Annotated in this window: 95 protein-coding genes, 3 tRNA genes and 1 pseudogene (2 of these 99 cut by a window edge); 40 read left to right on the top strand and 59 right to left on the bottom strand. The window is 64.5% G+C overall.

The features are described from left to right. The 5 genes from modA to KPL76_RS09475 all read right to left on the bottom strand — a co-directional run. Positions 1–240 carry the 5' end (the start) of a molybdate ABC transporter substrate-binding protein gene (gene modA / locus KPL76_RS09495; RefSeq protein ID WP_371733956.1) on the bottom strand. It extends 600 nt beyond the left edge of the window, so 240 of the gene's 840 nt are visible here — the first part of the coding sequence; the start codon lies at positions 238–240; its stop codon lies beyond the left edge, outside the window. A gap of 5 nt (positions 241–245) precedes the next feature. Further along, positions 246–650: a molybdopterin-binding protein gene (locus tag KPL76_RS09490; RefSeq protein WP_216332693.1), complete on the bottom strand. Its 405-nt coding sequence runs from the start codon at positions 648–650 to the stop codon at positions 246–248. 37 nt (positions 651–687) lie between these two features. Continuing rightward, positions 688–3258, bottom strand: a complete 2571-nt coding sequence (locus KPL76_RS09485; RefSeq protein ID WP_371733955.1) for a DEAD/DEAH box helicase — start codon at positions 3256–3258, stop codon at positions 688–690. Between the two features lie 57 nt (positions 3259–3315). Then, complete coding sequence (locus KPL76_RS14770) at positions 3316–3792, bottom strand: YlcI/YnfO family protein (protein WP_253201977.1); 477 nt, start codon at positions 3790–3792, stop codon at positions 3316–3318. Between the two features lie 90 nt (positions 3793–3882). Then, complete coding sequence (locus KPL76_RS09475; RefSeq protein WP_216332689.1) at positions 3883–4779, bottom strand: isoprenylcysteine carboxylmethyltransferase family protein; 897 nt, start codon at positions 4777–4779, stop codon at positions 3883–3885. Between the two features lie 136 nt (positions 4780–4915). On the opposite strand from KPL76_RS09475, the gene KPL76_RS09470 reads away from it, so the two are divergent. Beyond that, entirely contained in the window at positions 4916–6010 is a 1095-nt protein-coding gene (locus KPL76_RS09470; protein WP_216332687.1) for an S-(hydroxymethyl)mycothiol dehydrogenase, read from the top strand. Next, positions 6010–6639, top strand: a complete 630-nt coding sequence (locus KPL76_RS09465) for an MBL fold metallo-hydrolase (protein WP_216332686.1) — start codon at positions 6010–6012, stop codon at positions 6637–6639. Before KPL76_RS09470 ends, KPL76_RS09465 begins: the two co-directional genes overlap by 1 nt. Here the strand turns inward: KPL76_RS09465 and KPL76_RS09460 are convergent. Continuing rightward, positions 6636–7175: a TetR/AcrR family transcriptional regulator gene (locus KPL76_RS09460; RefSeq protein WP_216332677.1), complete on the bottom strand. Its 540-nt coding sequence runs from the start codon at positions 7173–7175 to the stop codon at positions 6636–6638. The genes KPL76_RS09465 and KPL76_RS09460 overlap by 4 nt on opposite strands. Before the next feature lie 53 nt (positions 7176–7228). Between KPL76_RS09460 and KPL76_RS09455 the strand changes: the two genes are divergently transcribed. Then, positions 7229–7951: an MBL fold metallo-hydrolase gene (locus tag KPL76_RS09455; RefSeq protein WP_216332668.1), complete on the top strand. Its 723-nt coding sequence runs from the start codon at positions 7229–7231 to the stop codon at positions 7949–7951. Between the two features lie 20 nt (positions 7952–7971). Continuing rightward, entirely contained in the window at positions 7972–9558 is a 1587-nt protein-coding gene (locus tag KPL76_RS09450; protein WP_216332666.1) for an SDR family NAD(P)-dependent oxidoreductase, read from the top strand. Between the two features lie 120 nt (positions 9559–9678). On the opposite strand, the gene budA is transcribed toward KPL76_RS09450, so the two are convergent. The 3 genes from budA to KPL76_RS09435 all read right to left on the bottom strand — a co-directional run bounded on the left by budA (position 9679) and on the right by KPL76_RS09435 (position 12510). Beyond that, the gene (budA, locus tag KPL76_RS09445) at positions 9679–10476 is read right to left on the bottom strand and encodes an acetolactate decarboxylase (RefSeq protein WP_216332664.1); all 798 of its coding nucleotides are present in this window, start codon (positions 10474–10476) and stop codon (positions 9679–9681) included. A 29-nt stretch (positions 10477–10505) separates the two neighbouring features. Next, positions 10506–10970: a DUF3054 domain-containing protein gene (locus KPL76_RS09440; RefSeq protein ID WP_216332655.1), complete on the bottom strand. Its 465-nt coding sequence runs from the start codon at positions 10968–10970 to the stop codon at positions 10506–10508. Between the two features lie 91 nt (positions 10971–11061). Then, positions 11062–12510, bottom strand: coding sequence for an NAD(P)/FAD-dependent oxidoreductase (locus KPL76_RS09435; protein ID WP_216332653.1), 1449 nt, complete (start codon positions 12508–12510; stop codon positions 11062–11064). A 156-nt stretch (positions 12511–12666) separates the two neighbouring features. On the opposite strand from KPL76_RS09435, the gene KPL76_RS09430 reads away from it, so the two are divergent. Further along, positions 12667–12921 (top strand): hypothetical protein, encoded by a 255-nt coding sequence (locus tag KPL76_RS09430; protein ID WP_216332651.1) that lies wholly within the window; start codon positions 12667–12669, stop codon positions 12919–12921. On the opposite strand, the gene KPL76_RS09425 is transcribed toward KPL76_RS09430, so the two are convergent. Continuing rightward, on the bottom strand, positions 12902–13669 hold the full coding sequence (locus tag KPL76_RS09425; protein WP_216332649.1) for a 4'-phosphopantetheinyl transferase superfamily protein: 768 nt from the start codon (positions 13667–13669) through the stop codon (positions 12902–12904). The two genes, KPL76_RS09430 and KPL76_RS09425, sit on opposite strands and share 20 nt — an antisense overlap. A gap of 55 nt (positions 13670–13724) precedes the next feature. Here KPL76_RS09425 and KPL76_RS09420 point away from each other — a divergent pair, with 55 nt between their 5' ends. From KPL76_RS09420 to KPL76_RS09405, 4 genes are all read left to right on the top strand, one after another. Beyond that, complete coding sequence (locus KPL76_RS09420) at positions 13725–14150, top strand: DUF6855 family protein (RefSeq protein WP_216332647.1); 426 nt, start codon at positions 13725–13727, stop codon at positions 14148–14150. Positions 14151–14203: 53 nt separating this feature from the next. Beyond that, positions 14204–15175 carry a Dyp-type peroxidase gene (locus tag KPL76_RS09415; protein ID WP_216332644.1) on the top strand — a complete coding sequence of 324 codons (972 nt, stop codon included), beginning with the start codon at positions 14204–14206 and terminating at the stop codon, positions 15173–15175. A 137-nt stretch (positions 15176–15312) separates the two neighbouring features. Continuing rightward, positions 15313–16230 carry a thioredoxin domain-containing protein gene (locus KPL76_RS09410; RefSeq protein WP_216332642.1) on the top strand — a complete coding sequence of 306 codons (918 nt, stop codon included), beginning with the start codon at positions 15313–15315 and terminating at the stop codon, positions 16228–16230. A gap of 63 nt (positions 16231–16293) precedes the next feature. Further along, positions 16294–16746: a VanZ family protein gene (locus KPL76_RS09405; RefSeq protein ID WP_216332640.1), complete on the top strand. Its 453-nt coding sequence runs from the start codon at positions 16294–16296 to the stop codon at positions 16744–16746. A gap of 44 nt (positions 16747–16790) precedes the next feature. Here the strand turns inward: KPL76_RS09405 and KPL76_RS09400 are convergent, their stop codons facing one another. The 4 genes from KPL76_RS09400 to KPL76_RS09385 form a co-directional block, all read right to left on the bottom strand. Next, entirely contained in the window at positions 16791–17432 is a 642-nt protein-coding gene (locus tag KPL76_RS09400; RefSeq protein ID WP_216332638.1) for a helix-turn-helix domain-containing protein, read from the bottom strand. Positions 17433–17438: 6 nt separating this feature from the next. Beyond that, entirely contained in the window at positions 17439–17873 is a 435-nt protein-coding gene (locus KPL76_RS09395; protein ID WP_216332636.1) for a VOC family protein, read from the bottom strand. A gap of 80 nt (positions 17874–17953) precedes the next feature. Then, positions 17954–19627, bottom strand: a complete 1674-nt coding sequence (locus KPL76_RS09390) for a flotillin family protein (protein ID WP_253201976.1) — start codon at positions 19625–19627, stop codon at positions 17954–17956. 3 nt (positions 19628–19630) lie between these two features. Further along, a complete protein-coding gene (locus KPL76_RS09385) occupies positions 19631–20152 on the bottom strand; it encodes an NfeD family protein (protein ID WP_216332634.1) in 522 nt (173 codons plus the stop codon). 109 nt (positions 20153–20261) lie between these two features. Here KPL76_RS09385 and KPL76_RS09380 point away from each other — a divergent pair, with 109 nt between their 5' ends. The 6 genes from KPL76_RS09380 to KPL76_RS09355 all read left to right on the top strand — a co-directional run bounded on the left by KPL76_RS09380 (position 20262) and on the right by KPL76_RS09355 (position 32661). Then, positions 20262–24128: an ABC transporter ATP-binding protein gene (locus KPL76_RS09380; protein WP_216332632.1), complete on the top strand. Its 3867-nt coding sequence runs from the start codon at positions 20262–20264 to the stop codon at positions 24126–24128. Between the two features lie 81 nt (positions 24129–24209). Then, entirely contained in the window at positions 24210–24674 is a 465-nt protein-coding gene (locus KPL76_RS09375; protein ID WP_216332630.1) for a DUF4190 domain-containing protein, read from the top strand. Positions 24675–24799: 125 nt separating this feature from the next. Beyond that, positions 24800–27472 (top strand): carboxylate--amine ligase/circularly permuted type 2 ATP-grasp protein, encoded by a 2673-nt coding sequence (locus tag KPL76_RS09370; protein ID WP_216332628.1) that lies wholly within the window; start codon positions 24800–24802, stop codon positions 27470–27472. Next, positions 27472–29325: an N-acetylglutaminylglutamine amidotransferase gene (locus KPL76_RS09365; RefSeq protein ID WP_253201975.1), complete on the top strand. Its 1854-nt coding sequence runs from the start codon at positions 27472–27474 to the stop codon at positions 29323–29325. The genes KPL76_RS09370 and KPL76_RS09365 overlap by 1 nt, the downstream gene beginning before the upstream one ends. Continuing rightward, positions 29298–31244 (top strand): S9 family peptidase, encoded by a 1947-nt coding sequence (locus KPL76_RS09360; protein WP_253201974.1) that lies wholly within the window; start codon positions 29298–29300, stop codon positions 31242–31244. Before KPL76_RS09365 ends, KPL76_RS09360 begins: the two co-directional genes overlap by 28 nt. A 40-nt stretch (positions 31245–31284) precedes the next feature. Then, positions 31285–32661, top strand: coding sequence for a glycosyltransferase 87 family protein (locus tag KPL76_RS09355; protein WP_216332626.1), 1377 nt, complete (start codon positions 31285–31287; stop codon positions 32659–32661). Here KPL76_RS09355 and KPL76_RS09350 read toward each other — a convergent pair. Continuing rightward, positions 32577–34196 carry a dolichyl-phosphate-mannose--protein mannosyltransferase gene (locus KPL76_RS09350; RefSeq protein WP_216332624.1) on the bottom strand — a complete coding sequence of 540 codons (1620 nt, stop codon included), beginning with the start codon at positions 34194–34196 and terminating at the stop codon, positions 32577–32579. The two genes, KPL76_RS09355 and KPL76_RS09350, sit on opposite strands and share 85 nt — an antisense overlap. A gap of 14 nt (positions 34197–34210) precedes the next feature. Continuing rightward, entirely contained in the window at positions 34211–34723 is a 513-nt protein-coding gene (locus KPL76_RS09345) for a hypothetical protein (RefSeq protein WP_216332616.1), read from the bottom strand. A gap of 43 nt (positions 34724–34766) precedes the next feature. Between KPL76_RS09345 and KPL76_RS09340 the strand changes: the two genes are divergently transcribed. The 3 genes from KPL76_RS09340 (at position 34767) to KPL76_RS09330 (ending at position 38778) form a co-directional block, all read left to right on the top strand. Then, positions 34767–35021, top strand: coding sequence for a hypothetical protein (locus KPL76_RS09340; protein ID WP_216332614.1), 255 nt, complete (start codon positions 34767–34769; stop codon positions 35019–35021). 158 nt (positions 35022–35179) lie between these two features. Then, positions 35180–37495, top strand: coding sequence for a glycoside hydrolase domain-containing protein (locus tag KPL76_RS09335; protein WP_216332612.1), 2316 nt, complete (start codon positions 35180–35182; stop codon positions 37493–37495). Continuing rightward, a complete protein-coding gene (locus KPL76_RS09330; RefSeq protein ID WP_216332609.1) occupies positions 37492–38778 on the top strand; it encodes a glycosyltransferase in 1287 nt (428 codons plus the stop codon). The genes KPL76_RS09335 and KPL76_RS09330 overlap by 4 nt, the downstream gene beginning before the upstream one ends. Before the next feature lie 100 nt (positions 38779–38878). Here KPL76_RS09330 and KPL76_RS09325 read toward each other — a convergent pair whose 3' ends face one another. Genes KPL76_RS09325 through KPL76_RS09315 form a run of 3 tightly spaced genes read right to left on the bottom strand, consistent with a single transcriptional unit; the run spans position 38879 to position 41855 of the window. After that, positions 38879–39556, bottom strand: coding sequence for a GAP family protein (locus KPL76_RS09325; protein ID WP_216332606.1), 678 nt, complete (start codon positions 39554–39556; stop codon positions 38879–38881). 35 nt (positions 39557–39591) lie between these two features. Next, positions 39592–40344: an IclR family transcriptional regulator gene (locus KPL76_RS09320; RefSeq protein ID WP_253201973.1), complete on the bottom strand. Its 753-nt coding sequence runs from the start codon at positions 40342–40344 to the stop codon at positions 39592–39594. Further along, positions 40341–41855, bottom strand: coding sequence for an APC family permease (locus KPL76_RS09315; RefSeq protein WP_216332604.1), 1515 nt, complete (start codon positions 41853–41855; stop codon positions 40341–40343). Before KPL76_RS09315 ends, KPL76_RS09320 begins: the two co-directional genes overlap by 4 nt. A 243-nt stretch (positions 41856–42098) precedes the next feature. On the opposite strand from KPL76_RS09315, the gene KPL76_RS09310 reads away from it, so the two are divergent. The 3 genes from KPL76_RS09310 to KPL76_RS09300 all read left to right on the top strand — a co-directional run bounded on the left by KPL76_RS09310 (position 42099) and on the right by KPL76_RS09300 (position 46242). Then, positions 42099–43586: an APC family permease gene (locus KPL76_RS09310; RefSeq protein ID WP_216332602.1), complete on the top strand. Its 1488-nt coding sequence runs from the start codon at positions 42099–42101 to the stop codon at positions 43584–43586. Between the two features lie 70 nt (positions 43587–43656). Then, positions 43657–45630, top strand: coding sequence for a primary-amine oxidase (locus KPL76_RS09305; protein ID WP_216332600.1), 1974 nt, complete (start codon positions 43657–43659; stop codon positions 45628–45630). A gap of 9 nt (positions 45631–45639) precedes the next feature. Beyond that, complete coding sequence (locus KPL76_RS09300; protein WP_216332597.1) at positions 45640–46242, top strand: hypothetical protein; 603 nt, start codon at positions 45640–45642, stop codon at positions 46240–46242. Here KPL76_RS09300 and KPL76_RS09295 read toward each other — a convergent pair. The 13 genes from KPL76_RS09295 to KPL76_RS09235 form a co-directional block, all read right to left on the bottom strand. Next, complete coding sequence (locus KPL76_RS09295) at positions 46226–46813, bottom strand: hypothetical protein (RefSeq protein ID WP_216332594.1); 588 nt, start codon at positions 46811–46813, stop codon at positions 46226–46228. The genes KPL76_RS09300 and KPL76_RS09295 overlap by 17 nt on opposite strands. Positions 46814–46818: 5 nt before the next feature. Beyond that, positions 46819–47187, bottom strand: coding sequence for a hypothetical protein (locus tag KPL76_RS09290; protein WP_216332593.1), 369 nt, complete (start codon positions 47185–47187; stop codon positions 46819–46821). Then, positions 47184–49031 carry a TIGR03767 family metallophosphoesterase gene (locus KPL76_RS09285; protein ID WP_216332591.1) on the bottom strand — a complete coding sequence of 616 codons (1848 nt, stop codon included), beginning with the start codon at positions 49029–49031 and terminating at the stop codon, positions 47184–47186. The genes KPL76_RS09290 and KPL76_RS09285 overlap by 4 nt, the downstream gene beginning before the upstream one ends. A 130-nt stretch (positions 49032–49161) precedes the next feature. After that, positions 49162–50952 (bottom strand): hypothetical protein, encoded by a 1791-nt coding sequence (locus KPL76_RS09280; RefSeq protein ID WP_216332589.1) that lies wholly within the window; start codon positions 50950–50952, stop codon positions 49162–49164. Positions 50953–51131: 179 nt separating this feature from the next. Beyond that, positions 51132–52709, bottom strand: a complete 1578-nt coding sequence (locus tag KPL76_RS09275) for a carboxylesterase/lipase family protein (RefSeq protein ID WP_216332587.1) — start codon at positions 52707–52709, stop codon at positions 51132–51134. A gap of 89 nt (positions 52710–52798) precedes the next feature. Beyond that, positions 52799–53572, bottom strand: a complete 774-nt coding sequence (locus tag KPL76_RS09270) for a hypothetical protein (protein WP_216332585.1) — start codon at positions 53570–53572, stop codon at positions 52799–52801. A gap of 133 nt (positions 53573–53705) precedes the next feature. Beyond that, on the bottom strand, positions 53706–54788 hold the full coding sequence (locus KPL76_RS09265; RefSeq protein ID WP_216332583.1) for a PLP-dependent cysteine synthase family protein: 1083 nt from the start codon (positions 54786–54788) through the stop codon (positions 53706–53708). Positions 54789–55540: 752 nt separating this feature from the next. Beyond that, positions 55541–58174 carry an AAA family ATPase gene (locus KPL76_RS09260; RefSeq protein WP_253201972.1) on the bottom strand — a complete coding sequence of 878 codons (2634 nt, stop codon included), beginning with the start codon at positions 58172–58174 and terminating at the stop codon, positions 55541–55543. Beyond that, positions 58175–60142, bottom strand: coding sequence for an AAA family ATPase (locus tag KPL76_RS09255; protein ID WP_216332581.1), 1968 nt, complete (start codon positions 60140–60142; stop codon positions 58175–58177). Beyond that, on the bottom strand, positions 60142–63201 hold the full coding sequence (locus tag KPL76_RS09250) for a type I restriction endonuclease subunit R (RefSeq protein WP_216332579.1): 3060 nt from the start codon (positions 63199–63201) through the stop codon (positions 60142–60144). Before KPL76_RS09250 ends, KPL76_RS09255 begins: the two co-directional genes overlap by 1 nt. Then, complete coding sequence (locus KPL76_RS09245) at positions 63198–64406, bottom strand: restriction endonuclease subunit S (RefSeq protein WP_216332577.1); 1209 nt, start codon at positions 64404–64406, stop codon at positions 63198–63200. Before KPL76_RS09245 ends, KPL76_RS09250 begins: the two co-directional genes overlap by 4 nt. After that, complete coding sequence (locus tag KPL76_RS09240) at positions 64403–65971, bottom strand: type I restriction-modification system subunit M (RefSeq protein WP_216332575.1); 1569 nt, start codon at positions 65969–65971, stop codon at positions 64403–64405. The genes KPL76_RS09245 and KPL76_RS09240 overlap by 4 nt, the downstream gene beginning before the upstream one ends. A gap of 209 nt (positions 65972–66180) precedes the next feature. After that, on the bottom strand, positions 66181–67152 hold the full coding sequence (locus tag KPL76_RS09235; RefSeq protein WP_216332573.1) for a hypothetical protein: 972 nt from the start codon (positions 67150–67152) through the stop codon (positions 66181–66183). A gap of 131 nt (positions 67153–67283) precedes the next feature. Here KPL76_RS09235 and KPL76_RS09230 point away from each other — a divergent pair, with 131 nt between their 5' ends. The 8 genes and pseudogenes from KPL76_RS09230 to KPL76_RS14985 form a co-directional block, all read left to right on the top strand. Further along, positions 67284–67589: a hypothetical protein gene (locus KPL76_RS09230; protein ID WP_216332571.1), complete on the top strand. Its 306-nt coding sequence runs from the start codon at positions 67284–67286 to the stop codon at positions 67587–67589. Then, a complete protein-coding gene (locus tag KPL76_RS09225; RefSeq protein ID WP_216332569.1) occupies positions 67589–67876 on the top strand; it encodes a hypothetical protein in 288 nt (95 codons plus the stop codon). The genes KPL76_RS09230 and KPL76_RS09225 overlap by 1 nt, the downstream gene beginning before the upstream one ends. A 229-nt stretch (positions 67877–68105) precedes the next feature. Beyond that, complete coding sequence (locus KPL76_RS09220; RefSeq protein WP_216332567.1) at positions 68106–68753, top strand: MT-A70 family methyltransferase; 648 nt, start codon at positions 68106–68108, stop codon at positions 68751–68753. A gap of 12 nt (positions 68754–68765) precedes the next feature. Further along, positions 68766–68966, top strand: coding sequence for a hypothetical protein (locus KPL76_RS09215; protein WP_216332565.1), 201 nt, complete (start codon positions 68766–68768; stop codon positions 68964–68966). 212 nt (positions 68967–69178) lie between these two features. Continuing rightward, positions 69179–71317 carry a type IV secretory system conjugative DNA transfer family protein gene (locus tag KPL76_RS09210; protein WP_216332563.1) on the top strand — a complete coding sequence of 713 codons (2139 nt, stop codon included), beginning with the start codon at positions 69179–69181 and terminating at the stop codon, positions 71315–71317. A 157-nt stretch (positions 71318–71474) separates the two neighbouring features. Continuing rightward, positions 71475–72290, top strand: a complete 816-nt coding sequence (locus KPL76_RS09205) for a replication-relaxation family protein (RefSeq protein ID WP_216332561.1) — start codon at positions 71475–71477, stop codon at positions 72288–72290. After that, positions 72280–72711 carry a hypothetical protein gene (locus KPL76_RS09200; protein ID WP_216332559.1) on the top strand — a complete coding sequence of 144 codons (432 nt, stop codon included), beginning with the start codon at positions 72280–72282 and terminating at the stop codon, positions 72709–72711. The genes KPL76_RS09205 and KPL76_RS09200 overlap by 11 nt, the downstream gene beginning before the upstream one ends. Then, positions 72695–73864 (top strand): annotated as a pseudogene (locus KPL76_RS14985) (recombinase family protein); the annotation flags it as partial. The gene KPL76_RS09200 and the pseudogene KPL76_RS14985, both read left to right, overlap by 17 nt. A 114-nt stretch (positions 73865–73978) precedes the next feature. Here the strand turns inward: KPL76_RS14985 and KPL76_RS09180 are convergent. The 11 genes from KPL76_RS09180 to rplU all read right to left on the bottom strand — a co-directional run bounded on the left by KPL76_RS09180 (position 73979) and on the right by rplU (position 81933). Beyond that, on the bottom strand, positions 73979–74347 hold the full coding sequence (locus tag KPL76_RS09180; protein WP_216332555.1) for a hypothetical protein: 369 nt from the start codon (positions 74345–74347) through the stop codon (positions 73979–73981). A gap of 208 nt (positions 74348–74555) precedes the next feature. Beyond that, positions 74556–74631: transfer RNA gene (locus KPL76_RS09175), tRNA-Ala, on the bottom strand. Between the two features lie 127 nt (positions 74632–74758). Further along, positions 74759–75124, bottom strand: a complete 366-nt coding sequence (gene rsfS, locus KPL76_RS09170) for a ribosome silencing factor (RefSeq protein WP_216332553.1) — start codon at positions 75122–75124, stop codon at positions 74759–74761. A gap of 21 nt (positions 75125–75145) precedes the next feature. Next, positions 75146–76495: a hypothetical protein gene (locus KPL76_RS09165; protein ID WP_216332551.1), complete on the bottom strand. Its 1350-nt coding sequence runs from the start codon at positions 76493–76495 to the stop codon at positions 75146–75148. Then, positions 76492–77103, bottom strand: coding sequence for a nicotinate-nucleotide adenylyltransferase (gene nadD / locus KPL76_RS09160; protein WP_216336285.1), 612 nt, complete (start codon positions 77101–77103; stop codon positions 76492–76494). The genes KPL76_RS09165 and nadD overlap by 4 nt, the downstream gene beginning before the upstream one ends. 54 nt (positions 77104–77157) lie before the next feature. Beyond that, positions 77158–77382, bottom strand: coding sequence for a hypothetical protein (locus KPL76_RS09155; protein WP_205109685.1), 225 nt, complete (start codon positions 77380–77382; stop codon positions 77158–77160). 60 nt (positions 77383–77442) lie between these two features. Further along, positions 77443–78711 carry a glutamate-5-semialdehyde dehydrogenase gene (locus KPL76_RS09150; protein WP_216332549.1) on the bottom strand — a complete coding sequence of 423 codons (1269 nt, stop codon included), beginning with the start codon at positions 78709–78711 and terminating at the stop codon, positions 77443–77445. 40 nt (positions 78712–78751) lie between these two features. Beyond that, the gene (gene proB, locus KPL76_RS09145) at positions 78752–79546 is read right to left on the bottom strand and encodes a glutamate 5-kinase (RefSeq protein ID WP_216332540.1); all 795 of its coding nucleotides are present in this window, start codon (positions 79544–79546) and stop codon (positions 78752–78754) included. Continuing rightward, positions 79543–81171, bottom strand: a complete 1629-nt coding sequence (obgE, locus tag KPL76_RS09140) for a GTPase ObgE (RefSeq protein WP_216332538.1) — start codon at positions 81169–81171, stop codon at positions 79543–79545. Before obgE ends, proB begins: the two co-directional genes overlap by 4 nt. A gap of 123 nt (positions 81172–81294) precedes the next feature. Beyond that, positions 81295–81609, bottom strand: coding sequence for a 50S ribosomal protein L27 (gene rpmA, locus KPL76_RS09135; RefSeq protein WP_216332536.1), 315 nt, complete (start codon positions 81607–81609; stop codon positions 81295–81297). 15 nt (positions 81610–81624) lie between these two features. Then, entirely contained in the window at positions 81625–81933 is a 309-nt protein-coding gene (rplU, locus tag KPL76_RS09130; RefSeq protein ID WP_205109696.1) for a 50S ribosomal protein L21, read from the bottom strand. A 281-nt stretch (positions 81934–82214) separates the two neighbouring features. Here rplU and KPL76_RS09125 point away from each other — a divergent pair, with 281 nt between their 5' ends. Continuing rightward, positions 82215–84101 (top strand): hypothetical protein, encoded by a 1887-nt coding sequence (locus tag KPL76_RS09125; RefSeq protein WP_216332534.1) that lies wholly within the window; start codon positions 82215–82217, stop codon positions 84099–84101. Between the two features lie 8 nt (positions 84102–84109). Next, positions 84110–84388, top strand: coding sequence for a DUF4031 domain-containing protein (locus tag KPL76_RS09120; protein WP_216332526.1), 279 nt, complete (start codon positions 84110–84112; stop codon positions 84386–84388). A 100-nt stretch (positions 84389–84488) separates the two neighbouring features. On the opposite strand, the gene KPL76_RS09115 is transcribed toward KPL76_RS09120, so the two are convergent. Then, positions 84489–87353, bottom strand: coding sequence for an Rne/Rng family ribonuclease (locus KPL76_RS09115; RefSeq protein ID WP_216332523.1), 2865 nt, complete (start codon positions 87351–87353; stop codon positions 84489–84491). A 338-nt stretch (positions 87354–87691) separates the two neighbouring features. Here KPL76_RS09115 and KPL76_RS09110 point away from each other — a divergent pair, with 338 nt between their 5' ends. Continuing rightward, entirely contained in the window at positions 87692–88339 is a 648-nt protein-coding gene (locus KPL76_RS09110) for a vitamin K epoxide reductase family protein (protein ID WP_253201970.1), read from the top strand. A 12-nt stretch (positions 88340–88351) separates the two neighbouring features. On the opposite strand, the gene ndk is transcribed toward KPL76_RS09110, so the two are convergent. The 4 genes from ndk to ileS form a co-directional block, all read right to left on the bottom strand. Then, the gene (ndk, locus tag KPL76_RS09105; RefSeq protein WP_216332519.1) at positions 88352–88771 is read right to left on the bottom strand and encodes a nucleoside-diphosphate kinase; all 420 of its coding nucleotides are present in this window, start codon (positions 88769–88771) and stop codon (positions 88352–88354) included. Between the two features lie 77 nt (positions 88772–88848). Continuing rightward, the gene (locus tag KPL76_RS09100; RefSeq protein WP_216332518.1) at positions 88849–89289 is read right to left on the bottom strand and encodes a DUF4233 domain-containing protein; all 441 of its coding nucleotides are present in this window, start codon (positions 89287–89289) and stop codon (positions 88849–88851) included. Beyond that, on the bottom strand, positions 89286–90719 hold the full coding sequence (locus KPL76_RS09095; protein WP_216336283.1) for a folylpolyglutamate synthase/dihydrofolate synthase family protein: 1434 nt from the start codon (positions 90717–90719) through the stop codon (positions 89286–89288). The genes KPL76_RS09100 and KPL76_RS09095 overlap by 4 nt, the downstream gene beginning before the upstream one ends. A gap of 280 nt (positions 90720–90999) precedes the next feature. Then, a complete protein-coding gene (ileS, locus tag KPL76_RS09090; protein WP_216332516.1) occupies positions 91000–94458 on the bottom strand; it encodes an isoleucine--tRNA ligase in 3459 nt (1152 codons plus the stop codon). Positions 94459–94823: 365 nt separating this feature from the next. On the opposite strand from ileS, the gene KPL76_RS09085 reads away from it, so the two are divergent. Next, positions 94824–95450: a TetR/AcrR family transcriptional regulator gene (locus KPL76_RS09085; RefSeq protein ID WP_253201968.1), complete on the top strand. Its 627-nt coding sequence runs from the start codon at positions 94824–94826 to the stop codon at positions 95448–95450. A 76-nt stretch (positions 95451–95526) separates the two neighbouring features. Here KPL76_RS09085 and KPL76_RS09080 read toward each other — a convergent pair whose 3' ends face one another. Continuing rightward, positions 95527–96966: an XRE family transcriptional regulator gene (locus tag KPL76_RS09080; RefSeq protein WP_216332513.1), complete on the bottom strand. Its 1440-nt coding sequence runs from the start codon at positions 96964–96966 to the stop codon at positions 95527–95529. Positions 96967–97091: 125 nt separating this feature from the next. On the opposite strand from KPL76_RS09080, the gene KPL76_RS09075 reads away from it, so the two are divergent. From KPL76_RS09075 to KPL76_RS09055, 5 genes are all read left to right on the top strand, one after another. After that, a complete protein-coding gene (locus KPL76_RS09075) occupies positions 97092–98990 on the top strand; it encodes a phosphoenolpyruvate carboxykinase (GTP) (protein WP_216332511.1) in 1899 nt (632 codons plus the stop codon). Positions 98991–99159: 169 nt separating this feature from the next. Continuing rightward, positions 99160–101772: a valine--tRNA ligase gene (valS, locus tag KPL76_RS09070; RefSeq protein ID WP_216332509.1), complete on the top strand. Its 2613-nt coding sequence runs from the start codon at positions 99160–99162 to the stop codon at positions 101770–101772. 167 nt (positions 101773–101939) lie between these two features. After that, entirely contained in the window at positions 101940–102383 is a 444-nt protein-coding gene (locus KPL76_RS09065; protein ID WP_216332507.1) for a GNAT family N-acetyltransferase, read from the top strand. 36 nt (positions 102384–102419) lie between these two features. After that, positions 102420–102674, top strand: coding sequence for a hypothetical protein (locus KPL76_RS09060; RefSeq protein ID WP_239518296.1), 255 nt, complete (start codon positions 102420–102422; stop codon positions 102672–102674). Positions 102675–102726: 52 nt separating this feature from the next. Beyond that, positions 102727–103467, top strand: a complete 741-nt coding sequence (locus KPL76_RS09055; protein ID WP_216332505.1) for a hypothetical protein — start codon at positions 102727–102729, stop codon at positions 103465–103467. Here KPL76_RS09055 and KPL76_RS09050 read toward each other — a convergent pair. The 6 genes from KPL76_RS09050 to KPL76_RS09025 all read right to left on the bottom strand — a co-directional run bounded on the left by KPL76_RS09050 (position 103424) and on the right by KPL76_RS09025 (position 109218). After that, positions 103424–104566: a benzoate/H(+) symporter BenE family transporter gene (locus KPL76_RS09050; RefSeq protein ID WP_256438733.1), complete on the bottom strand. Its 1143-nt coding sequence runs from the start codon at positions 104564–104566 to the stop codon at positions 103424–103426. The genes KPL76_RS09055 and KPL76_RS09050 overlap by 44 nt on opposite strands. Before the next feature lie 74 nt (positions 104567–104640). After that, a complete protein-coding gene (gene clpX, locus KPL76_RS09045; protein WP_305803663.1) occupies positions 104641–105921 on the bottom strand; it encodes an ATP-dependent Clp protease ATP-binding subunit ClpX in 1281 nt (426 codons plus the stop codon). A gap of 196 nt (positions 105922–106117) precedes the next feature. Then, positions 106118–106798 carry an ATP-dependent Clp protease proteolytic subunit gene (locus KPL76_RS09040; RefSeq protein WP_205109729.1) on the bottom strand — a complete coding sequence of 227 codons (681 nt, stop codon included), beginning with the start codon at positions 106796–106798 and terminating at the stop codon, positions 106118–106120. 33 nt (positions 106799–106831) lie between these two features. Beyond that, positions 106832–107434: an ATP-dependent Clp protease proteolytic subunit gene (locus tag KPL76_RS09035; RefSeq protein ID WP_371733954.1), complete on the bottom strand. Its 603-nt coding sequence runs from the start codon at positions 107432–107434 to the stop codon at positions 106832–106834. A 244-nt stretch (positions 107435–107678) separates the two neighbouring features. Further along, positions 107679–109052 carry a trigger factor gene (gene tig / locus KPL76_RS09030; RefSeq protein WP_216332501.1) on the bottom strand — a complete coding sequence of 458 codons (1374 nt, stop codon included), beginning with the start codon at positions 109050–109052 and terminating at the stop codon, positions 107679–107681. Positions 109053–109144: 92 nt separating this feature from the next. Beyond that, a tRNA-Pro gene (locus KPL76_RS09025) sits at positions 109145–109218 on the bottom strand. A gap of 136 nt (positions 109219–109354) precedes the next feature. On the opposite strand from KPL76_RS09025, the gene KPL76_RS09020 reads away from it, so the two are divergent. Continuing rightward, positions 109355–109425 (top strand) — tRNA-Gly (locus tag KPL76_RS09020). 257 nt (positions 109426–109682) lie between these two features. On the opposite strand, the gene KPL76_RS09015 is transcribed toward KPL76_RS09020, so the two are convergent. From KPL76_RS09015 to KPL76_RS09000, 4 genes are all read right to left on the bottom strand, one after another. Then, on the bottom strand, positions 109683–111224 hold the full coding sequence (locus KPL76_RS09015) for an amidohydrolase (RefSeq protein WP_216332492.1): 1542 nt from the start codon (positions 111222–111224) through the stop codon (positions 109683–109685). Further along, positions 111221–111892, bottom strand: coding sequence for an FMN-binding negative transcriptional regulator (locus tag KPL76_RS09010; protein ID WP_216332490.1), 672 nt, complete (start codon positions 111890–111892; stop codon positions 111221–111223). The genes KPL76_RS09015 and KPL76_RS09010 overlap by 4 nt, the downstream gene beginning before the upstream one ends. A 73-nt stretch (positions 111893–111965) precedes the next feature. After that, the gene (locus tag KPL76_RS09005) at positions 111966–112883 is read right to left on the bottom strand and encodes an Fpg/Nei family DNA glycosylase (protein WP_216332488.1); all 918 of its coding nucleotides are present in this window, start codon (positions 112881–112883) and stop codon (positions 111966–111968) included. A gap of 24 nt (positions 112884–112907) precedes the next feature. Further along, the gene (locus KPL76_RS09000; protein WP_216332486.1) at positions 112908–113468 is read right to left on the bottom strand and encodes a ribose-5-phosphate isomerase; all 561 of its coding nucleotides are present in this window, start codon (positions 113466–113468) and stop codon (positions 112908–112910) included. Between the two features lie 190 nt (positions 113469–113658). Between KPL76_RS09000 and pepN the strand changes: the two genes are divergently transcribed. Then, positions 113659–115343, top strand: partial view of an aminopeptidase N gene (pepN, locus tag KPL76_RS08995; RefSeq protein WP_216332484.1) — the 5' portion only. It continues 859 nt past the right edge of the window; only the first 1685 of its 2544 coding nucleotides appear in the window; it begins with the start codon at positions 113659–113661; its stop codon lies off the right edge, out of view.

Raw genomic sequence — 115343 nt, 5'->3', positions numbered from 1 at the left:
GGCGGCTTCGAATTTCGTGGCAAGCGCCGTGAAGGTCGGCTTCAGCGAAGCGGCGGCGAAGACGACGATCGTGCCCTTCGGAGTCGGCGTGGGGGTCGCTGTGGCCGAAGCCGTCCCAGCGGCCGCCGTGCCGACCGGAGCCGACGTGGAGGTGCAGGCGGCCGCGCCCGTGAGCACAGCTGCGGCAACCAGCGTGGCAGCTACTCTTCTGGCCACCTTCGTGCGGCCCGGCAGAACGATCCTCTTCACATCTTTCCCATCGGTGTCTCAACGATGACCGTCGTGGCTTTCACGACAGCGACGGCAACGGAGCCCAGCTCGAGTCCCAGCTCGCGAACTGCCTCACTCGACATGAGCGAAACCACGCGGTGGGGCCCGCACTGCAGTTCGACCTGGGCCATCACCGTGTCCATGGTGATCGCTGTGACCAGCCCCACGAACGAATTTCGGGCAGACCGCCCCACTCCGGAGGGGTCGGCCATCGCGACGGCGTTCTTCTTCACCAGCTGGGCCAGTTCGAAGCCGTCGACCACCGTCTTGCCCGAGTCGTCTTTGCTGCTCGACAACAGCTCATTGTCGACCCAGCGGCGCACGGTGTCGTCACTGACGCCAACGTAGAGCGCGGCATCCCTGATCCTGATCTGCGGCATGAATACGACTATATCGCCGCAGGTGCGGAAACTGGAGTCAGAGGCGGTTGACGCCCGTCACCCGGATGATCGCCACGCCCTGCTCGGCCGACTCCGCGAGGTCGACCTCGGCGTCGATGCCCCAGTCATGGTCGCCCGCAGGGTCGTCAAAGGTCTGCCGTACACGCCAGACCGACGAGCCCTCCGTGATGGTGAGCATCGAAGCACTGCGCGCGTCGCCGGCCGTGCCGATCGAGTCGTATTCGCCGTAGTAGCCGTCGAGGGCATCAGCCCACCGGTCGCGGCTGAAGCCGCCGGGGCCGTCGAGCTCGCCCAGGTCGTCGACCTTGTCGAGCGCAGCCAGCTGCACCCGGCGGAAGAGTTCGTTGCGCACCAGGATCCGAAATGCCCGCGCGTTCGACACGACGCTGCGAGGTGCCGGCGGTAGCACGGCGGTGACCCCGCGACCATGGGACGCGACCTCGTCGGCCTCACCCTGGATGTCGGCGGGGTTCGTCAGCTCCTCCCACTCGTCGAGCAGGCTCGAGTCGACCTGGCGCACGAGCTCGCCCAGCCACTCGATGAGGTCGAGCAGGTCTTCGGTCTTCGCCTCGTCGGGGATCGTCGCCCGCGCCGCGCGGAAAGCATCGGAGAAGTACCGGAGCACCAGCCCCTCTGACCGGTTCAGCTTGTAGTACCCGATGTAGTCGTTGAACGTCATCGCCCGCTCGTACATGTCGCGCACCACGGTCTTCGGGCTGAGTTCGAAGTCACCGACCCACGGTTGCGAGGCTTTGTAGGTCTCGAAGGCGGCAGCCAGCAGCTCCTCCAGAGGCTTGGGGTGCGTGATCTGTTCGAGCAGTTCCATTCGCTGGTCGTACTCGATGCCCTCGGACTTCATTGCCGCGACGGCCTCGCCCTTGGCCTGGAACTGCTGGGCTGAGAGCACCGGCCGCGGGTCGTCGAGCGTGGCCTCGAGCACCGAGATCATGTCGAGCGCATACGTCGGCGATTCGGGGCCGAGCAGGTCGAACACCGCGAGCGCGAGCGGCGACAACGGCTGGTTGAGCGCGAAGTTCGGTTGCAGGTCGACGGTGAGACGGATGATCACCCGGCCATCGGCATCCGGTGGCAGTTGCTCCACGATGCCCGCGGTTCGGAGCGTTCGGTAGATCGCCAGCGCCTGTCGATCGAGGTCGAGCTGACGGTGACGCGGTTCGTGGTTGTCTTCGAGCAGCTTTCGCACGTTGGTGAACGCGTCTCCCCCACGCCCGATCACGTTCAACAGCATCGCGTGGGTGATCTGCATGCTCGAGGTGAGCGTCTCTGGTTCGGCCGCGATGAGCCGGTTGAAACTCGGCTCCCCCCACGAGACGAAGCCCTCCGGTGCGCGCTTCTTCACGACCTTCTTGAGCTTCTTGGGGTCGTCTCCCGCCTTGGCTACAAGACGGGCGTTCTCTGTCTCGTGCTCTGGCGCCTGCGCCACGACAGTGCCCGCGGTGTCGAATCCTGCGCGGCCGGCGCGGCCGGCGATCTGGTGGAACTCGCGAGCGGTGAGCTGGCGCATCCGCGTGCCATCGAACTTCGTCAACGCCGTCAGCAGAACGGTACGGATGGGCACATTGATGCCCACACCCAGTGTGTCGGTGCCGCAGATGACCCGCAGCTGGCCCTGCTGGGCGAGCTGCTCTACGAGCCGGCGATACTTCGGCAGCATGCCGGCGTGGTGAACCCCGATTCCGGCACGGATGAGCCGCGAGAGGGTGCGGCCGAAGTTCGTCGTGAAACGGAAGTCACCGATCGCCTCGGCGATCGCATCCCGTTGTTCTCGGCTCACGATCTTGATGCTCGACAGCGCCTGGGCCCGCTCGAGCGCAGCCAGTTGCGAGAAGTGCACGATATACACCGGGGACTGGCCGGTCTGCAGCAGGTCTTCGACCGTCTCGTGGGCCGGCGTCGTGGCGTAGTAGTAGTTCAACGGCACGGGTCGTTCGACGCCGGTGACCACCGCTGTTTCGCGATTGGTGCGCGCGGTCAGGTCTTTCGAGAGCCAGGTCACGTCGCCGAGGGTGGCCGACATGAGGATGAACTGCACGTTCGGGAGGGTGAGCAGGGGCACCTGCCATGCCCAGCCGCGCTCGGGATCGGAGTAGAAGTGGAATTCGTCCATCACGACCTGGTCGACAGGGGCATCTGCGCCATGACGCAGCGCGATGTTGGCGAGGATCTCGGCGGTGCAACAGATGATGGGTGCGTCGGGATTCACGCTCGAATCGCCGGTGACCATGCCGACGTTGCTCGGGCCGAAGATCTCGACCAGAGCGAAGAACTTCTCGGAGACGAGCGCTTTGATGGGAGCGGTGTAGAAGGTGCGGCGACCATCGGCGAGGGCTGCGAAGTGTGCCGCTACGGCGACCAGCGACTTTCCGGTGCCTGTCGGTGTACTGAGGATGAGGTTGGCGCCGGAGACGATCTCAATGATCGCCTCCTCCTGCGCCGGGTACAGCGTTAGGCCGCGCGAGAGTGTGTACTCGCTGAAGCGTTCGAAGAGCTCGTCGGGGTCGGCCTGGGCGGCGGTACCGGCATCACCGTCGGCGGCGACGTCGGGCAGGTAGTTGATCAGCGACAGGCGCGAGTCGAGCTGGGCATCCGTCATCCTTCGATCATGCCTTACCGAGGGCTCACCTCAGCTCGCGTTCCTGTCGAGTTCATGCTCCACTGCTCGACGGATCCAACTCGAAACCGACCGATCATCTGCCTCGGCCTTCTCCCGAACTCTCTGCAGCAAATCGTCTGGAAATCGCACAGGTACTGGCTCGCTCAACCGCTTGCGGCGACGAACCGCGGGGCCAGTCGGCACCTGGTTCTCGGGTTTGGCGTAGAACTCGAACTCTTCGTCGGGCGTCATCTTCGTATTCATCGATCCTCCTTGTACATCCTCGCCAACCCCCAACGGAACCATCAGCACTCGACCTTCGACCTCGGCGACCATCAGCCAGTGTGCTGGAGGTTCAGCAGGATAGAAGAGCGGGTCGCTCGCCCAGATATCGGCGATGTCCTGCACCCCGAGCTTCGGATGCTTGAACAGGTGAGCGACCTGATGGTCGATTTCAAAGGGCCAATCGTCAGCAAGCAGTTCAATCTCGAACCGCGTGAATTTCATGGACTGATTGTATTACAAACAGCCACAGGTGCACACGACATTTCTTCATACTAACCACGGGAATTCGTGCAGTCTCATCTCACGTGACTGCTAGGGCTTCGGGATCTGGGGTACCCAGCAGCGGACCGCGTCCCGGTAGCTACGAAACTCGTCGCCGAAACGCTGCTCGAGGTCTGCCTCCTCATGCGGCCTGACGGCGTAGTTCCAGAGCAAAGAGCCGGCCACGGCGTAGGCAACCACAAGCCACGACTCCAGGATCAGGCCGACCGCGACACCCTGAACGAAGCCGGAGACGGCCATGGGGTTGCGGATCCAGCGGTAGGGGCCCACGATCACCAGCCTGTTGGCCATCGCCGACGGCAGTGGAGTGCCGTCGCCGAGCGTCGACATGATCACCCCCGAGGAGATTCCGAGGGTGCTGGCAAGGAGGAGAACGGCAACGCCGAGCGGAATTGCAAACGCCGGAAACGGGAGCCCGACTCGCCAGCGCTGCTCGAGCGCCGCAATCACCAGCGGAATGACAACCAGGAACAACCCCCAGAAGACCGCGATCTGCCCGAACGTCGATGCCACGTGACGCGCGGGTTTCGGCCTCGTCGTGGCTGAACGAAAGGCAAATGGGCCGTTGATGAGCCACTCGGTGGGCACACGGCCGAACAGGATGATGCACAGGGCACTCAGCGAACCCACCGTCGCCGCGCCCATCGCCAGCACACCCCAACCCGCTTCGGTGGTGACCGTGGCATACGTCGCCAAGCCGAGAGTGACGACGCCCGTCCAGCCAGTGCTCACCACTGCCGCGGGCCTCACCCCGAACGCAGCTAACGCAGAGGCGATCACGAAGAGGGGCATGTCGAAGACAGCGACGACAGTCGGGTTGAGCTGACCGAGCGTAGCCTCACGCACGACGGGTGAGAGGAACACCGCGATCCACCAGGCCAGCCCAGCGATCGCCTGCACAGCGAAATAGAGTCGACCCCAGCGCATGCCCACAGACTACCCGTCCGCAGGAGAACAGGACTGCAACAGGGGCGCTGATACGCGCACCTCCTCACAGACTCGCAGAATCGTTCGGAAGGTAGGGTGATGCGAGCACGTGCTGCAACGCCTGAAGGAGGCCCCCATGCCCACAACAGTGACCGGCGTCATCGCCAGATCCCAGGGCGCACCCGTCGAACTGGTGAACATCGTCGTTCCCGACCCGGGCCCGGGTGAAGCTGTCGTCGACATCGAGACCTGCGGGGTCTGTCACACCGACTATCACTACCGCGAAGGTGGAATCAGCGACGACTTCCCGTTCCTGCTTGGCCATGAAGCCGCCGGCAGGGTCAGCGCGATCGGCGACGGCGTCACCAACGTCAAGGTCGGCGACTTCGTGGTGCTCAACTGGCGTGCGGTCTGCGGCGAATGCCGCGCCTGCGTGCGGGCAGAGCCCTGGTACTGCTTCAACACCTTCAACGCGACCCAGAAGATGACCCTCGAGGACGGCACCGAACTGAGCCCTGCCCTGGGTATCGGCGCGTTCGCCGAGAAGACCCTCGTGCATTCGAAACAGTGCACCAAGGTCAACCCCGATGCCGACCCCGCAGCCGTCGGCCTTCTCGGCTGCGGAATCATGGCGGGTCTCGGCGCCGCAATGAACACGGGCAACGTCGGGCGCGGCGACTCTGTCGCGGTGATCGGCTGCGGCGGTGTCGGCACTGCCGCAATCGTGGGTGCACGGCTCGCCGGCGCGAGCACGATCATCGCCATCGACCGCGACGCGAAGAAGCTCGTGAAGGCGCAGAAGCTCGGCGCAACCCACGTCATAGACTCCAGCAGCCTCGACGAGGCGGGGGTGGTCGCCGCCGTTCAGGCGCTGACGAAGACGTTCGGCGCCGATGTCGTGATCGACGCCGTTGGTCGGCCTGAGACCTGGCGGCAGGCGTTCTACTCGCGCGACCTGGCCGGCACAGTCGTGCTCGTCGGGGTACCGACCCCCGACATGATGCTCGAGATCCCCCTTCTCGACGTCTTCGGCCGCGGCGGTTCGCTCAAGTCCAGCTGGTACGGGGACTGCCTGCCGGAACGCGACTTCCCGATGCTGACTGACCTCTTCCTGCAGGGCCGCCTGCCCCTGGACGAGTTCGTCACCGAACGCATCGGCATCGAAGACATCGAACAGGCCTTCGCCAGCATGGCCAGCGGCGACGTGCTCCGCTCGGTGGTCGTGCTCTGATGCCGGCCCGAATCGAGCACCTCGTCACCAGTGGCACCTTCAGCCTCGATGGTGGAACGTGGGATGTCGACAACAACGTCTGGATCGTCGGCGACGACTCCGAGTGCGTCGTCATCGATGCGGCCCACGACGCGGATGCCATCCTCACGGCGATCGGTGACCGCGCGCTCCGGGCCATTGTGCTCACCCACGCCCACGACGACCACATCGACGCCGTCGCTGCGGTCCAGGCGGCAACCGGGGCCCCGGTCTCTCTCAACGACGGCGACCGGATGCTGTGGGACGCCGTCTACCCCGACAAGATGCCCGATGCCGGCCTGGTCGACGGCCAAGTGATCCGGATCGCCGGGGTCGAGCTCCAGGTGCTCCAGACGCCCGGGCATTCCCCGGGTGCAGTCTGCTTCTACGCCCCAGCCCTGGGTACGGTCTTCAGCGGCGACACCCTGTTCAGCGGCGGGCCAGGGGCGACCGGGCGTTCATACAGTGACTTCCCCACGATCATCCGGTCGATCACAGCGAAGCTGCTCACCCTGCCGGCCGAAACGGTCGTTCTCACCGGGCACGGCGACTCGACCACGATCGGTCAGGAAGCTCCCTCACTCGACGAGTGGATCGCCCGCGGGCACTAGGGCATCGAGATCGCTGCGACGATGTGGGTGACGCCGAACTGCCAGGCGTCGTCGACGTTGCCGCCGAGCTGGAAGGCACCATTCAGCTCCATGCCGACAAAACCAGCCGCCCAGGCCGTGAGGGTGCGCGCTGCCTCGAGTGCGTGAGCCTCTCCGGCCAGCTCGCCGGCGACCCTGAGGATCGAAGCGCTTGCGGCGACGCCGAACTCGATGCCGGCAACAGGTATTCCAGCACCCGGGGCCATCACAAGCTGAAACGCGGCGGGTCGCTCGTGGCCGAACGCACGAAAACTGTTCGCCAGCTGCCGCGGGCTGGTGGCAGCATCCAACCTGGCTGCCAATTCAGTGAGCGTCGCCTCGGCGACCAACCGGATCAATTGGTCACGGCTCTCGACTCGTTTATAGAGCGAGGGCGGGCGCACACCCACCCGATGTGCGACCGCGTTCATCGTGAGCCCGGCAACCCCGTCGTGTTCGAGGAGTTCGCATGCGGCGAGCACGATCGCGTCGAGGGAGGTTCTGTCTGGAGTGGGCATATCAGCAGTATAGCTATTGACCATAGCCATGATGGCTATGTAGCATAGCCATCATGAAACTCGGACCTTCCCTTCACCGCATCGGCAATCACATCATTGCCGCCTACCTCATCGACACCCCCGAAGGAGTGACCGTGATCGATGCCGGGCTCGCCGGGCTCTGGCACGACCTTCTGGCCGAACTCGACACCATGGGGCGCACAGTCGCCGACATCAAAGGGGTGATTCTCACCCATGGCGACTCCGACCACATCGGGTTCGCCGAACGACTCCACCGCGACCACGGCGTTCCCGTCTACGTGCATTCCGCAGACGCGAGCCGAGCCAAGGGCGGCCCGAAGCCGGCGAACGCGAAACAGACGATGCGATTCGGCGCCACGCTCGGGTTCTTCGCCTATTCGCTCCGCAAGGGCGGATTGCGCACGACCTACCTCACCGACGTTGTGGAGCTCCATGGCGGCGAAACCCTCGACCTGCCGGGTCAGCCCGAGATCATTGCACTGCCCGGGCATTCCGAGGGCAGTATCGCGATCTTCGCACCCGTCGCCGACGCCGTGTTCGTGGGCGACGGCCTGACGACGCGGCACGTGCTCACCGGCACGAAGGGCCCGCAGCCCGCGCCGTTCACCGACGAACCAGAGCAGGCCGTGGCGTCGCTGAAGGCCCTGATCTCCACAGGCGCGACCTGGGTGCTTCCCGGCCATGGCGACCCCTGGAGCGGCGGTATCGAGGCTGCCATCGCCGCGGTCGAGAAGGCCGCAGCCCCCGCTGGCTGACGATAGAATTGGCTCTTCCCATGAGCCAGAACACGCCCGAACCCGCCGATACGCCCGCCATCGACCCCGCCGAGCTCGAGGTGGCACTGCGCGTGTTGGCGAGCCTGCACGAACTCGACGAGGAGCATCCGGATTTTGTGGCCGTGAGGCGCGCCACCGCCAAGATGTTCAAGTCGGTCAAGAAGAATCGGCGCGACGAGAAACGCGAAGCCATCCAGGCCGCCGACAAAAGCGTGATCGCGGGCACAGCGACAGGGGCTCCCGACCGCATCGACGACGAGACCCGCGGTGTCGCGCTCGCAGCGATCACCAGTGCGCCGAGCGCCGGGACCCTCATCAAGTCGCGCCCGTGTTACATCTGCAAGCAGCACTACACGCAGGTCGACGCGTTCTACCACCAACTGTGCCCCGACTGCGCTGCGATGAGCCACGCGAAGCGGGATGCCCGCACCGACCTCACAGGCAAGCGGGCGTTGCTCACCGGCGGCCGCGCCAAGATCGGAATGTACATCGCGCTGCGGCTGCTGCGCGACGGCGCCCACACCACGATCACGACGAGGTTCCCGCGCGACGCCGTGCGCCGGTTCTCGAGCCTGCCCGACTCGGGCGACTGGCTTCATCGCTTGCGCGTGGTCGGGATCGACCTGCGCGACCCCGCCCAGGTGATCGGGCTGGCCGAGACGGTGGCCGCGGCCGGGCCGCTCGACATTCTCATCAACAACGCAGCGCAGACGGTGAAACGCTCACCGGGGTCGTATGCGCCACTGGCCGAGGCCGAACTGGCACCGCTGCCCGATGGGCCGAAACCCGAGATGATCACGTTCGGGCACACCAACGATGCGCACCCGCAGGCGCTGGCGGCGTCGGTAGCCGCGCACCCTCTGCTTCAACGGGCTGCTCGTGCCGGCGCTGCGAGTGATGCCAACGCGAATGCCGAACTGGCCGGGTCGAAGCTGCTGGGCACTGCGCTGCTCGAGGCAGGGCTCACGCCGAATGAACTCAGCGCCGACGAACTCTCGGGGCTCGCGCTGGCCGCAGGATCGTCGTCGCTCGAACGGCTCGCCGCGGGAACCGCGATCGACGCCGGTGGGCTCGTGCCCGACGTACACCATGAGAACAGCTGGACGCAGGCGGTGCACGACGTCGATCCGCTGGAGATGCTCGAAGTGCAGCTGTGCAACACCACGGCCCCCTTCCTGCTGATCAGCAAGCTGCGAGCGTCGATGGCAGAGGCTGCTGCCGCTGCCAGATCAGGCCGGGCCTACGTGGTCAACGTCTCGGCGATGGAGGGTGTGTTCGCACGCGGCTACAAAGGGCCAGGGCATCCGCACACCAACATGGCGAAGGCCGCGCTCAACATGCTCACGCGCACGAGTGCGAAAGAGATGTTCGCGACCGATGGCATTCTGATGACCAGTGTCGACACCGGCTGGATCACGGATGAGCGCCCGCACCCGACGAAGGTACGTCTGGCCGAGGAAGGTTTTCACGCACCCCTCGACCTGGTCGACGGTGCGGCCCGGGTGTACGACCCGGTCGTGCGCGGCGAGGCGGGAGAAGACCTGTGCGGCGTCTTCCTGAAGGACTACAAACCCTCCCCCTGGTAATCTTGCGGCGCGTCGCGCTACGCGCGCCACGACACGCGCTTCTTAGTTCAACACGAAGCACCACGGAAAGACGCTGTGCTACGCACCCCTGCATAATCTTGCGGCGCGTCGCTGGCTAAATTAGCGGGACTGCTCCACGCGGCGGATGGCCAGGTCGTCGTCGATCGATTCGAAGTCGGCAGCGCCGAACTCGGGGGTGTGCGGCAGCCGGACGGTCAGGCTCGACATGGCCTGCATCGTCAGTGTGCCCGACGAGATCGCATAGTCGAGGCTGTGCCCGCCTACGCTGCGGCCCTCATCGAGATAGTGCAGGTGGAACCCGGCGACACTGATGCCCTGGTAGATCGAGGGCGCCCAGAAGCCGACCAGCGAGCCGGAGGTGCGGCCGAGCTCGTTCTCGTTCTGGGTCTGCATCACCTCGAGCAACGGGCGGAATGGGTGATGCTGGCGAATGGGCTCCCGCACGAGCATCCGGTCGAAGTCACCGTCGACCCTGATGGCGTAGAAGAGGTTCCGGCTCGGCAGGAGTGACGCGACCAGGCTCTCGAACCCGGTGCGGTCGAGTGGCCCGGAACCGCCCAGCGGCGTGCTCAACGTCGGAGCGAAGACCGAGACCTCGGCAAAGGGCACGCGTTCGCTCTCGTCGACGCGGCTCACGCTGCCGTCTGAAGTGCAGCGAAAGATCTCGCCGTCGACGAACACGAGTTCACCGTTCAGAGCATGCCCGCACCCGATTCCGAAGCCTCCCGCCGCCAGCACCTGACTTGCCGGGAAGACCCCGTCGTAGAGCCCAGACATGAGCGCATGGATGACCGAGAACTGGGTGATGCTGACGCCGATGGCCGGCTGCAGATGCCCCGCCGCTGCCATCGCCCCCGGTGCGTCAAGCGTTCCGGGCGCACCGGAGACGACAGGCATGGCCGCCCCCTCGGTTCGCGCGGGCGAGGTCACCGCGCTGAACGGGCTCGGCGCTTCACGATGACCCGGGCGAGCAGGCGCCACCCGAGAAGGAACACTCCGGTCACGATGAGCGTCACGATCACGAAGCTCACGGCGACCCCCTGGCCAGTCAGCGTGCGGAAGAGCATGCCGACGGCAACGGTGAAAAGCCAGATCGGGATGCCCGGCAGCACGACCTCGAACGGATACCGCCACGCCCGCGTCGCGGCCCAGCCCACGGCGAGACCGAGAAGGAAGGGCCACCACGTGTTGAGCGCGCCGAGCACGTTGAATCCTTCATCGTGGCTGTTCCGCCCGATGAGCACGAAGACGAGCAGCAGCACCACATCGAGTGCGGCCGCGACGAGGATGGTGCGGGGTGCGGCTGCCCGACGGGGTGATCGGGCACCGGTGGGTGCAGCATCCGGAGCCGTGGACTTCGGGGACGTGTGCGCGGGGGTGCTCTCAGACATACCTGCAAGTCTACGAGCGCGGGTCACGATGTCCGGTTGCGGGCACCGCCGGGGAACTACCGAGCGGATGTGTGAATGAGCGACAGAGCGGTCACAGCCCGAGCTCGGGCGCCTTCGAGACACCGAACTCCACCGCGAGCGCGCGCCGCGCCGCGTGCCAGCCGGCCAGGCCGTGCACGCCGGGGCCGGGTGAGGTCGACGACGAACACAGGTACACGCCCTTCATCGGCGTCTGCCACGGGTGCGGCGACAGCGTCGGGCGCCTGAGCAGCTGCCCGAACGTCGCCGCACCCGCCGAGATGTCACCGCCGACGTAGTTGGGGTTCATCGCCTCTTCGCCGACGGCCGTTCTGCTGGTGGAGGCGAGGATCGTGTCGCGGAAGCCGGGCGCGAACCGTTCGATCTGGGCAATGATCGTCTCGGTCTGGTCGATGTTCGACCCGCTCGGCACGTGCGTGTAGGCCCAGAGCACGTGCCTGCCCTCTGGCGCGCGCGACGAGTCGATCGTACTGGGCTGCGAGACCAGCACATAGGGTCGGGAGGCGTGCTTGCCCGCCGCGATGGTTGCCTCAGCGCGGGCGATCTGGGCGTGCGTGCCGCCCACATGAACCGTGCCGGCCCTGTGGAGTTCGGGGTTGGCCCACGGAACGGGGTCTGACAGTGCCAGGTCGAGCTTGGCGACAGCATTGCCGTACCGGAATCGCTCGAGGCGTCGGGCGTACCGCACCGGTACACGGTCGCCACCGAGCCGAAGCAGAGCCCGCGGTGAGACGTCCAGCAGAACCGCTTTCGAGGGCGGCAGCTCGCCGAGCGAGGTGATCTCGGTGCCGGTGACGATCTCGCCTCCGTGCGCGAGCAGGTCGGCCGCCATGGCGTCGACGATCGCCTGGCTGCCCCCGACCGGAACGGGCCAACCGACCCCATGGGCATGTGTGCCCAGCATGAGCCCTGCCGCGGCCGGCGCCAGGCCGGGCAGCGGCAGGATCGCGTGTGCCTCCACCCCGCTCAGCATGGCCGGGGCGACGTCGCTCTCGAACCGCAGGCCCCAGAGTGGACTCCCCTGTTCCAGCACCCGGGCGCCGAACTGCGCCGCCACGAGTGGGTTGCGCGGCACTCGGAGCAGCGAGCCGCCCGTGAACTCGGCGAGCTCCTGCCACCGGGCCACGAGCGGCTCGAAGAGCCTCTTCCAGGCCGGGCCGTCGACACCGAGCCCCCTGGCCGTCTCGTCGATGCTCTGGTAGGCGATGCCTGCCCTGCCCCCGTCGAGTGGATGCCCGTACGCGACGTCGGGCAGACGAAGCTCGATGCGCGAGGCCAGCCCGAACCGCCGAAAGAACTCCGAAGCGAGGGCCATCGGATGCACGGCAGAACACACATCGTGCAGATACCCCGGCAGCGTGAGTTCGCTGGTGCGCGCCCCACCGCCGATCGTGTCGGCCCGCTCGTACACGCGCACAGAGAGTCCCGCGCGCGCGAGCGTGACGGCGGCCGCGAGGCCATTCGGCCCGGCTCCGACCACGACCACATCTACGGTGTCCACGTTGGTAGTATCGCCCACCCTCGGCGTTCGCTCCAATCCCTGTGCACGAGCCCGCCCAGGATCCTGTGTCTCGGCTTTGAGAGCCCTGTCAACCCCTTGTCGGGGGGTGGTGCGCATGATTGCCTCAACACAAGCACTTAACCGAAGGAGGTTGATGTGACCACTCAGTTGACGCACCTCAGCCAGGTCAACATTCCGCTCTCAGGCGACATTCGCATCTCGGTCATCTCTGACCACGAATGGCAGGTCTGCGACAGGCGAATCCCCACAACGAACGCCGAAAGCGTGCTCGGCTATATCGAGCAGACGAACGGGTACTTCGACGTTCTCAAGCTGTCGGCACCGAGGAACATGCTGCGCTTCACCGAGTTCAGCCGTGCAGTCGACTGCTTCAGCGAGACCCTGAGGTAGTTCCGGCCGACAGCAGGAATTCCGCGTCTCTGACGACGACGTGGACCGGCTCGGCTCCGACCCTGGCCACCGCGGCAGCAAGACCGGGCACACCAGTGTCGAGGTCGATCCATCGGACTCGCGAAGTGTTCGAGGTCGCGGCGATGTCGAGGTCAACAGATCCGGTGTGTGTGCTGCCCTTCGCCCAGACATCGATGGTTCGCGGTTCCCTCCGTAACCCGTGACCGCTTGCTTTGAGCACCGCCTCCTTGCGGACCCACAGTTGCGACCGCGCGAGATCCGCATCACCGGAACCGAGCCGCCCGACGGCACGAACCTCGCGGGCGGTCAGGGCGACGGTGTCGAAGCCGGAGAACTGTGCAGCATCCACGCGGTCGATGTCGACCCCGACATCACCCACTCTGGCGACAGCGACCGCCACCCGGTCAGCTGACGTCGAGAGCGAAAGCGCATATCGGCTCGGTGAACCTGGAAGCACAGCTGGCTGGGCGATCGACGGCCTTCCGTGCGGGCCACCACAGACCCGGCACGTGAAATCGAGATTCACTGTGACCGCCGAGACACCGAAAACCTCGCCCGCGGCGAGCCTCAGCAGCGCGTGAGAGGTGATGAATCGATCGCGGTCGCCGGGCCGCACGAAGGCCGACGCGCGCTCGTGTTCGGCAGGTTCGAGAAGGCGAAGAAGCGAGGGTTGCGGCGCCGTCACAACGGCCAGGAACACGACCACCTCGGCCGGCGCAGAGATCACCCTTCACCCATGGCCTCCACCCTGCCATACTGGCCCTGTTCGAAGGAGATCCATCATGGCAGCAGAACCCACAGCCGCAGTCGGCGCAGGAACAAAAGAAGACCCGTGGCAGCTCGTCACTGCGCCTGGCAGTTCGTCGTACACGATGTACCGCGACGACACGACAGACCCTCCCTTGCTGGTCTGCCAGGTCGGCTCGACCAAACTCACCTACGATGCACGGGCTGTCGACGACCTGCACAGCTGGCTGAAAGCGCAGGGTGACTGGGTTCCGCTCGGTGCGGCCGACGAACTGAAATCGGCTGCCGAGGGATCGGTGGAAGCCTGGGGTCGCTCAGAAGACAATCCCGTCGGTGGCTGGTACGGCCAGCGCAAGGGGTACCGCGGGCGCTTCGGCATGTACCTTCCGCCCCTTCTCGAAGCCCTCGGCCTGGCTGAGCTGACCCACGACGCCCGAAACAACTCGGTGCGCGCCATCTGAGCGCTCGGACTCGTCTTCTCCCCCTCGGCACCGGCTGGCAATACACTCACTCCATGGATGATCAGACCTGGGCCCGCGCACCGATCGAGCCGCAGAGCGTGAACGCTCCGCTGTCGTCTGCAGCGGTCTTTCTCGTCGTCACCATCGAACGTGCCGCCGCGGCAGCGCTCGTCGTGCGCGAGGTCATCTCCGACATCGGCGGACTCGTTCGCACGGTCGGGTTCCGCGACCTCGGCGGCAGGCTCTCGTGCAACGTCGGCATCGGCGCCGAGGCCTGGTCGCGGTTCGACCAGGCCTCGAAACCCCAGCAGCTCGACCGGTTCCACGTGATTCCGGGCCCGGTTCACACCGCCGTCTCGACGCCCGGCGACCTGCTCTTCCACATCCGGGCTGAGCGGGCCGACCTGTGCTTCGAGCTGGAGCGCCTCATTCTCGACAAACTGGGCGACGCGGTGACGGTCGTCGATGAAGTGCAGGGCTTCCGGTACTTCGACGCGCGCGACCTGCTCGGGTTCGTCGACGGCACAGAGAACCCGACCGGCGAGTCGATGGCCGAGGCGTCGTTGATCGGTGACGAAGACCCCGAATTCGCTGGCGGCAGCTACGTCGTGGTGCAGAAGTACCTGCACGACCTCTCCGCCTGGGGCGGCCTGACGACCGAGCAGCAGGAGTCGATCATCGGTCGTTCCAAGATCGACAACGTCGAACGTGAAGACGACGTGCCGGCGGCCGCGCCCCGGAAATCACACCGGAGCCTCAACACCATCGTCGACGAGAACGGCGTCGAACAGGCGATCCTCCGCGACAACATGCCCTTCGGCCGGCCAGGCCACGGCGAGTTCGGCACCTACTTCATCGGCTACGCCCGCAAGGTCTGGGTCATCGACCACATGCTGAGGCGCATGTTCATCGGAGACCCGGTGGGCGAGTACGACCGCATCCTCGATTTCTCGAAGGCCGTCACCGGGTCGAGTTACTTCGTGCCGAGCATCCAGACCCTCGAAGCTCTCGCACCCGAGGAGTAGGTGCCGCGGACACATCGGCCCTTCGCTCGCTGAGTGACCTCCCAGATGGCCCATAGCTCCCTCATAGAGCGATTCAGTATGTTCGGCCTGTCTGAGGGCGCGGCGATCCTGCCCCGCCGGGGAATCGAGGAGCCTGGGTGGCGCGCGTCAACATCTACGAAGAGCAATTGCGCGGTCTGCCCAAGAAGGAGCGCAAGGCCCTCTCACGGGAGTTCGCGCGGATTCAGCGGGAAGACCAGCAGCGACGCAAGAAGCGCACCACGATCATCCTGCGCACCAGCCTGATCACTGTCGGGGTGGCTCTGCTCGCTGTCGGCACACTCGTGACGGTGAACACGGTGCGGGCTGGGCTCGCCGGCCCAGCGAACATGGCCAGCGACGGCATCGTCATGGTGGGCGACGGCACGAACGTCACGGCGACGAAGAGCGGTGCCCTGGCCGTCGGCCAGGAGCCGACCCCCAGCGTGCTCGACACGACGAACGGGATTCTCACCGTTGTCGAATACATCGACTACTCGAACGCCGACGCGGCGACCTTCGAGACCACGAACGGCGCGGCCATCCAGGGCTGGGTGAAACAGGGGTACGCCACACTCGAGATCCACCCTGTCGCTCTCGCGAGCACTGACGGCAACGACCCGGGAGCACGAGCCGCGAACGCCATCGCCTGCGTGGCCAACACCTCACCCGACAGCGTGCTCGCCGTTCACAACGCTCTTATCGCCGACCACGCGACCATCGCGAGCGCCGGGCTCAGCGACGCCGATCTGGTGAACCTGGTGACAACGGCCGGGGTGACAGACGCTGCCGTGTCGACGTGCATCACGTCGGACGGGTTTGCAAACTGGGTCGGCGATTCGACCGCACGCGCGAAGTCGTCAGTGCCGAATTCGAGCACAACGACACTGACCAGCACACCACTCGTTCTGGTGGATGGAGCAGCGTACACGGGCGCGGTGGGCGACCAGACGGCCTTCCAGACCTTTGTCACTGACACCTTCACGAAGAACACCCCGGCCAGCACCGCAACCCCGACGCGGACCCCTACCCCGTGACCGATAGGCGCCACACGGCCCGCATTCAACGAACACCAAGAGTGATCGGGCATGCTGGGAGGCATGTTCAGACGCCACCCCGCGCTCAGCGTGTTCACGCTCGCCTATCTCGGAGTCGTGGCATGGATCACATTGGGCCCGCAGCCGCTGGATGCGAAGGCTGAGGGCCTGCTGTACCAGGCCATCCGCTTCTTCGGCCGGCACGCCAGCACCGAGTGGATCACCTACGACCGCGTCGAGTTCACCGCCAACATCGCGATGTTCTTTCCGATCGGGCTGTTCTTTCTGCTGCTGTTCGGCCGGCGCCAGTGGTGGCTCGCCATCATCGTCGGCGCTGCGCTCACCTGCGGCATCGAGTTCACCCAGCTCTTCCTCCCGGGCCGGGTCTCTGATGTTCGCGACATCATCTCGAACTCGATCGGCGCGACGCTGGGCGTTCTCGTGGGTCTCGCCCTCACGGCGGGCAAGGCACGTCGCATCCGGCGCTCGCGTACCCCGGCTCCCGTCCGCGCCTGATTCCATTCACACGGAACGCAGTCTCGTCTCCTCCACCTCTGAGATCAGGCAGCGAGGTGGAAGGTGGTCGCGAAACGTTCGAGGAGCTCGTTGTGGCCGCCCAGTACCAGTACAACGCCGGTTGTGATCGCGCGGTCGGGGGTGAGCTCGCCGGAAATGAGCCGGCGGATGTCGGCACCGGCGGTGAAGGCGAGGTCAGCCTGGCCGCCACCACGCGTGACATCCAGCGCCGAACCATTGACACGGATGAGCAACTCAGCGGAGCCGAGCTGGGCCGCATAGGCCGTCGGCGGCAGGTTCGCGGCCACCAGCGGTTGGAAGGCCGTGCGGAGGTCCATCGTCATCGAATCAGGGGTGATGATCTGCGCCTCACGCGGGTCACCCATCGCTTTGAAGCCCCAGGCACCAAGCGCGAGGATGACCGGCTCGAGTTCGCGGCCGTAGGGCGTCAGCTCGTAGACGATGACTCGTGAGTGCGGCACACGGCGAATGACGCCGCCTTCCTGCAGCTCCTTCAGCCGGGCCGCCAGAATGTTACTGGGGATCCGGGCGAGCCCGCCGGCAAGCTCTCCGTACCGACGTGGCCCAACGAGAAGGTCGCGGATGATCAGAAGCGCCCAGCGCTCTCCCACGAGTTCGAGCGCGCTGGAGACGCCGCCATACTGCCCGTAATCCCGTGCAGCCATCAGACCTCAGTCCTGCTGGGCCATCGCCGCTTCGGGACCCTGTGCAGCGGCGACCGGGTCCATCCAGCCGAATTCGAGGAAGTTCCCGTCGGGGTCGTTCAGTTGGCGCTGGTACATGAATCCGTAGTCTGAAGCCGGTTTGGGTTCGACTCCGCCGGCAGCCACCCCGTTGGCCACGGCCGTGTCGACTGCCTCCCGAGTCTCGAGGAAGATCGCGGTCGAGACCGACGGGTTCACCGCCGGGTCGCCGATCGGAAGGTCGGTGAAGGTCTGGAAGTACTCCCGGGTCAGGATCATGAAGTAGTTGTGATCTTCTTCGACGACGACGCAGGCCGCGTTGTGGTCGGAGAAGAGCGGGTTGATGGTGAATCCGAGCGCCGTGTAGAACGTCTTGGCGCGTTCGAGGTCTGTGACGGGCAGGTTGACGAACATTGTCGGCATGGTGAATCCCTCTCGGTGGTCTGTCGCGTGCGAAGTGACTTAACGCTTGCAAAAAACAAGTGCCGCGTCAAGACTTCAGGTCACGAAGCGGAGGGCCGGTCATCCTTCAGCACGGTCGAAGCGGCTGCGCCACCCGCCATGCCGGCGAGCACCGAGGTGAGGTCGAAACCGGTGAGGTTCTTGACAAGCGCCGGCACGTCACTGGCGATGTCGGTGATCTGCTGGCCGACGGCCGAGGCGCCGTCTTTCGAGATCACGGTGAAGTTGTCGATGCCGGCGAATGCGCCCGCGATGCTCTGGGCGATCTCTGGCAGGCGCTTGATGACCTCGATCGAGGTGGCCGCATTGCCGTAGCTCTCCATTGCCTGGGCCTGGGCCTTGATCGATTCGGCTTCTGCCAGACCGGCGGCCCGGGTGATGGCGGCCTCCGCGAGCCCTCGTGCATTGGTAGCGGCCGCGTCTGCATCGGCGGTGAGCGTCACAGAGGAGGCGGTCGCTTCTGCGTCGAGCAGGGCGGCCTTCTTGTTGGCTTCAGCGATCGTCTCCCGGCGGTAGGCCTCGGCTTCGGTGACCGCATTGGCACTCGAGCGCTGGGCTTCTGCCGCAAGGGTGACCGTGGCGGCCGAGGCCTCGGCGTCGAGCACGGCAGCACTCTTGTTCGCCTCTGCGACGGTCTTTCGACGGAACGCCTCGGATTCGGCAGCGGCGTTCGCGCTGTCGCGCTGGGCGTTGGCGTCTTGCACCTTGGCGTACGCGGCGGCTTCCGCCGGCTTGCGGATGGAGATCTCGAGTCGTTCCTGCTCCACGAGGGCCTGCTCGGCGAGCGCCTGGCGCTCCTGCTCGGCGATGAGTCTGTCTTGATTGGCTTTGGCGAGCTGGCCGGAGGCGTCGGCTTCTGCCTGGGCGCGGTCGGTCTCCGATTTGATCGACGCTTTCTTCAGCGCGAGCGCCTTGTCGCGCTCTGCGACACGCTCCTCCGACTCGATCCGGGCGAACTCGCTGGCACGGAAGGCTTCGGACTGCGCCACGGCGGCCTCCTGCTGCGCCTTGGCCGTTTCGGCGGCCCCGAGGTTCGCGAGGTAGTTCGATCCCGGTGTGGTCACATCTTTGATGTTCAGGGTGTCGATGATGATGCCCTGTTCGGCGAAGTCGGCGCTGATCGATTTGACCACCAGGCCCTTGAACCGGGCACGGTCGCTGGTGATCTCCCGAAAGGTGAGCTCGCCGATGATCGACCGCACGTGGCCCTCGATGGCGGCCGCGATGATGTTGGCGAGGTTCTTCTGCGTGCTCTGGAACAGCTGCGCAGCGCGACGCACCGAATCGGGGTCACCGCCGACGCGGAACTGAATGGCGACATCGACGTTGGTGTTGATGTAGTTAACGTCGGGGCCCTGAACGCTGAAGCCGTGCTGGTACTGCTCGAGCGAGATTCGCTGGGTCTCGTTGACGATGGGCCAGATGAACGCCCTCTGCCCGATGACGACCTTCTGGTTCTTCGTGTCGAGCGCGACCTCGTCGAACACCTGTGAACCGTTCGCGTCGAGCACGGGTTTGCCACTGTCATCGAAGCGCGGCGTGCGGATGGGTTTCGATTTCTGGTCTGCCCCACCCTTCTGCCCGATGATGATGAGCGCCTCATTGATGCCGACCTTCTTGATGCGCGATGCCGAGAACGCCAGGATCACCAGCACGGCGACGACGATCACGATGATCGGAATGAGGGGGATGCCGGTGAAGAGACTCGCGTCCACGCTTTAGCTGCCTTCTTTAGGTGACGAATTTTCAGGTACAGCGATATAGGGAGCCACTCGCAGGGAACTGCCGGTGTGGGCGATCACCCGAACACGTGTTCCCTCCGTGAGGAGAGCAGCGCTCGTGGCGAGTCTCCGCCCCGACTCACGGCTGTCTTCGACGTGCACCTCACCGCCGGTTTCATCGACGTCGGAGGTGACGATCGCTGTCTGGCCGACGAGGTTGTAGTCGACGGTCGAACCGCGACTGATGCGCTGGAAGTATCTGGTGAAGACGGCACCGATGCCCAGGCTCAACACGCCTGCCGCACCACTGACGAGGTAGGCCGGCTGGGCTTCGGCTCCGCCTCCCAGCATGATGACGCCCACGGCACCGAAGATCGCCAGCGCCGCTCCGATCGGCGCCAGTGACAACAGCCCGCCGGTCACATCGAACAGGTCGAGAAGGCCGCCGAAGATCAGCCCGATCGCGATGAGCGCGAGACCCAGCGCGCCTGCGACGACGAACACGACTCCCGGTGTCATACGGCGACTGCGCGGCGGGCATCCATCTGAGCAGTCTGCCAGAACGCGAACCCCTGTGCGCGCCCACCCAGGGGCCGTCGGTGCGTCAACCGCTCGTAGAATTGGGCAAGTGACTGACCGCTCGCCTGCCCCCGCCGAAAGCGGCTGGATCCGCCGCCTGTGGCAGTACCTGCTGCGACACCGGCGGAGCCTCTACCTCTCGCTCGGCGCAGCCCTGCTCGGCAGTGCCTGCCAGGTCGTCATACCGCTGGTCGCCCGGCAGATCGTCGACAATGTCATTCTCGTACCCGACGCTCCCCTGCTGCCCTGGCTCGCCCTGCTGCTCACGCTCTCGGCCGGGGTGTTCGGCTTCGCCTACGTTCGCCGCTACCGGGGCGGCAAGGTCGCCCTCGAGGTGCAGACCGACCTGCGGAACGACATGCACGACCACCTGCAGACGCTCGACTTCGCAAGCCTCGGCGCCCTTCCCACCGGCCAGCTCGTGTCGCGGGCGAATTCCGACACCACGCTCGTGCTCGGGCTGCTGAACATGATGCCCCTGATGAGCGGCAATGTCATTCTGATGGTGCTCTCGCTGGTCGTCATGTTCGTGCTGTCGTGGCCCCTGGCCCTGGTGGCGCTCATCGTGACTCCCCTGCTCGTGGTGATCTCGTATCGCCTTCGCGCCCGCATCTTTCCGGCGACGTGGGATGCCCAGCAGCGAGAAGGCGAGGTCGCCCAGATCGTCGACGAAGACGTCACCGGCGTGCGCGTCGTCAAGGCGTTCGGTCGCGAGACGCACGAGATCGACCGCATGGTCGGGGTGTCGACCGCTCTCTACGGTTCGCAGATGCGAGCCGTGCGCATCCAGTCGCGGTACCAACCGCTGCTGCAGACCGTGCCTGTCCTGGCGCAGGTCGCGGTGCTCGCATTCGGCGGCTGGCTTGCCCTCAACAACCAGCTCACGATCGGCACCTTTCTCGCCTTCTCGGCCTACCTGACGCAGCTGATGGGGCCGGCGCGCATGCTGGCGGGCATTCTGACCATCGGCCAGCAGGCGCGCGTGGGCGTGGAGCGCATCTTCCAGCTGCTCGACCTCGCGCCCTCGATCATGGATGCCCCGACCGCCGTCGATCTGCCGACACCCTCCACCAGCACCTCACCAGGGGCTGGGCGAATCGACTTCGAGCGGGTGAGCTTCGGCTACACCCCGGATTCGCTCGTACTCGACGACGTGACCCTGCACATCGCTCCAGGCGAGCGCGTGGCGCTGGTCGGCCCGAGCGGCAGTGGTAAATCGACGCTCGCCGCCCTTGTCTCGCGATTCTACGACCCCACCGCAGGAACCGTGAGCGTCGACGGCATCGACGTGAGGGAGCTGCGCCTGAAGTCACTCCGGGGCAGCGTCGGGGTGGTCTTCGAAGAGAGTTTCCTGTTCTCCGACTCCGTGCGTTCGAACATCGCCTTCGGCCGCCCCGCAGCGACAGACGACGAGGTACGTGCCGCTGCCGAGGTCGCCCAGGCGAGCGCGTTCATCGACCGGTTGCCGAGGGGACTCGACACCGTCGTGGGCGAGCGCGGTCTCAGTCTCTCGGGTGGGCAACGCCAGCGCGTCGCCCTGGCCAGGGCCATCTTGTACGACCCCCGGATCCTCGTTCTCGATGACGCGACCAGCGCCATCGACTCCCGAACCGAGGAGGCGATCCACGAAGGACTGAAAGATGCCCTCGGCTCCCGCACGGTCCTGCTGATCGCGCACCGCGAATCGACCCTCCATCTCGCCGATCGGATCGTGGTGCTCGAGAACGGCCACATCAGCGACCAAGGCACGCACGACGAACTCCGCGAGCGCAGCGCCACCTACCGCGGGCTGCTGTCGAATCTCGATGAGCAGACGCAGGCTGCGGCCCAGAGCGGCCGGATCGAAGTGCTTGCAGACCTCACCGCAGAGGGCGATCTGGTGGCTGGCCGCCAGGACGACGCTGATGAGGCAGCGAGCAGGGGCTCCGCGCCGCAACGACCTGGGTCCCGATCCCCCGCGGCATCCTCCGCCGCGGGGAGTGCCGCCGCCGACGCGGGCGCGACCTTCCTCACCCCGATGCCCGACCTCCTCGGCGCCGTGGCGAAGCTCGGCCCGGTTCGCGATGTGCCCGACATCGATCTCGGGCGAGAGACGGTCGCCGACCCGAACTTCACCCTCGTGCGTCTGCTGAAGGAGTTTCGCAAACCTCTGGCCGTGGGGTTGGTGCTCGTCGTGCTCGACGCCGTCGCCGGGCTGCTCGGGCCGATACTCGTCAAGACGGGCATCGACAGTGGCGTGCAGGCGGGTTCTGCCGCAGTGCTCTTCGGGGCATCCGCCCTGTATCTCATCGTCACTCTGGCCGACCTCTTCGACGTGATCGCTTCGACCTTCGTCACCGGCAGAATCGCCCAGCGCGTCATGTTGTCGCTGCGTATTCGCATCTGGTCGCAACTTCAGCGGCTGTCACTGGATTACTACGAACGTGAAATGGCCGGCCGGGTCATGACGCGAATGACCACCGACGTCGACCAGTTCGAGTCGCTGATCCAGAATGGACTGCTCTCGGCCTTGGTCTCCGTGGTGACCTTCGTGGGTGTGGGTGTCGCGCTGCTCACCGTGAACCTCGAGCTGGGTCTCTGCACGCTCACGGTCGTGATTCCGCTGGCGATCGCGACGATGCTGTTCCGCAAGCGGTCGTCGACCCTCTACGACGTGTCGCGTGATCGCATCGCCGTGGTCAACGCCGACTTCCAGGAGAGCCTCTCTGGCGTGCGCGAATCGCAGGCCTTCGTTCACGAAGCAGCGGCGGTCACGCGATTCCACGGTCTCGGCGCCCACTACCTCGAATCGCGTGTCAAGGCCCAGCGCCTCGTCGCGCTCTACTTTCCGTTCGTGCAGTTCCTGTCGGGAGTCGCCGACGCGATCGTACTGGGCGTCGGCGCCGGCCTCATTGCCTCCGGTGACCTCACCTCGGGTGCACTCATCGCGTTCATCCTGTACATCGACATGTTCTTCTCCCCCATCCAGCAGCTCTCGCAGGTCTTCGACTCGTGGCAGCAGACCCGGGTCTCCGTGGGCAGGATCTCGCAGCTCATGCAGCTCGAGACCCTGACCCCCACAGCACCCGATGCCCTCGTGCCCGGGCGACTCTCGGGAGCCCTCACCCTCACGAATGTGCGATTCTCCTACCCGTCGACCGAGCCGCTGCCTTCGGTGTCGAAGGCCACCAGGGGCCCATCGGATGCCCGGCTCGCCCTGAGCGACGACGCGTCGTTCGTCGCCCCCCGCGAGGCGCTCCGCGGCATCACCCTCGACATCGCTGCCCGAGAGACCGTCGCCCTCGTCGGAGAGACGGGCGCGGGCAAGTCCACCGTCATGAAACTCCTGGCGCGCTTCTACGACGTCGACAGCGGCGCTGTGCTGGTCGACGGTATCGATGTGCGCGCCCTCGACCTCGTGGCCTTTCGCAAACAACTGGGCTACGTGCCCCAGGAGGCGTTCCTCTTCACGGGCACGGTTCGAGACAACATCGCGTTCGGTCGCCCGGGTGCGACCGACGACGAGGTGCGAGCTGCGGCCGAGGCTGTCGGAGCCGACGATTTCATCGGCGAGCTCTCTGGCGGCTACGACCATGCGCTCTCCGAGCGGGGCCGATCGCTCTCTGCCGGCCAGCGCCAGCTGATCGCCCTCGCCAGGGCCCAGCTCGTCGACCCGGCCATCCTGCTGCTCGACGAGGCCACCTCGAATCTCGATCTGGCGACAGAGGCACGGGTCACGGCCGCAATGGACCGCGTCTCCCGTGGGCGGACCACCATCGTCATCGCCCACCGACTGCAGACGGCGCGCGCGGCCGATCGCATCGCGGTGCTGCACGACGGCGGAATCGCCGAAGTGGGCACCCACGACGAGCTTCTCGAACAGGAGGGCCGGTACGCGACCATGTGGAAGGCCTACCAGACCGTGGAGCAGCGCTAGGATTTCGCTTAGTCGCCACGCGCGCCACCGGTGATGCCCTCACACAGGCCGACAGACCGCAACACAGACAGGCAGGATGCCATGACCGACCCCAGCCAGAACCCATCGGGCGATCACCACCAGCCCCAGCCTGTGAACTATGGCACAGCCAACTACGGCACGACGCCGATCACCCCGGTCGACGGCCAGCAGCCCGTGGCGGCTCCGTACGCCGGCCAGGGCCAATACGGCGACCGGGGGCAGTATGCCCCCGCCCCTCCGGGGTCATACGGCGCGGCTCGCACCAATGTGCTCGCGATCGTCGCCTTCGCGCTCTCGTTCGTGGTGCCACTCGCGGCCATCGTCACCGGCCACATCGCCCTCGGCCAGATCAAGAGAACGGGAGAGCAGGGCCATGGCTTCGCCCTGGCCGGCACGATCATCGGGTATGCACTCACGGGCCTGGCACTGATCATGGTGATCGCCTACGTCGCCTTCTTCATCGTGCTTATCGCCGTGGCCGCGACAAACGGCCAGTACTCGACCGGGCACTTCGCCACCTACTGAGCGTTTCGCCCATCGGTTCGCACCCGCCCGCAGGTGAACGACCGCTTTCACTAGCGCGCCCTATCACAATTGTGAGTTTTCGGTCATCCGTGCCGTTCGGGGGCATGGCGTTGTAAGTTACCGACATGACTGCGGAGCTCACCCTCGGTGCAGAAGAAGAGTTGCACCTGATCGACCTTGAGAGCGGCAAGCTCTCGGCCCGGGCCCCGCAACTCCTGTCACGGTTGCCTGCAGAGAGCTATTCGGCCGAGCTCCAGCGCACCACCGTCGAGACGAACACCGCGGTCACCTCCACCCTGAGCGAGCTCCGGGCCGAATTACTGCGGCTGCGAAAGGGCCTCGCAGAGGCCGCCGGCGAATTCGGGCTCGGCGTTGCCGCAGTGGGCACTGCTCCGCACTCCGAGTTCACCGACTTCGAGCTCACCGCGACCGGTCGGTACAGGCGCATGCAGGAGCAGTACCGGCTCCTGGTCGACGAACAACTGATCTGCGGCCTCCAGATCCACGTGGGGGTCTCCGACCGCGATCTGGCCGTGCAGATCGCGCAGCGTGTGTCGCACGATCTGCCGCTTCTGCTGGCGCTCTCGGCCAGTTCGCCCTTTCTGAATGGGCACGACACCGGGTATTCGAGCATCCGCACCACCATCTGGCAGCGCTGGCCGAGCGCCGGGGCGACAGGCGAGGTCTCGTCTGCGGCCGAATACGACGAACTGTTGTGCGACCTGATCTCCAGCGGTGTGATCGCCGATGCCAAGATGGCGTACTTCGACGTGCGGCCATCGTCGCACGAGCCGACCCTCGAACTGCGCGTCTGCGATGCCTGCCCGATCGTCGACGATGCCGTGCTGATCGCCGGTCTGTTCCGTGCTTCGGTGCTGTCTGCAGAACACGACATCGAGGCGGGCCGACCGCGACCGCAGATGCGGGCTCCGATCCACCGTGCTGCGATGTGGCAGGCGGCGCGCGGCGGGCTCTCGGGCATGCTGCTCGACGGAACAACTCACCCTCGACCGGTGCCTGCGGCGCATGCCATCCGCGACCTGGTCTCCCGGCTTCGCCCGCAGCTCGAGGAGCTCGGCGACTACGACGAGATCAGGCACCTCAGCGAAGCCACCCTCGCCCGAGGCAACTCCGCCGACCGGCAGCGCGCTGCCTTCGCTGAACGAGGCGAGCTGCGCGACGTGGTGGAACAGGTCGTGCAGGAGACCCACGGCCCCGCGGAAGGGTACGCTCCCCGGGCGGCGACCGAAGCTCTCGCCCTTCGCAGTTACCGCACTCGAGCCGGTGACGAGGCCGTCGGCCCCAGTTCCATTCCCCGGCCCGCCTACCGCGACGTCATCGACTTCTACCGCGACCTGAAGCCCACCGGCCTAACCGACCTCAACCACGAACGCGATGAGTACACGCAACGAACCTCGCTGGATTTCGGGGTGAAGGGGGCCTTCCAACCATTCGAAGTCGACCTCTTTCCGCGGATCATCAGCGCCTACGAATGGTCGGAACTCGGCGCCGGGCTTCGCCAGCGGGCGCGGGCCATCGAGTCGTTCCTGCAGGACATCTACGGCCAGCAGCGGATCATCGCCGACGGGGTTCTGCCGCGCGAGCTCGCCGACTCCCTCACCTCGTCGCCGGGCTGGCGGCAGGAGGGCAGGAGAATCCCTCCAGGAACCGTTCGAGCTGCTGTCATGGGCTTCGACCTGGTACGCAATGAGTTCGGCGGTTGGCGCGTACTTGAAGACAACGTGCGCGCACCGAGTGGGGCGGCCTACGCCATGGCAGCCAGGGCGCTGATGGATGCTGTAGTCCCCGACCTACCCAGACCACAGGGCCTGCGCGACCCGCGTTCCGCCCTCGCCGAGCTGAGGCGGGCCCTCCTCGCCGGGCCACGTGCAACAGCCGGAGGCGACCCGGAACTCGACGCCGTCGCCGCTGTTCTCAGCAGCGGCACCGCCAGCTCCGCCTGGTTCGAGCACAACCACCTCGCCGCCGATGCTGGCCTCCTGCTGGTGACACCCGACGACCTCGACGTTGTGGGCGGCCGCGTCGTGGCGACCGCGTCACGCGATGCCTCGGGTGCCGTCGATGCGACCGGCTCGCGGGCACCAGGTGATTCGGCCGGCGACAGCACGATCATCCAGTCGCTGTATGTACGCATCGATCCCGAGCTGATCGACCTCGTCACGAGTTCTGGGCGCACCATCGGCCGCGAGATCCTCGAAGTGGCGGAATCAGGCAACGTCTTTCTCGCCAACGCACCCGGCAACGGGGTCGCCGACGACAAGGCGATGTACTGCAACATCCACGACGTGATCGGCTACTACCTCGATGAGCGCCCGTTGCTCGAATCCGTTCCGACCTACCGAACCAGCGATGCCTCTGAGCGCCGCAGCGTGCTCGAGCGAGTCGGGGAGCTCGTGACCAAACCGGTCGACGGTGAAGGCGGGCGGGGAGTACTCATCGGGCCGAAGGCCACGGCATCCCGCGTCGCCGAGCGCCGCAGCGAGATTGCAGCAGACCCGTCTGCCTGGGTCGCCCAGGAGCTTGTCGCCCTCTCATCGCTTCCGACCTTCGCCGGGTCTCACCTGGAACCCCGGCACGTCGACCTGCGTGCCTTCGTCTATGTTCGGGGCACCGGGCCAGAAGACGTGACAGTGGCCGACCTGGCGCTCACGAGGGTGGCACCCGCGGGGAGCATGGTGGTCAATTCCTCGCAGGGCGGAGGGGCTAAAGACACCTGGATCCTGGGTTCAGACGGCTCGCCAGACGAAAGGAACGCCCATGTTCGCACGAGCAGGTAGTGGCAGGTCACTCGGCCGCGCAGCGTGCGACGAAATGGGCGACGCAGCCAGAAGCAGAGGAGTCTGAGATGTGCGGCCTGGCCGGAGAGTTCCGCTTCGACGGGCAGAGTGCCGACATCGCGGCCCTCGCCCGGATGACGTCGTGCCTCGTTCACCGCGGCCCCGACGGCGATGGGCTCTGGGCGCACGGCCCGGTCGCGCTCGGCCACCGGCGGCTCTCGATCATCGACCTGAGCACTGCGGGTTCCCAGCCGATGGTGGATGCCGCGCTCGGCCTGACTGTCGCCTTCAACGGCTGCATCTACAACTTCAGAGACCTTCGCGCTGAGCTGGCTGGCAAGGGCTACACCTTCTTCTCCTCCTCAGACACGGAGGTGATCGGCAAGGCATATGCCGAATGGGGCATGGATTGCGTCGACCACTTTCTGGGCATGTTCGCCTTCGCGATCCTCGAGCGCGAGAGCGGGCGGCTGGTTCTGGCGCGTGACCGACTCGGCATCAAACCGCTGTACCTGGATGAGACCGGTGATCGCATCCGCTTCGCGTCGACCCTGCCGGCACTGCTGGCCGGTGGCGGCACCGACACGAGCATCGACAGGGAGGCGCTGGCGTACTACATGACCTTCCATTCGGTCGTACCTGCTCCGCTCACCATCCTGACGGGGGTGCGCAAGCTGCCTCCGGCCACGATCCGCGTCATCGAGCCCGACGGGCGCAGCACGGAACGGGTGTACTGGTCGCCCGACTTCAGCCGCGACGACGAGTACGCAGGGTTCGACGAACGGGACTGGCAGGACGCGGTCATCCAGAGCCTGCGAACCGCAGTCGAACGGCGCATGGTCGCCGACGTGCCCGTGGGGGTGCTGCTCTCGGGAGGCATCGACTCGAGCCTCGTGGTCGCGCTGCTCGCCGAAGCGGGCCAGACCGACCTCAGAACGTTCAGCATCGGCTTCGAATCCGCCGGCGGCGAATCCGGTGACGAGTTCGAGTATTCGACCCTCGTCGCCGATCGCTTTGCGACAGACCACCACCGCATCACCATCGACAGCGCGCGGCTGTTGCCGGGCATCGATGGCGCGATCGCGGCCATGAGCGAACCGATGGTGAGCCATGACTGCGTGGCGTTCTACCTGCTCAGCGAAGACGTCTCACAGTCGGTCAAGGTGGTTCAGTCTGGCCAGGGCGCCGACGAGGTGTTGGGCGGCTACGACTGGTATCCGCCGCTCGCCGATGTGCCGCGCGGCGATGCGGCTGAAGCGTATGCGCGCGTGTTCTTCGACCGCCGCTGGGCCGCCATGAGTTCGGTTCTCTCCCGCGACTGGATGCTCGGGCATGACGCCCCGAGCGAATTCATCGCCCGCCGTTTCGCAGAGCCCGGCGCCGAGACCTCGGTCGACGCGGCCCTGCGCAACGACACCACGGTGATGCTGGTCGACGACCCGGTGAAGCGTGTCGACAACATGACCATGGCCTGGGGCCTCGAGGCCCGCGTTCCCTTTCTCGACCACGAGTTCGTCGAACTGGTGGGGAGAATCCCTCCACACCTGAAGCTGGCCGATGGCGGCAAGGGTGTCCTCAAGGCAGCCAGCCGCGGAATCGTGCCAGACGAGATCATCGACCGCACGAAGGGGTACTTCCCGGTGCCGGCGATCCGGCAGCTCGAGGGCCCGTACCTGGAAAAGGTTCGCGATGCCCTCACGGACCCGGCCGCCCGCGCACGGGGGCTCTTCGACGGGGCCGAGGTCGAACGATTGCTGGCCTCCCCGAACGAAACGCGAACGACCCTCGGCTCGAATGCACTCTGGCAGCTTGGTTTACTGGAGCTGTGGCTGCAGAAGCAAGGAATCCGGTAATCGACACGAGTGAGCTGACTGCGCGCCTCGTCGCCGCGTGGGGCAGCTGGGGGCCGACGATGACGCCCGACGCCGACCGTGTCGCGTTCATCAGCGACCGCTCCGGCCTGCCCCAGCTGTGGGTTCAGAACGTCGCGACCGGCGATGAACTGCCAGAGCCGACGCTGATCCAGTTCTGCGACGACCCCGTCATCGCAGTGAGCTGGTCGGCCGACAGCGCCTGGCTGGCCGTCGCCGTCGCAACCGATGGCGGCGTTCGCAGCCAGGTGTGGGTCGTCAGGCCAGACGGCACGGATGCCCGGCGAATCGGCGGCGACCGCGAACACCACGCCGAGCTCGGGCCGTGGACCCGCAGCGGTCACCGGGTGGTCGTCACTGTGCCGTCGACTGAGGTCGGGGAGCCGACGCGTACCTTTCTCGTCGAGCCCGTGACAGGGCTCTTCGAGCCGCTCGCCGTGGGTGAGCTCATCCATGTGCTCGACCTTTCTGTCGGCGAGGCACTCGTCGTTGTTCGCGACGGTCGTCGGGGACATGAATTCTGTGTGGTCGTCGACCGGCTGAGCGACGAAGACCACCCGCTGATGCCCCACAATGAGCACGGGCACGCGGCGACAGGGGCGACGACCGTGGCACTCATCCGGCCGGCGCCGGCGGGTGCCGAACCCGGCAGCCCCGTGGTCGCGTACCTCGCGACGGAGGTCGATGCGCCGCGCCAGCGCCTGGTTGCACTCCCACTCGCCCCCGATGGGTGGCGCGGCGTGCCTCGCGTTCTTGCCGAACGCACCGACGCCGAACTCGAAGCACTCGATGCCGACGACGCCGGGCGGTTGTTGCTGCTGGTCTGGAACCGCGCTGGGCGAAGCGAGATCGAACTCTATGACACCGCCACAGACGAATGCACCCCCGTTGCCGGCCTGCCAGGGCTGGTTGCGACAAGCCCGGTGCTGAGCCGCGACGGGAGAACGGTCATCCTGAGCGTCGAGGGGCCGCTTCGCCCCCGCGAGCTCTGGCGGCTCGACACAGCGGCACACAGCTGGACGCGCGTCACGCAGGTGCCGGCCCTGCCTGAGGTGGCGCTCGCAGAGCCGACGCTCGAGCACTTCACGGGTCGGGACGGGCTCGGGTTGAGCGGGTGGTTGTACCGGGCTCCTGCCGGAACGCGCACTAGTGGTGCGCACGCGAAGCCGATCGACGACGCAGACGAAGGAGAACGGGCTCGGACTGCCGGCCCCGCCATGCTGAGCCTTCACGGCGGGCCGGAGGCGCAGGAGAGACCGACGTTCAACCCGCAGCACCAGGCGATGGTCGCCGCGGGCATCACCGTCTTCGCGCCGAACGTGCGCGGGTCATCCGGTTTCGGCCGCGAGTTCAGCCATCTCGACGACGTCCACGGTCGGCAGGGCGCGTTCGACGACGTGCTCGCCGCGGCCCAGTACCTCGTCGATGCCGGCCTGGCCGACGCGGGGCGGATCGCTGTGACAGGCCGCTCCTACGGCGGCTACCTCACCCTGGCATCGCTGGCTTTCTCCCCCGGCGTCTTCGCGGCGGGGATCGACATCTGCGGGATGTCGCACATGATGACGTTCTACCGGGACACCGAGCCGTGGATCGCCGCGGCCGCCGTGACGAAGTATGGGCATCCCGATCACGACCAGAAGCTGTTGCGGCGCATTTCGCCGCTCACGAAGGTGTCGAACATCGACGTGCCTCTGCTGGTGGCGCACGGTGAGCTCGACACGAACGTGCCCGTCAACGAAGCACACCAGGTCGTGGCCGCGCTGCGCGAACTCGGGAGGCCGGTCGAATACCTCGAACTCGCGGGTGAGGGGCACGAGTACCGACGCGCCGAGTCGAAACTGTTGCTTGCCGAGACGATGGTGCACTTCCTGCGGCAGCACCTTTCCCGCATCGAGGGGTGAACCGCCGCTTGTCGCTGGCGATTCACGACAGGATGGATCCATGCGGTCGAGGCGCACTGCCGTCGTCTGGCTCACACTCGGTGTCGGAGCCCTCTTTCTCGTGCTCGCCTGGCTGTCGAAACAGCCCTGCCTTGCGCTCAATGCCGCCGGAACGGGCGTCGACTGGAGCGGCGGCCTGCCGTTCCGGGCGGCGTGCTACACCGACGTCATTCCGTTCTACGGCTCCCGCGGGTTCGATACGACCGTCTTCCCCTACGCGCACGGTGCCGTGGGCGTGCCTGCCGGCGCCCCTGCCTCACAACCGCGCTTTCTCGAGTACCCGGTTCTGACCGGCCTGCTCGGCTGGCTGGCAGCCGGGATCTCGGCCGGGTACAGCGCGATAGCAGGCACAGGCCTGCTACCGGCGGGCGTCGGCGTGGTGCAGTTCTTCACCGTGACCGCGCTCCTGCTGTCTGCGTGCTGGCTGTTCGTGGTCTGGGCGGTCACCCGGCTGGCACCCGAGCAACCGTTCGCGGCCGTCTTCGTGGCCGCATCGCCGATTGTCGCCCTTCAGGCCTTCACCAACTGGGATGCCCTCGCAGTCGCCCTGGCGATGGGGGCGATGATCGCCTTCGCCGCGGCCGAGCGCGCAGGTCCCAGGAGTCAGTCGTGGTGGATCTGGGTCGTCGCGGGCGGAGGCCTATGCGGTCTCGGTGCGGCGGCCAAGCTGTTCCCGGCACTGATTCTGGTCGCTGTGCTGCTGCTGGGCATCCGGAACCGGTCGTTGACGACCTTTCTGCTCGCGACCGCGGGCGCACTCGGAGCCTGGCTGGTCGTCAATGTGCCTGTCGCGGTGGTCTGGCCCGCGGCGTGGTTCGAGTTTCTGCGCATCAACACCCTGCGGGGCGTCAACGTCGACTCGATCTACCAGGCACTCGCCAGCGCGACCGGATGGCCGGCACCCGACAGCACGGTCGCAGGGTGGATCTCCGCAACCCTCTTCGTCGCGGGGGTCGTCGTGCTCGGGTTCATCGTCAGGCGCGCTCCGGCCGCACCCACGCTGGCGCAGCTGGTGTTCGTCGTGCTCGCCCTGTTCCTGCTCGTCAACAAGGTCTGGAGCCCGCAGTACTCGCTGTGGCTGCTGCCGTTCCTGGTGCTTGCCCTCGCGCGGGCCGGTGGCGCGGTGCTCGTCGGCAGCCTCGTCGTCTTCTCGGCCGTCGAGGCGGCGCTGTGGTTCGTCGACATGAACCACTTCGCGAACGCGGGTGCTGGAGTCGACGTCGGGCTGGTCGTCACCGTCATTGTCCGCACGACCGTCACGGCCGCCCTGGTGGTAGTAGTGCTGGTCGTCGGCTACTCGAACCGCCACGACACGAGCCAGAAGTGCAGGTCGACGAAGCGGTTCGTGACGGGCGGCGACGCGACCCACAGCGGGTAGAAGAAGGCGCTGACCGCGAGGCAGAGCAGAAGAAACCCGCCGACCACGGCGATGCCGAATCGTCGCACCCGCGGCGGGTCGGTGCGGCTGCCCAGCAGGTAACCGAGCACGGCGGTCAGCGCCAGGATCAGGTACGGCTCGAAGATGATCGAGTAGAACTGGAAGATCGTGCGGTTCATGAAGAGCAGCCAGGGCAGATAGCCGGCGGCCACTCCGAGCAGGATGCAGCCGAGCATCCATTCGCGGCGAAGCACGAAGCGCACCAGCACGACCACGACGGCTGCCACCGACGCCCACCAGATGATCGGATTGACCATGAGCCATGCCGTTTCGCGGCAGACAGTCTCGCCGCAGGGCCCGATGCCGCCAGAAGTGGTGCGGGTGTACATGCTGAGTGGCTGCGTGTAGAGCAGCCAGGTGAGCGGGTTCGCCTGGTACCCGTGCGGGATGCTCAGGTTCACGTTGAAGGCGAGCATGGCGAGGTGGTGGTGCACGAAGTTCTGGATGATCGGCGGCACCCACGCGAGCACCCCACCCCAGGCGGCGTTGTGCTGTTCGACCCAGTGGCGGTCGCTGCCGCCGTCGGTGACGAACCAGCCCGTCCACGTGGCGAGGTAGGCGATCGCGGCAGAGACCCCGAGTACCCCGGTTGAGTAGGCCGCAGACCCTGTCGAAACCAGGCGTGAGGGTCTCGGCACACGCGGCTCCGGCCCGTTACTAGACCGGCGGAGGGCCAGCCAGTCGGTGATCGCAACGAAGACGGCGAAGACGAGCAGGAACCAGATCGCCGACCACTTCGTGCCGCACGCGAGACCGAAGAGTACGCCCGCCACGATGAGCCATGGCCGGCGCCAGCGCAGGCGGCGGCCGAGCATCCGTCGTGCGTTCTGGGAGCGGAGATCGAGGAGCGTCGCACCGACGCCGGCAAGGCAGAGCAGGGTGAGCGGGCCGTCGAGAATGGCGGTGCGGCTCAGTACGATCGCCTGGCCGTCGATGCCGATCAGCAGCCCCGCGATGCTCGCCAGCACGATAGAGCCGAACAGGTGCCGGGCGATCAGGTACGTCAGCAGCACGACGAGGATTCCGCAGACGGCAACCGCGATGCGCCAGCCGACCGTACTGTCGCGGCCGAAGAGGGCGAACCCGGTCTGGATGATCCATTTTCCGAGCGGTGGATGCACGGCGAACTCTGCATCGGCCGAGAACCCGTCTGTCTGCCCGGCGTTGACCTGGGCGTTCGCTCCGTCTGGCCACGTTCCTTCGTAACCGAGACGGCTCATCGAGAGGGCGTCTTTGACGTAGTACGTCTCGTCGAAGACCAGGGAGTCGGGCCAGCCGAGGTTCCAGAGCCGAAGGAACGCGGCGAACGAGGTGACCATGATGGGGGCGATCCACGCCCAGCGGCGGTGGCGCGTGGGGGTCGAGAGCACACGGCCCCACCAGCGGTCGAGTCGCGTGGTGGCGGGGTCGCCGCCGCCGTGCCGTGCCGCAGGGGCAGCCGGATCTGCTGCGTGTGGGGGCAGACTCTTGTTCACGGCGGGTCCCTTGGCTATGATCCTGCCATGAGGGTACCTCGGAGGTTGGCTCTCGGGCTCGCGCCCGTGCCGCTTGCGCTTGCGCTCTTTTTCGTCGGGAGCTCGCCAGCCGCCTTCGCTGCGACGACGAATTCGTGCACCACTGCGCCGGCATCGAGCGGAACGACGAGCTCGGGCACCACCTCGAGCGGCACCACCGGTACAACGTCGACGACCGGCACAACGGATACGACCTCGACGACGGGTACGACCTCGACGACTGACACCACGTCGACGACAGATACGACCTCCACAACCGGCACCACGTCCACCACCGACACCACGTCGACCACAGATACAACCTCCACGACAGACACGACGTCCACCACAGACACAACATCGACCACTGAAACCACGTCGACGACAGACACGACGTCCACCACAGACACGACGTCCACTACGGACACCACGGCCACAACAGACACAACGTCCACCACCGAGACGACGCCGACCACCGAAACGACCGGCACGACCTCGACAACCGACACGACCACCACGATCCAGCCCGCCGCCTACGCGCCCCACTCCGGCGTGCTGCGCATCGCCGCGGCGATCGACCTCACCACGCCGGGCTCGACACCCGACCGTCTCACGGCCGCAGCCACCACCGAACCCTCCTGTGACCCGGGCGCATCCGGCACCGGCTCGCCCACAGCGTCGTCGGGCGGCACCACCAATCTCAGCTCGACGGGGCTCGCCGTGGGCGGCGCCCTCGTCGCCATCGTGGCGTTCCTGGCGCTCGGCGCCGCGGCCCTGCTCTACCGCTACCGCGGGCTCAAGCGCTGACAGAGCCCAGTCGGCTGCCCCCGAAACCTGCACGCAATACAACGTCACGAGCGCGGAATGACGCTCGCGTATAGTTCGTGTCATTGTCACCGGTAGTTCACCGGAGCTTTGCTTGACACGCTTACGTTTCGATGATGCGAACAGGGGCCACAACCGAGATGATCGACGCAGTTGATCCATTCATAGGTACCGAAATCACCTCGCTGCCGCCGCAGTCCGGTCTGGCTGCCACCTGGTGGTGGCCTAAGCCCCAGGTCGGCAACACCCATCCCGGTGCGACCTTTCCGCTCGGAATGGTCTCCGCCTGCGCGTACTCCGGCGCGTACCCGACGGGGTACGGGCGGTACGACCTGTCTCTCGAGGGGGTGCCGTCGAGCATCCATGACCGGCAGCTCGCCTCAGGCTTCACGCACTTCCAGCAATCCGGCACCGGAGCCATTCGCAAGTACTACAACTACTTCAGGGTGAGCCCGATGATCGAGCCGCTCGACGCGCTCGGCCGTACCTGGGACATCACAGAGGAGCACGCCGAACCCGGCTGGTACTCAGCGACCCTCGACTCGGGTGTGACGGCCGAGATCACCGTCGGGCCGAAGAGTGCGGTGCACCGCTACACGTTCCCGCAGCACCCGAACGCCCGCATCGTGATCGACTTCTCGCTCGGCGGCCTCTCGATCCCGTACGGCAAGACCATTCCGCTGCGAGCGCACCTCGAGTCGGTCTCGCCGGGGGTCGCCAGCGGCCAGATCGTCGTCGAGGGCACTCCCCTGTCGGTGTACATCGAGTGCGACACCCCGCAGTGGCGGCAGATGCTCTGGTATGACCGCAGGCTGATGCCCGGCGGAACCCGCCTCGACTTCGACCACATCAGGCCGACCACCCTCCGGCCTTTCGGGCTCATGTGGGCGGGGCCGAGCAAGCCCGGGCAATCACCGGGCCTGGCGTCGGTACTCTCGCGAGAGGCCGACCTTGCACCGGGCCCCTACGGCGAGCGACCGGATGATCTCAGCATCGAACTGCGCATCGGTTTCTCGTTGCGCGGGGTCGAACAGGCCAAGCAGAACCTCTACGACGACTGCGGCGAGGGCCCGTCCCGGTTCTCCCGGCGCAAGGAGCGCACGCAGAAGACCTGGCGCAAAGCCCTCAAGACGATCACGGTGCAGACCCCGTCGGATGACCGGCAGACCGTGTTCTCGACGGCTCTGTACCACTCCCTCATCAAGCCCTGCCTGGCCCCGTCTGAGAGCCCGTTCTGGCCGGCCGACGGGCCCTTCGCCTATGACATCAGCACGATGTGGGACATCTACCGCACCCAGTTGCCGCTGCTCACGCTGCTCATGCCCGAACGCTCGGTCGAGCTGGCCAACGCGCTGCTCACCATCTGCGAAGAAGAAGGCAACTTTCCGATCGGCTACCGCATGGCCAGGGGCAGCGATCGCTTCTCGCGTCAGGGCAGCGCACTGGCGCACACCTTTCTCGCCGATCTCTGCCAGCTCGGCCTGGGCGGCATCGACTGGGACTGGGCACTGGTTCACATGTCGGATGACCTGCGGCGCACCTACGGCGAGGAATTCCTGCTGCGTGGCGAGGCCCACCCCATCACCCACACCCTCGACCTCGCGTTCGGGTACTGGTGCACCGCGCGCGTCGCCCAGCATCTCGGTGACAAGACACTGGTGGACCAGTTCTCTGCGCTCTCTGAGCGGTGGTCCAATGCGTTCGACACGTCGACCGGCCTGCTCAAGGACTCGACGTACTACGAAGGCAGTCGCTACAACTACTCGTTCCGCCTGCTGCACGACATGTCGGGGCGCATCGCACTGAGCGGCGGTGTCGACCTCTTCGTGGCGCAGCTCGACGAATTCTTCGGCTACGGCGCCGATCCCGTGACACAACTGGGCAACCAGCCCAGTGCCCCCGAGATCGTCGCCGGGTACGCACTCGGGCGCTTCGAGGGCCTCAACAACGAACCCGACATGGATGCGCCGTGGGCCTACCACTACGCCGGCCGGCCCGACAGAACGGCCGAGATCGTTCACAACATCATCCACCAGCAGTTCAGCACAGGGCGCGGCGGGCTGCCAGGCAACGACGACTCCGGCGGACTCAGCTCGTGGTTCGTCTGGGCGTCGCTCGGGCTCTTTCCGGTGGCCGGCCAGAACATCTTCCTGGTGAATGCGCCGTCGTTCTCCGAGAGCTCGATCGCGACCGATGGTGGCCCGTTCACCATTCGAACGCGCGGTTTCGTCGAGCCTGAACCCGGAGGAAAGGTTCAGTACGTACACTCAGTGGAACTCAACGGTGCGCCGCTCGAACGCTCGTGGATCACGGGCCATGAACTGCACCGCGGAGGAGAGCTCGTCGTGACCCTTGCCGCCGAACCCAGCACCTGGGCCACCGAACACGTACCCCCCTCGCACACCCCCTTCGCTCACACCACCACTGCACCCCCTGCCCGAGGAGACAAGCCATGACCACCATCGAAAATCGTCTCGTGATCGTGGTGCGCGCCGATCCTGTCATCTGCGGGCACTCGGTCGAAGCACGAAATCTCGCCGAGACGGCACTGGAACGCGGATTCGACGAAGTGCGCATTGTCACCTGGCCGATCGAGACCCTCGAGAGAGCGGGTCTGCCGCTCAAACCACTCGATTCCGTTCTTCCCTACAGCCCGGGCATCTTCGTCGATCGCCCGGCTCCCGTCGGCGACTACAAGGTGCCAGACGGCCGGTACCTGGCCGGAATCATCGGCCGGCTCGTCGAACTCTTCACCGATGGTGTGCCCACCGTGTGCCTGTCGCTGTACCTGAGCCCCCACACCATCGCTGTGGCCGACGCCCTGCGTGCGGCCTGGGGAACAGGTCTGCCCGTCAACGTCACGACCATCGCCGAAGCCGTCGGCTCCGACGTGACCAACGTGGTTCGCACGGCCGTCACCGAGGGCAGGCTCGGCGCCGCCGCACACATTCTCTCGAGCTACCTGAGCCAGGATCACTGTGTCGCGGTCTCGGAGTACACCCGCGATCTCATCATCACCGAAGCCGAACTCGTTGACCAGCACCATGGCACCCGTTTCGCGCCCCAGTGTCGCGAGCGCATCACCGTCTCGTACCCCGCGATCGACGCCGACGCCTACACGCACCTCGACGAGCAGGTCATCGACGAGGTGCTCGCAGCCCGAGGGCTCGAGCGTGAGAGCTACGTGCTCTTCCTTTCGCGCCTCACCGCTGCGAAGGGCGTGGAAGAACTCATCACGGGGTTCGAACTGAGCGAATCGCACCACGACAAGACGCTCGTGATCGCCGGGCGTGGCCCGCAGGCGGCCGTCCTTCGCGAATTCGCCTCGCATTCACCGCTGATCGATCGCATCCGTTTTCTCGACGACGTCGGTGACGCAGAGAAGCCCTATCTGATGGCCGGATGCGCGGCCTTCGTTCTGCCGAGCAAACCCCGCCCCGAATTCGTCGAAACCTTCGGTATCGCCCTCGCCGAGAAGATGCTCGCCGGCGGCGGTCCTGTGATCACCACGCTCACCGGCGGTATCGGTGAGGCGATCGGAGATCATGCCCTCATCGTGGAGGTCGAAGACCCCGAAGGAATCGCCGCGGCACTCGACAAGGCCATTCTGCACACCACACGCGAAGAGCGACGGGAGTGGGCGGATCGCGCACGCGAGTACGCGCTGCAATTCGACCGCAGACGCGTCTTCGACAAGATGTTCGCCAGCATCCCGCGGGTCAAGGCCTACGAGATCTGACCCAGTTCTGACTGCCCCTGACAGCGAGCCTGATGATCGGCCGCCGCAGCTGGTAGGTGTCGGAGCTGTTAGGTGTCGGACATCTGAGCTGTGGGAGCATTCAGCTGCTGGCGAGAACCCCGCCGACGCCGTTGCTCAGCACCAGCACACCGAGCGCCAGAATGACGATCGCCAGCACGATGTCGCTGTAGCGGGCGAACCAGGCCACGAATCCGTTCAGTGGCGCCGCTGCCCGGTCTCCGAAGGCACGAAGAGCCACGGCCGGTGCAACGACACCCAGGCTCGCCACCACGATGAAGACGAGAAGCGAGAGGAGCTGCCAGGCCACAACCGGGCTGGCAGCGACGACAGCCGAAACGACGGACAGCACGATCACGGCGTTCTTCGGGTTCACCGAACCGAGAAGGAAGGCGATTCGGAAGGCCCTTCTCGCTGTTGTCTTCTGCATCGCGGTCATCCAGGCCGGGTTCGTGGGTTCATCGCCCACGCGCGGCCTCTTCACGAACTTTCGAACGGCGAGAGCGAGCAACATCACGCCGAGTGCGATGCGAAGCCACGACAGCCACGACGACGAACCCGAGCCGTAGGCGATGAGGTCGACGACAAGCAGCCCGACGAGCGCCGTGGCGGTGATCCCCGCGAGCCAACCCAGAGTGAAGCTCCGAAGAACCGGCCTCGTGTTGACGGTGGCCAGCACCGCCGCCATCGCGACAACGGGAAGGGACGCCAGGAGTGCGCCGACGGCCAGGGGCAGGGCGACGACCAGGGTGGAGAACATGCGGGGCTGAGACGGTCTTTCTCGTGAGTGCGAATTCAGGCGAGAAGCGGAGCCAGCATGCGGCTCCCTTCGACCAACGTTGTGAGGGTAGCACCTGGGTGCTCGACGCGGGTGGCCGGGGCCGAGAGGCAGAGACCCGCCACCAGTGCCCCTTCGCCGTCTCTGATCGGAACCGCGAGGCAGCCGTAACCGGGGGTGAGCTCGCCGATCTGCAGCGCATAGCCACGCGCCCTGGTCTCGGCGACCAGAGCATCGATCGCTTCAGGCGAGCGCTCGACCGAGAGGGGTCCGGCCTGCACGCCCAACCGCTGCCCGGCGTCCAGCTCGGCAAGCAGCAGCCTGCCCATCGCAGAGGCATCGACGAACCGGGCAATGCGTGCCGGGTTGCTGAGCGGAAAATCGGGGTCGATATCGGTGACCTGAAGACGCTGCTGCTCGTAGCGAACCAGGTGCACTCCCCCGCGGATGCCCTGCCGCAGCTCGGTCACCACATCGCGAGCAGCGCGTGGAAGGCGGGAGACCACCGGGGAGAGCCCTGCCAGTTGGGCGACTTTGCTGCCGAGCGCGAAGCCGCTGAGGTCTGGCAGGCGCACGAGGTACTCCTCCTGCACGAGCAGGTTCAGGAGCCGATAGGTGGTGGCACGCGGCAACGAGAGGTTGTGGCTGACCTCGCGGGCTGTGACCCCCGGGCCACATCGGGCGACCTCCTCGAGCACCACGAGCGCGCTGTGGATGGCGCGCGGCTGCCTCGCCCTGACCTCGCTGATGTGGCTCGGCTGAGCGGTCATCCGCGGCCTGTCACTCGCCCTGTCGATGCAGCGGGTTCGCCACCGAGGACGTCGCCGGCGATGGTCTCGTCGAACACCCCGATCGTCTCATTCAGCCAGGGTCTGCGATGGCGCACGAAGCGGAAGACGACGAAACCCGCGGCCATTGTTCCCAGAAAGAGCCACACGCCGACGGCACCGGGCCCCGAGCCCTGCACGGCGAGGTAGACCACGAGGCCGACCGCGAGCAGAAGACTTGCCGCAATGGCCCGGAAGCCAGCCCAGAAGGTGAGCTCACCGATCTTCTTCAAAAAGGCGAACGACGCCATGCACACAAGCACGTACGAGGTGATGAACCCGGCGGCAGCGCAGACGAGAATCGCGCCCATGGCCTCCCACACACCGGCCCCCGAGGCGATGTAGACCAGCGTGGCCACTGTCATGACGGGCAGAACAGTGACGACCCCGATGAACGGAGTGCGAAAGCGAGGATGCGTGCGCCCGAACATCCGGGGGATCACGCCGTCCCTGGCCATCGAGAACAACACGCGCACCAGGGCGGTGGTCGATGCGATCGCGCAGGCGACGAATGACATCGCGATGCTGGCGTCGAGCACGAGCCCCATCCACTCCATGCCGTACGCGTTCGCCAGCGAATTGACAGGGCTCGGCACCGAGGTCATCGAGCGGTCGAGACCCACGAACCCCACGAGCTGGCTGTACGACGAGAGCAGGTAGAGAAGACCAGAGGCCACCAGGGTGCCCACGAGCGCCCTCGGGATGCTCGCGAAGGGTTTGCGCGCCTCGACACCCAGGCTCGCCGCGCTCTCGAAGCCAACGAAGGCCATCAACGCCAGCACGGCACCTGTGGCGAAATCGCTGAAGTTCGTGCCCGCGAGCGACACCACCGACCAGTCGATGCCTCCACCCTGGGAGAAGAGCAGTGCAACGATGAAGACGACGAGGAGCGCCACCGATACCGACTCGACCAGAAGGGTCACCCGGGTGGAGAGCCGGATGCCGCGGGCCAGCACGACGAAGCAGATCGCCGCTATCGCCACAACGATGATGCTGACCAGGAGGCTCGACTTCTCGGCTCCCGGCACGAAATGCCCGAGCAGAGTCGCCAGGAACAATCCGGCGCCGCTGAGGGAGAACATCGCGATGAAGCCGTAACCGACGATCATCGAGACACCCGTCATGAACGAGGCGCCGGCGCCCAGCCCCTTCGAGACGAAGGTGTACAGCGACCCGGCCGCCGACATGCGCCGGGTGAACTGGTTGATCGAACTGGCCACAAGCAGGGAGAGCAGCAGAGCGGCAGCAACGGCCCACACGGTCGCGTTGCCGGCCACTGCAGCGACGATCACCGGAATGGTCGTCGCGGCGGCCGAAGGCGCAACGGCCGAGACCGACTGCGCGACGACGTCGAGAAAGCCGAGACTGCGGCGATCAAGACCCTCTACAGGGGAATGACGCAGTACGCCGGCGACCCTGGGCGGGTCAGCGATTGCCCGCTCGAGTGCGGTCATGGTCTGTGGCCCTTCTGCAGATCAGTAGCCCTGAGCATAGAGGCAGGGTGTTGCGAGGCTGGGTCGCCGATGTTTCGGGTGTGTGTTTTCCAAATGAGACACCACGGCGCCCTCGTCCCAGTTGCACTCGACACAACGTCACACCGTGAAAATCGCCGCGCAACACGGGCGGGTGAACATGGGCAGAACGCCTTCCCCGTGCTCCCACCACCTCACCTCCCACCCCTCTATTGACGGAGAATCATGACAACCACTCGCGAACCCGCCGGAACAGATGTTTCCGGTGCGACCCCGAAGGCAGGCCTCTCCGGCTCGCTCGGTGTCGGCTCCATCGTCTTCATGGTCGTGGCCGCGGCCGCGCCCCTCACCGTGATCGGTGGCTCTGCTCCGCTCGGCTTCCTCCTCGGAAACGGCGTCGGCTTCCCGGCCCTGTTCGTGGTCTGCGCGGTCATTCTGCTGCTGTTCGCCGTGGGCCTGGTGGCAATGACCCGCAAGATCCCGAAGCCGGGCGGCTTCTTCACCTACATCGGACACGGCCTCGGCAAACCAGCCGGCCTGTCGGCCGCCTACCTGGCGCTGCTCACCTACACGACCATCCAGATCGCCGTGCACGGCTACGTGGGCTACCTGATCAGCGTCTCGATCACTTCTCTCGGTGGCCCCGACATCGCCTGGTGGGTCTACTCGCTGGCGATCGTGCTGATCGTGGGAGTGCTCGGTTACCGGCACATCGACCTGAGCTCGAAGGTGCTCGGCGTGCTCCTGGTCTGCGAGGTCGGTATCGTGCTGGCCCTCGTTGCTGCCGTCGTGGTCACCGGCGGCGCTGAGGGCCTCTCGGCAGAACCGTTCATGCCCACCCAGATCTTCTCGGGCTCGCCTGGTGTCGGCCTGATGTTCGCCTTCGCCGCGTTCATCGGCTTCGAGTCGACCGCGATCTTCCGCGATGAAGCCAAGACCCCCGACCGCACCATCCCGCGGGCCACGTACATCGCCGTCATCGGTATCGGCGCCTTCTACACGCTGGCGTCGTGGGCGCTCGTGATGGCCTGGGGGCCGTCGAACGTCGTCGCCCAGGCCGCCATCGACCCCGGCACCATGGTGATCCAGACCACGCTGAACTACCTCGGCCCGGTCGGGGAACTCATCATCAACATCCTGCTCATCACGAGCATGTTCGCCTGCGTGCTCTCGTTCCACAACGTCATCACCCGGTACCAGCACTCGATGTCGAACGCCGGCCTGCTGCCAGGCAAGGTCGGTTCGGTGCACCACAAGCACCTCTCGCCGCACGTCTCCTCGATCATCCAGACAGCCACCGCCTTCGTGCTGATCGTGCTGTTCGCGGTTCTGCAGCTCGACCCGGTGCTGAACGTCTTCACCTGGTTCTCAGGGGTCGCGACGCTCGCGATCGCCTTGCTGATGGCGCTGACCTCGGTGGCCGTCGTGGTGTACTTCCGGCGCACGAAGTCCGACGCCCGGCTCTGGAACACGCTGATCGCACCGGTGCTCGGGTTCATCGGGCTCATCGGGGCCGCCGTGATCATCGGGGTGAACTTCCCATTCCTCGTCGGTGACGTCGACGCGGCCGGTGTGCCTGTGTTCGGCGCCGTGAGCGCAGTGCTCCTCGGCCTCATCGTGGTGTTCCCCGTTGTCGGCATCATCCAGGCGGCCATCATCAAACGAAAGAATCGCGAAGCCTACGAGGCCATCACCGAGACCATCGCGAGCTGAGCGAACGGGGTTACATACCCGCTTCGTGCTACTCGACCAGCCAACACACCACCGAAAGAGAACCCAGACCATGACACTCACAGAATCGAATCGCACCATCACCTCGCCGCTCGCGAGCCTCACCCCCGCCGACATCGAGCAGGTCAGAGACGTGGTGACCGCGAGTGAGCTCTTCACCAGCACCTCGCGTTTCGCCTACATCGGACTCGAGGAGCCGCACAAGCGTGAGGTCCTCGCCTACCTCGAAGGCAGTGGCCCGCGCCCCGATCGCCAGGCCCGCGTGATGCTGCTCGACATGGCCACCGGTCACTCGACCGACAGCATCGTCTCGATCGACGGCGCCGAGATCATCAGCACCGTCGTTCTCGACGGCAGCAACGGCCAGCTGCCGGTGCTGATCCAGGAGTTCGACGAGGTCGGCCCGATCGTCGCCTCCGACCAGCGCTGGGTCGACGCCCTCACGGCCCGCGGCATCGCCGTCGACTCGGTCGTCTGCGTTCCTCTCTCTGCGGGTTTCTACGACCTGCCCGAAGAAGAGGGCCGCCGCATCCTGCGCGTGCTCGCCTTCCAGCAGAACTACCCCGAAGACCACCCCTGGGCGCACCCCGTCGATGGCCTCTGCGCCTACGTCGACGTCGCCGCCCGCACCGTCACGCGCCTCATCGACTCGGCCCCGCTGCCCGTCCCCGTCGAGGGCGGCAACTTCGACGATCCGGCCCTGCAGGGTGCACCGCTCACCGTGCTCAAGCCGATCTCGATCACCCAGCCGGAGGGCCCGAGCTTCGTGGTCGACGGCGAGTCCGTCACCTGGGGAAACTGGAGCTTCGACGTCGGCTTCGACCCGCGCGAGGGCCTCATCATGCGCCAGCTCTCGTTCTTCGACGGCGTCGAACAGCGCCCGATCATGTACCGCGGCTCGATCGCCGAGATGGTCGTGCCCTACGGTGACCCGTCGCCGGTGCGGTTCTGGCAGAACTACTTCGACACCGGAGAGTACCTCTTCGGCCGCTTCACGAACTCGCTCGAGCTCGGCTGCGACTGCGTCGGCGAGATCCACTACTTCGACGCCGTGCTGGCCGACGAGCTCGGCAACCCGCAGACCATCAAGAACGGCATCTGCATGCACGAAGAAGACTTCGGCACGCTCTGGAAGCACTCCGACATGTTCACCGGCTCGAGCGAGGTCCGCCGCCAGAGGCGCCTCGTGATCAGCTTCTTCACCACCGTCGGCAACTACGACTACGGGTTCTACTGGTACCTCTACCTCGACGGAACCATCGAGTGCGAGGCCAAGCTCACGGGCATCCTGTTCACCTCGTCGTACGTCGACGGCAGCCTCTATGCCAGCGAGGTCGCCCCCGGGCTCGGCGCCCCGTACCACCAGCACCTCTTCAGCGCCCGTCTCGACATGATGGTCGATGGCGTCTCGAACGCCGTCGACGAAGTGGATGCTGTGCGCCTGCCCGTCAGCGCAGAGAACCCCTACGGTGGCGCCTTCACAAACAGCGTCACGCGTCTGTCGAGTGAATCAGACGCCGGTCGTGTTGCTGACGCCTCCGTCGGACGCGCCTGGCACATCGTCAACACCGAGAAGACCAACCGCCTCGGCAGGCCGACCGGCTACGTGCTCATGCCGGAGCAGGCACCGACGCTGCTGGCAGACCCCTCCTCGTCGATCGCCTCGCGCGCTGCCTTCACCACCAAACAGCTCTGGGTGACGCAGTACGACACCGCTGAACGCTACCCGGCGGGCGACTTCGTGCACCAGAACCCGGGCGGAGACGGCCTGCCGCGGTACATGGCGGCCGACCGTTCCGTCGACGGCGAAGACATTGTGCTCTGGCATACCTTCGGCCCGACGCACTTTCCGCGAATCGAGGACTGGCCTGTCATGCCGACCGACTACGCCAAGTTCACGTTGAAGCCCTACGGATTCTTCGACCGCAACCCGGCGCTGAATGTTCCGCCGAGCGAGTTGAAGCACGCCTGCTCGCACGACTCGGGGGCGCACGGGGGCCACGGCGACCACCACCACGGGGCCTGACCCGTCAGCATGAGCCTCGAACTGGCACACTTCAGTGCGGTGGTACCCGCGACCGTAGCCGCGTGCTGCGTAGCGGGTACCCCGCACCGAAGGGTGGCGAACAGCATTCCCGCTGCCCTGATGGTGCTGTCGATGCTCGACATGGCCACAGGCTGCCGGATGCTCCCGGCCGTCGTCTGGGCTGCGCTCCTGCTGCTCGCGGCCGTCATCCCCGCCATTCTCGTCCGGCTCCACGGCGGCCCGACGGGCTACCGTGTCATGGCACTGCACCGGAGCATCGGGCTGGTTGTGATGGCCGCGCTCACCCTTGTCGGTTCGGTCGGGATGGGATCGGGCATCCGTGCCGTCGAAAACACCTCGACCGGCTCGGCCGGGCACGAAATGGCCGGCATGACGGCGGCTCCGGGGCCATCTGGGGTCGCAGACCTGATCGCCGCTTCGCTCTCGCTGCCGTCGCTCGTGGTGCTGGCCGCCCTGGTCTTCGCTGCCCTCACCGGCGCGCTGCTGGTGCTGCGCAGAAAGCGAACGGGCCCTGGCCACAGACGCACCCAGCTCGAGACTCTCGGCATGGGTCTCTCGATCGCGGTGATGGCCCTCAGCGCAGGGCTCTGACGGCCGACACCAGCAGCGCCCCGGCGAAACCGAAACACACCCAGGTGACCGCCGCGGCCAGCCAGCCGGTGATGAAGAAGCCGAGGAGCAGCGCTGCCAGCCAGCTCAGCACCAGCAGCACGACACCTCCGATCACGGTGATGACCGCTCGAACGGGGTGACGGCGGAAGACCGAGGCTGCCTGGCGGACTGGAGCCTTCTCTCCCGCGGCCACAGGTGGGAGCACGAAGGCGGCGAGCAGGGCCGGCAGCAGTGCGAGTGCCGGCACGATCACCCCGCCAATCGCCGCCACCACGACGGCGCCTGTCGACCAGGCCAGCAGGCGAAGTCGAGCTGGGCGGCGATCAGTTCTGACGCCGGGAAGTGGTTCGAGAAGGGCGCAGCCGAGCCAGACGGTGACCGTCACTGCGGCGAAGGAGGCCAGCACGAGCACGACGAACCACCAGCTCACTCCGGGGATCGGGTCTCCGTCGACAAGAAGTGCCTGTACGGCCGCGTTCGCCACGATGAGGAGAACCACGAGCATCCATCGCCCCAGCCTGCTTCGATCGGCAATTGTCGTGTCGGTCATGTGACTCACTTCGTGGCCCTCGCTGCCGCATCCAGCACGTCACTGACCGAGCCTGAGTAGACCGTCTTCGAACCGACGGTGACGTCGATCGTGGTGAGCGCAGCATCCGTCGTCGTCACCGCGATCGGCTCGCCCGATGCGGTCTGGCCTGAGCATGTCACCCCGCCCGCTGTACTCGCGCAGACCGGAGCCGTCAGTATGTCGATTCCCGCGCTCACCAGAACATCGTTCGCGGCGTAACGGATCTCGGTGATGGTATTGCCGCCGACGGGCGCCAGGGCGGCGACCTGCGAGCATCCGGAGACGCCTGCCGCCACAGCGACGACAGCGACGATGGCCCAGACGGTGACCGCGGGCCGGAATGGATGCTTCACGACAACGCCTTCTGTTCGTAGGCAAGCAGGCGGGCCCTCTCGGCCGTGTGCTGCAGCTCGAGGGCCGCATCGCTGACACTTGTGAGGTCGAATGGAGCCGTCAGCAGCAGTTCGGTGTTGCGGTCGAGCCGCGAGCCCCGTCGCATGAGCGGTGTCTCTGCCCAGTCGTTCGCGGCGAGTTCACGGCTCTGCGACGCGAGGTCGAGGTAGCTTCCCGACCCGCCCGGTGTGACCGGAGAGGCATGGTCGACGACCGTGGTGAAGAGCGAGAGAGTGCCGTCACGGTTGTCGACCACCTCGACAGTCTGCTGTTGCTGCGGAAAATCGATGCACGACGCGGTCGTGATCTCCCAGAACCCGCGGCCCGCTGCGCCCGTGTGCGCCAGGATCTGGTTCAGATGGGTGTGGCCGTTGAGCCACCCGATGACCACGGGGTACTGCAGCATCAGGTCGACGAACTCCTCTGCCCCATGCAGGACCTCGGTGTCGCCCGGCCGCTGGGCCCGGTTCTCGAGAGTGAGGCTGTTGTGGTGGCTGAAGATCAACACGAGCTTCTTCTCGGCCTGTGCCGCCTGCAGCTCGCCCTTCAACCACTGGAACTGGGTGTCGGAGACAGCGCCGTCGGGGCCAGCGACCTGATTGCAGGTGTCGAGGCCGAAGGCACGGATGCCCGGGGTCAGCTCGGTCTTCCACCACGTCTGCCCGGAGTCGAGGTTGTGCTGCGTGAACCCGTGCCCGACAGGCCCGGGGGTCGCCTCGGTCACGAAATGCTCTGCCATGAAGTCGCGCTGTTCGAACAGGTACCGCGAATCGTCGGGCGATACCGACCGGAACCCCGGGCGAAGGCTGAGTTGCAGGCCGATGGCGTCGATCATCCGTTGCAGGGGACTTGCCGTTGCGGCGTAGCCTTCGAGAATCGAACTCGCCGTCGCGTCGACCGAGTAGGCCTTCTGGCCGCCGAGGGCGAGGGCACGCAACTGCGAACTGAGGCCGAAGGTACCGAGAAGCAGAGTGTCGTGGTTGCCGTAGACGGCGTACCACGGCACAGGCAGCCCGACGGACTCGACGGGTCTGGCGATGGCCTGCAACAGCAGCTCGGGCAGGCGAGGGAACCCATAGTCGCCGAAGTCGCCGCCGGCCGGATCGTTCGGCCGGTACGCCCAGGTCGCCTCCGGCCACGCCTGCACACCCTCGAAAGTGCCGGACGACCCGCTCGAGGGCAGTACGGATTTGCCATCGAGAATGTCGATGTACCAGCGGAGCTCGTGGTGCGAGTGCATGTCAGCGCTGTCGCCGGTGACGATGGCGGCGCCCATCGGCGCCCCGGTCACGGCGCTCACCCTCAGATCGGAGAAGCCCTTCACCATGGCAGCGGTGACGTGCACCGTGAGCGGGTCCTGCGGGTGGAAGGCCGAACCCCAGGCCGAGTGGTTCTGCTCGATCATCGGCTCGATGCGGCCCGGCGACTGCGCATCGATCACGTGCAGGTCAGACAGATGGCCGAGGTAGAGCAGGGAACGACGGGCGGCGACGCGGGCGGCATTCGGCGCACGCCCGAGCACATCGAGCCGGGGCACGTACGGTTCTCCCGGGCCGGCAACCAGCGTGCGATACTTCGTCGCTCCGGCGGAGCCCTGTAGAACGGTCTGAACCAGTGTCGACCCTGTTGACCCGGATGCCGCCGCTGCTGCCGCATCGGCGATCGCGGCCCCGGTTCTCGGACCCACACCTGCGCTGGCACCCTGCGCAGAGAGGGTCTGGCCCAGGAGTTCGGCGCTGAGCCCCCAGGCCGCAGAGAGGGCAACGACCTGCGCCACGAACTGGCGGCGAGACAATCCTGACATTTCACGGCTCCGCGGTCAGAGGGAGAAAGGTGCCTTCGTCGCCACCAATTCACTGGAATGACCATATGGTAGCGGCACAACGTTCACCGCGGGTGGTGACGGGGCGCTCGCGCCCCGTCACCCTGAACTGCTATTTCTTCGGCGGGGCGACCCTGCGGTGCCGAACCATCATCACCAGGGCGAGCACCAACGCGCCAGCACCCACCAGTCCAGCAGCGATACCCACTGCCGGGAGCACGGTCGCGCCTGTCGCGGCGAGAGCCGGATGCGCCGTGGGAGTGGTTGACGGCGTCGCCGTCGGAGTCGGTGTCGGGGTTGTCGGCACGGACGCACCACAGACCACGTCGGTGGCCCCGGTCCAGGTGAACTGGATCTTCACCGAACCGATCTGCTGGCCCTGGTCCGCGAACTGAATGAGGAATTGCGGCAGGCCGATGCCCGCATTGAGGTCGAGACCGGTCAGGTCGACTTTGCCGTCAGCGCCGACCGGCCTGTCGGGCGCATTCGGGATCGGGGTGGCGTCACTGTCGACGAACGAGACAGTTGCGCCGGTGTAGGAACCGGGAGCCGGCTCGAGGATCTGGAGTGACTGCCACGACGTCGGCACACATTGCTCCTGGGGGGCGACGAAGGAGGCAGCGAAGACGCGGATCGAACCCGCACCACAGTTGCCAGCGCTGTACGCGTCGAAGTTCTGGATCTGGGCTTCACCACTGTCGGCATTGACCCAGATGCACGAGGGGCGCTGTGGATCCCCGTTCACGGTGTAGAGGAGGCTGAGTCCGTTGAGGGCCTTCGGAAAGTTCGCACACCCTGCGGCCGCGGCATAGTCATAACAGCCGACGGAATCATTCAACCCATTCGCCACGAAGACACGCGGACCGACCGTGAGAGCCGGTCCGTTCCAGACGAGGTTGGCCCCGATGGCTGCAGGCAACCCCGCCGGCGTTGCGACCGATTCGCCGTTCTGGTTGAAGCACTGGTTGGCAGAGGTCGGAAGGCATACTCCGACAGGGATTCCCGAGGCATTGAGCAGTGGGAAGGCCGCGCCATTGCTGCCGATGTACCCGAAGCTCGTGTCGACCGGCCACGATCCGCCGCAGAGCGCATTCGTTGTGGTGTTGAAACACTCGAGTTGCTGTGCCGCATCGGGGGCAGTGACGACGACGGGAATCACGATCTGGCTTCCGATTGCGGCGATCGACGGCACGGGGAATCCCCCGTTGGTCGACAGCGATGCAGCCCCGACAATGTCGAACGGTTGCGAGCCGCAGGCGGCCTTCGCGGTCGTGTCGAAGCACAAGAGGTGATTCTTGGCGCCAGTCGACGCGTCGGTCACTGTGTTGAAGGCGTACCACTTCGTACCGACGAGAACCGGGTTGCTGAGAGCGCTGATACTCCCGGCCAGGGGCGCATCACCAGCAGGCGCGAGAACGGTGTAGCCGCAGAAGGGGTTCGGGTCCGAGGCCGCCGCGGCCGTGTCGACGCAGACGACACCGGCTGACGTGTCGGAGACCTTCGTCGCGTAGACGTAGAGTTTGGAGTTCGCCGTGTCAGCCCAGAGCCCCGGTTGGCCGGATACCGCGAAGTTGCTTGAATCCGATGTGTCTGTGATCGTTCGTGGGCTGTAACACTCGGATGCGTCAGTCTGAAGGTGACAGGCGACTTGCAGTGTCGACGCATGGTGGAACACGTTGTACACCGCGTCGGGCTCGACGGCCAATGCCCAACCATCACCTCCCGCACTGCCGGAGAATGTCGATGCGGGCGGAAGCGGCACCACGGTTGTCGCCGAGTATGACGATTCCGTGCTCGTATCGGCCTGCGCACTCGACATGACGCCGAAACTGAGGGCTGCTGCGGCTGCCACCGCCGCTGTGAGAGCCAGGATTCCGAACCGTTTCCGCTTGTGTCCCGCCACGTGCACAACCCCCACCAGCCCTTGACGGCACCACCTTGTTGGACACCATCGCTCGGGAGCAGAGTAACAGTCAGATTGAGGATAGGTCAAGCATTCGTGAGGCAGCGAACCGTAGTCGCTTTCGGTCGCCAGAAATCACGCACTGGCTGCGTCAGACGTGAATGAGAGCCGAGTTCTGCCTAGACGAAGCTCAGAACCTCGTCACCCCACGCCTTTCGAAGGGCACCATCGAGGTCGTCGACCACGCGATCGTGCCTGTCGATGACCAGCGTCGAGCGTTCTTCGCTCGAATATCCCTTCCACTCCGGCTCCCCGTCGAGGCCGATTGGCGTGCCGGTGACGGCGAACGCCAGCCAGCGCTCCTGCATGCGGGCCGAGACCGTCTTTCCGACCCGCAGTCCGCCGAGTTTGAACGTGATGTCCTTCGGCCCCGAGACGAGATTGCCCCAGAGGTAGGGCAACTCGGTGGCGTGCGTGGCACCGATTCCGAGCATCCGGAGCATGGGCGTCGCCCAGTCGAAGCGGTAGAGGTAGACCGGGGCGACGGCGCTCTGCCCTTCGGCGATCCAGACCGCTGGCATACGGAAGCCCACATCGCGCGCGACACCCATACCCTCGGCCTTCACCGACAGCCCGGAGTACGCTGAGCCGATCTGGGCCTCGCTCGGCAGCGTGATCTCGGGGTGCTCTGCCGCGATGCCGTTGAACATCTCCCTGATGGTGTCGGGCTGGATGGGCATCAGCGGCGACTTCATCATCTTGAACATGGCTGCTTCGTCTTTGTTCGTACCGATGATCAGAGGCACGGCGTGTGCCCTGCCCTCGCGGAAGACCGTCAGCGGTTGCTCTGGCACAAGATCGCCGTCTACAACGGGGGCAAAGGCGAGGGTGCCGGGCGCGGTGGTCGGCACGTTCTGAAAGACGGCCATGCTCGCCTCGACAATGCGGTCTGCGCTGATGCCCCGCAGCGTCGCAGCCTGCGCCGGCGCAACTCCGAGCTGCTCGAGAAACGCGCTGGCAACAGTGGATGCCCGGTGCTCGTCGTACACGGAGGTCGCCGGTGAGCTCTGCGCCACGGCCCGGGCGAAGAGCCCCTTCGCGGCCGGCACTGTCATCAGTGTGGTGACGATGCCACCCCCAGCCGACTCTCCGAAGAGGGTCACAGCTTCGGGATCGCCGCCGAAGGCAGCAATGTTGTCGCGCACCCACTCGAGTGCCAGAACCACGTCACGAAGGGCCAGGTTGGTGTCGAAGTGCTCGGTCTCTGAATTCAGCGACGTGAGTTCGAGAAACCCGAAGCCGCCGAGTCGATAGTTGATCGTCACGAGGATCACCTCGCCGCCGGCCACCAGCGACGCGCCATCGAACAGTTTCTGGCTCGACGCCCCGAATACATAGGCGCCGCCGTGAACCCAGACCATGACGGGAACCGGCCGTTCACCTGTGGCCGGTTCCGCAGCGTCTGTACCGGTCGTCGACCCTGACGATCGCCAGACGTTGAGGTTCAGGCAATCCTCATCGTGCTGGGCTGTCGGGTCGAGTGAAATGACCGCGTTGGTGGCCTGAGGGCAGACGTTGCCGAAGACGGTGGCATCGCGCACATCTCTCCATGTGTCAGGCGCAACGGGTGCCCGCCAGCGGAGCTCACCGATGGGCGCTGCGGCGAACGGAATTCCCTTCCACACGTGCACCGAGCCCTCGGCGACTCCGCGCACGGGGCCGTGGGTTGTGTGGATGACCAGAGCGTCGGTCGTCATTGCAGGTCCGTTCTTCACAGGTGGTGGTAGCGGTCACGGGAGCAGGAGATGCAGCACGTTCGATTCACAGGCACCAGACTAACGGCGCCTCAGGCGAGCGCCCGCCGAAGCACCCGGTTCACCCACACCGCGTCGAGCGCGGGCACCTCCTCGAGGCGCGACACCCCTTCGAGGCGCCCCAACCACTCCCGATCATCCACCAGCGCTGGGGCGGGTAACAGCAACTGCGCCCCCTTTGCATTGATCGACTTCACGAGGCTCGCCACCTCGCGCCGGGCATCAGGCCGGGCATCCGACAGGGCATCGAAGAACACGAAATCGTCTGCGGTGATGCCCCGCAGCGCATCGAAGGCACCCTGAACCGTGAAACTGACCTGCCGCTCACGAAGAAGAGCCGACAGTCTCCGCAGATTCGCCTCATCGAACGCAATGGTGCGCGGGCTGAACAGTGCAGAGCGAAACCCGTCCGGCGACGCGGCCTCACCCCCTCCCTGAGCTGCGCCACAGAGATACACGAACCTGGCAGCCGACTCGACGTCACCACCCGACTGGCTCTGGCGAAGTTCGGCGAAGTAATGCGCACTGCTTCGGCCCACATGCTGGGCTACTCGTTCGACCAGCCCGCTGACGTCGGTTTCTGTGACTCGCCAGACATTCACGCGTTCGGCGTCATCGCTCGACAGCCTGAAGGCGGCCTCGGGCCGGGCCTGCATCACCGCGACGGCCGCCGCGCCGCTCGTCAGCGCCGGATCGACGAAGTCCCCGAAATACTCCGGCACCGCGGCGGCCACCGATTCGGCCAACCGTCGGCGCCCACCACTCCATAAGTACGGCGGATGAATGCGGTTCTTCGTCTGTCTCATCGCTCCCCCAGCCTACGTTCGCGGGCTGCGGTTGAGGGGCCGACGGTGTGTCTGGTGACCTGACGCACCGTTCCCTTACAGTCGGTCAGGCCGAGGCGACCCTGTACATGGGCGGTCAGAATGGAAAGACGGCCTACAAGGCCGTCGGAGGCCGCGTCAGGGGCCGCGAAGCGAGGCGCTGGCGCAGCGAGCTGAGGTGGGGTTCAACATTGAAACCCTGCCGCGCCACCCAAGCGGCGTCGTAGTACGTGTCGGAGTAGCGGTCGGCCCCGTCGCAGAGCAGTGTGACAATGCTGCCCCGCTCGCCAGCGGCGACCATTCCGCGGGCGAGCTCGAGAGCAAGCACCAGATTGGTACCCGTCGACGGCCCCGGTGCCCTGCCGAGATTCTCTGTAACCACGTGCATACCGGCGATCGACGCGGCGTCGGGGATGGTTTTCACCAGGTCGATCACGTGGGGCAGGAACGACAACTCGACCCGCGGGCGCCCGATACCCTCGATGCGCGAACCGGCGGCCACGATATCCCGGCGACCCGTACGCCACAAGGATTCGAAGGCCGAACCCTCGGGGTCCCCCACGGCGACTCGCGTCGCGGTGCCCGCATATCGGGCGTAGCGGGCGATGGTGGCCGAAGTTCCCCCGGTGCCTGCGCCAGCGACAATCCAGGCCGGTTCGAGGTAGCGCTCACCCTCCATCTGTTCGAAGATCGAGCGCGCGATGTTGTTGTTTCCGCGCCAGTCGGTCGCCACCGCGGCATTCGCGAACTGGTCGAGATAGTACCCGCCGGCCTCGGTTGCGATGCGCTCGGCCGTGGCGTAAACCTCTCCCGCCGTGGCCACCATGACGCACGTTCCTCCGTACCCCTCGATGAGTTCGACCTTGCGCCGGCTCGTTGAGGCGGCCATGACGGCAACAAATGGCAGCCCGAGCAGGCGAGCGAAATAGGCCTCCGACACTGCGGTCGAGCCGCTCGACGCCTCGACAACGGTTGTACCTTCGTGAATGCGGCCGCCGACGAGCCCATAAATGAACAGCGACTTGGCCAAGCGGTGCTTCAGCGACCCGGTCGGATGCGTCGACTCGTCTTTGAAGTACAGGTCAACACCCCAGTCACGCGGCAGGGGGAAGCGCAGCAAGTGCGTGTCGGCGCTGCGGGTACTGTCTGCGGCGAGCTCTTTCACAGCACGGGTGATCCATTGGCGATCTCCTGTCATACCCGTCAGTATCGCAGGCGCGCGACCGCACGCACCTCCCGAGCGTCGGAGCCGGCGCAACCCTGTCCGGCGGTCAGACGACTGCAAGCACGATGAACTGGTAACTACATCAGGGTTGTAGTGGTCGACCTGAGAAGATTTCCCCTTTTCGGCAGTTGTTGCAAGTTTCGCAACAGTTGCGCCTCCCGAGGAGTGCGGCCACAGACTGATGCCGTGCAATCGGGATGTCACGTATATACGCGTGCCCGCGGCTGAGGCAGAGAAACAAAAAAAGTGACTCACCGCCAGGTGAGCCACTTCGATTGGTGGGACTGTTCTCCTCCCATGCAAACGAACTGCGGAAGGTCCGCCGACACCTTCTCACCAAGCCCGCCGTTACACGAACGCAGGCGACCGGCGGTCGTCAACGCAAGGCACAACCACGATTCTCGGACGAAAAGGTCGGCCAGGTTATCGCGGCATACAAATTGGGCAAGACAGTCTATGAACTTGCGGCCGAGTACAACTGTCATAGGGTGACGATCAGTGCTGTTCTGAAGCGGCAAGGCGTTGCCCTCAGACGCACTTCGCCGACGCCTGAACAGATCGACGAGATGGTTCGCCTATACGAGGACGGGTATTCACTTGCCAGAGTGGGCGATCGCCTCGGAGTCAACGCGACCACGGTTCTCAGTCGACTGAGAGAGCGAGGCATAGTCATGCGCGACCCTCATGGCAACAAGGTGGACGCTCAAGCGCGGGATTGCTCCGTGTCATGACTTGCCGTCGTTGACCATCTTGAGGTTTTGAAGCTCGGTCCAGTGCTGCTCCAGGCCGGTGAGGGTAGGGCTGACGCCCAGCGTCACAAGCGGTTGGGAATGGCCATCAATGTACCGACAGGCAACCTCGAATATCTCGGTTACCTTAGGACCAATCTCGTCGAGTTTGCTGCCGTCGATGCTCGGGAGGGTGGTCATCTGAACGTTCGCGCGGTAGCGCTTGGTGACACCCTTCAGCAGCTCTTCTTCGGTGAAAACTTCGCACCACGCCCGAATATGGCTGTATGCCATCCGCACAAGCGCATCTCGTACTTCACCCTCCTGGGCTTTCGCATTTTGAATCGCAGCATTAATTCGCCCTCGGATTGCGCTTAGCGAGTCCGTGCGCAAACCAGTTGCTCGGGTGACCTGTCCTTTGCCACTTTCGTCCGTGATTTGGAACAGGGAGCAGCGCTTCGACTTCTCCGAAAGATTGAGGAGCGTCGTGGCGAAAAGGATGTCGTGGGTGAAAACGATGACCTGGATATCGTCGGCCAATCGAGCAATCCGCTGAGCCACCTCGTTGACGCGACGGTGGTCGAGGCTGGATACCGGATCATCGAAGATCACCGGCGCAGTAATGCCCGCAAGCCGCGCCTCAGCCAAGAAGTCAGCAAGGGCCAGTACTTTCTGTTCACCTTCAGATAGCACCTTCGACGGTTTGTGCTTACCAGTCATAACTTTCCGACGCTGGGCCTTGCCGTCGCGGCCGACGAACTGCAGCTTCATCGGTGGTGCCCGGAGCGCCTCGCACTCCTCAATGAACAGTGCGTCGAAGCTCAGGTTGATCAGTTGATTGCTGGCGGTCTTGGAGAGTTCCGTGACCGCTCTGGCCATTTGCGGCATCGGTTTCTTGAGAGTTCGCAGACGGTCCGCTTCCTTGGCACTCTTGACCTGAGTTTCGATCAGCGGCCATGACTTACCGAGTTCGACGGCGTCCTTGAACTCCAGCAGCTCTGTCTGCTTCTCATCGAGCACCTTCACCCGATTCTGTTGCTGGTTCTCCAGATCGGTGATGCTCGCGCCAGCAGCATTCAGGGCGCTGGCGACCGCGCCCTTCGCCGAGTTGACCAGATCTACGATCTTGATGTCGGCTGACTCACTATCGGTGAGGGCAGCGGCGACCGCGCTCCGTGTGGCTTCAATCGTCTCGACCTGTGCGAAGTACGTTGGCCGGTTGGCTTCGTCGGAGTCTTTGTACTCCTCGATGAACGCGGCCATCTCATTGCTTTGGATACTGGCAATCTGATGCCTGAAAGCGGTCAGCGCACCGTCGGTTGTGCGGATGTCCTCCGAAATCTTGTCTTCTAGGTAGGTCGAGTAGCGCGTGAGAAGATCTCGCGCGGGGTCGAGCAAGGGCTGGCGACAGTAAAGGCACCGATCCGCATCGTGTACTCCAAGATCGACAAGGTGCTGACGATAGGCTTCGCCTCCCTCAATGAAGTCGTTCCATGTGTCGTCGGGGTCAGCGGGCAGATCAGCAACGGCGAAGAGTTCGCTTCGAAAGGTCTCGTAATCAGTTGCGAGTTGTGTCCGCTTGGCAAGAGCTGCGTTGTAGGCCGTCTGGTCGAAGGCGGACAGGGCGTCTGCTGCAGCCACGGCCTGGGTCAAGACACGCTGCTGGCTCTTGAGCGCCGTAATCTGTGTGCCCATCGTATTGGCGCGTAAAGCCGCTACCGCTTGGGTCAGCGAGTCGAGTTCCGTGTTGACAGTTTCACCCGCCTTGACCTTCGATTTGAGATCAACAAGAGCGGAGGACGCGCCGAGCGTCTCGATGAGCGGATAGACGGTGGATCCGCGTTGGAACCGTGAGAGCAGACTTGGGCTCCCGGAGCCGATATTGGTAATAGCTGAGTCAACCTGACCTGTGACCGCCTGGATCGCTGCGGTGACGTGTTTGAACAACGCCAACGCGGCCGGAACGTAAACGTAGTCAAGGTCTTCATCGACGTGCGTCGTGACAGCGGGGCTATCGAAGATCGACATTCTCGTGAATGGTGAAACACCTCGGTCACCGGCCCAGGCAAGGGTCTGCGCTTGGTCGCCAAGTGTGAACTCGAGCTTTGCGCTCTGCACCTCGACGGCGTCCGCTTCGATATCTCCGAGGATCGTGTCGGCAGTGCGGCTGTTCGCGAGCGCCTTGAAGACGCGAGAGTAACCGGTCTTGCCGGTGCCGTTCTCGCCGTACAAAATCGTCAAGCCCTCGTGAGGCTCGATCACCGACCCAGACACCAGCGCATTGATGCCGTGAACCTCGGAGAGCCGAGTCAGGGTCAGCGGCGGCGCTGACTCGTCCTGACGGGCTTCGACGTTGAGCTGAGGGACGACTGGCAGTTCTCGCTTGTCGAGGGCCTTTTCCTGGCGAAATAGCTGATACGCCTTCTCGATCGTTGACTCGCCAACAGGACGCGCGGTCGCAATAACCTCAGCTACGAGTAGGCGCACCCACTCATCCTTGGCATTCGCCCAGTCAGCGAGCAGTGCCCTCGGGTCGAGAAGCTCAGCAACCTCTGGCTCCGCGAATTCGGATTCGCCGTCGGGGTCGACGGTGGTCATAGTCACTTCATCGCTCATGTCGTGTTTCGTCACTCACTTTTTGTCGACTGTCTCTTGAATTTTGGATATCCGGAGGGCACCAAGCAACTTCGCGTGTAGAGAGGTGAGCACCGCGACACCTGCAGCACTGGGCGTAGAGCGCTGGTTCTCGACCAGCCAGTTGGCAACCGCAACCTTGGACGGAGCCTTCAAGCCCTCGTCGTTAATCCAGCCATACATCCACTTCGCAACTGAGCCGCCATCTACGACGGGAATAGGCGGCACCTCGGGCAGGTCGCTCACGGCGATGCCCGGATTGCATTCCGGCAGCAGTGCGGAGATAGCTGCGCGATAGTCTTCCGGGGCAAGGAGGTTCTCGATCTCCGGCACACCGAGATCCGCGATAAGACTCTCTGGAACACCAGCGTCCGTGAGCGCCGCCTTCAACTTCGCTCCACCATCGTCGCCGTCGACCATGTATGCAACATGAGCAGCTTCGAGATCAAGCTTCGGCAGGAAGTCATTCGGCACTTCCGACAGCCCTGGTGCCACTTGGTAAGGCAAATCATTCTCGCCGGTCGCAGCTCGTATCAATGTCGGCAGAAGGATCATTTCGGTCGCGCCCTCAGCCAACACGACGAAACGTGCTGGGGTGAAGGCTGCTGCCGCCGCTCCCATCGCAAGCATGAGCGGCGAGAAACCCGCCCCGCTCTGCCAAAAACTGTTCCTGACGTCGCTGACTTGAAAATTATCCTCACGCGGTACGACCACGCGAATTCCAGTACCAAGGTCAGGTGGCAGACAGGCCGGACTGTGTGTCGTGTAGATCACTTTGACCGCATGCTCCTGCGTGACGAACATATTCACCAAGTCGGCCTGCGCGTCGATATGAAGGTGATTCTCCGCCTCGTCGATGAGCAGGATGGGCAAGCGATCAGAACCATGCACCTTCAGAAATGCAATCAATGCGACGAACATGCGTAGGCCCGCGCTTCGCTCATCGAAGACCGTGACGTTGTCACCATCCTCCATCAACTCGATACGCAGTTGGTCACCGTCGAGTTCGAAGTGAACAGACAGATTCGATTGCTTCCATGCCCCGTCAAAAATTGTGTCCATGCGACTGTTGGCCTGCACGATTGCCGATCGTCGACGGGCAATGTCTCCCGTCCGCACAAAATGAAGAAGCTGGGTGAGATCGAGCGATGCAGTACCGGCCAGATTCTCGAGCGCATCTGGCGGATCGTTAACGAGTGCATCGTCGAACGTATAAGCAGACTGAATCGAGCGGTCCGCCTCATCGAACATAATGAAGTCAGGCGTGCGCTGCCAGAGCCGATCGCGTGCTTCCGCAGCGGGATCTTCTCGCTCCGCCCAGACGATGATCGAGCCGTATGCAGCGCGGAGCCGTTCCGAGTCCGCTTCGTCGTTGACCGTTGCCGTTTGTAGCGACCGCGTAGTCTCGATCATCTCCTCAGTGAGAGCGCTCCCTGGTTCAGCGATGGCGGCATCGATCGCTTCGAGAAGCGCCTGAAGTTCTTTCCGATAGTCGCGCGGTGCGTCCGACTCCGGGTCGGCGTATGTCGTGTTGAGATCGATCCACTCGTCGAGAGACTTGTCTATGAGTGACGCCTTCAATCGTTCGGCCGCTTCCTGGAGCGGCCGAACTGACTTCACCGGCCGAGGGGATAGGTCGACGATGAGATTGCCCCCGGCAGCCGATCGTGCGATTGAGGCACGAGTAGGCGGCCTGAGTAGGTCAAGATCGGCGAGTGCGTCCTTGTCGGCGTCCTCGATGACGTAGTCGAAAGTGGTGACACGGGTCTGATCAGACACCTCCGCAGCGCGTGAGCGCTGAGGCACCGGCACGGCCTCGTTACTATCGACATGTCCGAGCGCCCTCAGGAGCGTCGTCTTCCCGGCTTCGTTCGGACCAACGATCGCGATGACCTTGGCATCGAGGTTGATTTTGGAATCGACGATGCGGCCATAACCACGGATGTGGGCGGAGATGAGTCTCATTATTCTCGGCCTCCCGTCGAACTGAGTCCTAAGAACCGTTCAAAGAAGGCTCCGAGCTTCTGGATCACGCGCTGCTTCTTCTCACCGTGGCCGCCGTCTGCGGAGAAGCGTGAGACTGGCGGAAGCACCTTCGTGATCGCGGTTCCGCTGGTGCGGATCTGACCATCGCGGAACGCGGTCTCGACGAAGACGCGGGTCTCGTCGGGGCGGAGGTTCTCGTCGGTGATGATTGTCTCGAGTTCGGCTTCGCGCTTTGCTGCGATGAAGGTTCGCCATTCCTGGTCGATCTCGCCGTCGACCGAGATGTTGTCGACGAAGTCTTCGATGAGGTCTTTCTTGTTGCGCAGGCTCGGACTGGAATCGACGGCGCGAGAAATCTCGGCACGAATCTCCTTGTCGTCGCCGTCGCCGCGTTCGTCGCGGTACTTCTGCACGAGCATGAGGATGTAGTCGACGTTGATCTCGACCTGCTTGATCAACTCAATCTCAAAGACGATGTCGTCGTTGATCTGTTCCTTATCGCTATCCGTACCCTTGCGGAACTCGGCGTACATGTCGAGATAGATACTCCGATAGTCCTGCGCCTGACGGTCAGACAGAATCTCGTTGCCGGTGAACTCATCGAACGAGGTCAAAATGTTCTGCAGGCGCAGGATCGCACCGAGCAGTTGGATGAACTCCTTCTGCGCGGCCTCTCCGATAATCGGCTGTCCGAGGGGGAAGGCAGCAAGAAGATCCGCGACCTTCTCGGCGTAGTCGTTGTAGTACTCGCCGTATGGCTTGAGCAGCACAACGCCCTGAGCGTTCTTGTTGCCGAACAAGGCAATGGCATCGTTCGTGGCGTCTTCGAGGTCACGGAAACTCACGATGTTGCCGTACGTCTTGACCGAGTTCAGGATGCGGTTCGTTCGTGAATACGCTTGGACCAGCCCGTGTGCGCGCAGGTTTTTGTCGACGAAGAGCGTACTAAGCGTGGTCGCGTCGAAGCCGGTGAGGAACATGTTTACCACGATGACCAGGTCGATGTCCCTGGTTTTTAGCCGCAGCGAGAGGTCTTTGTAATAGTTCTGGAACTTGTCGGCCGACGTATCGTAGCTTGTGCCGAACATGCCGTTATAGTCCTGGATCGCGTCTTCCAGAAACGAACGAGCATCCATGCTCAGCGCCCCGGTATCGAAGCCTTCCTCGTCCAGCGCCCCGTCTTCAACGGCATCATTCGCTCCGTAGGAATAGATCAGCCCGACCTTCAGCTTGCGGTCAGAAGGAAGCTGTTCCTGCAGGAGCTGGAAGTGGTTGTAGTACACCCGGGCGGCCTCGATGGACGCGGTCGCGAACAGCGCGTTGAACCCGCGCACCCGCTTGTCACCGAGAGTGTAGTGCTGGGCACGCTTGGTCTTCTGATCGAAGTGCTCCAACGTGTACGCCACGATCTGGCTGATCCGCTCCGGCGCGAGCAGCGCCTTCTCGGTGTCGATCGACGAGACCTGCTTGTCGACGACGTTGCCAACCTTGACCGTGTTGACATAGTCGATACGGAAGGGCAGCACGTTCTTATCGCTGATCGCATCCACGATCGTGTACGTGTGCAGCTTCTGCCCGAAAGCCTGCTCGGTGGTCTTCAACTGCGGGTTGCCACCGCTGCCAGAGTTGGCCGCGAAGATCGGTGTGCCGGTGAAGCCGAACAGGTTGTACCGCTTGAACGCCTTCGTGATCGCGGTGTGCATGTCACCGAACTGCGAACGATGACACTCGTCGAAGATGATCACAACATGACCGTCGTAAATCGCGTGACCCTTGTTCGCGCCAATGAACGTCGACAGCTTCTGGATCGTCGTGATGATGATCCGTGCACCCGGGTCTTCAAGTTGCTTCTTCAGTACCGCGGTGGAGGTGTTCGAGTTCGCCGCACCCTTCTCGAACCGGTCGTACTCCCGCATCGTCTGGTAGTCGAGGTCCTTACGGTCGACAACGAACAGCACCTTGTCAACGCTCGGAAGCTTCGACGCCAGCTGGGCGGCCTTGAACGACGTCAGTGTCTTACCCGACCCGGTCGTATGCCACACGTACCCGCCCGCGGCGACACTGCCGAGCTGCCTGTAATTGGTGGAGATGTCGATCTTCGACAGAATCCGCTCGGTACCGACGATCTGATACGGACGCATCACCAGCAACATCTTGTCGGCCGTGAGCACGCAGTACTTCGTCAGAATGTTGAGCAGCGAATGCTTGGCGAAGAACGTCTTCGCGAACGCGGCGAGATCCGTGATCGGCTTATTCTGCGCGTCAGCCCACCACGACGTGAACTCGAACGAGTTCGACGTCTTGCGCACACGCTTCGACCCAGCCGCCTCACTGAGATGCTGACGACGGGTGGTGTTGGAGTAGTACTTCGTCAGCGTGCCGTTGCTGATCACGAAAAGCTGCACATACTCGAACAGGCCAGAACCCGCCCAGAAGCTGTCGCGTTGGTAGCGGTCGATCTGGTTGAACGCCTCGCGAATGTCGACACCGCGACGCTTCAACTCGATGTGCACCATCGGCAGACCGTTCACCAGCACCGTCACGTCGTAGCGGTTCGAGCGGGCAGCACCACGCTGTACTTCACTTCCGTCGCCCTGGTCAATCGTGTACTGATTGATGACCTGCAAACGGTTGTTGTGAATGTTCTGCTTATCGATCAGCAGGATGTTCTTCGTCGAACCGTCATCGCGCTTGAGTAGCTGAACGTGGTCCTCTTGGATGCGCACGGTTTTCTCGACAATGCCATCGTTTGCCCCAGCGACTCGCTCGGCGAAAAACTGCGCCCACTCAGCATCCGAGAACGTAAGCCCGTTCAGCGCCTCGAGCTGAGTGCGGAGGTTCGCCACAATCTGCGCTTCCGAAGTGATCGGAAGGTATTCGTACGCCTGCGACTGAAGCAGACGAATCAGTTCGCGCTCAAGATTAGCCTCCGACTGATACGCCGCCTCAGCCTTCGCATCGGGCACATACTCAGCGACAACCGTGCTCTCGTTCGACACAGCGATCGGATCATATTTGCGGAAAGTCACGTCGCTCATGCCGTAGCCTCCTCGAAAGTGAGCAGCTTGTCACGGTAGTACTCATACTGCTTACGGCGAGCAGCGAGCTCAGCTGGCAAACCAATGCTGATGTCGTTCACGAGAGCATCGAACTTATCGAGCAGTTCAACCGCTCGTGCTTGCGCATCCTTCGTCGGCACCGGAACCTCAACCGAGCGCACGATCTCAGCGTTCAGGTTCTTGACCGTGCCCGCGCCTGCGCGACGCGCGAATTCTTCTTGTATAGGTGCTGAGCGCAGCAGGTAATACAAGTAGTCAGAAATGAACGAATCTTCGAATTCGCTTATCGCAAGCCAACCGTCATGAATATAGCCATCAATCTTCGAAATGTACGGTCTGCCGAAGCTCATTGAGTTGGAGAGCACAAAATCACCTGGCTGGACGCGACGCGACTTCGCGGCACCTTCCGGTGTGACACGTTGTCCGGTCTGCGTAATGTACTTTCCGCGCGCAGGGACATCTCCAATCTTGATCCAAGGAACACCGTCAGGACTCTCGGTAATGAATTTCTGAATAGGGCGAGGGGACGCACCTCGAACGATCCGTGCCACGTCGCCGAACCTCGCTCGGGGGACATGCTGATCGCTGGAGAGAAGTGCACCGGCGTAGTGCTCGTATTGGCGACGGCGGGCTTCCAGCTCCGCTTCCAGCTCCGCTTCCAGCTGAGTGAACTGATCCAGGATTCTCACGATTTCCCGCTGAACCTCGAGAGGCGGCACGGGTATTCGGAGTTTTAGAAAGTCTTCTCGATGAAGCCTCTTGTGACTATTAGTGCTGCCCGTAACTGTTCCTGAGAGGAGGCTCATCTTCGTCAGGACGAAGTGATACATGTACCGCAGTTCCAGGACGCGCTGGTCCGGCTCAATTGGATAGAACTCCGGCGAGCAATACGAGTTCAGTGGAATGAATTCAAGCGGCCAGACACGTGGAATATGTGGGTTTAGTTTTGCCACAAGAACGCAAGGGCCTCCAAGTCGGGTCTTAGCGGAGCCAACTTCGATCCCTACTAGCTTCTCTGGCGACTTACTCTGATCAAACGAGGGAAGACTGAAGACAGTTACAGTCTCGTCCCCCATTGCGGAGGGTTGGACGTTGCGGCCAAAGATCGCAGCGACCTCCCCTAATAGCAAATGCGGCACACCCTCGGGCGCAAGTTCCGCTATCAACTCTTCAAGGCGGCTCACCTGGTGCCCTCCAGATCGGCGACGATCTCGTCGATTGAGGTGCGGAGTTCCGTTTGCCGGGCGACGATGCGAGTGATATCCGCATTCAACCTGGTGATGTCAACAGCCACTCGGGTGTCTTCCGCCACCACGTATGACGACACTGCGATGTTGTAGCCGTTGGCCGCAATGCTCTCGTTTGACACGAGCTTGGCGAAGTATTCGGCATCTTCGCGCACGGTGAAGGCGTCGAGGATTTTCTGCTGGTTCTCGTCGGCAAGCTTGTTCTTGTTGCCGGTACGGGTGAACTCGGCCGAGGCGTCGATGAATAGCACCGCGTTGTCGTTCTTGGATTTCTTGAGCACGACGATGCAGGTCGCGATTGTGGTACCGAAGAACAGGTCGGGTGGCAGCTGGATGACGGCATCCACGTAGTTGTTGTCGATGAGGTACTTGCGAATCTTCTGCTCCGCTCCCCCGCGGTACAGCACGCCAGGGAACTCGACGATCGCGGCAGTGCCGTTGACGGCCAGCCACGACAGAATGTGCATCGTGAAGGCGAGGTCGGCCTTCGACTTTGGCGCGAGCACACCGGCAGGGGCGAAACGTGGGTCGTTGATCATCAGAGGGTTCGCGTCGCCGTCCCACTTGATCGAGTACGGCGGGTTAGACACGATCGCCTCGAACGGTTCGTCGTCCCAGTGCGCCGGATCGGTGAGGGTGTCGCCGTGGGCGAGGTTGAACTTCTCGTAGTTCACGTCGTGCAAGAACATATTGATGCGGGCAAGGTTGTAGGTGGTCAGGTTGATTTCCTGGCCGTAGAAGCCCTGCCGCACATTGCCCTTGCCGAGCACTTTGTCGAACTTCAGCAGTAGCGATCCGGAGCCGACGGCGGGGTCGTAGACCTTATTCACCTGGGTCTTGCCGACCACGGTAATGCGGGCAAGGAGTTCAGAGACTTCTTGGGGCGTGTAGTACTCTCCACCCGATTTGCCTGCGCTCGAGGCATACATCTGCATCAGGTACTCATACGCATCGCCGAACAAATCGATGGTGTTCTGGTCGAAGTTGCCGAGTGGAAGGTCGCCGATCGCGTCCAGCAGTTTGACGAGCTTTTCGTTGCGCTTGGCCACGGTACTGCCGAGCTTCGAGCTGTTGACGTCGAGGTCATCAAACAGCCCCTTGAGGTCGTCTTCGCTGTCGCTACCGACGGCGGAGCCTTCAATGTTTTTGAAGACCCGAGCGAGTGTCTCGTTGAGGTTCGCGTCTTGTTCTCCGTGAGTCCGAACATTGTCGAAGAGTTCGGAGGGGAGGATGTAGAAGCCCTTTTCCTCGACGGTTTCCTTGCGGCCGAACTCGGCCTGAGCATCCTGCAAGGTCGAGTAGTTGAAGTTCTGGTCGCCGGCCTTATGCTCGCCCGCGTTGATGTATGAGGTCAGGTTTTCGGAGATAAAACGGTAGAAAAGCATGCCGAGGACATAGGACTTGAAGTCCCATCCATCGACCGAGCCACGAAGGTCATTCGCGATGCGCCAGATAGTTTTGTGAAGCTCAGCGCGCTGGCCTTCTTTGGTGGTCGGTGCCATATCTCGTCTCCTGCGCGTCGGCGCGCGGTTAAGTTGTGCTCAGTTCAGATCTCACGGTACCGGTCCCCACAGACTCGCGTAGGGCGCCGCGCCAGGCGTGAGCCCTTGATGGTGATGCAGTCGGGAGCATGAGGTGCTTCGACCAGGGACTGCAATCTGGCTTAATTATCGCATGATCAGGTGTTTTCGAGAAGACCTCGAAACTGCGATCAGGCGTCCCAGTTCCAGGCGAAGCCGTTGAACAGTCCGCCGTGGACATCCCGAAGAGTCATCGTGGCGGTGCTCTTGGTGTCGAGTTGGACGCGGTTGTATTCGTTGGCGGTGTGCGGACGGGCGTAGGGACTGGCTCCCTCGAATTTCCAGATGCTGCAAGGGTGTTCGCCGACGAATCCGATGCGGAGGGTGAACAGGAGTGACCTGTGATGAAGTGCCCGGCTTCCGAGCGTCATTGGCGTCGGCTCGCTACCGTCCTCTGGCGGGGTGATGCGAAAGCGCAAGTCGAACCGTTCTTGGTCTTGCATCGGCTCTACTGCGGTGCGGTCAGTGTTGAGGTGCCAGAAGTGGTCGTTCCATCCCGCGCCGTCTACGTCGCGGCTGTTGACCTTGAATGCGCCTGTGCTGCTGGGTGTCACGGTTCCGGGGTAGGACCTGCCGATGGTGACGTAGTCGAGCTCGCCCGCCATGTTGACGAACGTGTAGTGCTCGTAGGTGGCCTGCCAGCGCCGGTCTTCAACGACGATGAGAGTGCTGGTTTCTTCGTAGATGAGGCCGCCGTGCATCTCGGGTACGTCGAGGACCAATGGTGCCTGGGCGTAGCGGCCGGTTACGAGCCGGGAATGGAGTGCCTTTAGTGCCGCGGCTTCTCGTGTCCGCACCGTGTCGACGCCGCGGCCAAGCTTCGCACCATGAAACTCTCGTCGCGTCATCAACTCGGTGATGTTCTCGGTCTCGGGAGTGAGCGCGAAGACATCGAGTAGAAGGTCGGCTTGCTCAACCGGCAGAGTGTGGATGGCGGAGACGAATCGGTGCCGGAGGCGTTCAAAACTATCCTCCAGGGAGCCGCGGAGGACTTCGTCGACGATCCCTACCTGGCTGAGGCGGCGCTGAATGAAGCCCTCCCGTTTCGTCAACCAGGTCAACTGCTGGTGAAGGGTCGCGACGTCGTCCTCGTCCAGCCTCATGACTTGACCCCTGTGCCTTGCATAGTGTTTCCAAGTTTATTCCGAGTTTCAAGCACACCGCGGCCTGGTTCTTATGGTCGAAGTACCCCGGAAATCCGGGGTACTTCTCTTCAACCGGAAGGACCCAACTCATGTCCAATAACCAAGTGGTGCCGCTGTTCGGCGGGCACACGACCCAGCAGGGTCAGAAGATCAACGGCGGCCTCGCCCGTCAAACCAAACGGGAAGTGGAAACACTCGCGGCCAACACGGAGATCGCGGCGGTGCGTGAGCAGGCGTACGCGTTCCTGGCATCGCAGGCACTCACGAACGTGACAACGCTCGTGCTGCAGGCCGAAGCGCAGATGAAGGTTGCCCCGGCGGGTGCGCAGTTCTATGAAGCGATCATCGCCGGGTACGCGATCGGGGCCGGTCAGCGCATCGGTCGGGGCCTGTGATGGACGTCCTTCAGGCGGTCGCGGGAGTAATCAGCATCATTCTCTTGGGGGTCGTTGCAGCTTTTTTGACCTGGTTCGTCATCGAGGTGCTGTGGGCGGAATACGAGGCCTGGCGGGAGCGCCGCCGCGCACGAATTGAGGCGGAACTAGATGCGACGTCAGAACGGTTGCGGCGGACGATCTTGTCGCTGGCGGAGGATCTTGCGTCCGACCGCGACGAAGCATCCAAGGCACTGACGAGGGCGATGTTCCTGACTACCGGTCACCACGACGAGCCCCGCTCGTAGCTCTCCCAAAGCGGGGCGTGTTGCGTATTCGACAACAACGCCTCTCGGTGCACGCCCCGGTGAGGCCCTGCCTCGGTCACCGCGGTGTCCGATCGGCTCGAGGAGTGCTCCTGCGGCATCTTCGCGAAACAGCGGCCGGGGTGCGTAATAGTCGCTGACACCGCCCCGGGCCGTCCATGCCGATGGGCCAGCCAACAAATTTCTTCACCTCCCGAAAGGAGAACACCGTATGAGTATCCACACCAACCACAATCACCCAGATAGAACGCCGCTGCCCGGCACCTTCCGTGCCGCGCTGTGTGATCCACCGTGGTCGCTGCAGCAGAAAGGCGACCTCGGCGCTGCCAACCATTACGAACTTATGACCGATGAACGCATCCTCGGGATGGGCGACGCCATGAAAGAAATCATGGCCGAGAACTCGTTCTGCTTCCTCTGGGTCACAACTGCGACCGTGCCGCTGGGCATCAAGGTTCTCGAGGCCTGGGGGTTCCGGTACACCAGCTTCTACTTCTGGGCGAAACCCCGCCTGATGCTGGGGAACACCTTCCGCAACTCCGGCGAACTGCTGCTGCTCGGGGTGCGGGGCAAGGGGACGAAGGTCGCGTTCAAAGGCCAACCGAACTGGGGCATGCACGCCCTGCAAGCCCACAGTCGTAAGCCCGAGGAAACCCATCTGATCGCGGAAAGACTGGTCGGCGGAGACGGGCCGTTCCTGGAATTGTTTGCAAGGCGCTCTGCTCCATCAAGCAAGCACTGGGATATCTGGGGCAATGAATGCGACGCGACTGTGTCGCTCGCGAAATGGGGCTACCCCGTGCCCGCCGACAACATCCCCGCACACGCACCGGCGACGGTACACGAGACACAGGCGTGAGGGGTGTGAAGCATGCCGGACAACAGCGGGCCGCGATCGCTCGCGGAGAGATTCTGGAAAACCTGCCTCCTCATCTTCGGCGGCGTCATCCTCTTGGTTCTCACCATCGAGCTTCTGAAGGCGGTCTGGTGGATCCTCGCGATCGCCGCCGTTGTCATCGCCGTGATCTGGGTCACCGTGTGGTGGTGGCGACGCCGGAACACCTGGCTCTGACGACGCAGAAAGGGGGTGCCCAATGAAACGGAACGTAAGTCGCGCTTCGGGCCGACACCGCCTCACTCCTGTCTGGGCGAAGGAGCTCGACCGGGAGGCTTTCGCGCGCACGTTGTTGTTGCTAGCAATGCATCTTGACGAACAGGACCGTATGCCTCATAAGAATCAGCAGAACCCGGCCGAGGGCACTGCCGGGCAGAAAGGTGGTGGGCATGATGATCACGAATAACCGCGAGGAGTGGGAGTGGCGCGAGCTGACCTGGCCTGACACGCTCACCCCCGACCAGGTCCGAAACGCGCTCGAGCAGGTCGCAGCCTCGGGTGCTCTCGGACCCGTCGTACTTGAGACCCGTGCGACGAAGGCGGGCCTGCGGTGGCTGATCGCCGCACGCCCCGCGCGTATCGAGAACACCATCACCGTCTTGGCTGCGCACCTCGCCATTCGAGCACACATGCCGCGCCGTGTTCGGAAACCGGTGGGGCATACAGCGGAGCTCCGAGTCAGCGGGACGGATCTCAGTCTCGACCCGGCAAGGATCACCGCAAGCATCCGGGGCCTATACGGCGCACTGTCGCGACTTCGTGATGGCGAGGAGGTCGTGCTGCAACTCCTCCTAGGCAGACGGCACACGCCGCCGGTGCGGCCGCGTGAACCCCTTCACGCGTGGCTGAAGGTTCTCGCGATCCCTCCGTCGAAGCCCACTCCAGCATCAATACGTAAGCATCGAGATGAGCAGCACGGGTTCTCGATGAGCGTGCGCATCGGAGCCAGCGGCGTCGACACTGCCCGTGCCCGCCAGATGGTCGGCGACATCGTCGGAGCCCTTCGAGTGTTGGAAACTTCTGGTTCCCGCATCCGTGCCGTCACTGGCAGTCCCGTTCATCTCAACCAGGGTGCACTTCCGTGGCGGTGGCCGCTGGTGCTCACCAGCGGCCAGATCTTGAGTTTCACCGGCTGGCCCATCGGAGAGCCGCCACTACCGCTTCTTGGCGGCATTCACCCGAGGCAGTTGCCACCACCGATCGCTCTGCTGCACACCGACCGGGTGATCGGAACAGCCAGCGCGCCCGGGCACAATGAAAAGGTCGGCATCTCCATCCGCGACGCCGCATTCCACACGCATCTGCTCGGCCCGACAGGGTCGGCGAAGTCCACTGTCATGCTGAACCTCATCACTGCCGACATACACGCCGGGCGGGGAGTACTCGTCCTCGACCCCAAGGGCGACCTGGCCGACCGTGTCCTCGCTCACGTGCCGAAAAACCGCGAACACGACATTGTCGTCATCGACCCGACCAACGCTGCCCCAGTGGGATTCAACCCTCTCCGCGGCACACTCAGCCACGCTTCGGTCACGGCCGACACGTTGCTGGCAACATTCGAGTCGGTGTTCTCCAAGCACTGGGGAATCCGCTCCGCCGACATCTACACCGCCGTGTTCAACACCCTCGCCCAAGTAGACGGCGCAAATCTCCTCTGGATACCGCCGCTTTTGACGAACCCCGCGTTCCGGCGGAAGATCCTGGCAGGCATTGACGACCCGATCGGGCTCGGTGGGTTCTGGGCGCAGTACGACCAGAAAACCCCGGCGCAACAAGCGGAAGAGATCGGACCCGTTCTCAATAAGCTTCGCCAGCTCATCCTCAGGCCAGGTCTGCGTGCGGTGCTCGGTCAATCCGAACCGACCTTCGATCTCACCGATCTGTTCACGAATCGGCGCATCATCATCGTGAACCTCAACAAAGGCCTCCTCGGCGCTGACGCCGCCCGGCTACTCGGCACGCTCCTGATCGGGCAGCTCTGGACGAGAATCCTTGCCCGGCAACGTGACGGACTGACACACCGCCACATCGTCAGCATCTACATCGATGAGGCCGCCGACTTCATCGCGGGCCTGCCTGGCGACTTATCCGATGCACTCGCGCAAGCCCGTTCGCTGGGAGCGGCGTTCACGCTCGCTAACCAGTATCTGAAGCAGTTCAGCCCGGCCATGCAAGCAGCCATAGAAACGAACACGCGCAGCAAAATCTACTTCGGTCTCGGTGGCACAGACGCCTCCACAATCGCGAAGCACACGCCCGGCCTCGACACTCAGGACTTCCTGCTGCTGCCGAAGTACCACGCGTACGCCAACGTCATGCAGCACGGACAAAGCACCGGATGGATGTCCATCGCCACCTCGCCACCACCACCCGCAACCGGCGACCCAGCCGCGATCTATGCTGCCAGCCACGAACGCTACGGCGTGCCCGCAGCAGAGACAGAGCAGCAGATTCGCGCGCTCATCGCCCCAACCACACCCGACTACACCGACCCGGACGACGGCCCCATCGGGAGAACACCACGATGAGTGGCAGCCAGAACAAGAGACGAATCGACAGACGAATCGCTCGACTGAACGTCACCGCCGTGGCCCGGTGTGTGGCCGAACAGCAGTGGATACCGGACGTGACTGACCCCATCCCTTGGGATCACCCCAGCCAGCTATCTCCGACAGGTGCACGCCCATGACCATGGCGTTGAACTATCCCGCCCATCGGACGTTGCTGCAGTTGCTCCTTGAGCTTCGATTCGCAACGACAGACCAGCTGGCACGCCTGACAGCAGGTGAGTACGGCAGCAGACGTTCCGCGGTCCGACAAACCACCAGGCATCTGACAACACTGGAAAACCGAGGGCTGCTGCTTCACCTCGAGCGACGTGTTGGAGGCTGGCAGGGTGGTTCCGCCCCGACGATCTGGGCGCTGACAACCAGTGGCCACCGGGCCATCACCGAGCAGGGCGGGGGAAGGCAGCGACCGCAACTGATCTCGACCACGTTCCTCGAACACCTCCTCGCGATCGCCGAGTCACGCATCGTCGCCGTCGAGACGGTCAGGACGATCCCCGGGGCGGGCCTCACGGTACACACCGAGCCCGCCTGCTGGAGGGGCTACCTCGGCCCCCACGGACAGACGCTCACACTCCGACCCGACCTGCACCTGATCGTAGGAGCCAGCACGTACACCGACAGCTACTTCGTGGAAGTTGACCGCGCCACCGAGAACCCTGCCCGTGTCATCGCTACCTGCTGGCAATACGTGCAGTACAGGCGCACCGGCGCAGAGCAGAAGGCGCACGGCGTGTTCCCGGCGGTGTTGTGGATCGTCCCCACCGAGAAACGACGCGAACAACTGCGACAGCACATCAGCACGGCGGAACTGCCCGCGAGCATGTTCCACGTACTCACGCTGACCGACCTCCCCGACATCATCCGTGACGGGCCGCCTCTCACACCTCAGAACAACTACACCAGAAAAGGAGAACAACCCCATGGAAAATGAACACATTAATTACCCAGACAGTGACGACGAAAACAGAACAACATCGCCGCCCACCCCGGAGCTGCGAGCCCCGCCACAGCCCGAATCACGGCAGGAAGCACGACTCCTCGAATGCCTCCGCACGGAGCACGGTGCGGCATTCGACGTCTACCTCGAACACATCTGGAACGGCATCGAATCGATCACGGATATGGAAGCCGACTTCAACAACCTGCACTGGGCATCCTTCGAGAAAGTCGAGCAATTCGTCGATGACTTCATCGACAGCCTCGGCTGGGGCGACGCCCGCGACCACGCGCTACGCGAGTGGGCAATCCCGAACAACATCCTCGTCTTCGACCGGCGCGCATTCCTCGATCACATCCGCAACGACTTCGAGTTTCACGAACGAGACGGCGAGACCCATGTCTTCGTCAAATAACGCCCACCCCGACGGAGAGTCGCCGACTATGGACAACGCCGCCGAGCCAGACGATTTCGCACTGGACTCTTCTGGGCAAGAGAGCATCAATGGGATCATGCCCACAATTCCACCCACCTCCAGCCCGCCAACCGTCGTCGACCCGTTCGCAGCGCAGACGCAGTCATTTACCCCCAAGCGCGCCGTGTCGTATCTGCGGGTGTCCACCCGTGAGCAGGCCGAGCGAGGCGGAAGAGAGGAAGGGTTCTCCATCCCTGCACAGCGAGACGCGAACAAGAAGAAGGCCCAAAGCATCGGCGCGATGGTCGTCAAAGAATTCGTCGAACGCGGCGTCTCCGGCACGTCCACGAATCGGCCCGCCCTGCAAGAAATGCTGCGCTACCTCGAAGACGAGCAGAGCAGCGTCGACTACGTCATCGTCCACAAGCTCGACCGCCTCGCCCGCAACCGCGCCGACGACGTCAGCTTGAACCAACGGTTCAACGAGTACGACATCCGCCTCATCTCAACCAGCGAGAACATCGACCAAACACCGGGCGGAATGCTGCTGCACGGGATCATGTCATCGATCGCTGAGTTCTACTCCCGAAACCTCGCCAACGAGGTCATCAAAGGAATGAACGAGAAAGTGAAGAACGGCGGCTCCGTCAGCCGGGCACCCATCGGCTACCTCAACACCCGCGTACTCGAGAACGGTCGAGAGAACCGCACCGTCGCCATCGACGAGCACCGCTCGCCACTGATCACCTGGGCGTTCAACGCCTACGCAACGGGTCAGCACTCCGTCCGCACCGTTACTGCCGAACTCGTCCGCCGCGGCCTCACCACAGTCCCGACACCACGACTGGCCGAGAAGCCCGTCGAGATCCGCCACGTCCACTCGATACTCACCAACGCGTACTACACCGGCATCACCACATTCAAGGGCATCGAGTACCCCGGCAGCCACACGCCGATCATCGATAAAGAAACCTTCGAGAAGGTTCAGACGATTCTGAAGGAGAAGATCAACGGGGAACGGTCGATCAAGCATGATCACTACCTGAAATCGAGTCTCTACTGCGGGCACTGCGGCTTCCGAATGGTGGTGCAAGTGGTCAAGAACAGGCACGGCGAAACGTACCCGTACTACTCCTGCCTCGGCAGGCACTCCAAACGCACCGACTGCACCCTCCGCTCCATCCAGATCGACCACGTCGAAGAGCTCATCCAAAATCTTTACGACCGCGTCAGCCTCGCCCCTGATTTCAGGAACGATCTCGAACAATTACTCCGCCACGGATTGAAGACACTGCGCGCTGACACCGACGCCGAGAGGGAACAGCTCGAAGCGACCAAGCAGACCATCGAACGCCGCCAGCGCAAACTCCTCGAAGCGCACTACAACGACGCCATCAACATCGACATGCTCCGCACCGAACAGAAACGCCTCGACACCGAACTCGCCTCCACAACCCGGAGCCTCAGCACGCTCAACGCCGACCTCACCGAAGCCGACGAACTCGTGCGCATCGCACTCGATATTGCCCAGCACGCAGGAAACACCTACCGGCAAGCACCCGAGCATGTCCGCCGAATGCTCAACCAGCTGCTCTTCGACAAACTCCTCGTCACAGTCGACAGCGACGAACAACATCACGTCGATGCGACCTACGCAACGCCATTCGACGTCATCTACAGCGCCGAAACACGAACCCTCGTGCGGGAAGCCCGCCAATCACAGAACGCAGCCCACCCCGAGAACACCGGGCAAACAAAAGAGCCCGCCGGAACCGGCGGGCTCTTTCTGGACATACTGTCCAATAATCTCATTGCTCTTGTCGAGGGTTCGAGTAAGAGCATTCTGGTGGAGCTGAGGGGATTCGAACCCCTGACCCCCTGCATGCCATGCAGGTGCGCTACCAACTGCGCCACAGCCCCGAAATTTCGAACTATTCGCTCGAAACAACTTGCTCAGACTACTACATGCCGGGCGCCGCCGCGAAACCACGAGGCGCTCTGGCTGACTGCCGTGGGGACGGCAGCCCAGAGCATCCGGACCTGGCTGTCAGCCCACCGAGATGGTGAGCGGAACGACCGGGCAGTCCTTCCAGAGGCGCTCGAGCGAGTAGTACATGCGGTCTTCGTCGTGGAAGACGTGCACGACGACGTCGCCGAAGTCGAGCAGCACCCAACGGCCCTCAGAGAGGCCCTCGCGGCGCAGGAGCTTCACGCCGTGTTCGAGGAGCTTGTCGATGACCTCTTCGGCGATGGCTCGAACCTGGGGTTCGTTGCGACCGGAGGCGAGCAGGAAGACGTCGGTCAGGGGCAGGGGGCCGGAGACGTCGAGCGCGACGATGTTCTCGGCCTGCTTTGCGTCGGCCGCCGCTGCGGCGATCTGGGTGAGTTCTAGGGAACGAGGTGTTGCAGTCACGAAGTGTGGGTTACCAAACGGTTAGAAGATGTGAAAAACAAAGGCAGCGAGCAGGAGGCCGATGACCCCGATTGCAAGCACACCGGCCGTCACCGCGAGAATGACGGGTGCGTTGACCCGGCTTCTCTTGGGCGGGGCGACCAGTCCGGAACTGGACCCATGAGTACTGATGGCGCGTGTTGCGCTCACCGGAGCGACATCGGAACCGATTTCGCTGTCATGGTCGAGAAATGCGTCGAGTTCGGCTGATTCGAGGCCGTCGGCCGGTGCAGCACCCGTCGAGCCGAGGCTCATGGGCAGGTCGATCGAACCCGTGATGATGACTTCGCCGGTCTCATCGAGCGCTGTTCCCACGTCGCCGTGGTTCGGCACCGAGGGGAGAACGAGCGCGCTGGTGCTCAACACGCTGTTCGATGAACCGACACCGCGGGCGCCGATCAGATCGTCGAAGGATGCTGGAGCCAAGTCAGTGCGAACGACTTCGCGCTCGACCGGAGTCTGGAACAGCGGAGCCAGGATCGGCGCCTCGGGGCTCTCATCGATGGTGATGATGTGAACGGCGTCGGGGCTCGGCGTGTCGTCGATCTCGGCGAGTTCGTCTTCTTCGGCGGCCGCGAGTTCAGGAGCCACGGCCTCGTCGATGACCAGCAACTCTTCGACGACGGGTTCTACGACCTCGACGACGTCGACGTTCTCCGAGCCGGGAGCTTCTTCTACGCCTGATGCCGCCGTCGCGCTGCGGTCGGCCCAGATGTTGCCCACGCCGAACGTGCTGGTGTCGACCCCGTCTGACGCATGCTCGTCTTCGTGGATGAGTTCGGCGATGATCGGGCCCGTTGCCGGCGCCGCTTCAGTCTCTGGTGCCGTTTCGCTGTCTGCAGCCGCGGCTGGAGTCGCGTAGGGATGATCGGCCGAGAGTGCGCGGCGGGCGCGCCTGCTCAGAATGGGCATCGCGGTCGTTGCAGCAAGGGCCGCGCCGGGCTGCACGTCATCGTCACCCTCGTCGACCTCACTGGAGTCGCCTGCGACGTCGACCGGGGCTGGCTCGGCACCGGGGTCGGGTTCAGCCAGCGGTTCTTCAGCTGACGCAGCAGGCTGAACGTCAGCAGGCTCAGCGTCGACGACCGGTTCGACCTCAGGTGCGTCTTCAGCAGCTTCGCGCACAGCCGGCGCTGCGATCACGGCACGGGCAGCTTCTTCTTCGAAGGCCAGTCGTTCGCGGTCGGCTTCGGCAGCAGCCTCAGCCCGTCGCTGGGCCTCAGCCTCTTCGGCGGCCTTCGCTTCTTCTTTTTGCTGCTTACGCGGCTTCTGACGCTCGAGGTCACGGAGCTGCCGCCTGGTCAGCGGTTGCTCGTCGTGAGGCACAGTCATTCAACACTCCGATATAGGTGATGCTTGGTGATGTACTGAACTACACCGTCGGGTACCAAGTACCACACTGGGAATCCCCGGCCTACCCGCCCACGACAGTCGGTTGACGAAATCGCGAGCGCCGGAACTTCCAAATAGCTTACGTCCTGGCGCGGCAAAGCGGAAATGGCGAGGGTGTGACCCGGCCGCGAAACCGCAACGAAGTGCGCGAGCGACCAGAGTTCGACAGCGTCTTTCCAGCCGAGAATCTGCGCAATGGCGTCGGCCCCCGAGATGAAGAACAGGTCGGCATCGGGGTTCGCGGCCTTCAGGTCACGCAGTGTATCGATCGTGTAGGTGGGCCCGCCGCGATCGATGTCGACCCGGCTCACGGTGAAACGCGGGTTGGATGCTGTGGCGATCACCGTCATGAGATAGCGGTGCTCAGCCTCTGTCACATCGGTCTTCTGCCAGGGCTGGCCCGTTGGCACGAAGAGCACGGTGTCGAGGTCGAAGAACTGCGCCACTTCACTCGCGGCGACGAGGTGACCGTGGTGGATCGGGTCGAATGTGCCGCCCATGATGCCGATCCGCGGCCGCCGCGGCTGCCCGTCGAGCACCGGCGTCATTGCCGTCATGCGCTGGTGACCCGTCGTCTCGGCGACATGGCTCTTCGGCAGACCTTAGTGATCTGCACCGGTCCGGTCGCCGTGCCCGTGCAGGTCGTGCGTCTTCGCAAAGGCTTCGCCCTTGTGTGCGTGGCGGTTGGCGACGTCACGGTAGCTCCACATGACCAGACCGGAGGCCAGGAAGATGACGAACGCGATCAGGCCGAAGAAGAACGCTGGGATCGGCAGCTCGTTGACGACGCCTTCAGCCAGCACGATCGCATTTGCAACAACAGACATGGGTTCTCCTGAGATCCTCGGTTCGATACAAGACTAGCGGTTGGGCAGCCTGCGCCCTGCTCACTGCCTGATCTGGCCGCTGCCCCGTACGAGCCATTTCGTACTCGTCAGCTCTGGCAGCCCCATCGGCCCGCGCGCGTGGAGCTTCTGGGTGGAGATACCGACCTCCGCACCGAACCCGAACTCTCCGCCGTCGGTGAAGCGCGTCGACGCATTCACCATCACAGCGGCAGAGTCGACCTCGTTGAGGAACCGTTCGGCATTGCCGAGGTCGTTGGTGATGATCGACTCGGTGTGGTGCGTCGAGTACTGGCGGATATGCTCCATCGCTTCATCGATGTCGCCGACGACCCTGACCGCGAGGTCGAGGCTCATGTACTCGGTCTGCCAGTCTTCTTCGGTGGCGACGACCGCGTCGGCAAACAGCGCCCGCGTCTCGTCGTCGGCATGGATGACGACTCCGGATGCCCGGAGGCGAGCCAGTACGGGCGGCACCAGCCGCTCTGCAGCACCGCGGTGAACCAGCAGTGTCTCGAGGGCGTTGCAGACGCTCGGGCGCTGCACCTTGGCGTTGTGCACGATATCGACAGCCCAGCTCTCGTCAGCGCTCTCGTCGAGGAACACGTGGACGACCCCGGCGCCCGTCTCGATGACGGGAACCTTCGATTCGGCAACGACCGTGTTGATCAGCGACGCGCTGCCCCGCGGGATGAGAACGTCAACGAGGCCTCGGGCCTGCATGAGTTCTCTCGCGCCATCCCGCCCGAATTCATCGATCGTCTGCACCGACCCGGCGGGCAGCCCCACGCTCGCAAGTGCCTCCTGGATGAGCGACACCAGCACCGCATTGGTGTTCTCGGCCGCAGACCCGCCGCGCAGCACCACGGCGTTACCGCTCTTGAGCGCCAGAGCCGCGATGTCGACTGTGACGTTGGGCCGGGCCTCGTAGATCACACCCACCACGCCGAAGGGCACACGCACCTGGTCGATCCGAACGCCGTTGGGCAGCACGCGGCCCCGGATGCTCTCACCGACCGGGTCGACCAGAGTGGTGATCTCGCGCACGGCGTCGGCGAGGGCGGTGAGCCGGGCATCCGTCAGCGCCAGCCGGTCTTGGAGTGCCTTCGAGAGGCCGGTATCGCGGCCGTTCGCCAGGTCGAGCTCATTGGCCGGCAGAATCGTGCCAGCCCCGCCTTCAACGGCGTCGGCGATGGCGTGCAGTGCGCGGTTCTTGAGGTCGGCGTTCGCCGTTGCGAGAGTCAGCGAGGCGGTGCGCGCGGCGACGAGTTTGTCGGTCAGAGAAGGTGCGTCGAGAGTGGTGTGCGACATACCCGAATTCTAACCAATGGCTGCTCGTGGATGGGCGCTCTCAGGCGCGCGCGGGCACGAAGAACGTACCGACCGGATGCCCGGCGAGCGCTTCATTCACCAGCGAAGCACTGGTCACCAGAACGGCGGTGCCTGCGTCTGCCGCGAGGCGCGCCGCCGAGACCTTCGTGGCCGCTCCCCCGGTGCCGACGCCTGCCGCGCCGATGTCGCCGAACGTCACATCGCTGAGCAGGTCACCCACCGGAACATCGACGATCTTCACCGCGCCGGGTTCGTGGGGAGGCCTCGTGTACAGGGCGTCGACGTCAGAGAGCAGCACCAGAAGCTCGGCCCTGACCAGGATCGACACGAGGGCTGCCAGGCGGTCGTTGTCGCCGAAACGGATCTCGTGCGTGGCGACGGTGTCGTTCTCATTCACGATGGGCAGGATCCGAAGGCCCAGAAGCCGCTCCATCGCACGCTGGGCGTTCGAGCGGTGGCTCGGGTTCTCAAGGTCGCCTGCCGTGAGAAGCACCTGGCCCGCGACGATGCCGAAGCGGTCGAGGCTGTCCTGGTAGCGGTAGATGAGTACGTTCTGGCCGACGGCCGCAGCAGCCTGCTGGGTTGCGAGGTCGGTGGGCCGGGCATCCAGTTGCAGGTAGGGCATGCCGGTGGCGATCGCACCGGACGACACGAGAATGACCTCGGTGCCACGACCGTGCGCTGCGGCGAGGGCTGCGACGAGAGGGCCGATCTGGCCGGCGTTCTCGCCGCTGATCGACGAGGAGCCGACCTTCACGACGACGCGTCTGGCTGCGACGATCCCGTCACGCGACGAGAGGGAGCTCCGTGTCACGCCTCATCCTCGTCAGTCGGGTGCCCGCCAGCGGATCCGGCGGAATCACCTGGGCCTGCAGCGCCGGCGCCTGCTGCAGCGGCTGCGAAGTCCGCCTCGGTGAACTCGGAGTCCCCGAGACCGTCGGCCTCGTCGCCCCACAACCCGGCCTCTTTCTCGCGCACGAGTTCGGCACGGGCGGCCGCCTTGGCGTCCATCATCTCGACGTAGCGCTCACGGCGGGTCTGATTGGTGCGGCGGGGGTTGATGTCGAGGCGCGGGTCGGTTCCGCGAGGTGCGGTGACGAGCTCCGCCGTCGAGGTGAGAGTCGGCTCCCAGTCGAACACGATGCCGTTGCCCGGGCCGATGACGACGGTCGAGCCGCCTACGGCACCCGCGCGGAACAACTCGTCTTCGACGCCCAGCTTGGCGAGCCTGTCGGCGAGGAACCCGATGGCCTCTTCGTTGGTGAAGTCGGTCTGGGCGACCCAGCGCTGGGGTTTGCCGCCGAGCACCCGGTAGATGTTGCCGAACGACCCACCCTCGACCTTGACGACGAAGTCTGCGTCGTCGACGGCCTTCGGCCTGATCACGATGCGAGGCTTCGCCTGTTCGAGCTGGGCTTCAGCGCGCGCCTTGGTGACGACTTCAGCGAGAGCGAACGAGAGCGCAGGAAGCCCCTCGTGGCTGGCCGTCGAGATCTCGAACACGCGGTAACCGCGAGCCTCGAGATCGGGGCGAACCATCTCAGCCAGGTCGCGCGCCTCTGGCACGTCGATCTTGTTGAGCGCAATCAGCTGCGGGCGGTCGAGCAGTGGGAGCTGGCCCTCTGGCACGGGGTAGGCCGCGAGCTCGGCGAGAATGATGTCGAGGTCGCTGATCGGGTCGCGATCGGGCTCGAGCGTGGCGCAGTCGAGCACGTGAAGCAATGCGCTGCACCGTTCGACGTGCCGCAGGAATTCAAGGCCGAGGCCCTTGCCCTCGCTGGCGCCTTCGATGAGCCCGGGCACGTCTGCAACGGTGTACCGCACCTCGCCTGCCTGCACGACGCCGAGGTTGGGGTGCAGTGTCGTGAACGGGTAGTCCGCGATCTTCGGCTTCGCTGCCGACATCGCCGCGACGAGGCTCGACTTGCCGGCTGAGGGGTACCCCACCAGGGCCACGTCGGCCACTGTCTTGAGCTCGAGGAAGACGTCGCCTTCCCAGCCGGGGGTGCCCAGCAGCGCGAACCCGGGAGCCTTGCGTTTGCTCGACGAGAGTGCCGCGTTGCCGAGGCCGCCCTGGCCTCCGGGCGCCACGACGATACGGATGCCCGGCTCGTCCATGTCGACGAGAGTGTTGCCCTCCTCGTCTTTCACAACGGTGCCCACCGGTACCGGCAGAATGAGGTCTTCGCTGGAGAAACCGCTGCGGTGGTCGCCCATACCCGGTCCGCCGTTCTCACTCACGCGATGGGGCCTGCGGTGGTACTCGAGAATCGTCGTGGTCTGCGGGTCGCTCACGAGAACGATGTCGCCACCGTTGCCACCGTTTCCGCCGTCGGGGCCTGCGAGCGGCTTGAACTTCTCGCGCTTGATCGACACGCAGCCGTTGCCGCCGTTGCCGGCGCGCAGATGGAGGGTTACCTGGTCAACAAACGTTGCCATTTGCTCTCCTAACGAAGGGTTGAACGAAAAAACACAAGGCCGTGACTCAACAGATACAAGGCCGGTGAAACGAAAGAAGGGGCAGGCCGAAGCCCGCCCCTTCTCACAACAAGAGGTACCTGACTAGGCAGACACCAAGGCGGCCTCAGCCGCAACCGGAACGACGATGTTTTGCGCTTCGGCCTTAGCCGAGGCGACGATGTTGATGACCTTGCGGCCACCCTTCTGGCCGAACTCGACAGAGCCTGCAGCCAGAGCGAACAGCGTGTCGTCGCCGCCACGGCCGACGTTCACGCCGGGGTGGAAGTGGGTGCCACGCTGGCGAACGATGATCTCGCCTGCGGAGACGACCTGACCGCCGAAGCGCTTCACGCCGAGGCGCTGTGCGTTGGAGTCACGACCGTTGCGAGTGGAACTCGCGCCCTTTTTGTGTGCCATTTGTTCTACCCAGCCTTACTTGATCGTGGTGACCTTGACACGAGTCAGCTCAGAGCGGTGGCCCTGGCGCTTCTTGTATCCGGTCTTGTTCTTGAACTTCTGGATGACGATCTTCGGTCCACGGAGGTCTTCGAGGACCTCTGCGGTGACCGTGATCTTGGCCAGCGATTTCGAGTCTGACGTGATCTTCTCACCGTCGACCAGCAACACCGCTGCCAGCTGGATGTTGCCGTCTTTGTCGGCCTTGATGCGGTCGAGGGTGACGATCGTGCCAACCTCTACCTTCTCTTGCCGACCACCGGCGCGCACAACTGCGTAAACCACTTCACGTACCTATTCTCTCAAAGGGCTGAAGCCACACGCTTCTGCGTACAACCGCACGCAGAAACCTTCTGCAAACCCGGGGGTAAAAATCTGGAGTCGGATGCGCGGGCAAAGCCGTGCGCGCACCAACGGTCTACTTTACTTCACGGTGGCACCCGGGTCAAACGCGCCGTAGTTTCGACCTGACTCGATAATACTCCGAAGCCAAGTAGGATGCTGTTCGGCCATAAGGCGCTCGGCCTGCGCCGGCCCGCAACAGCATCAAGAGGAGCCAGCTTCCCGTGACTCAGACCGATACCATCGATGCTGCCGGCGTCGACGACTCCGAAATGATAGCCGCGCGACCCCTGCGTTTTGTGCGACCGGCCCTGGCAGTCGCCACCATCGTCGGGGCGGTTGTGCTCCACGTCGGGCTGCAGTGGAGCAACCTCCTGCAACGCACCGACTTCGCCTGGAGCTCGTTCCGGTCGTACTTCGCCGGCGACCAACTGTCATACATGTCGATGGTGACGAATGCCGCTGACGGCCGCCTCGCCAACGTCGAACCGTTCACCAACACCGGCACAAACAACTACCCGCACCTCTACTACTACGTGATCGGCACCATCTCACGCGTCACCGGCATCAATCCGTTGCAGGCGTGGTCGCTGGGCGGTCTGGCCGTGCAGGTCGTCCTGATCGCCGCGATTGCAACGACTCTGTACGTACTCACGCGGCGCTGGTGGATGCCCATCCTCGCTCCCCTGCCGTTCCTCCTGGGTACGTTCGCGGTGTACCTGCAAGACGGCAATTGGTTCACGAACCTGAGCTCCCACGCCGTTCTCTGGGGGGCCTTCGGGGTGTTCTTCACACTCAACGGAGAGACGGCAGCGCTTTCCCTCGGTTCCATCGGCATGTTGGTCATTCTGTCGACGTTCGTCAGAGTCGACTCCGTGTGGAAACGCCGGGTGCTCTACAGCGTCGGCGCTATATGCATCGGGCTCGCCGCCAACGTTCAGACCTACGGCTTCCTGGTCTGTGTCTATCTGGCCATCTTCGTCGTCGCCACCTACGCGCTGGTCACAGCGAGACGCCGATGGATGATCATTCTCTCGCTGGTGCTCGTCGCCGCAGTGTTCCTGCTCGGCCCCCTGGTGGCGGGGCGGTTGGGGCCGCTCGCGGCACTCGCTTTCGGCCTTGCACCGGCACTGCCAGGCATCGTCCTACTCGTGCTGCGTGTCAAACTCGATGCCATTCTGCCCCTGGTCGCGCTCGTTGTCGCAGCGTCCCCGCAAGTGATCGGCACGGTCTTCGGTCTGCTCTCGAAAGATCCCTTCCTGGTCTACCGGGTCTCCTCGTCCAAAGACCTGGGGGTCGATTGGCGCGGAATCGTCGCTGCGCTGCCGATTCTTCTGCCGCTATTGGCCATCATGGCTGCAGGAATCCACCGAAAAAAGCCCCTGTGGCTCGCCTTTGCGATCGGGGCGATCGTGGCCTGGGCCCTGACGGCGACGAATGACGTGTGGGGAGCGAACCAGGAACCGTACAGGTTCTGGCTCGACATGTTCTGCATTGTGGCGTTCACGACCCTTCCTGTCGGGGCAATGGTTGCCATCGACTACCTCGGGGCTCGGCCCCTTCTGACCCGGCGAGGCTTCTTCCCTCGCCGCGGGGCCCCCCAGTCGACGGTCGCGACGGTGCTTGCGCTGACCAGCGTTGTTGTCTGCGGGGTCGTCATCTTCATCTCTTCAGCAGACTTTCGGGCGTTCAACAAAGACACCGTCTTCCACTCGCTCATCAATCTCAACACGCCGCGGCTGAACGCTCTGGGAGAGCTCGCCGCCGAGGTTCCCAAGACCGGCCATGGTCTGATCAGCACCGACAATTGCGTCGATCAACTGCTGCTCAAGATCTCGTCTGACGGCGGCCCGATCGCGAGCTTCAATGCCGGAATGGCGTGGCCGGCCCTGTATGCAGAGGTGCATCAGGTTGCCGCTGAGAAAGACACAGGCATTCTCGATCTCGCATCCACACGCGCGGCAGACGTTCAGTGGTTGCTGACCGACAGTGCGTGCACGCCTGTCGACTGGGGCACAGAATACGCCGCGGATCTCACGAAGGTCGACTCCAAGGAGTACACGACGGGCGATGCGACGGCCACTGTCACCCTGTGGGCGCTGAAACGGTAGATCCCCCGGTGACTGTGTTCATCGATCTTCCCCGCTGGCCCGCGCACAACACGCTGTGGTCACACGTGGTCAGCGACACCTCTCTCGACGAGCTGCATCACTTCGCAGCTCGTCTCGGGGTGCCGAGGCGCGGCTTCGACCTCGACCACTACGACCTGCCGTCAGAGCGTTACGACGATGCCATCGCCGCCGGCGCCGTGCCGGCCTCAATGCGCGAGATCGTCGAGGCATTGCGGTCGAGCGGCCTGCGCGTCGCCGCACGAGACCGCCCGGCCAAGAAGAGCTAGCTGCGTCACTCATCCACCGGGCACAACGGCAGGAGCTGGGCCGATCCCAGGCATGAGCGCTGGCCACAGTGGCACAGCTCCTCCCGTTGCACTCTGTGCGTTACGGCTTCTCTACTGGAGCGCTCAGGGCAGCTGTCGAGACACGACGGTTGCGCGAGCGGCCCTGCCCGGGTTGCTTGGGCTCGGGCAGCGCGTCGAGAACAGAACCGAGCAACTTGTCGGCGTCTTCACGCTTGCGGTTCTGAACGACAGGTGCTGAGACCGGAATATCGAGGATCGGCAGGTCGACGCGAGGTGATTCCGCGGTCGCGGCTTCGTTAGCCGAGACCGGCATACCCTCGCTCGCCCGTTCAGTGGCTTCTGTCGTCAGCGGACCTTCTGCGTCGACCGGGGCCTCGGCTTGGGCTTCGGCAGCACCGTCACCAGCGTCAGAACGACCACCGGAGGCTTCGGCTCGTGCTTCGGCGTTTGCCGCGGCACGTTGGCTGCGCGAACGGCGCGAGTTGCGGCGTGAGCGCTGCGATGGTTCGGCCCTGGGGCCTTCATCTGCATCCGCTTCGCCCAACGAGGCCGAACCCGCACCGGAGCCGGATGCGGCCGGTGCGGTCACTACCGCCCCCGCAGACTGCTCGGATTCGGGCGACGCGGCAATCGTCTCCTCGATGGCGGCAACCAGGCCCGCGAGAGCCTCCTGCGCCTCGGGGCTCGACGCTGCCGCCGTCGCTGCGGCTGCGCTCGACTGATCGGCCTTGGTGACGTTCGCACCGGCGATCGTGCTCGCGGCGATCTTGGCGAGCGCCGACTGCGCGGCCGGCGTGATGCTGTGCGTGACGCCATTCGAGTGCGAACCGTTCGAGCTGCCCGACCCGTTGCCGTTCGACCCGCCGTTCTGCGAACCGTTGGAGCCGTTGTTGTTCGAGCCATTGCCGTTCGAGTTCTGCGAGCCGCCCTTACTGCGCGTCCGGCGCTCGGGCTGGGGGGTCTGGCCCTTGTGCTTGGCAGCGTCGTGGTTGATGATCACGCCGCGACCGGCGCACACCTCACACGGTTCGCTGAATGATTCGAGAAGACCGAGGCCGAGCTTCTTGCGGGTCATCTGCACGAGACCCAGTGAGGTCACCTCGGCGACCTGGTGCTTGGTGCGGTCACGGCTGAGGCACTCGACAAGTCTCCTGAGCACGAGGTCGCGGTTGGTCTCGAGCACCATGTCGATGAAGTCGACCACGATGATGCCGCCGATGTCACGCAGGCGCAGCTGGCGAACGATCTCGTCTGCTGCCTCGAGGTTGTTCTTGGTGACGGTCTCTTCGAGGTTGCCGCCCGAGCCGACGAACTTGCCCGTGTTGACATCGACCACCGTCATGGCCTCAGTGCGGTCGATCACGAGCGAGCCACCTGATGGTAGCCAGACCTTGCGGTCGAGAGCCTTCTCGATCTGCTCGCTGATGCGGAACTGGTCGAAGGGGTCGTTTGTGCCCTCGAAGATCTCGATGCGGTCGACGAGGTCGGGCGCCACCTGCGAGAGGTACGTCTCAATGGTGAGCCGGGCATCCGAGCCACTGATCACGAGCTTGTGGAAGTCTTCGTTGAAGACATCCCGGATGATCTTGATGAGCAGGTCGGGCTCGCTGTGCAACAGCGCGGGAGCCTGGAGGGCCTTCACGTTGTCGCTGATGGCCGCCCACTGGCTGATCAGCCGGTTCACGTCAAGCGTGAGTTGCTCTTCGGTTGCACCCTCTGCCGCCGTGCGCACGATGACGCCGACGTTCTCGGGCAGAACCTCTTTGAGGATCTTCTTCAGTCGCGCACGCTCGGTGTCGGGCAGCTTGCGGCTGATGCCGTTCATGTTGCCGTTGGGCACGTACACGAGGTAGCGGCCGGGAAGCGAGACCTGGCTGGTGAGACGGGCACCCTTGTGACCGACGGGGTCTTTGGTGACCTGCACCAGAACGGTGTCGCCGGGTTTGAGCGCAAGCTCGATCCGCCGGGGCTGGTTGCCGGTGTCAGCGGCATCCCAGTCGACCTCGCCGGAGTACAGCACGGCATTGCGCCCGCGACCGATGTCGACGAATGCGGCCTCCATGCTGGGGAGCACGTTCTGCACGCGGCCGAGGTACACGTTGCCGATCAACGATGCTTCTGCCGACTTCGCCACGTAGTGCTCGACAAGCACCCCATCTTCGAGAACGCCGATCTGGATACGATCCTGGCTCGAGCGGACGACCATCGAACGGTCGACGGCCTCACGGCGTGCGAGGAACTCCGCCTCGGTGATGACAGGGCGGCGGCGGCCGGCGTCGCGCCCGTCGCGACGGCGCTGCTTCTTCGCCTCGAGCCTGGTCGAACCCTTGATGCGTTGCGGCTCGGTGATGAGCTCAGGGGCCTGCGCCTGGCGCGGTGGGCGCACCTTGACCACGGTGTTCGGCGGCAGGTCGTCTGGCAGTCGGCTCTCATCGCCGCTTCGGCGCCGGGTTCGCCGGCGAACGGTCGTGTCTGCGCTGCGGTTCGACCGGTCATCGCCGCGATCGTCACGATCGTCGTCACTGTCGTCGAAATCGTCGTCATCGCCCCGGTACTGGGGAGCCCTCGGCGGAAGCGGCTGGATGTCGGGGGCCTGGAACAGCAGCGACGTCGTCGGTCGGGGTGTCGTCGCGGGCGGTGCCGCGGGGGCCTGGTTGAGGTCTGGTTCGAGCCACGGCTCGTTGGATTCGTTTTCTGACACGGAAACCTTCACATTCGTCGCGGTCGACGAAGCCGGGCCCGATGCGGCAGCAGAGGTCTCTGCAGGCAACGCGGGGGTGGGCCGGCGTTCGTCACGCTGGGAGTCGGCGAGCCTGTCGGCTCGCAGTTGTTCTTCTGCAGCGGCAAGAGACTCAGCCTCTTTGCGCGCTTTGCGCCCGCCGAAAAGGCGCGAACGCCGTTTCACGGGCGGGTTGTTCTCACTGTCGATATGGTCTTCCACCATTACTGGTGCACTCCTAGCCCTGGCAAGGCGACCGCGCCACCTACCGGGGTACTCTCTCGTGCTAACCCCGGATTTCTCCGGAGCCGCAAATTCTTGACGTTCACGACTGTCGTCTTCACGGCCGGCTCATGAGCTCTGGCCGTTGTACGTGTCGCATATTCGTCTACAAGTTGTTCGGGACGGCTGACGTTCGCTGTGCGCTTCGGGTGCGCTACTGCTCAGTCGACCGGCTCGATAAGCCTTCTGTGCTGCCGACCCGAGCGCGGCTCAGGAGGCATCCGACAATTATCGCACGCATTCCCAGATTGGAGGTGAACGCCGTGTGCCATAATCCGACAGTGAGCACAGACCAAGGCACCCTTACCCCGACAGAACACGACGACGACAGCCTGACCCCCCGTCGCCCTGTCGCCTTCGCGATCTTCATCGTGATTGCCGGCCTGATCGGTCTCGCTGCCTCGTTCGCGCTCACGATCGAGAAGATCGAAACGCTGATCAATCCGTCGTACGTGCCCTCGTGCAACATCTCGGTCCTGGTGAGCTGCGGACCGAACATGGCCAGCTGGCAGGGCTCGCTCTTCGGATTCCCGAACGCGATCATCGGCGTGGCCGCCTTCGCCATCGTGGTCTGTGTCGGCATGTCACTGCTCGCCGGCGCCACCTTCGCCAAGTGGTACTGGATGCTCTTCAACGCCGGCATCGTGCTCGCACTGGTGTTCGTGATCTGGCTGATGTCGCAGAGCATCTTCGTGCTCGGCACCCTCTGCCCCTACTGCATGGTGGTGTGGACCGTCGTGATCGCCCTGTTCTGGTACGTCACGGGTTACAACCTCAAAGAGGGCAACATTCCGGTCGGCGAGAGCGTGCGCCAGATTGCCGCACTGTTCTTCCCTGTGCTCTGGCTCTTCGCCGTGGTCTGCTACCTCGTCATCCTGGTGATGGCCCAGCTGCGCCTCGACGTCATCGCGTCACTCCTGCACAGCTGAGCCAAAGCCGGATCAGAACCAGAGGGCGAGTTCGCGCGCGGCCGACTCAGGCGAGTCGCTTCCGTGAACGAGGTTCTGCTGCACCTTCACGCCCCAGTCACGGCCCAGGTCGCCGCGGATCGTGCCGGGCGCAGCGGTCGTCGGGTCAGTCGTGCCAGCGAGTGAACGGAAGCCTTCGATGACCCGGTTGCCCGCGACGCGCACGGCGACGATGGGGCCGCTCTCCATGAATTCGATCAGCGGCTCGTAGAAAGGCTTGCCGAGGTGCTCCTCGTAATGGGCTGCAAGGAGGGAGCGCTCCGGCTCGAACAGCTTCAGGTCGACGAGCTGGTAGCCCTTCGTCTCGATGCGGCCGAGAATCTCGCCGATCAGGTTGCGGGCAACACCATCGGGCTTGATGAGGACGAGGGTTTCTTCAACGTGAGCGGTCACGGGTCTCCACTTTCAGCAGGGTTTCGGTCGGTTCTACCCTAACGGGCATGGTCAGTGGCGGAGCGCGACGAGCGCCTTCACGCCCTGCTCTCGAGCTCGGCGTTCTCGCGGTCGATGCGCGCTCCCTTGATCATGCAGTAGATCCACATCGTGCCGAAGAGCACGGCCACGATCAGCATGAGTGGCACCAGCAGCGCCGAAGCCAGGATGAGGGCCTGCAGCGTCCAGCCCATGACGATGCCGATGGGGCGCGAGAGCAACGGAATGGTCGCGAGCAACAGGATGCAGAGTGCGGCACCCCCGCCAAGGGCTGCGAAGGGCGGCAGCGCCTTCAGGCCGAAGACGGCCAGCGTCGCAAGGAACATGATCACCGACTCGAAGCCAAGCACGATGGAGGCGAGGCTCTCGCGTACGCTGCGCTGGCGCCTGGGGCCGCGGCCCCGGCCGGCTCGGGCCGCCGAATCCACGCCTGGCTCCACCGGGCCGTGCGATTCGCTGGGCGAACCCTCGTCACTCACGGCTTCCACCCCTCGTCGCCTGCGAGGGTGATGATCTCACCGACGAGCGTGATCGAGCCGGTCACGAGCACGGCACCGGTGTCGGATTCTGCCGCAGAGTCCCTGGCGAGATTGGCGGCCTCCCGCGGGTCGAGTTCGACCACAACGCGGTCTGCCCCGGCGATGCCGACGACGATACTCGCCAGCTCGTCGGCGTTGATCGCGCGCTCCGACGAGGACTGCGTGACGACGAACTCCGAAACGACCGGCTCGAGCGCGCGGATGATGCCGGCGGCGTCCTTGTCGGCGAGAACACTGATCACAGCGACGATCTTGTCGAAGGAGAAGTACTCCTTCAGTGCCGCCGCGAGCGCCAGCGCTCCGCCGGGGTTGTGCGCAGCATCCACCAGAACCGTCGGCTCGGTGCCGATCAGCTGCAGGCGCCCGGGAGAGGTGACAGTGGCGAACGCCTCGACGAGCACGTCTTCGACGATCGCGGTCGACCCGCCGCCGAGGAACGACTCCACAGCCGCCACGGCGACCGCCGCATTCTGGGCTTGGTGGTCGCCGTACAGGGGCAGGAACACGTCGCGGTACGTTCCGGCGAGCCCCTTGATCGAGATGACCTGGCCACCGACGGCGACGCTGGTCGAGAGCAGGGAGAACGCCGCGCCCTCTGAGGCGAACGTCGATTCGGTGAGCTCGGCCGCACGCTGAAGCTCTGCCAGCACCTCCGGCACCTGCCTCGAGGTGACGACCTGGGCCGCGGGCTTCACGATGCCCGACTTGGTGCGGGCGATCTCGGCGACGGTGTTGCCGAGCCTGGCGGTGTGGTCGAGCGAGATCGGCGTGAAGACCGCGACCTGGCCGTCGGCAACGTTGGTCGAATCCCACTCTCCGCCCATGCCGACCTCGATCACGGCGACGTCGATCGGCGCTTCGGCGAACGACGCGAAGGCCAGCACAGAGAGGGCCTCGAAGAACGTCAGGCGGGGTTCGCCGGCACCCTCGAGTTCAGCATCCACCAGCTCGAGGTAGGGCTGGATGTCGGCCCAGTTCTCGGCGAGCGACTCATTGCTGATCGGCCGGCCGTCGATCATGATCCGCTCGTTCAGGCGTTCGAGATGTGGGCTGGTGAACAGCCCGGTACGCAGGCCGTAGGCGCGCAGGATGCTCTCAGTGAGGCGGCTGGTGCTCGTCTTGCCGTTCGTGCCGGTGATGTGGATGACCGGGTAGGCCCGGTGCGGGTCACCCAGCATCTCGACCGCGCGCCGTGTCGCCGAGAGCCGTGGCTGCGGGGCCGCCTCCCCCAGGCGCAACTGCAGCTGCCGGAAAACCTCGTCGCCCGCCTCGACGTATTCGTCGGGCAGGTCGTCGTAGTCGGAGTCGCCATTCTCGCCATCGGCACGATTCTGGCGATCGACCAGCTGCGTGTCGTACGCATCGGCCATGTCGAACTCGCTGGGGTCTTCGCCGAAGATGTCGTCGTCGTCATCGTCATAGTCACTGCCCGACTCTTCGGCCTTCGACGCACGATCGCTCCGGTCGGCTGTGCTCGTGTCGCGGTGCACGCCGTCCCCGGGGTCGTCTCCGTACCCGTCGCTGGCGATCACCTCGTCGTAGAGCGTGTGCAGTTCGTCATCGGGATTGCGCACCGGTCGACCCCCGTCGAGCACCTGTTCACTCTCGTCTGGTGTCTCGTCGTTCGTTCCGTCGCTGTTCGTGCCCTGGTCAGACATTGGTGGTTCCTCCTGCGCGGCTCACGGCCACGATGAAAACGTCGGTGTTCGCGTAGCGATTCTCATCGATGCGCGCGTAGTGTTCCGGGGCGACCGAAGCGAAGCGCCCGATCCACTCAGAGGGCAGAACCTCACGATACTGCCCGAGCTCTGGTGCGTCACTGGGTGAGACCACGCTGAATGTCGTCGACAGGGTCTCGGCATCGATCGAGACGTTGGCAGCGTTCTTCACAGCAGCGGCATCAGCATCGGAGAAGAACACCAGGTCGAGCACGATGCGGTCGCTCACATCGAAATCGGCCGCCTTGCGGGTCTCCTGCACCGCACGGATGACGTCGCGCGCGAGACCCTCGGCCTCGAGCTCGGTGGTCATCGTCGTGTCGAGCAGGGCGAAACCGCCGCCGGGCAACAGCGCGAGGGCGTGCGAGTGCTGCGGGGCATCCGGTGCAGTCTCGGTGCTGTTCTCAGCGGCCTGGGCCGTCTCGAGCACCAGTTCGTACTCGGAGGGTTCGAGCTCGATGCCGCCGGCCGTGACGACGCCGTTCTCTTCGAACCACTCACCGTTGCGGGCCGCCTTGATGACCTGCTGCACGCTCTTGCCGAGGCGGGGGCCTGCCGCCCGCGCGTTCACGGTGAGTCTGCTGGTGATGCCGAAGTCGGTGGCGCTGGTGGGGCCCTGTTCGACGAACGTCACCGTCTTCACGTTGAGTTCTTCGCGCAGAATGTAGTCGAAGCGCGCGAGAGCGCCGGTGTTCTCGGTGACGATCGTGAGGTCAGCCAGGGGCAGGCGCACGCGCAGGCCGTTCTGCTTGCGCAGCGACAGCGCCGTCGAACTGATCGCCCTGATCTGATCCATCGTATGCACGAGCCCGGCGTCGGCCGGGAAGTCGTTCTCGTTCGGCCAGTCTTCGAGGTGAACGCTCCGGCCCGCTGTGAGACCCTTCCAGATGTAGTCGCCGACCAGCGGGATCAGCGGGGCAGCCACTCGCGTCACCGTCTCGAGAACCGTGTAGAGCGTGTCGAAGGCGGCGGTGTCGTCTGCCGACCAGAACCGGTCTCGCGAGCGCCGAACGTACCAGTTGGTGAGCACGTCGGCGAAGTCGCGCAGGGTGGATGCGGCGTGGGTGGCATCCAGGGCGTCGAGGTCTGCCGTGACGTCGTGGATGAGTTCCCGGGTCTTCGCCAGCAGGTAGCGGTCGAGCACGTCGGTGGAGTCGGTACGCCATTTCGCCTCGTAGCTGCCGTCTGCAGCAAAGCCGTCTCCTGACCCGCCCGCAGCGTTGGCGTAGAGCGTGAAGAAGTAGTACGTGTTCCAGAGCGGCAGCAGGAACTGCCGCACCGACTCACGGATTCCCTCTTCCGTGACGATCAGGTTGCCCCCCCGCAGAACGGGCGAGCCCATCAGGAACCAGCGCATGGCGTCAGAGCCGTCGCGGTGGAACACCTCGCTCACATCGGGGTAGTTGCGAAGGCTCTTCGACATCTTCTGGCCGTCGCTGCCGAGAACGATGCCGTGGCTGATGACGTTGCGGAACGCCGGCCGGTCGAACAATGCGGTCGAAAGGATGTGCAGCATGTAGAACCAGCCGCGCGTCTGGCCGATGTACTCGACGATGAAGTCGGCGGGGTTGTGCGACTCGAACCATTCACGGTTCTCGAACGGGTAGTGCACCTGGGCGAACGGCATGGAGCCGGAGTCGAACCACACATCGAGCACGTCTTCAATGCGGCGCATGGTCGACTGGCCCGTGGGGTCGTCGGGATTGGGGCGAGTGAGTTCGTCGATGAAAGGGCGGTGCAGATCATCCGGTCGCACCCCGAAGTCACGTTCGAGTTCGTCGAGCGAACCGTAGACATCGATGCGCGGATAGTCAGGGTTGTCGCTCTTCCACACCGGGATGGGTGAACCCCAGTAGCGGTTGCGCGAGATGGACCAGTCGCGGGCGTTGCCGATCCACTTGCCGAACTGGCCGTCTTTGACGTTCTCCGGCACCCATTCGATATCCTGGTTGAGCTCCTCCATGCGCCCCCGGAACTCGGTGACGCGAACGAACCAGCTCGAGACGGCCTTGTAGATGAGGGGATTGCGGCAGCGCCAGCAGTGCGGGTAGGAGTGCTCATAGCTGGCCTGGCGCAGCAGCCGCCCGTTCGCCTTGAGGAGCTGCGTCAGCGGGCGGTTCGCCTCGAAGACCTGGAGGCCCGCGACCTCTGCGATGACGGGGAGGAAGCGAGCGCCCTCGTCGACCGAGATGATGACGGGGATACCGGCCTGCTCACAGACCTTCTGGTCTTCTTCGCCGTAGGCAGGGGCCTGGTGCACGATGCCGGTGCCCTCCGATGTGGAGACGTAGTCGGCGACGAGGATTCGCCAGGCGTTCTGGGTGCCATGGAGCTCGGTGTCGGCGTAGTGGTCCCAGAGGCGGTCGTAGCTGACACCCTCGAGCTCGCGTCCCGTGATGGTGCGGCTGACGGCAGAGCGGGCATCCTCTGGCGAGTCGTACCCGAGGTCTTTGGCGTAGTTGCCGACCAGCTCGGCGGCGAGCAGGTATTCAGCGCCGAGTACTTCGGTGCGGTCATCATGTCGGCCGTCTGATTCCCGTTGCACCTCTGCGTCGGGAGTGCCGTTGGGCCCTGCAGGCACGACCGCATAGGTGATGCCCGGGCCCACGGCGAGTGCGAGGTTCGTTGGCAGCGTCCAGGGAGTGGTCGTCCACGCGAGGGCGCGCACTGCGGTCAGCCCGAGCGACTCGGCCTTCGTGCCGGTCAGCGGGAAGGTGACGGTGACGGTCTGGTCCTGGCGCATCTTGTAGACGTCATCGTCCATGCGAAGTTCGTGGTTGCTGAGTGGTGTCTCGTCGTGCCAGCAGTACGGCAGCACGCGAAAGCCCTCGTAGGCGAGACCCTTGTCGTGAAGCTGCTTGAACGCCCAGATGACCGACTCCATGAACGGCAGGTCGAGCGTCTTGTAGTCGTTCTCGAAGTCGACCCAACGCGCCTGGCGGGTGACGTACTCCTGCCATTCGCCCGAGTAGTGCATCACGGATTCGCGGGCGGCAGCGTTGAACTGGGCGATGCCCATCGCTTCGATCTGGCTCTTCTCGGTGATGCCGAGCTGGCGCATCGCCTCGAGTTCCGCCGGCAGCCCGTGCGTGTCCCAGCCGAAGCGGCGGTCGACACGCTTGCCGCGCATGGTCTGGAACCGCGGGAAGAGGTCTTTCGCGTAGCCGGTCAGCAGATGGCCGTAGTGCGGCAGACCATTGGCGAACGGCGGGCCGTCGTAGAAGACCCACTCCGGAGCATCAGCGCGGCGGGCGATCGACGCAGCGAAGGTGTCGTCATCCTTCCAGAAGGCGAGAACCTGTTCTTCGATCGCCGGAAAGCTCGGCGACGGTGAGATGCCGAAGGCGGCGCCTTGCTCCGGGCTGTCGAGGCTGGATTTCGGGTACGTCATGGCTGTCGGTTCTCCTGGAGGGCTCTGTGTGCTGCTGCCTGTTCCACGAGGACGCCACGGCCGGGGCCTGGCGCGGTACCACCCCGCTTACCTGCTGTGCGCGGAACCCTTCGGCAGGGTTCGCGGTGCAGATCGCTCATTCTCGGGCTGTGACGGGCCTGACCCGACCGGTTCTACTGGGCAGAGACCTCGCGGCCGCACCGTTCTTCCGGCGACTCCCCGGCGATACCCGGTTCACAGTCATTTGTAGGCAATCCTACACCGCCGTGTGCACTCGGACCCTAGGATGCGTGTCCCGAACGGTCGACGTGAACGAGCGACGCGCAGCAGGTGACCGGTCGGGAGACACACCCTATGCTTGGCGCATGACAGAGCCGATGACAGCGCCGGCCACGAAGCCGACCCGCGGCAGGCCGCGCTCCTCGTCGCGCGAGCTGCTCGAAGATGCCGCCTTCGAACTGTTCCTCGAGAACACGTACGCCAAGACGACCGTCGACCAGATCACGCAGCGCGCGGGGGTGGGCCGTTCGACCTTCTTCAACTACTTCCAGGGCAAGAGCGACGTGTTCTGGGTCGACGTCGATGCGAGCATCCCTTTACTCAGCGCTGCGCTGGCCGACCAGGCACCGGATGCTCCGCTGCTGCCCGCGATCACCGCCGCATTGACGCGAACCACGGCAGGGTTCGGCCCCTCACGCGTGCCCTGGATCTTGACGCAATACGACCTCGTGGGCATCTCTCTCGAAGTGCAGGCATCAGCACTCGCCCGCTTCACGCAGGTGGCGGGCATCCTGAACACCTTCGCGGCCGTTCGCCTCGGCGTCGACCCCGCGACCCTCGCGCCCCGCACTCTCGCCTACGCCGTCACCGGTGCCCTGGTCGCCGCAGCACAACAGTGGGCGGCCGAGGGCCCCTCCCGCGGCAACCTCGCTCCGCACGTTGCATCCGCCCTCGCTCCCGTCACTCGCGGCTTCGCGTCACCTTCCCATTAGGGTGGTCAAAAATCCCCCGAACAACTCGTGTTTCGGGGGATTTTTGGCCAGCCAAACGGTGCGTGACCGAGGGCGATCAGGATGCGGCGTGCGATTCGAGGAACTCGTAGACCTCGCGGTCGTCGACCCCGGGGAACTTGCCAGACGGCAGCGGCGAGAGAACGTGCGCGTGCAGGCGGGCGCTCGGCCACGCGCTCTCCGACCAGCGTTCGACCAGGTCGTTCGCCGGCCTCTTGCAGCACGACTCGTCGGGGCACTTCGACACGGCCCGTTTCTCGGTGTCGCGGCCGCGGAACCACTTGGCGTCGGCGAATGAGCTGCCGAAGCTGATCGAGAACTCCCCCGCCGCCGTCGTTCCCGTCTGCGTAGCGCACCAGAACGTTCCCGACGGAGTGTCGGTGTACTGGTAGAACTCCGTCGACCGGTTCATGCGCGTGAGGGCGATTCGGGCGGCCCAGTTGCGGCACACGAACTGGCCCTCCACCGCACCCGTCACGTCGTGCGGCAGTGGCAACCCATCGTTCTCGTAGGCCTTCTGAATTGCCCCATCGTCGGTCAGGCGCAGGAAGTGCACATTGATGCCGAGGTGCGAGGTTGCAAGGTTGGTCATGCGCAGGGCGGCCGCTTCGTGGGTGACGCCGAAGGCGTCGCGGAAGTCCTCGACAGAGAGGTCGCGGCGGGCCTTCGCGGCCTGCAGGAACTTGACCGATGCCGTCTGCGGCATCAACGAAGCAGCCGCGAAGTAATTGATTTCGAGCCTCTGCCGCAGGAACTCTGCGTAGTCGCGGGGCGGCTGGTGCCCGAGCACCCGGTGAGCCATCGCCTGAAGCGCCATCGAACGAAGCCCGTGACCACCGGGAATGGATGCTGGCGGCAGGTAGATGCGTCCGCTCGCCAGATCGGTCACCGACCTGGCTGAGTGCGGCAGATCGTTGACGTGGATCAGGCTGAAGCCCAGGTCTTCGGCCAGCAGACTCACCGTGCGGTGGCTGAGGGCCCCGCCTTCGTGCCCGACCCTTGCGAGAGTCTGTTCGACGAGCTTCTCGAGCTCCGGCAGGTAGTTGTCGCGCTGCTGCATCGAATCGCGCAGTTCGACGTTGGCTCGCCGGGCCTCTTCGGGCGTGGCAATGGATTCTGTCGCTCGCCTGATGAGCTCGCGGTGCAGGCCCACGAGAGACTCCAGGGTCTCCTGGGGCAGGTTGCGGCTGGCAGGCACTCTGGGCAGCCCGAGTGAGGCATAGAGATCGCCGGCCTGCGCCCTGGCCAGTTCGATCTCGAGCCCGGTGCGCGCATCCGGTGCCTCTTCAGAGAGGAGCTCGGCAAGCGGAACTCCGAGTTCCCGCGACAGCGACTGAAGGAGCGAGAACTTCGGCTCGCGCCGCCCGTTCTCGATGAGGGAGAGCTGGCTGCCGACAACGCCCACTTTCTCCCCGAGCTGGTCGAGAGTGAGGTCGCGCTGCTTTCTGAAATGCCGGATACGTCGACCCAGCGTGATCAAGTCGATTTTCGTGGGCATCTTTGCCTCCCGTAAAGAATGGATGATCTTTCCATTGAATTTAGCAGAATCCCTCGTGATTTGGCAGCAAAGTGGAGGAAGCCCCCGAAATTACGCGAAGACGACAATCTAGGAGCCACTAGGCCATGAGCATCCTCAAATCAGAGAACCCGACGCTGTCGGCGGTCTCCCCCTCCCCTTTCCTGAGTCTCGTCGAAAACGGCGACCTCGCACCCCAGGCACACGTCCACAGCGCCAGCGTCGAAGCCTGGGTGAGTGATATCGCCACGCTTACCCAGCCGACCGACATCGTCTGGTGCGACGGTTCTGTCGGGCAGTGGGATTCGCTGACGAAACAGATGATCGCGCAGGGAACGCTGATCCGGCTGAACCCGGAATGGCGCCCCAACAGCTTTCTCGCCCGCAGCGACCCGGCTGATGTCGCCCGCGTCGAAGACCGCACTTTCATCTGTTCTGTCGAAGAGAGCGACGCCGGACCGACGAACAACTGGCGTTCGCCCGAGGACATGAAGGCCGAGCTGACGCCGCTGTTCGCCGGCAGCATGCGCGGCCGCACGATGTACGTGGTGCCGTTCTCGATGGGCCCGGTCGGCGGCCCTCTCTCGCAGATCGGCGTACAGATCACCGACTCCCCCTACGTTGTGATCAGCATGGCGCTGATGACGCGTATCGGCACTCCGGTCTTCGACCTCATCACTGAAGACACCGAGTGGGTACCGGCATTGCACAGCGTCGGCTACCCGCTGATCGACGACGATGGCGTCAGCCGCGACGATGTCTCGTGGCCGCACAACCCCTTGAAGTACATCTCCCACTTCCCCGAGACCCGCGAGATCTGGTCGTTCGGCTCCGGTTACGGCGGAAACGCCCTGCTGGGCAAGAAGTGCTTCGCACTGCGCATCGCCTCGGTGATGGCCCGCGATGAGGGCTGGATGGCCGAGCACATGCTGCTCATCAAGGTGACCTCGCCAGAGCACCAGGTCTTCCACGTTGCTGCGGCATTCCCTTCGGCGTGTGGCAAGACGAACCTCGCCATGCTGAAGCCCTCGATTCCCGGGTGGAAGGTCGAGACCATCGGCGACGACATCGTGTGGATGCGTCCCGGCCCCGACGGAAAGCTGCGGGCAATCAACCCCGAGCGCGGCTTCTTCGGTGTGGCTCCGGGTACCGGAATCGAGACGAACCACACCGCTGTCGAGACAATGTGGGGCAACACGATCTTCACAAACGTCGCGCTCCGTGACGACGGAGACGTCTGGTGGGAAGGGCTCACCCCGAACCCGCCGGCGCACCTCATCGACTGGCAGGGCAACGACTGGACCCCCGACTCGAAGACGCCGGCCGCTCACCCGAACGCCCGCTTCACCGTCACCGCTGACCAGTGCCCCTCGATCGCCGCAGAGTGGGAGGCCCCGGAGGGCGTCGTCATCGACGCCATCGTCTTCGGTGGCCGTCGCCCGAGCACCGTTCCCCTGGTCTCGCAGTCGAAGAACTGGGCACACGGCGTCTTCGTGGGCGCGACCATGGCTTCGGAGACCACTGCCGCAGCCGTCGGCCAGGTCGGGCGCCTCCGCCACGACCCGTTCGCAATGCTGCCGTTCGTCGGCTACAACATGGCCGACTACTTCCAGCACTGGCTCGACATGGGTGAGACGCTGGGTGAGAATGCTCCCCCGATCTTCCAGGTCAACTGGTTCAGAAAAGACGACGAGGGTTCGTACATCTGGCCCGGCTTCGCCGAGAACTCGCGCGTACTCGAGTGGATCATCCGTCGCCTCGAAGGCGATGTCGCCGCCCGCCAGACCCCCATCGGCGGTCTTCCTCTCGAGCACGAGCTGAACATCGCCGGACTCGACATCAGTGACAGCCAGTTGCACACACTACTCTGGCTCGACAAGGAGGCCTGGATCGCCGAGGCCGACGAGACCGAGCAGTACTTCGGAACCCTGGGTGCCGACCGCATCCCCGAAGCTCTGTCTGACGAGCTGGCTCGCCTGCGTGCCGGTCTGGCGAAGCTCGCCTGACCGTTTTCGCCACAACACAGAGAACGCCCGGTCGTCATCGACCGGGCGTTCTCTGTTGCGTACAGGCTGCCGCCGCAGATTCTGGACGAAGCCGGGAACGTATAATTGGGGTAGTTGATATTCAGGCACCCCTCTGACTCGGTGCCGCCCATAGTGCCTGGAGGCCACCATGACCGCGATCGTTCCTGACAAACCTGCGCTCGAAGGCCTCGAAGGCAAATGGGATTCGCTGTGGAGCGAGCGCGGAACCTATCGCTTCGACCGCGCCCTTGCCAGGCGCGAGAACATCTACTCGATCGACACTCCCCCGCCCACAGCTTCTGGCTCGCTGCACATCGGGCACGTCTTCTCGTACACCCACACCGACGTGATCGCGCGATTCGAACGGATGCGCGGCAAGAGTGTCTTCTACCCGATCGGCTGGGACGACAACGGGCTGCCCACCGAGCGTCGCGTACAGAACTACTACGGCGTGCGATGCGACCCGACGCTCCCCTACGAGCCCGACTTCGTGCCGCCCTATGAGGGTGGCGACAACAAGAGCGGCAAGGCCGCCGACCAGAAGCCGATCAGCCGCCGCAACTTCATCGAACTCTGCGAGGTGCTCACGGTCGAAGACGAGAAGCAGTTCGAAGCGCTGTGGCACCGACTCGGCCTCTCGGTCGACTGGAACCAGACCTATCGCACGATCGCCGATTCGTCCATGCGGGCCAGCCAACTCGCCTTCGTGCGCAATGTGGAGCGCGGCGAGGCCTACCAGGCGCAGGCACCGACCCTCTGGGACGTCACCTTCCGCACCGCGGTCGCGCAGGCCGAGCTCGAAGACAAAGACCAGCCGGGCGCCTACCATCGGCTCGCGTTCCACCGCAATGGCGGCGAAGACATCTTCATCGAGACCACCAGGCCCGAACTCCTGGCCGCCTGCGTCGCACTGGTCGCACACCCCGACGACGAGCGCTACCAGCCCCTCTTCGGCACCACCGTCACGACCCCGCTCTTCGGCGTCGAGGTGCCTGTCGTCGCGCACCACCTCGCGCAGGCCGACAAGGGCTCCGGCATTGCCATGATCTGTACCTTCGGCGACCTGACCGACGTCATCTGGTGGCGGGACCTGAGTCTGCCCAACCGCGCGATCATCGGCTTCGACGGCCGCATCATCAGCGAGGCCCCCGACGTGATCACCACCGAGACCGGCATCAACGCCTACTCGGCGATCGCGGGCAAGACGGTGTTCTCGGCAAAGCAGGCGATCGTCGAACTGCTGCGCGACAGCGGCGAGATGGTGGGCGAACCGAAGCCGATCATCCACCCCGTCAAATTCTTCGAGAAGGGTGACAAGCCGCTCGAGATCGTGTCGACCCGCCAGTGGTACATCAGAAACGGCGCGCGCGACGAAGAACTGCGCGCACGGCTGCTCGAGATGGGCCGCGAAGTGCAGTGGCACCCCGAGTTCATGCGCGTGAGGTACGAGAACTGGGTCGGTGGCCTGACCGGGGACTGGCTCATCTCGCGCCAGCGCTTCTTCGGCGTGCCCATCCCGGTCTGGTACCCGCTCGACGGCGATGGCAACCCCGTCTTCGACCAGCCCATCGTCGCAACAGAAGCTTCGCTGCCGGTCGACCCCTCGACGGATGCTGCGCCCGGCTACGACGAATCACGCCGCAATACGCCCGGTGGCTTCGTCGGCGAGCTCGACGTCATGGACACCTGGGCGACCTCTTCGCTCACCCCGCAGCTCGCCGGAGGCTGGGAGACCGACCCCGAACTCTGGGATCTCGTCGCCCCCTACGACCTGCGCCCCCAGGGCCAGGACATCATTCGCACCTGGCTGTTCTCCACCATGCTGCGCTCGGCACTTGAAGACCACCGCACGCCGTGGAAGCACGCTGCACTGTCTGGCTTCATCGTCGACCCCGACCGCAAGAAGATGTCGAAGTCGAAGGGCAACGTCGTGACCCCGTCAGACGTTCTGGAGACGCACGGCTCGGATGCTGTGCGGTACTGGGCCGCATCATCACGCCTCGGCACCGACGCTGCTTTCGACCCTCAGAACCCCACACAGATCAAGATCGGGCGCCGCCTGGCCATCAAGGTCCTCAACGCTGCCAAGTTCGTCTACTCGTTCGAGCTGCCAGAGGGGTCTCATTCGGTCACCAACCCGCTCGATCTCAGCATGCTGACTGGTCTCGACACGGTGATCGCCTCGGCGACTGCCGCGTTCGAGAACTTCGACCATGCCAAGGCCCTCGAAGTGACCGAGACCTACTTCTGGACGTTCTGCGACGACTACCTCGAGCTGGTGAAGGAGCGCGCCTACAGCGCCGATGCAGACCCGGCGGAGAAGGCCTCGGCGGTTCTCGCGCTGCAGGCAGCAGTCGACGTACTCTTGCGCCTGCTGGCTCCCTTCATCCCGTTCGCCACTGAAGAGGTGTGGTCGTGGAGCCACGACACGTCTATTCACCGCGCGCCGTGGCCGACAGGCGTGACCTCGGGCGACGGAGCAGCGTTCACCGCGGATGATGCACCGAGCATCCCCGCCCACGGTGCGTTGCTCGGGCTGGCCGGCCAGGTTCTGGTGGCCATCAGACGGGCGAAGACTGACGCGAAAGCCTCGCAGAAGACTCCGGTCGCCACAGCGACGATCGCCGGGCCCTCTGAGCTGCTCGACGAGTTGCGCCTCGCGAGCGATGACCTGAAGCAGGTCGGACGCATCGCCGAGCTGAAATTCGTTGCAGGAGAGGCTGTGACGGTCACGGAGATCATCTTCGAAACTGAGGCCTGAGCCGGCTTCATGGGTACCGAAACGCTCCATAGTACTGGATACGGGCAGGTGGCCCGAAGAGGTGCGAACAAATGTCAGGAACCGGTAGTGTCGAATGACAATCTGCCTGTGGGCAGCTGGAGTTCCACACCCCTGCAGCACCGGAACACAACGAAAGGCAGACAACAATGACGTTGAAGATCCGGCCGATCACTGACCACGACTTCTTCTCGTGGTATGACCTCTATGTGGCGTACGGCAAGTTCTATGAGACCGAGGTCGAGGGCGACCGCGCCATTCTGGTGTGGAGCTGGCTCATCGACCCGGCGCACGAGACCGAAGCGCTGGTGGCCGAAGACGACGGCAAGCTGGTCGGGGTCGCCCACATCCGGGAGTTCGCCCGCCCTCTCGCCGGGGAGCGGGGAATCTACATCGACGACCTGTTCGTTGACCCGGATGCCCGCAATTCCGGTGTCGCATCTGCGCTCATCGCCGAAGTCAAATCGATTGCGGCGAAACGTCACGCGGGAATCGTGCGGTGGATCACTGCCGACGACAACGAGACCGCACAGCGCCTCTACGACAAGCTCGCCAACCGCACCTCGTGGGTCACCTACGACCTCGTCGTGTGACCCTCGACCCCACGCAAGATAAGGAATGACCCCGTCATGATCTCCGTCGGAACCCGCTGGTCGAGCGGCGACGAACCCCCAGCCCGGCTCCCGCAGGCCGTGATCGACACCGTGCTCGACGTCGAGGGTGAACTCGCCGAACAGAACGTCGACACGTCGATGTGGTACTGGACGCTGACCTGGCTCGAAGGCAAACCCGTCGTCGAATTCGACGACGGAACGCGCATCGACTACGACCCCGACACTGACGAGACGACGGTGTCACAATCGGACGAGTACTCCGACGAGTAGCTGGCTCAGCCGTTTGTTTGACAAAGACTCATTAGTTGGCCATTCTTGAGGAGTGACTGACGCATCGCTACCGGTACCCTCTGCCGGCACCAGCGCGTCGATCGGTCAAGCAGTCCCTCGCGAGTACGCAATGTCAGGTGAACACGTTGCTCCGCGCGCGCAGATCGGCCCGAAGATCATGTTGTCGTCGCGCCAGAAGCGCCTCGCGCGAATTGCTGGTGCGCTGGCGCTGCCGCTACTGACCATTGGCATCGACGTCATTCTGGGTGTGCTCGTGTTCGTGGGGTTCTGGCTCATAGTGGTGCTGTTGTTCAGCGCCTTCGATGACTCCCCCACCTCTGGTCAAGCCGGCTTCGGCGACCTCAGCACGCTGACCTTCGTCGGCGTCGCCGCTATGCCCGTGATCATCGGCGTGGCCGCAGCAATTCTCCTCGGCATCACCGGTTTTCTGCTCAGCTGGCTGCTCCTTCGCCGTGCCCGTGTACGGCGGCCTGCCGCTGTGACCTGGGCAGGCATCGGGGTCTGCTTCGTACCGCAGCTGGCGGTGGTATCTGTGGCCTACTCCCTCTCGAACACCGTGGTGGCGACGCTTGTGTCTCCCGGAAACGCGGGCGAGGTGAGGTGGGAGATCTATGCTGCCGCGGCCGCGCTCACAGCGATCGTCTCCGCTGTCATCGGCGCCTTCGCCTGGTGGTGGATGGCCCACGCTCTGCGCGGGCGCTCCCTTCCGTCAGCCATGCCGCCGACCCTCACGCCCGACGCCGAGGCCACGGCGACGCTGCCCAGAGCATGATCAAGGCTCCCACGAGGAGCCCCCAGAACGCCGAGCCGATCCCTACGACCGAGACTCCCGACGCCGTGACGAGAAACGTCGCAGCGGCGGGGATGCGGTGCGAGACCTCGTCGATCGCCGTCGCCAGCGAAGACACGAGAGCTCCCAGCAGGGCGAGGCCGGCAACTGCCGTGATCAGAATCGGCGGTGAGGCGGAGATGAGGGCGACTGCGACGCCCGCAGCAAGGCCGAAGGCGATGTAGACGAACCCCGAAGTGACGGTGGCGACCCACCGTTTCGACTTGTCGGTGTGGGAGTCCGGGCCTGCCATGATGGCCGCCGTGATCGCCGCCAGGTTCACAGCGTGTGCCCCGAACAGCGCACCGATCGCGGTGGCAGCACCCGAGGCGACGAGGACAGGTCTCGGTGGCACTGAATAGCCGAACGTCGACATCACCACGAATCCAGGCACGTTCTGGCCCGCCATCGTCACGATGAAGAGCGGCAGGCCCAGACTCACGATCACGAGCCAGTCGAAGGTCGGCGCGACGAACGAGAGCTGCGGAACGATGTTCAGCGCGCTGCTGGTCAGCCAGCCGGAGCCCGCCGAGACACCGATCCCGATAGCGGCAACTCCCATGGCCGCAGGGACAGCCCACCGTGGAGCAATCCGAAAGAGCGCCAGCCACACCAGCACAACGGGAACGGCCAGAGCGGGTATCTGAATGATGGCCGAGACCGGTGCCAGGCAGATCGGGAACAGGATGCCCGCGAGCATCGCACTCGCAATCGATCTCGGTATGCGGGTGATCGCTGTGCCGAGGGCGGGCCAGAGCCCGCACAGCACAATGAGAACACCGCACACCATGAACGCTCCGACCGCAGCCGAGAAATTGTTCGTGGTGCTCGACGCGGCGATGAGAAGCGCAGCACCCGGCGTCGACCAGGCGAAGGAGATCGGCATTCGGTAGACGCGAGCGAGCACGATACAGAGGATGGCCGTGGCGAAGCACAGCGTCAGCAGGCCGGAGGAAGCCTGTGCATCCGTCGCCCCCACGGCGTGAAGGCCCGCAATGACGAGGGCGAAAGAACTCGCAAAGCCCGTGATCGCGGCGACGATTCCGGCGGCAACAGGTTGCGCCAGTGAAGCGCGGCCCGGTGGTGCCAGCGACGGCGCGAGCGGATCGCCCAGTGTTAGGCCGACTTCTCGATGCGCCGGGTGATCTCGCGGGGCACGATTGTCGGTGCGGCGTTGCTCACGACTGCCTCGCGGGTGATGATGACCTTTGCGACCTCGTCGGTGGAGGGCACCTCGAACATGATCGGGCCGAGCACCTCTTCCATGATGGCCCTGAGCCCGCGGGCGCCGGTCTTGCGAAGCACGGCCAGGTCGGCGATGGCTTCGAGAGCGTCTTTCTCGAAGTCGAGTTCAACCCCGTCGAGCTCGAACATGCGCTGGTACTGGCGCACCAGTGCGTTTCGGGGCACGGTCAGGATCTGCATGAGCGCGATCTGGTCGAGCGGCGTGACTGTGGTGACGACGGGCAGTCGACCGATGAACTCGGGGATGAGGCCGAACTTGTGCAGGTCTTCGGGGAGCACCTCGCTGAAGAGGTTGATGTCGTCGCGCTTGGAGTGCAGCGGGGCATTGAAGCCGATGCCGCGCTTGCCGGAGCGTTCGGCGACGATCTCTTCGAGCCCCGCGAAGGCACCGGCCACGATGAAGAGCACGTTGGTCGTGTCGATCGGAATGAATTCCTGGTGCGGGTGTTTGCGCCCGCCCTGCGGTGGAACCGAGGCGACCGTGCCCTCGAGGATCTTGAGGAGCGCCTGCTGCACGCCCTCACCAGACACATCGCGGGTGATCGACGGGTTCTCGGCCTTTCGGGCGATCTTGTCGATCTCGTCGATGTAGATGATGCCGGTCTCAGCCTTCTTCACGTCGAAGTCGGCGGCCTGCAGCAGTTTCAACAGGATGTTCTCGACATCTTCGCCGACGTAGCCCGCCTCGGTGAGGGCCGTGGCGTCAGCAACCGCGAACGGAACATTGAGCTGCTTAGCAAGGGTCTGCGCGAGGTACGTCTTGCCGCAGCCGGTCGGGCCGATCAGCAGGATGTTGCTCTTGGCGATCTCGACCTCATTGGCGACAGCGTCTGCAGACGTGAGGGTGTTCTTCGCGCGCACACGCTTGTAGTGGTTGTAGACCGCGACCGAGAGCGATTTCTTCGCCTGCTCCTGGCCGATGACGTACTCTTCGAGGAAGGCGAAGATCTCTTTCGGCTTCGGAAGCTCGAATTCGCTGGCGACTTCTTCGCCGCTCTCAGAGAGCCGTTCTTCGATGATCTCGTTGCACAGTTCGACACACTCGTCGCAGATGTAGACACCGGGGCCAGCGATGAGCTGCTGCACCTGTTTCTGGCTCTTACCGCAGAATGAACACTTGAGCAGGTCAGCGCTCTCCCCGATGCGTGCCATGTTCATCCTCCTCGTAAAAACCTGTGACAGCAGCCTAACCCGTGCCGCCGACAGTCGCCGCCATTGGGCGGGGCACCGTCATATTCCGCATGCGATGTTCACGCAGGGCTGGAGCAGTTCACGCACAACGACGAAATGGATGCCCGTAGGTTCGGGCATCCATTTCGATCGTCGTGCTACAGACGACTGGCGGTACTTATTTGACCAGCGCCGGCAGGTTCTTGCGCGAGGTCAGGACCTGGTCGATGATGCCGTACTCCACGGCGTCAGCGGCACTCAGGATGTTGTCGCGGTCGATGTCCTTGTTGACCTGCTCTGTGGTGCGGTTCGAGTGGAACGCGAGCGTGTCTTCGAGCCAGGTGCGCATACGGAGGATCTCGCGGGCCTGGATCTCGATGTCGGAGGCCTGGCCACCACCCTGCCCGCCAGCGGAGGGCTGGTGGATGAGGATGCGCGCGTTGGGCAGAGCGAGACGCTTGCCCGGCGTACCAGCAGCGAGGATGACTGCCGCAGCCGAAGCCGCCTGGCCGAGGCAGACGGTCTGGATGTTCGGCTTGACGTACTGCATCGTGTCATAGATCGCCGTCATCGCGGTGAACGAGCCACCGGGAGAGTTGATGTACATCTCGATGTCGCGGTCAGGATCCTGGCTCTCGAGCACGAGAAGCTGGGCCATGACGTCATCGGCTGAGGCGTCGTCGATCTGCACACCGAGAAAGATGATGCGGTCTTCGAAGAGCTTCGCGTACGGGTCCTGGCGCTTGTAGCCGTAGGCCGTGCGCTCTTCGAACGTCGGCAGGATGTAGCGGTTGGAGGGCGTGGTGCCATTGCCGTAGGGGCTGGCGATCGGCATTCCGCCGAAGGTGGGGGTTTCCATCGTTTTATCTCTGTTCTTGGGTCGAAGTCGCGACTAGTTGGATGCGGAGGGAACGGAGTCGGCGGTCTCAGTACCGCCGCCACCGGCCACGTCGGACGAGAATTCACGAACGTAGTCGACGAACCCGTACTCGAGTGCCTCCTGCGCGGTGAACCAGTTGTCGCGATCACCGTCGATCATGACCTGCTCGGGGGTCTTGCCGGTCTGCTCAGCGGTGAGCTCAGCCATGCGCTTCTTCATGTCGAGAATGAGCAGCGCCTGGGTCTGGATGTCGGCGCTCGTTCCACCGAAACCGCCAGACGGCTGGTGCAGCAGCACCCGAGCGTTCGGGGTGATGTAGCGCTTGCCCTTTGTGCCGGAGGAGAGCAGGAACTGCCCCATCGAGGCCGCCATGCCGATACCCACGGTGACGATGTCGTTCGAGACGAACTTCATCGTGTCGTAGATGGCCATGCCCGCGGTGATCGATCCGCCGGGCGAGTTGATGTAGAGGTAGATGTCGCGCTTGGGATCTTCTGCAGCAAGAAGCAGGATCTTGGCGCAGATCTCATTTGCCATGTCGTCACGAACTTCAGTGCCGAGCCAGATGATCCGGTCTTTCAGCAGACGTTCGAAAACACTGTTCGGCATCGCCATATCGGCCATGTTTGTCGCTCCAATTCACTTGCGGTACTTCGAATGTAGTGGAGCGTTCGCGCCGAAAAGCCCCTGTTCGCCGTGGGCAGAGTCTCGCCACAAATCGAGTCGCCCGAATGTGCGGCAAAAGGTGAAAAGTTGTGCGCGACGGGGAAAGTCGATCGAGTTTCCGTGTGCTGGGGTACGAAGAAGGGCCCCACGGATGATCGTGGGGCCCTTCTTCATGGAGTGCGTGCCGGCTGGACTAGTGCGAGTGACCTGCGTGGTCGTGACCGTCGTGGTCGTGACCTTCGTGGTCATCGTCGTCGCTGTCGGTGATCGTGAAGGGCTGGTCGGCATCGCGCGTCACGGCAGTGAACTCCGAGACATCGACGACGGCGCCGTTCGAGTCGGTGACGACAGCCTTGTCGAGAACGATCGCGAGCGCCTTGTTGCGGGCGACCTCGCCGACCATGGCGGGGATCTGGCCGTTCTGGTCGAGGACCTGAACGAACTCCTGCGGCTCCATGCCGTACTGGGCAGCGCTCTGGATGAGGTACTGGCTCAGTTCGTCTTGCGAGACCTTCACGCCCTCTTTCTCTGCGACGACGTCGAGAAGAATCTGGGTCTTGAACGTGGCGGTGCTCGACTCGGTGACCTCGGCGCGGTGCTCGTCGTCTTCGAGGCGGCTCTCGTTCTCGAGGTGGCGGTGCACCTCGTCTTCGATCAGCTTCGGCGGTACCGGCACCTCAACGAGGGCGAGCAGGGCTTCGAGCGTCTTGGTGCGGGCATCCGTCACCTGGCCGAACGTCTTCTGGCGGAGGGCCTGCACCTTGAGGTCGGCCTTCAGCTCGTCGATCGTGTCGAACTCGCTCGAGATCTGGGCGAAATCGTCGTCGGCTTCGGGAAGCTCGCGCTCCTTGACCGAGTTGACCGTGACCGTGATGAGCGCGTCTTTGCCGGCGAAGTCGCCGCCGAGAAGAGGAGCCTCGAACGAAGTAGTCTCACCGGCAGTCAGGGAGTCGAGAACTCCGTCGAGGCCTTCGAGCAGTTCGCCGGAGCCGACCTCGTAGGAGATGCCGGTCGCATTGTCGACCTCTGCGTCATCGATCGTGGCGATGAGGTCGAGCTGGGCGAAGTCGCCGGTCGCGATGGGGCGATCGACCGTGACGAGGGTGCCGAAGCGGGTGCGGAGCTTCTCGAGCTCAGCGTCGACCTCGTCGTCGCTCACCTCGAGGGCGTCAACGGTGATCGCGAGGCCTTCGTAGTCGGGGAGGTCGAGCTCGGGGCGAACGTCGACCTCGATGGCGAGCTGAAGATCGCCTGTGAAGTCCTTGTTGCTCGGCCATTCGACGATGTCGGCCTCGGGGCGGCCCAGCGGGCGAAGCTCCTGCTCTGCGATCGCGGCACGGTAGAAGCCGTCGAGCCCGTCGTTCACGGCGTGCTCGAGAACAGCCTCTTTGCCCACACGCTGGTCGATGAGGGGCGGCGGAACCTTGCCCTTGCGGAAGCCGGGAATGTTGACCTGCTCGGCGATGTGGCTGTAGGCGTGGTCAATGCTGGGCTTCAGCTCTTCGGGGGTAACCGAAATCGCCAGCTTGACGCGGGTGGGGCTGAGCTTTTCGACCGTGGTCTTCACGTTAAAGAATCTCCTGAGAACTGAATCTGTACTGCCTGAATCGGTACTGTGGTTTTCGAAATTACTTCGCGCACATCGGAATGCGCTGCGAGTCGGGGCGACAGGATTCGAACCTGCGACCTCTCGGTCCCAAACCGAGCGCTCTACCAAGCTGAGCTACGCCCCGGGAAATAAACCTCCGCAAGTCTAGTGCACAGACGTGGCGCGGAGTTCGAACAGGAGCTGCATCGCACGTGTGAGACGGCCAACCCGAACCTGTACTACGATATTCGAGTGCCGCCGGTCAGTATCCGGATGCACGCGGGGATGTAGCTCAATGGTAGAGCCTCAGTCTTCCAAACTGATCACGCGAGTTCGATTCTCGTCATCCCCTCTCCGTTACTGGTCTTGCCCGTCCCTGCCGGGCAAGACGGCTTCCCACCACAGTTTGCGAAACGTCCCTGCCGGGCACGACGCGCTACCGGTCTTCCCCGTCCTCGCCGGGCAGAACAGATCCGGCCTCCGTGCGCAGCCCTTCCGTGCTGGTCACAACGACTTTGCTCAACTTTTGCGGAATGTCCTCGCCGATAAAGACGACTGCCACCCCGTCTGCGACATCCTCCTGCCGAGCACAGGCCGGGTGCTGAGGCGCTAGAGGGCGAGGTGCGTGGGGCGGCCAGCCAGGAAGGTTGCGGCCACCGGCATCGTGCGCAGGGCGCCTGGCGCAGCATCCGTCGGGTCGAGCTCGGTGACGACCACGTCGGCGGGCAGGCCGACACCGATTGCGGCGACACCGTTCGTCGACGCTGCAAGGGCGGCATCGAACGCGAGGCGCTGCTCGGGGTGCCACGGGGCTCGCCCGTCTCGGGAGCGACCGATCGCCGCCGCGAGCGTTACCCACGGGTCCAGCGGCGCCACAGGCGCGTCAGAGCCGAGGAGCAGGGCCGCGCCCGATGCCCGGAGGCTCTCGAACACGAACGCGCGGTCGGTGCGACCCGCCCAGTAGCGGTCGGCGATGTCGCGGTCATCCATCGCGTGCTCGGGCTGCACGCTTGCGACGACTCCGAGAGCTGCGAACCGCGCCAGGTCGGTGACCGTCAACAGCTGTGCGTGCTCGATGCGCCCGCCACGGCCCAGCGCCTCGAAGGCATCGAGGGCGAGCCGGTTGGCGTGGTCCCCGATCGCGTGCACGGCCGGGGTCAGACCCGCGCCGGTCGCGCGTTCGAGCAGGCTGAGCAGGGCATCCGGTGCCACCGTGAGCATGCCACGGGAATGCGCATGCCCCTCGAAGCCCTCGTATTCGTCGAAACAGTAGGCGGTGCGCGTGCCCAGTGAGCCGTCGGTGATGACCTTGAACGGGCCGACGCTGAGGAGCCCGTTTGTGCCCGGGATGACGTCACCCGTACGCAACCCGGCGGCGATGCTCTGCTCGAGGCGCTCGGTGTAGATGCCGAACGACACCCGGAGCGCGGTGGTGCCGGCGGCGATACGGCGAGTCCAATCGACGAGGTTGTCACGCATCTCGAGATCGACGATGCCCACGATCCCGCGCCGGGCGGCGGCAGCAGCAGCGTCTGCGACGAACGCATCGCCCAACTTCTCCGGCACGTCGTCGAGCGAGCTCAGTACGGCGAAGCAGTCATCTTCACGAAGGTGGCCCGTGGGGTGATCCCCGAGGCCGTGCAGCGCGAGGGCCGCCGAGTTGAGCCAGCAGCCGTGCAGGTCGCCGCTGGCGAGAATGACCGGATGCCCGGGCGAGACGCGGTCGAGCAGATGCCGGTCGAGCGCCCCGGGATCGGCCCACATTCCATCGCGCACCCCGACACCGATGATGGCTCCTCCGGCCGGCTCGCGCCCTGATGCCTCCGCCTGCCGGTGAGCACGGAGCAGCCCCTCGACATCGCGGGCCGACTCCGCACCCGAGAGGTCGACCCGTCGGCTGAAGAGGGCCCACTGCGTGAAGTGCACGTGGTTGTCCCAGAGGCCCGGCATGAAGAAGCGCCCATCGAGCTCGTGCACCTCTGCCGTGGCGGGCGGGCGCACGATGCTGCTGGGCATGATCGCCCGGATGCGCCCGTCGGCGAGCAGAACGTCGATCTCCGCGTCGTTGCCCGGCACGCGCCCGCCGCGCAGGAACACATCGGGAGCAGACTCCGGGCGGGAACCCCGGGGCTGCAGAATGCCGTCGGTCATGCCCCCGGAACCCCGGTCGTCTCCGCTGGCAACACAGGCGCGTCGTGAATCCGCCGCATCTCAGCCGCGAGTGCCGGCTGGCGATAGTAGGTGTCGCCGTCGGCGAGTTCATGGATGATGCGCTCGACCGTCTCGGCGGGCCTGTTCTGGCTCAGTTTCGACTTCGCCTCGAATCGCGCGACCGTCAGTCGGAAACCCACCGTTCCAGCGCTGATTCGTGCCGAGTATTCCGCGTTCGCCAGCGTGCCGTTCATTCGGCGGGGTTCGGGCATCCGGTCTTCGAAGTGATCGACGAGCGTGGAGAGCACCTCGAGGTTCTCGGCGTCGGAGAGAATCTCGGGCACTCCGTGCAGGTGGGCCGAGATGAAGTTCCACGTCGGCACAGCGGGGTTCGCGTCATACCACCCTGGCGAGATGTAGCCGTGCGGGCCTTGCACCACCACGAGCACCTCGTGCTGGCCGAGTTCGTGCAGCCGTTCATCCGGTCGCCCCACGTGGCTCACGATGACGATCTCGTCGGCCGGAGCGTTCACGTCGAGGATGACGGGGTAGTGCGACGCCACGAGCCCCGCGCTGGTGTTGCTCACGAGCGTGACCCACGGGTTCTGCTCGATGAGCCGCCGGATCTCTGCGCGATCGTCGAGCGCGAAGCTCGGGTTGGTTCTCATCAGGCGACTTTAGCCGTTTCGGGGCCACTTCGAGGCCGAAGCGACCTCACGGCAGGCGGCCGGATGCCCGGCATCACTTCTGGCAGAACGGGCACCAGTAGAGCTTTCTGGCGGCCATCACCTCGACGACGATGTGTGTTCCGCAGACGCGGCACGGCAGTCCTTCGCGCTTGTAGACCCAGTGCCGGTCTTCGCGGTTGGCAAGCGCGAGCGCCTGGGCTTCGGGGTCGAGGCCGTCCATGGTGAGCATCTGGCCGGTGCGGATGCCGAGGTCGAGCAGGTGCACCCAGTCCGCCCACAGGGCGCGGGCCTGGTCTTCTGTGACCTTCTTGCCCGGAGTGTGCGGGTTCAGACGCGCGCGGAAGAGCATCTCGGCCCGGTAGACGTTGCCGATGCCGGCCACGACCGACTGGTCCATGAGCAGCTGGCCGACCGCCGTGGGTTTCGCGCGAAGGCGGGTGACGAACCGGTCTTCGGCGGCCGGGCTCCTGTCGGTGGCCGGGTCGGGGCCGAGTCGCTCGAGCACGGTGGCGAGCTGGGCCGGGTCGATGACCTCGCACGCCGTCGGGCCGCGCAGGTCGGCAACACTGTCTTCGGTCGCCAGTCGAACACGCACGGCGCCGACGGGTTCGGGCGGAAATGTGCTCAGATCGGTGTCTTTGGTGTGCTCGGTCTCTGCCATGCGCACTGCTCGCCGCAACCGCGGTGCACCGATACTGCCGAGTGCCTCTGACTCGGCGGTGATGGCCGAGATCGTGCCGAAGAAGTCCCAGGCGCCGTAGATGCCGAGATGGATGCGCAGCCACTTGTCATGCTCGAAACGCAGGAACATCTGCTTGCCCACGGCGCGGGCCTCGAGCATCCGGAGACCGTCGATTTCAGCGGCACCAGCGGCAAAGCGGCCCTGGGGAGAGCTCACGGCGACGAGGTGCCCGACGAAGTCACGCTCGAACTGGAGCGCGATGCGGTGGACGGAATGACCTTCAGGCATGACGGACCGGAGTGCCCCAGCGGGTCAGTGCAGGTCGGCCGGGTTGAACTGGCCGGTCGGCGTGGGATCAGAGGTGACGGATTCTGTGCCACCCGCATCGGGGCCGACGTACACGCCGGCGATCGCACCCGTTGCCTCGTACTCGGCGAGCTGGGCGATGCGGCGCACGTGGCGCTCCTCGAGGGAGAACGGTTCGCCGATGAAGGCGTCGATGAACGAGACGGCCTCGTCGACGGTGTGCTGGCGTGCGCCGATGGCAATGAGGTTCGCATCGTTGTGCTGGCGGGCCAGCACCGCGGTGGAGTGGCTCCAGACGAGGGCGGCGCGGGCGCCCTTCACCTTGTTCGCTGCGATCTGCTCGCCGTTGCCTGAGCCACCGAAGACGATACCGAGCGCCTCGACACCAGCCTGCTGGTCGCGCACGACGCCGAGCGCGGCATTGATGCAGAACGAAGGGTAGTCGTCGAGCGGTTCGTAGCTGGCCGGGCCGTGATCCACGACGTCGTGGCCTGCCGCTGTGAGGTGGTCGAAGAGGTGACAGCTGAAGTCGAGCCCCGCGTGGTCGGTGCCGAGGTGAATACGCATGAGTCAAGTTTAGGGGCCGGGTCTCTCGGGTGGGTGGCGAGCGTCACCCGGGTGACCACAAGGGGGCAGGGCTAGGCTTGGTGCGGGATTTCACGAGCGAACAGACAGCCCACGAGGCAGTTCAGCACGAAGTCCTTCGGCCGCGTGCGGCCGCATCCCACCGTCTACACACCACTACGGAGAACATCAGTTGCCTGGAGAAAACCTCACCCGCATCGAAGCACAGGAGCGCAAAGCGCTCGTCTCGGTGTCGAGCTACGACGTCACGCTCGACCTGACCCAGGGCGCGGAGACCTTTCTGAGTACCACGACCGTTCGGTTCACCGCCAGCGCCGGCGCATCGACGTTCATCGACGCGATCACGAAGAACGTGCACTCTGTGCTGTTGAACGGGGTCGACCTCGAACCGGCTTCGGTCAGCGATGGTGTGCGCATCCAGCTCGACGACCTCTCGGACGACAACATCCTGACCGTGGTTGCCGACGCGATGTACACGAACACCGGTGAGGGGCTGCACCGCTTCGTCGACCCGGTCGACGGTGAGGTCTACCTCTACAGCCAGTTCGAAGTGCCCGATTCACGCCGCGTCTTCGCCGTGTTCGAGCAGCCCGACCTCAAGGCGACCTTCACCTTCACGGTGACCGCGCCCGACTACTGGCAGGTCATCTCCAACTCCCCCACGCCCGAACCCGTCGCCACCGGCGTCGGCACGGCGACCTGGAGCTTCGAGACCACGCCCATCCTCTCGTCCTATGTCACAGCGATCGTCGCCGGGCCCTACGTGGCCTGGCACAGCGAGCTGACGTCGAGCGACGGCAGAGTGATTCCCCTGGGCGTGTTCTCGCGGGCATCCCTCGCCCAGTACATGGATGCCGACTACGTCTTCGACACGACCCGCAAGGGTTTCGAGTTCTACGAGAAGGCATTCGCCTACCCTTACCCGTTCACGAAGTACGACCAGATGTTCGTGCCCGAGTTCAACGCCGGTGCCATGGAGAACGCGGGGGCAGTGACCTTCACAGAGTCGTACGTGTTCAGAAGCAAGGTGACGGATGCCCAGCGGGAGCGCCGCGTCGTGACCATCCTGCACGAACTCGCCCACATGTGGTTCGGGGACCTGGTCACCATGAAGTGGTGGAACGACCTGTGGCTGAACGAGTCGTTCGCCGAGTACATCTCGACGCTCGCCACTGCTGAGGCGACCGAGTGGCACGGCGCCTGGGCGACGTTCGCGTCAACCGAGAAGAGCTGGGCCTACCGCCAGGACCAGCTGCCCTCGACGCACCCCATCTTTGCCACGATCAACGACCTCGACGACGTGCAGGTCAACTTCGACGGAATCACCTACGCCAAGGGCGCGTCTGTACTCAAGCAGCTCGTCTCGTGGGTGGGCCAGGAACAGTTCCTCGCCGGTGTCGGGCAGTACTTCCAGAAGCACGCGTACTCGAACACCGAGCTCACCGACCTGCTCATGGAGCTGGAATCGACCAGCGGTCGTGACCTTGCCGAGTGGTCGGCGCTCTGGCTCGAGACGGCCGGCGTCAACACGCTGCGCCCCGAGATCGAGACGGACTCCGACGGTGTGATCACCTCGTTCGCCATCACCCAGACGGCGATCGAGGAGTACCCGACGATCCGCCCGCATCGCCTCGCTGTCGGTTTCTACAACCTTCACGAAGGCGCGCTCATCCGGAACCATCGGGTGGAACTCGACGTTGCCGGCGAGACGACAGTGGTCGATGAACTCATCGGGCTCTCGAGGCCAGACCTGGTGCTGCTCAACGACGATGACCTGGCGTACGCGAAGATCCGCCTCGACGAGCTGTCGTTGCAGACCGCCATCGATCACCTTGCCGCGATCGAAGACGGGCTCGC

The organism is Subtercola sp. PAMC28395 (genome assembly GCF_018889995.1).
Classification (GTDB): domain Bacteria; phylum Actinomycetota; class Actinomycetes; order Actinomycetales; family Microbacteriaceae; genus Subtercola.
This window is presented reverse-complemented; position numbering and strand designations above follow the sequence as displayed.

Excerpts from the sequence above, each read along its gene's own strand:
- KPL76_RS09490 (WP_216332693.1), bottom strand. The coding sequence starts at position 650 with ATGCCGCAGATCAGGATCAGGGATGCCGCGCTCTACGTTGGCGTCAGT.
- KPL76_RS14770 (WP_253201977.1), bottom strand. The coding sequence starts at position 3,792 with ATGAAATTCACGCGGTTCGAGATTGAACTGCTTGCTGACGATTGGCCC.
- KPL76_RS09475 (WP_216332689.1), bottom strand. The coding sequence starts at position 4,779 with ATGCGCTGGGGTCGACTCTATTTCGCTGTGCAGGCGATCGCTGGGCTG.
- KPL76_RS09470 (WP_216332687.1), top strand. The coding sequence starts at position 4,916 with ATGCCCACAACAGTGACCGGCGTCATCGCCAGATCCCAGGGCGCACCC.
- KPL76_RS09465 (WP_216332686.1), top strand. The coding sequence starts at position 6,010 with ATGCCGGCCCGAATCGAGCACCTCGTCACCAGTGGCACCTTCAGCCTC.
- KPL76_RS09460 (WP_216332677.1), bottom strand. The coding sequence starts at position 7,175 with ATGCCCACTCCAGACAGAACCTCCCTCGACGCGATCGTGCTCGCCGCA.
- KPL76_RS09455 (WP_216332668.1), top strand. The coding sequence starts at position 7,229 with ATGAAACTCGGACCTTCCCTTCACCGCATCGGCAATCACATCATTGCC.
- KPL76_RS09450 (WP_216332666.1), top strand. The coding sequence starts at position 7,972 with ATGAGCCAGAACACGCCCGAACCCGCCGATACGCCCGCCATCGACCCC.
- budA (WP_216332664.1), bottom strand. The coding sequence starts at position 10,476 with ATGCCTGTCGTCTCCGGTGCGCCCGGAACGCTTGACGCACCGGGGGCG.
- KPL76_RS09440 (WP_216332655.1), bottom strand. The coding sequence starts at position 10,970 with ATGTCTGAGAGCACCCCCGCGCACACGTCCCCGAAGTCCACGGCTCCG.
- KPL76_RS09420 (WP_216332647.1), top strand. The coding sequence starts at position 13,725 with ATGGCAGCAGAACCCACAGCCGCAGTCGGCGCAGGAACAAAAGAAGAC.
- KPL76_RS09415 (WP_216332644.1), top strand. The coding sequence starts at position 14,204 with ATGGATGATCAGACCTGGGCCCGCGCACCGATCGAGCCGCAGAGCGTG.
- KPL76_RS09405 (WP_216332640.1), top strand. The coding sequence starts at position 16,294 with ATGTTCAGACGCCACCCCGCGCTCAGCGTGTTCACGCTCGCCTATCTC.
- KPL76_RS09400 (WP_216332638.1), bottom strand. The coding sequence starts at position 17,432 with ATGGCTGCACGGGATTACGGGCAGTATGGCGGCGTCTCCAGCGCGCTC.
- KPL76_RS09395 (WP_216332636.1), bottom strand. The coding sequence starts at position 17,873 with ATGCCGACAATGTTCGTCAACCTGCCCGTCACAGACCTCGAACGCGCC.
- KPL76_RS09385 (WP_216332634.1), bottom strand. The coding sequence starts at position 20,152 with ATGACACCGGGAGTCGTGTTCGTCGTCGCAGGCGCGCTGGGTCTCGCG.
- KPL76_RS09375 (WP_216332630.1), top strand. The coding sequence starts at position 24,210 with ATGACCGACCCCAGCCAGAACCCATCGGGCGATCACCACCAGCCCCAG.
- KPL76_RS09370 (WP_216332628.1), top strand. The coding sequence starts at position 24,800 with ATGACTGCGGAGCTCACCCTCGGTGCAGAAGAAGAGTTGCACCTGATC.
- KPL76_RS09355 (WP_216332626.1), top strand. The coding sequence starts at position 31,285 with ATGCGGTCGAGGCGCACTGCCGTCGTCTGGCTCACACTCGGTGTCGGA.
- KPL76_RS09335 (WP_216332612.1), top strand. The coding sequence starts at position 35,180 with ATGATCGACGCAGTTGATCCATTCATAGGTACCGAAATCACCTCGCTG.
- KPL76_RS09330 (WP_216332609.1), top strand. The coding sequence starts at position 37,492 with ATGACCACCATCGAAAATCGTCTCGTGATCGTGGTGCGCGCCGATCCT.
- KPL76_RS09325 (WP_216332606.1), bottom strand. The coding sequence starts at position 39,556 with ATGTTCTCCACCCTGGTCGTCGCCCTGCCCCTGGCCGTCGGCGCACTC.
- KPL76_RS09320 (WP_253201973.1), bottom strand. The coding sequence starts at position 40,344 with ATGACCGCTCAGCCGAGCCACATCAGCGAGGTCAGGGCGAGGCAGCCG.
- KPL76_RS09315 (WP_216332604.1), bottom strand. The coding sequence starts at position 41,855 with ATGACCGCACTCGAGCGGGCAATCGCTGACCCGCCCAGGGTCGCCGGC.
- KPL76_RS09310 (WP_216332602.1), top strand. The coding sequence starts at position 42,099 with ATGACAACCACTCGCGAACCCGCCGGAACAGATGTTTCCGGTGCGACC.
- KPL76_RS09305 (WP_216332600.1), top strand. The coding sequence starts at position 43,657 with ATGACACTCACAGAATCGAATCGCACCATCACCTCGCCGCTCGCGAGC.
- KPL76_RS09300 (WP_216332597.1), top strand. The coding sequence starts at position 45,640 with ATGAGCCTCGAACTGGCACACTTCAGTGCGGTGGTACCCGCGACCGTA.
- KPL76_RS09295 (WP_216332594.1), bottom strand. The coding sequence starts at position 46,813 with ATGACCGACACGACAATTGCCGATCGAAGCAGGCTGGGGCGATGGATG.
- KPL76_RS09285 (WP_216332591.1), bottom strand. The coding sequence starts at position 49,031 with ATGTCAGGATTGTCTCGCCGCCAGTTCGTGGCGCAGGTCGTTGCCCTC.
- KPL76_RS09275 (WP_216332587.1), bottom strand. The coding sequence starts at position 52,709 with ATGACGACCGACGCTCTGGTCATCCACACAACCCACGGCCCCGTGCGC.
- KPL76_RS09270 (WP_216332585.1), bottom strand. The coding sequence starts at position 53,572 with ATGAGACAGACGAAGAACCGCATTCATCCGCCGTACTTATGGAGTGGT.
- KPL76_RS09265 (WP_216332583.1), bottom strand. The coding sequence starts at position 54,788 with ATGACAGGAGATCGCCAATGGATCACCCGTGCTGTGAAAGAGCTCGCC.
- KPL76_RS09255 (WP_216332581.1), bottom strand. The coding sequence starts at position 60,142 with ATGAGACTCATCTCCGCCCACATCCGTGGTTATGGCCGCATCGTCGAT.
- KPL76_RS09250 (WP_216332579.1), bottom strand. The coding sequence starts at position 63,201 with ATGAGCGACGTGACTTTCCGCAAATATGATCCGATCGCTGTGTCGAAC.
- KPL76_RS09240 (WP_216332575.1), bottom strand. The coding sequence starts at position 65,971 with ATGGCACCGACCACCAAAGAAGGCCAGCGCGCTGAGCTTCACAAAACT.
- KPL76_RS09235 (WP_216332573.1), bottom strand. The coding sequence starts at position 67,152 with ATGAGGCTGGACGAGGACGACGTCGCGACCCTTCACCAGCAGTTGACC.
- KPL76_RS09230 (WP_216332571.1), top strand. The coding sequence starts at position 67,284 with ATGTCCAATAACCAAGTGGTGCCGCTGTTCGGCGGGCACACGACCCAG.
- KPL76_RS09225 (WP_216332569.1), top strand. The coding sequence starts at position 67,589 with ATGGACGTCCTTCAGGCGGTCGCGGGAGTAATCAGCATCATTCTCTTG.
- KPL76_RS09220 (WP_216332567.1), top strand. The coding sequence starts at position 68,106 with ATGAGTATCCACACCAACCACAATCACCCAGATAGAACGCCGCTGCCC.
- KPL76_RS09215 (WP_216332565.1), top strand. The coding sequence starts at position 68,766 with ATGCCGGACAACAGCGGGCCGCGATCGCTCGCGGAGAGATTCTGGAAA.
- KPL76_RS09210 (WP_216332563.1), top strand. The coding sequence starts at position 69,179 with ATGATGATCACGAATAACCGCGAGGAGTGGGAGTGGCGCGAGCTGACC.
- KPL76_RS09205 (WP_216332561.1), top strand. The coding sequence starts at position 71,475 with ATGACCATGGCGTTGAACTATCCCGCCCATCGGACGTTGCTGCAGTTG.
- KPL76_RS09200 (WP_216332559.1), top strand. The coding sequence starts at position 72,280 with ATGGAAAATGAACACATTAATTACCCAGACAGTGACGACGAAAACAGA.
- KPL76_RS09180 (WP_216332555.1), bottom strand. The coding sequence starts at position 74,347 with ATGTTGTTCGTCGCTGTCGACTGTGACGAGGAGTTTGTCGAAGAGCAG.
- KPL76_RS09165 (WP_216332551.1), bottom strand. The coding sequence starts at position 76,495 with ATGACTGTGCCTCACGACGAGCAACCGCTGACCAGGCGGCAGCTCCGT.
- nadD (WP_216336285.1), bottom strand. The coding sequence starts at position 77,103 with ATGACGCCGGTGCTCGACGGGCAGCCGCGGCGGCCGCGGATCGGCATC.
- KPL76_RS09155 (WP_205109685.1), bottom strand. The coding sequence starts at position 77,382 with ATGTCTGTTGTTGCAAATGCGATCGTGCTGGCTGAAGGCGTCGTCAAC.
- KPL76_RS09150 (WP_216332549.1), bottom strand. The coding sequence starts at position 78,711 with ATGTCGCACACCACTCTCGACGCACCTTCTCTGACCGACAAACTCGTC.
- obgE (WP_216332538.1), bottom strand. The coding sequence starts at position 81,171 with ATGGCAACGTTTGTTGACCAGGTAACCCTCCATCTGCGCGCCGGCAAC.
- rpmA (WP_216332536.1), bottom strand. The coding sequence starts at position 81,609 with ATGGCACACAAAAAGGGCGCGAGTTCCACTCGCAACGGTCGTGACTCC.
- KPL76_RS09115 (WP_216332523.1), bottom strand. The coding sequence starts at position 87,353 with ATGGTGGAAGACCATATCGACAGTGAGAACAACCCGCCCGTGAAACGG.
- KPL76_RS09095 (WP_216336283.1), bottom strand. The coding sequence starts at position 90,719 with ATGGCCGATGCGTACGACACGCAGCTGGTCGATCGCCAGAATCGTGCC.
- ileS (WP_216332516.1), bottom strand. The coding sequence starts at position 94,458 with ATGACGTACCCGAAATCCAGCCTCGACAGCCCGGAGCAAGGCGCCGCC.
- KPL76_RS09085 (WP_253201968.1), top strand. The coding sequence starts at position 94,824 with ATGACAGAGCCGATGACAGCGCCGGCCACGAAGCCGACCCGCGGCAGG.
- KPL76_RS09080 (WP_216332513.1), bottom strand. The coding sequence starts at position 96,966 with ATGCCCACGAAAATCGACTTGATCACGCTGGGTCGACGTATCCGGCAT.
- KPL76_RS09075 (WP_216332511.1), top strand. The coding sequence starts at position 97,092 with ATGAGCATCCTCAAATCAGAGAACCCGACGCTGTCGGCGGTCTCCCCC.
- valS (WP_216332509.1), top strand. The coding sequence starts at position 99,160 with ATGACCGCGATCGTTCCTGACAAACCTGCGCTCGAAGGCCTCGAAGGC.
- KPL76_RS09065 (WP_216332507.1), top strand. The coding sequence starts at position 101,940 with ATGACGTTGAAGATCCGGCCGATCACTGACCACGACTTCTTCTCGTGG.
- KPL76_RS09060 (WP_239518296.1), top strand. The coding sequence starts at position 102,420 with ATGATCTCCGTCGGAACCCGCTGGTCGAGCGGCGACGAACCCCCAGCC.
- clpX (WP_305803663.1), bottom strand. The coding sequence starts at position 105,921 with ATGGCACGCATCGGGGAGAGCGCTGACCTGCTCAAGTGTTCATTCTGC.
- KPL76_RS09040 (WP_205109729.1), bottom strand. The coding sequence starts at position 106,798 with ATGGAAACCCCCACCTTCGGCGGAATGCCGATCGCCAGCCCCTACGGC.
- KPL76_RS09035 (WP_371733954.1), bottom strand. The coding sequence starts at position 107,434 with ATGGCGATGCCGAACAGTGTTTTCGAACGTCTGCTGAAAGACCGGATC.
- KPL76_RS09015 (WP_216332492.1), bottom strand. The coding sequence starts at position 111,224 with ATGACCGACGGCATTCTGCAGCCCCGGGGTTCCCGCCCGGAGTCTGCT.
- KPL76_RS09010 (WP_216332490.1), bottom strand. The coding sequence starts at position 111,892 with ATGAGAACCAACCCGAGCTTCGCGCTCGACGATCGCGCAGAGATCCGG.
- KPL76_RS09005 (WP_216332488.1), bottom strand. The coding sequence starts at position 112,883 with ATGCCTGAAGGTCATTCCGTCCACCGCATCGCGCTCCAGTTCGAGCGT.
- KPL76_RS09000 (WP_216332486.1), bottom strand. The coding sequence starts at position 113,468 with ATGCGTATTCACCTCGGCACCGACCACGCGGGGCTCGACTTCAGCTGT.